At 36.3% G+C, this 115343-nt stretch carries 121 protein-coding genes, 1 other RNA gene, 2 CRISPR repeat arrays, 2 riboswitches and 1 other annotated feature (2 of these 127 only partly in view); of the genes, 57 read left to right on the forward strand and 65 right to left on the reverse strand.

What is annotated here, in order from left to right:
* The 3 genes in view from BLR62_RS03590 to BLR62_RS03600 are tightly spaced (at most 1 nt apart) and all read left to right on the forward strand, a layout consistent with a single transcriptional unit that may run on beyond the window.
* Positions 1 to 525, forward strand: the end of a protein-coding gene (locus BLR62_RS03590; RefSeq protein WP_090793279.1) for an AAA family ATPase. Its footprint begins 1773 nt before the window's first position; 525 of the gene's 2298 nt are visible here — the last part of the coding sequence; the start codon falls outside the window, past its left edge; the stop codon is at positions 523 to 525.
* A 1-nt stretch (position 526) separates the two neighbouring features.
* Positions 527 to 952 carry an acyl-CoA thioesterase gene (locus BLR62_RS03595; protein WP_090793282.1) on the forward strand — a complete coding sequence of 142 codons (426 nt, stop codon included), beginning with the start codon at positions 527 to 529 and terminating at the stop codon, positions 950 to 952.
* Positions 953 to 1252: a hypothetical protein gene (locus BLR62_RS03600; RefSeq protein ID WP_090793285.1), complete on the forward strand. Its 300-nt coding sequence runs from the start codon at positions 953 to 955 to the stop codon at positions 1250 to 1252.
* Positions 1253 to 1287: 35 nt separating this feature from the next.
* On the opposite strand, the gene yidD is transcribed toward BLR62_RS03600, so the two are convergent.
* From yidD to plsY, 3 genes are all read right to left on the reverse strand, one after another.
* Positions 1288 to 1536 (reverse strand): membrane protein insertion efficiency factor YidD, encoded by a 249-nt coding sequence (gene yidD / locus BLR62_RS03605; RefSeq protein ID WP_090793287.1) that lies wholly within the window; start codon positions 1534 to 1536, stop codon positions 1288 to 1290.
* Positions 1537 to 2448, reverse strand: coding sequence for a GTP cyclohydrolase FolE2 (folE2, locus tag BLR62_RS03610; protein ID WP_090793289.1), 912 nt, complete (start codon positions 2446 to 2448; stop codon positions 1537 to 1539).
* A gap of 125 nt (positions 2449 to 2573) precedes the next feature.
* Entirely contained in the window at positions 2574 to 3155 is a 582-nt protein-coding gene (gene plsY / locus BLR62_RS03615; protein ID WP_425438862.1) for a glycerol-3-phosphate 1-O-acyltransferase PlsY, read from the reverse strand.
* A gap of 246 nt (positions 3156 to 3401) precedes the next feature.
* On the opposite strand from plsY, the gene BLR62_RS03620 reads away from it, so the two are divergent.
* The 4 genes from BLR62_RS03620 (at position 3402) to BLR62_RS03635 (ending at position 8938) form a co-directional block, all read left to right on the forward strand.
* Positions 3402 to 3815, forward strand: a complete 414-nt coding sequence (locus BLR62_RS03620) for a CoA-binding protein (RefSeq protein ID WP_090793294.1) — start codon at positions 3402 to 3404, stop codon at positions 3813 to 3815.
* A 156-nt stretch (positions 3816 to 3971) separates the two neighbouring features.
* Positions 3972 to 5924 (forward strand): DNA topoisomerase IV subunit B, encoded by a 1953-nt coding sequence (gene parE / locus BLR62_RS03625; protein WP_090793296.1) that lies wholly within the window; start codon positions 3972 to 3974, stop codon positions 5922 to 5924.
* A gap of 18 nt (positions 5925 to 5942) precedes the next feature.
* On the forward strand, positions 5943 to 8393 hold the full coding sequence (gene parC, locus BLR62_RS03630; RefSeq protein WP_090793299.1) for a DNA topoisomerase IV subunit A: 2451 nt from the start codon (positions 5943 to 5945) through the stop codon (positions 8391 to 8393).
* 74 nt (positions 8394 to 8467) lie between these two features.
* Positions 8468 to 8938 carry a flavin reductase family protein gene (locus tag BLR62_RS03635; protein WP_090793302.1) on the forward strand — a complete coding sequence of 157 codons (471 nt, stop codon included), beginning with the start codon at positions 8468 to 8470 and terminating at the stop codon, positions 8936 to 8938.
* A 62-nt stretch (positions 8939 to 9000) separates the two neighbouring features.
* On the opposite strand, the gene BLR62_RS03640 is transcribed toward BLR62_RS03635, so the two are convergent.
* Both BLR62_RS03640 and hisJ read right to left on the reverse strand, forming a co-directional pair.
* A complete protein-coding gene (locus tag BLR62_RS03640; protein ID WP_090793305.1) occupies positions 9001 to 9867 on the reverse strand; it encodes a DMT family transporter in 867 nt (288 codons plus the stop codon).
* A gap of 95 nt (positions 9868 to 9962) precedes the next feature.
* Positions 9963 to 10769, reverse strand: coding sequence for a histidinol-phosphatase HisJ (gene hisJ / locus BLR62_RS03645; RefSeq protein ID WP_090793307.1), 807 nt, complete (start codon positions 10767 to 10769; stop codon positions 9963 to 9965).
* Between the two features lie 159 nt (positions 10770 to 10928).
* Between hisJ and BLR62_RS03650 the strand changes: the two genes are divergently transcribed.
* The 8 genes from BLR62_RS03650 to hisIE are packed head-to-tail and all read left to right on the forward strand — an operon-like array spanning position 10929 to position 17235.
* Positions 10929 to 12038 (forward strand): ATP phosphoribosyltransferase regulatory subunit, encoded by a 1110-nt coding sequence (locus tag BLR62_RS03650; RefSeq protein WP_090793310.1) that lies wholly within the window; start codon positions 10929 to 10931, stop codon positions 12036 to 12038.
* Positions 12035 to 12652, forward strand: a complete 618-nt coding sequence (gene hisG, locus BLR62_RS03655; protein ID WP_090793311.1) for an ATP phosphoribosyltransferase — start codon at positions 12035 to 12037, stop codon at positions 12650 to 12652. The genes BLR62_RS03650 and hisG overlap by 4 nt, the downstream gene beginning before the upstream one ends.
* A gap of 3 nt (positions 12653 to 12655) precedes the next feature.
* The gene (hisD, locus tag BLR62_RS03660; RefSeq protein WP_090793315.1) at positions 12656 to 13936 is read left to right on the forward strand and encodes a histidinol dehydrogenase; all 1281 of its coding nucleotides are present in this window, start codon (positions 12656 to 12658) and stop codon (positions 13934 to 13936) included.
* A 16-nt stretch (positions 13937 to 13952) separates the two neighbouring features.
* Positions 13953 to 14540, forward strand: a complete 588-nt coding sequence (gene hisB / locus BLR62_RS03665) for an imidazoleglycerol-phosphate dehydratase HisB (protein ID WP_090793316.1) — start codon at positions 13953 to 13955, stop codon at positions 14538 to 14540.
* Entirely contained in the window at positions 14537 to 15136 is a 600-nt protein-coding gene (gene hisH, locus BLR62_RS03670; RefSeq protein ID WP_090793319.1) for an imidazole glycerol phosphate synthase subunit HisH, read from the forward strand. The genes hisB and hisH overlap by 4 nt, the downstream gene beginning before the upstream one ends.
* Positions 15133 to 15837 carry a 1-(5-phosphoribosyl)-5-[(5-phosphoribosylamino)methylideneamino]imidazole-4-carboxamide isomerase gene (gene hisA, locus BLR62_RS03675; RefSeq protein ID WP_090793322.1) on the forward strand — a complete coding sequence of 235 codons (705 nt, stop codon included), beginning with the start codon at positions 15133 to 15135 and terminating at the stop codon, positions 15835 to 15837. The genes hisH and hisA overlap by 4 nt, the downstream gene beginning before the upstream one ends.
* On the forward strand, positions 15834 to 16592 hold the full coding sequence (gene hisF, locus BLR62_RS03680; RefSeq protein WP_090793324.1) for an imidazole glycerol phosphate synthase subunit HisF: 759 nt from the start codon (positions 15834 to 15836) through the stop codon (positions 16590 to 16592). Before hisA ends, hisF begins: the two co-directional genes overlap by 4 nt.
* Positions 16582 to 17235 carry a bifunctional phosphoribosyl-AMP cyclohydrolase/phosphoribosyl-ATP diphosphatase HisIE gene (gene hisIE / locus BLR62_RS03685; RefSeq protein ID WP_090793327.1) on the forward strand — a complete coding sequence of 218 codons (654 nt, stop codon included), beginning with the start codon at positions 16582 to 16584 and terminating at the stop codon, positions 17233 to 17235. Before hisF ends, hisIE begins: the two co-directional genes overlap by 11 nt.
* 70 nt (positions 17236 to 17305) lie before the next feature.
* On the opposite strand, the gene msrA (BLR62_RS03690) is transcribed toward hisIE, so the two are convergent.
* Both msrA (BLR62_RS03690) and gltC read right to left on the reverse strand, forming a co-directional pair.
* Positions 17306 to 17836 carry a peptide-methionine (S)-S-oxide reductase MsrA gene (gene msrA / locus BLR62_RS03690; RefSeq protein ID WP_090793329.1) on the reverse strand — a complete coding sequence of 177 codons (531 nt, stop codon included), beginning with the start codon at positions 17834 to 17836 and terminating at the stop codon, positions 17306 to 17308.
* 49 nt (positions 17837 to 17885) lie between these two features.
* Positions 17886 to 18797 (reverse strand): glutamate biosynthesis transcriptional regulator GltC, encoded by a 912-nt coding sequence (gene gltC / locus BLR62_RS03695; RefSeq protein ID WP_090793331.1) that lies wholly within the window; start codon positions 18795 to 18797, stop codon positions 17886 to 17888.
* Between the two features lie 132 nt (positions 18798 to 18929).
* Here gltC and gltB point away from each other — a divergent pair, with 132 nt between their 5' ends.
* The 8 genes from gltB (at position 18930) to ilvA (ending at position 31951) form a co-directional block, all read left to right on the forward strand.
* Positions 18930 to 23489, forward strand: a complete 4560-nt coding sequence (gene gltB / locus BLR62_RS03700) for a glutamate synthase large subunit (RefSeq protein ID WP_090793333.1) — start codon at positions 18930 to 18932, stop codon at positions 23487 to 23489.
* A 27-nt stretch (positions 23490 to 23516) separates the two neighbouring features.
* Complete coding sequence (locus BLR62_RS03705) at positions 23517 to 25007, forward strand: glutamate synthase subunit beta (protein WP_090793336.1); 1491 nt, start codon at positions 23517 to 23519, stop codon at positions 25005 to 25007.
* 203 nt (positions 25008 to 25210) lie between these two features.
* Positions 25211 to 26281, forward strand: a complete 1071-nt coding sequence (locus BLR62_RS03710) for a branched-chain amino acid aminotransferase (protein WP_090793338.1) — start codon at positions 25211 to 25213, stop codon at positions 26279 to 26281.
* A 26-nt stretch (positions 26282 to 26307) separates the two neighbouring features.
* A complete protein-coding gene (locus BLR62_RS03715; protein ID WP_090793342.1) occupies positions 26308 to 26832 on the forward strand; it encodes a VanZ family protein in 525 nt (174 codons plus the stop codon).
* A gap of 62 nt (positions 26833 to 26894) precedes the next feature.
* Positions 26895 to 27108, forward strand: a binding site (T-box leader).
* Positions 27109 to 27171: 63 nt separating this feature from the next.
* Positions 27172 to 28287: a glutamate 5-kinase gene (gene proB, locus BLR62_RS03720; RefSeq protein ID WP_090793345.1), complete on the forward strand. Its 1116-nt coding sequence runs from the start codon at positions 27172 to 27174 to the stop codon at positions 28285 to 28287.
* Between the two features lie 2 nt (positions 28288 to 28289).
* On the forward strand, positions 28290 to 29537 hold the full coding sequence (locus BLR62_RS03725; protein ID WP_090793347.1) for a glutamate-5-semialdehyde dehydrogenase: 1248 nt from the start codon (positions 28290 to 28292) through the stop codon (positions 29535 to 29537).
* 78 nt (positions 29538 to 29615) lie between these two features.
* Positions 29616 to 30542: a manganese-dependent inorganic pyrophosphatase gene (locus BLR62_RS03730; RefSeq protein ID WP_090793350.1), complete on the forward strand. Its 927-nt coding sequence runs from the start codon at positions 29616 to 29618 to the stop codon at positions 30540 to 30542.
* Positions 30543 to 30691: 149 nt separating this feature from the next.
* Entirely contained in the window at positions 30692 to 31951 is a 1260-nt protein-coding gene (gene ilvA / locus BLR62_RS03735) for a threonine ammonia-lyase IlvA (RefSeq protein ID WP_090793353.1), read from the forward strand.
* A 115-nt stretch (positions 31952 to 32066) separates the two neighbouring features.
* Here the strand turns inward: ilvA and BLR62_RS03740 are convergent, their stop codons facing one another.
* Positions 32067 to 32522 (reverse strand): YaiI/YqxD family protein, encoded by a 456-nt coding sequence (locus BLR62_RS03740; RefSeq protein WP_090793354.1) that lies wholly within the window; start codon positions 32520 to 32522, stop codon positions 32067 to 32069.
* Between the two features lie 46 nt (positions 32523 to 32568).
* Between BLR62_RS03740 and BLR62_RS03745 the strand changes: the two genes are divergently transcribed.
* The 10 genes from BLR62_RS03745 (at position 32569) to BLR62_RS03790 (ending at position 42171) form a co-directional block, all read left to right on the forward strand.
* Positions 32569 to 33438 carry a CvfB family protein gene (locus tag BLR62_RS03745; protein WP_090793356.1) on the forward strand — a complete coding sequence of 290 codons (870 nt, stop codon included), beginning with the start codon at positions 32569 to 32571 and terminating at the stop codon, positions 33436 to 33438.
* A 208-nt stretch (positions 33439 to 33646) separates the two neighbouring features.
* Positions 33647 to 33973, forward strand: coding sequence for a hypothetical protein (locus tag BLR62_RS03750; protein WP_090793359.1), 327 nt, complete (start codon positions 33647 to 33649; stop codon positions 33971 to 33973).
* 1 nt (position 33974) lies between these two features.
* The gene (locus BLR62_RS03755; RefSeq protein WP_245719387.1) at positions 33975 to 35942 is read left to right on the forward strand and encodes a V-type ATP synthase subunit I; all 1968 of its coding nucleotides are present in this window, start codon (positions 33975 to 33977) and stop codon (positions 35940 to 35942) included.
* A gap of 2 nt (positions 35943 to 35944) precedes the next feature.
* Entirely contained in the window at positions 35945 to 36421 is a 477-nt protein-coding gene (locus BLR62_RS03760) for a V-type ATP synthase subunit K (RefSeq protein WP_090793363.1), read from the forward strand.
* Between the two features lie 30 nt (positions 36422 to 36451).
* A complete protein-coding gene (locus BLR62_RS03765) occupies positions 36452 to 37042 on the forward strand; it encodes a V-type ATP synthase subunit E (protein ID WP_090793366.1) in 591 nt (196 codons plus the stop codon).
* A 13-nt stretch (positions 37043 to 37055) separates the two neighbouring features.
* Positions 37056 to 38063 (forward strand): V-type ATPase subunit, encoded by a 1008-nt coding sequence (locus BLR62_RS03770; RefSeq protein WP_090793368.1) that lies wholly within the window; start codon positions 37056 to 37058, stop codon positions 38061 to 38063.
* The gene (locus BLR62_RS03775; protein ID WP_090793371.1) at positions 38053 to 38364 is read left to right on the forward strand and encodes a V-type ATP synthase subunit F; all 312 of its coding nucleotides are present in this window, start codon (positions 38053 to 38055) and stop codon (positions 38362 to 38364) included. The genes BLR62_RS03770 and BLR62_RS03775 overlap by 11 nt, the downstream gene beginning before the upstream one ends.
* A gap of 16 nt (positions 38365 to 38380) precedes the next feature.
* Positions 38381 to 40165, forward strand: a complete 1785-nt coding sequence (locus BLR62_RS03780) for a V-type ATP synthase subunit A (protein WP_090793374.1) — start codon at positions 38381 to 38383, stop codon at positions 40163 to 40165.
* Positions 40158 to 41534, forward strand: a complete 1377-nt coding sequence (locus BLR62_RS03785) for a V-type ATP synthase subunit B (protein WP_090793375.1) — start codon at positions 40158 to 40160, stop codon at positions 41532 to 41534. The genes BLR62_RS03780 and BLR62_RS03785 overlap by 8 nt, the downstream gene beginning before the upstream one ends.
* A 7-nt stretch (positions 41535 to 41541) precedes the next feature.
* Complete coding sequence (locus tag BLR62_RS03790) at positions 41542 to 42171, forward strand: V-type ATP synthase subunit D (protein WP_090793378.1); 630 nt, start codon at positions 41542 to 41544, stop codon at positions 42169 to 42171.
* Positions 42172 to 42227: 56 nt separating this feature from the next.
* Here the strand turns inward: BLR62_RS03790 and dapA are convergent, their stop codons facing one another.
* A complete protein-coding gene (gene dapA, locus BLR62_RS03795; RefSeq protein ID WP_090793381.1) occupies positions 42228 to 43118 on the reverse strand; it encodes a 4-hydroxy-tetrahydrodipicolinate synthase in 891 nt (296 codons plus the stop codon).
* A gap of 132 nt (positions 43119 to 43250) precedes the next feature.
* Positions 43251 to 43435, reverse strand: a riboswitch (Lysine riboswitch).
* 177 nt (positions 43436 to 43612) lie between these two features.
* On the opposite strand from dapA, the gene BLR62_RS03800 reads away from it, so the two are divergent.
* The 4 genes from BLR62_RS03800 (at position 43613) to tenA (ending at position 49756) form a co-directional block, all read left to right on the forward strand.
* On the forward strand, positions 43613 to 46369 hold the full coding sequence (locus tag BLR62_RS03800; RefSeq protein ID WP_090793383.1) for an EAL domain-containing protein: 2757 nt from the start codon (positions 43613 to 43615) through the stop codon (positions 46367 to 46369).
* A 103-nt stretch (positions 46370 to 46472) separates the two neighbouring features.
* Positions 46473 to 46817, forward strand: a complete 345-nt coding sequence (locus tag BLR62_RS03805; RefSeq protein WP_090793386.1) for an IDEAL domain-containing protein — start codon at positions 46473 to 46475, stop codon at positions 46815 to 46817.
* A 151-nt stretch (positions 46818 to 46968) separates the two neighbouring features.
* The gene (htpG, locus tag BLR62_RS03810) at positions 46969 to 48846 is read left to right on the forward strand and encodes a molecular chaperone HtpG (RefSeq protein WP_090793389.1); all 1878 of its coding nucleotides are present in this window, start codon (positions 46969 to 46971) and stop codon (positions 48844 to 48846) included.
* A gap of 53 nt (positions 48847 to 48899) precedes the next feature.
* Positions 48900 to 49009: riboswitch (TPP riboswitch) on the forward strand.
* 69 nt (positions 49010 to 49078) lie between these two features.
* Positions 49079 to 49756: a thiaminase II gene (gene tenA / locus BLR62_RS03815; protein ID WP_090793392.1), complete on the forward strand. Its 678-nt coding sequence runs from the start codon at positions 49079 to 49081 to the stop codon at positions 49754 to 49756.
* A gap of 37 nt (positions 49757 to 49793) precedes the next feature.
* Here the strand turns inward: tenA and BLR62_RS03820 are convergent, their stop codons facing one another.
* Entirely contained in the window at positions 49794 to 50336 is a 543-nt protein-coding gene (locus BLR62_RS03820; protein WP_090793791.1) for a site-specific integrase, read from the reverse strand.
* 566 nt (positions 50337 to 50902) lie between these two features.
* Here BLR62_RS03820 and BLR62_RS03825 point away from each other — a divergent pair.
* The 5 genes from BLR62_RS03825 (at position 50903) to BLR62_RS12645 (ending at position 53706) form a co-directional block, all read left to right on the forward strand.
* Positions 50903 to 51712 carry a YitT family protein gene (locus tag BLR62_RS03825; RefSeq protein WP_090793394.1) on the forward strand — a complete coding sequence of 270 codons (810 nt, stop codon included), beginning with the start codon at positions 50903 to 50905 and terminating at the stop codon, positions 51710 to 51712.
* A gap of 93 nt (positions 51713 to 51805) precedes the next feature.
* Positions 51806 to 52051 carry a hypothetical protein gene (locus BLR62_RS03830; protein ID WP_090793397.1) on the forward strand — a complete coding sequence of 82 codons (246 nt, stop codon included), beginning with the start codon at positions 51806 to 51808 and terminating at the stop codon, positions 52049 to 52051.
* 13 nt (positions 52052 to 52064) lie between these two features.
* A complete protein-coding gene (locus tag BLR62_RS03835; protein WP_090793400.1) occupies positions 52065 to 52613 on the forward strand; it encodes a chromate transporter in 549 nt (182 codons plus the stop codon).
* Positions 52610 to 53176: a chromate transporter gene (locus BLR62_RS03840; RefSeq protein ID WP_090793403.1), complete on the forward strand. Its 567-nt coding sequence runs from the start codon at positions 52610 to 52612 to the stop codon at positions 53174 to 53176. The genes BLR62_RS03835 and BLR62_RS03840 overlap by 4 nt, the downstream gene beginning before the upstream one ends.
* Positions 53177 to 53193: 17 nt before the next feature.
* Positions 53194 to 53706: a methylated-DNA--[protein]-cysteine S-methyltransferase gene (locus BLR62_RS12645; protein WP_090793405.1), complete on the forward strand. Its 513-nt coding sequence runs from the start codon at positions 53194 to 53196 to the stop codon at positions 53704 to 53706.
* An 87-nt stretch (positions 53707 to 53793) separates the two neighbouring features.
* Here the strand turns inward: BLR62_RS12645 and BLR62_RS03850 are convergent, their stop codons facing one another.
* Both BLR62_RS03850 and BLR62_RS03855 read right to left on the reverse strand, forming a co-directional pair.
* Positions 53794 to 54102, reverse strand: coding sequence for a hypothetical protein (locus BLR62_RS03850; RefSeq protein ID WP_218119751.1), 309 nt, complete (start codon positions 54100 to 54102; stop codon positions 53794 to 53796).
* Between the two features lie 117 nt (positions 54103 to 54219).
* A complete protein-coding gene (locus BLR62_RS03855; RefSeq protein ID WP_090793410.1) occupies positions 54220 to 55401 on the reverse strand; it encodes an acetyl-CoA C-acetyltransferase in 1182 nt (393 codons plus the stop codon).
* Positions 55402 to 55642: 241 nt separating this feature from the next.
* On the opposite strand from BLR62_RS03855, the gene BLR62_RS03860 reads away from it, so the two are divergent.
* Positions 55643 to 56815: a hydroxymethylglutaryl-CoA synthase gene (locus BLR62_RS03860; RefSeq protein WP_090793413.1), complete on the forward strand. Its 1173-nt coding sequence runs from the start codon at positions 55643 to 55645 to the stop codon at positions 56813 to 56815.
* Between the two features lie 37 nt (positions 56816 to 56852).
* On the opposite strand, the gene BLR62_RS03865 is transcribed toward BLR62_RS03860, so the two are convergent.
* Positions 56853 to 58154 carry a hydroxymethylglutaryl-CoA reductase, degradative gene (locus tag BLR62_RS03865; protein ID WP_090793415.1) on the reverse strand — a complete coding sequence of 434 codons (1302 nt, stop codon included), beginning with the start codon at positions 58152 to 58154 and terminating at the stop codon, positions 56853 to 56855.
* Positions 58155 to 58365: 211 nt separating this feature from the next.
* On the opposite strand from BLR62_RS03865, the gene BLR62_RS03870 reads away from it, so the two are divergent.
* Genes BLR62_RS03870 through BLR62_RS03910 form a run of 9 tightly spaced genes read left to right on the forward strand, consistent with a single transcriptional unit; the run spans position 58366 to position 64185 of the window.
* Entirely contained in the window at positions 58366 to 58872 is a 507-nt protein-coding gene (locus BLR62_RS03870) for a Na+/H+ antiporter subunit E (RefSeq protein WP_090793418.1), read from the forward strand.
* The gene (locus BLR62_RS03875) at positions 58869 to 59135 is read left to right on the forward strand and encodes an MrpF/PhaF family protein (protein WP_090793420.1); all 267 of its coding nucleotides are present in this window, start codon (positions 58869 to 58871) and stop codon (positions 59133 to 59135) included. Before BLR62_RS03870 ends, BLR62_RS03875 begins: the two co-directional genes overlap by 4 nt.
* A gap of 12 nt (positions 59136 to 59147) precedes the next feature.
* Positions 59148 to 59462: a monovalent cation/H(+) antiporter subunit G gene (gene mnhG, locus BLR62_RS03880; protein ID WP_090793422.1), complete on the forward strand. Its 315-nt coding sequence runs from the start codon at positions 59148 to 59150 to the stop codon at positions 59460 to 59462.
* Complete coding sequence (locus BLR62_RS03885) at positions 59449 to 59688, forward strand: Na(+)/H(+) antiporter subunit B (RefSeq protein ID WP_090793424.1); 240 nt, start codon at positions 59449 to 59451, stop codon at positions 59686 to 59688. Before mnhG ends, BLR62_RS03885 begins: the two co-directional genes overlap by 14 nt.
* On the forward strand, positions 59685 to 59999 hold the full coding sequence (gene mbhE / locus BLR62_RS03890; RefSeq protein WP_090793426.1) for a hydrogen gas-evolving membrane-bound hydrogenase subunit E: 315 nt from the start codon (positions 59685 to 59687) through the stop codon (positions 59997 to 59999). Before BLR62_RS03885 ends, mbhE begins: the two co-directional genes overlap by 4 nt.
* Positions 59992 to 60414: an MnhB domain-containing protein gene (locus tag BLR62_RS03895; protein ID WP_090793431.1), complete on the forward strand. Its 423-nt coding sequence runs from the start codon at positions 59992 to 59994 to the stop codon at positions 60412 to 60414. Before mbhE ends, BLR62_RS03895 begins: the two co-directional genes overlap by 8 nt.
* On the forward strand, positions 60414 to 60797 hold the full coding sequence (locus BLR62_RS03900) for a cation:proton antiporter subunit C (RefSeq protein ID WP_090793434.1): 384 nt from the start codon (positions 60414 to 60416) through the stop codon (positions 60795 to 60797). Before BLR62_RS03895 ends, BLR62_RS03900 begins: the two co-directional genes overlap by 1 nt.
* The gene (locus BLR62_RS03905) at positions 60790 to 62271 is read left to right on the forward strand and encodes a complex I subunit 5 family protein (RefSeq protein ID WP_090793436.1); all 1482 of its coding nucleotides are present in this window, start codon (positions 60790 to 60792) and stop codon (positions 62269 to 62271) included. Before BLR62_RS03900 ends, BLR62_RS03905 begins: the two co-directional genes overlap by 8 nt.
* Positions 62272 to 62325: 54 nt before the next feature.
* A complete protein-coding gene (locus BLR62_RS03910; protein ID WP_090793439.1) occupies positions 62326 to 64185 on the forward strand; it encodes a complex I subunit 5 family protein in 1860 nt (619 codons plus the stop codon).
* Positions 64186 to 64365: 180 nt separating this feature from the next.
* Here BLR62_RS03910 and BLR62_RS03915 read toward each other — a convergent pair whose 3' ends face one another.
* The 16 genes from BLR62_RS03915 to BLR62_RS03995 form a co-directional block, all read right to left on the reverse strand.
* Positions 64366 to 65895 carry an FAD-dependent oxidoreductase gene (locus BLR62_RS03915; protein WP_090793440.1) on the reverse strand — a complete coding sequence of 510 codons (1530 nt, stop codon included), beginning with the start codon at positions 65893 to 65895 and terminating at the stop codon, positions 64366 to 64368.
* 426 nt (positions 65896 to 66321) lie between these two features.
* Positions 66322 to 67348: a CRISPR direct-repeat array (repeat unit 36 nt; unit sequence GTTTTGGGATCATTCAAAACAACATAGCTCTAAAAC).
* Between the two features lie 117 nt (positions 67349 to 67465).
* Positions 67466 to 68125, reverse strand: a complete 660-nt coding sequence (csn2, locus tag BLR62_RS03925; protein WP_176759204.1) for a type II-A CRISPR-associated protein Csn2 — start codon at positions 68123 to 68125, stop codon at positions 67466 to 67468.
* Positions 68115 to 68441 carry a CRISPR-associated endonuclease Cas2 gene (gene cas2, locus BLR62_RS03930; protein WP_245719388.1) on the reverse strand — a complete coding sequence of 109 codons (327 nt, stop codon included), beginning with the start codon at positions 68439 to 68441 and terminating at the stop codon, positions 68115 to 68117. The genes csn2 and cas2 overlap by 11 nt, the downstream gene beginning before the upstream one ends.
* 11 nt (positions 68442 to 68452) lie before the next feature.
* Positions 68453 to 69325: a type II CRISPR-associated endonuclease Cas1 gene (gene cas1, locus BLR62_RS03935; RefSeq protein WP_090793450.1), complete on the reverse strand. Its 873-nt coding sequence runs from the start codon at positions 69323 to 69325 to the stop codon at positions 68453 to 68455.
* A gap of 2 nt (positions 69326 to 69327) precedes the next feature.
* A complete protein-coding gene (gene cas9 / locus BLR62_RS03940) occupies positions 69328 to 73341 on the reverse strand; it encodes a type II CRISPR RNA-guided endonuclease Cas9 (protein ID WP_090793453.1) in 4014 nt (1337 codons plus the stop codon).
* Positions 73342 to 73752: 411 nt separating this feature from the next.
* A CRISPR array of direct repeats spans positions 73753 to 74383; the repeat unit is 36 nt; unit sequence GTTTTGGGATCATTCAAAACAACATAGCTCTAAAAC.
* A 168-nt stretch (positions 74384 to 74551) separates the two neighbouring features.
* The gene (locus BLR62_RS03945) at positions 74552 to 75337 is read right to left on the reverse strand and encodes a CPBP family intramembrane glutamic endopeptidase (protein ID WP_176759205.1); all 786 of its coding nucleotides are present in this window, start codon (positions 75335 to 75337) and stop codon (positions 74552 to 74554) included.
* Between the two features lie 141 nt (positions 75338 to 75478).
* Positions 75479 to 76219 (reverse strand): peroxide stress protein YaaA, encoded by a 741-nt coding sequence (yaaA, locus tag BLR62_RS03950; RefSeq protein ID WP_090793458.1) that lies wholly within the window; start codon positions 76217 to 76219, stop codon positions 75479 to 75481.
* A gap of 66 nt (positions 76220 to 76285) precedes the next feature.
* Positions 76286 to 77773: a phytoene desaturase family protein gene (locus BLR62_RS03955; protein WP_090793461.1), complete on the reverse strand. Its 1488-nt coding sequence runs from the start codon at positions 77771 to 77773 to the stop codon at positions 76286 to 76288.
* Entirely contained in the window at positions 77770 to 78876 is a 1107-nt protein-coding gene (locus BLR62_RS03960; RefSeq protein ID WP_090793464.1) for a glycosyltransferase family 2 protein, read from the reverse strand. The genes BLR62_RS03955 and BLR62_RS03960 overlap by 4 nt, the downstream gene beginning before the upstream one ends.
* Positions 78873 to 79604, reverse strand: coding sequence for a lysophospholipid acyltransferase family protein (locus BLR62_RS03965; protein WP_090793466.1), 732 nt, complete (start codon positions 79602 to 79604; stop codon positions 78873 to 78875). The genes BLR62_RS03960 and BLR62_RS03965 overlap by 4 nt, the downstream gene beginning before the upstream one ends.
* Positions 79588 to 80316 (reverse strand): carotenoid biosynthesis protein, encoded by a 729-nt coding sequence (locus tag BLR62_RS03970; RefSeq protein ID WP_176759206.1) that lies wholly within the window; start codon positions 80314 to 80316, stop codon positions 79588 to 79590. Before BLR62_RS03970 ends, BLR62_RS03965 begins: the two co-directional genes overlap by 17 nt.
* A gap of 149 nt (positions 80317 to 80465) precedes the next feature.
* Complete coding sequence (locus BLR62_RS03975) at positions 80466 to 80984, reverse strand: hypothetical protein (protein ID WP_090793473.1); 519 nt, start codon at positions 80982 to 80984, stop codon at positions 80466 to 80468.
* Positions 80985 to 82022, reverse strand: a complete 1038-nt coding sequence (locus BLR62_RS03980; RefSeq protein ID WP_176759207.1) for a diguanylate cyclase domain-containing protein — start codon at positions 82020 to 82022, stop codon at positions 80985 to 80987. It lies immediately after the preceding gene.
* A complete protein-coding gene (locus tag BLR62_RS03985; RefSeq protein WP_090793478.1) occupies positions 82015 to 83106 on the reverse strand; it encodes a cobalamin B12-binding domain-containing protein in 1092 nt (363 codons plus the stop codon). Before BLR62_RS03985 ends, BLR62_RS03980 begins: the two co-directional genes overlap by 8 nt.
* 260 nt (positions 83107 to 83366) lie before the next feature.
* Positions 83367 to 84590, reverse strand: coding sequence for a peptidase U32 family protein (locus tag BLR62_RS03990; protein WP_090793481.1), 1224 nt, complete (start codon positions 84588 to 84590; stop codon positions 83367 to 83369).
* Between the two features lie 18 nt (positions 84591 to 84608).
* On the reverse strand, positions 84609 to 85532 hold the full coding sequence (locus BLR62_RS03995; RefSeq protein WP_090793483.1) for a peptidase U32 family protein: 924 nt from the start codon (positions 85530 to 85532) through the stop codon (positions 84609 to 84611).
* Positions 85533 to 85734: 202 nt separating this feature from the next.
* Between BLR62_RS03995 and BLR62_RS04000 the strand changes: the two genes are divergently transcribed.
* The gene (locus tag BLR62_RS04000) at positions 85735 to 86016 is read left to right on the forward strand and encodes an acylphosphatase (RefSeq protein WP_090793486.1); all 282 of its coding nucleotides are present in this window, start codon (positions 85735 to 85737) and stop codon (positions 86014 to 86016) included.
* A 59-nt stretch (positions 86017 to 86075) separates the two neighbouring features.
* Here the strand turns inward: BLR62_RS04000 and BLR62_RS04005 are convergent, their stop codons facing one another.
* From BLR62_RS04005 to BLR62_RS04050, 10 genes are all read right to left on the reverse strand, one after another.
* Complete coding sequence (locus BLR62_RS04005) at positions 86076 to 86315, reverse strand: ferredoxin family protein (RefSeq protein WP_090793489.1); 240 nt, start codon at positions 86313 to 86315, stop codon at positions 86076 to 86078.
* A gap of 30 nt (positions 86316 to 86345) precedes the next feature.
* Positions 86346 to 86891: a histidine phosphatase family protein gene (locus BLR62_RS04010; RefSeq protein ID WP_090793491.1), complete on the reverse strand. Its 546-nt coding sequence runs from the start codon at positions 86889 to 86891 to the stop codon at positions 86346 to 86348.
* 48 nt (positions 86892 to 86939) lie between these two features.
* A complete protein-coding gene (locus tag BLR62_RS04015) occupies positions 86940 to 87143 on the reverse strand; it encodes a DUF6501 family protein (RefSeq protein ID WP_090793493.1) in 204 nt (67 codons plus the stop codon).
* A 113-nt stretch (positions 87144 to 87256) separates the two neighbouring features.
* The gene (gene msrA, locus BLR62_RS04020; RefSeq protein WP_090793496.1) at positions 87257 to 88219 is read right to left on the reverse strand and encodes a peptide-methionine (S)-S-oxide reductase MsrA; all 963 of its coding nucleotides are present in this window, start codon (positions 88217 to 88219) and stop codon (positions 87257 to 87259) included.
* A 47-nt stretch (positions 88220 to 88266) separates the two neighbouring features.
* Positions 88267 to 88674, reverse strand: a complete 408-nt coding sequence (gene vrrA / locus BLR62_RS04025; RefSeq protein WP_090793498.1) for a VrrA/YqfQ family protein — start codon at positions 88672 to 88674, stop codon at positions 88267 to 88269.
* 135 nt (positions 88675 to 88809) lie between these two features.
* A complete protein-coding gene (locus BLR62_RS04030) occupies positions 88810 to 89058 on the reverse strand; it encodes a DUF2584 domain-containing protein (RefSeq protein WP_090793501.1) in 249 nt (82 codons plus the stop codon).
* 57 nt (positions 89059 to 89115) lie between these two features.
* Positions 89116 to 89334, reverse strand: coding sequence for a YozE family protein (locus tag BLR62_RS04035; protein WP_090793504.1), 219 nt, complete (start codon positions 89332 to 89334; stop codon positions 89116 to 89118).
* A gap of 14 nt (positions 89335 to 89348) precedes the next feature.
* Positions 89349 to 89834 (reverse strand): dihydrofolate reductase, encoded by a 486-nt coding sequence (locus tag BLR62_RS04040; RefSeq protein WP_090793507.1) that lies wholly within the window; start codon positions 89832 to 89834, stop codon positions 89349 to 89351.
* 17 nt (positions 89835 to 89851) lie between these two features.
* On the reverse strand, positions 89852 to 90811 hold the full coding sequence (locus BLR62_RS04045) for a thymidylate synthase (RefSeq protein ID WP_090793509.1): 960 nt from the start codon (positions 90809 to 90811) through the stop codon (positions 89852 to 89854).
* Positions 90812 to 90899: 88 nt separating this feature from the next.
* A complete protein-coding gene (locus BLR62_RS04050) occupies positions 90900 to 91508 on the reverse strand; it encodes an HD domain-containing protein (RefSeq protein WP_090793511.1) in 609 nt (202 codons plus the stop codon).
* 225 nt (positions 91509 to 91733) lie between these two features.
* On the opposite strand from BLR62_RS04050, the gene BLR62_RS04055 reads away from it, so the two are divergent.
* Positions 91734 to 91934 carry a cold-shock protein gene (locus BLR62_RS04055; RefSeq protein ID WP_090793513.1) on the forward strand — a complete coding sequence of 67 codons (201 nt, stop codon included), beginning with the start codon at positions 91734 to 91736 and terminating at the stop codon, positions 91932 to 91934.
* 58 nt (positions 91935 to 91992) lie between these two features.
* Positions 91993 to 92415 carry a ribonuclease HI family protein gene (locus BLR62_RS04060; RefSeq protein WP_090793516.1) on the forward strand — a complete coding sequence of 141 codons (423 nt, stop codon included), beginning with the start codon at positions 91993 to 91995 and terminating at the stop codon, positions 92413 to 92415.
* Here BLR62_RS04060 and BLR62_RS04065 read toward each other — a convergent pair.
* The 7 genes from BLR62_RS04065 to BLR62_RS04095 form a co-directional block, all read right to left on the reverse strand.
* The gene (locus BLR62_RS04065; RefSeq protein ID WP_090793518.1) at positions 92393 to 92662 is read right to left on the reverse strand and encodes a DUF6123 family protein; all 270 of its coding nucleotides are present in this window, start codon (positions 92660 to 92662) and stop codon (positions 92393 to 92395) included. The two genes, BLR62_RS04060 and BLR62_RS04065, sit on opposite strands and share 23 nt — an antisense overlap.
* Before the next feature lie 66 nt (positions 92663 to 92728).
* Positions 92729 to 94186 carry a carboxypeptidase M32 gene (locus BLR62_RS04070; RefSeq protein WP_090793794.1) on the reverse strand — a complete coding sequence of 486 codons (1458 nt, stop codon included), beginning with the start codon at positions 94184 to 94186 and terminating at the stop codon, positions 92729 to 92731.
* Positions 94187 to 94232: 46 nt separating this feature from the next.
* Positions 94233 to 95369 carry a THUMP domain-containing class I SAM-dependent RNA methyltransferase gene (locus tag BLR62_RS04075; protein ID WP_090793522.1) on the reverse strand — a complete coding sequence of 379 codons (1137 nt, stop codon included), beginning with the start codon at positions 95367 to 95369 and terminating at the stop codon, positions 94233 to 94235.
* Positions 95370 to 95462: 93 nt separating this feature from the next.
* An RNA gene (gene rnpB / locus BLR62_RS04080) (RNase P RNA component class B) lies at positions 95463 to 95852 on the reverse strand.
* A gap of 89 nt (positions 95853 to 95941) precedes the next feature.
* A complete protein-coding gene (gene gpsB, locus BLR62_RS04085; RefSeq protein ID WP_090793525.1) occupies positions 95942 to 96244 on the reverse strand; it encodes a cell division regulator GpsB in 303 nt (100 codons plus the stop codon).
* A 65-nt stretch (positions 96245 to 96309) separates the two neighbouring features.
* Positions 96310 to 96870: an SLOG family protein gene (locus BLR62_RS04090; RefSeq protein ID WP_090793527.1), complete on the reverse strand. Its 561-nt coding sequence runs from the start codon at positions 96868 to 96870 to the stop codon at positions 96310 to 96312.
* Between the two features lie 19 nt (positions 96871 to 96889).
* A complete protein-coding gene (locus tag BLR62_RS04095; RefSeq protein ID WP_090793529.1) occupies positions 96890 to 97228 on the reverse strand; it encodes a DUF1798 family protein in 339 nt (112 codons plus the stop codon).
* 259 nt (positions 97229 to 97487) lie between these two features.
* Here BLR62_RS04095 and recU point away from each other — a divergent pair, with 259 nt between their 5' ends.
* On the forward strand, positions 97488 to 98084 hold the full coding sequence (gene recU, locus BLR62_RS04100; protein WP_090793532.1) for a Holliday junction resolvase RecU: 597 nt from the start codon (positions 97488 to 97490) through the stop codon (positions 98082 to 98084).
* 17 nt (positions 98085 to 98101) lie between these two features.
* Positions 98102 to 100621: a PBP1A family penicillin-binding protein gene (locus BLR62_RS04105; protein ID WP_090793534.1), complete on the forward strand. Its 2520-nt coding sequence runs from the start codon at positions 98102 to 98104 to the stop codon at positions 100619 to 100621.
* An 83-nt stretch (positions 100622 to 100704) separates the two neighbouring features.
* On the opposite strand, the gene BLR62_RS04110 is transcribed toward BLR62_RS04105, so the two are convergent.
* From BLR62_RS04110 to lhaT, 19 genes are all read right to left on the reverse strand, one after another.
* On the reverse strand, positions 100705 to 100887 hold the full coding sequence (locus BLR62_RS04110) for a PspC domain-containing protein (protein ID WP_090793537.1): 183 nt from the start codon (positions 100885 to 100887) through the stop codon (positions 100705 to 100707).
* Positions 100888 to 100953: 66 nt separating this feature from the next.
* Positions 100954 to 101169 carry a hypothetical protein gene (locus tag BLR62_RS04115; RefSeq protein ID WP_090793540.1) on the reverse strand — a complete coding sequence of 72 codons (216 nt, stop codon included), beginning with the start codon at positions 101167 to 101169 and terminating at the stop codon, positions 100954 to 100956.
* A gap of 33 nt (positions 101170 to 101202) precedes the next feature.
* Positions 101203 to 101547 (reverse strand): YpoC family protein, encoded by a 345-nt coding sequence (locus BLR62_RS04120; protein WP_090793542.1) that lies wholly within the window; start codon positions 101545 to 101547, stop codon positions 101203 to 101205.
* Position 101548: 1 nt separating this feature from the next.
* On the reverse strand, positions 101549 to 102202 hold the full coding sequence (gene nth / locus BLR62_RS04125; protein WP_090793545.1) for an endonuclease III: 654 nt from the start codon (positions 102200 to 102202) through the stop codon (positions 101549 to 101551).
* Positions 102203 to 102216: 14 nt separating this feature from the next.
* A complete protein-coding gene (locus BLR62_RS04130; protein ID WP_342706531.1) occupies positions 102217 to 102888 on the reverse strand; it encodes a DnaD domain-containing protein in 672 nt (223 codons plus the stop codon).
* Between the two features lie 138 nt (positions 102889 to 103026).
* On the reverse strand, positions 103027 to 104319 hold the full coding sequence (gene asnS, locus BLR62_RS04135; protein ID WP_090793549.1) for an asparagine--tRNA ligase: 1293 nt from the start codon (positions 104317 to 104319) through the stop codon (positions 103027 to 103029).
* Between the two features lie 22 nt (positions 104320 to 104341).
* Positions 104342 to 105529, reverse strand: a complete 1188-nt coding sequence (locus tag BLR62_RS04140) for a pyridoxal phosphate-dependent aminotransferase (RefSeq protein ID WP_090793552.1) — start codon at positions 105527 to 105529, stop codon at positions 104342 to 104344.
* Positions 105530 to 105547: 18 nt separating this feature from the next.
* A complete protein-coding gene (locus tag BLR62_RS04145) occupies positions 105548 to 106075 on the reverse strand; it encodes a hypothetical protein (protein ID WP_090793554.1) in 528 nt (175 codons plus the stop codon).
* Between the two features lie 148 nt (positions 106076 to 106223).
* On the reverse strand, positions 106224 to 108923 hold the full coding sequence (gene dinG, locus BLR62_RS04150; protein WP_090793556.1) for an ATP-dependent DNA helicase DinG: 2700 nt from the start codon (positions 108921 to 108923) through the stop codon (positions 106224 to 106226).
* A gap of 50 nt (positions 108924 to 108973) precedes the next feature.
* Positions 108974 to 109360 carry an aspartate 1-decarboxylase gene (gene panD, locus BLR62_RS04155; RefSeq protein ID WP_090793559.1) on the reverse strand — a complete coding sequence of 129 codons (387 nt, stop codon included), beginning with the start codon at positions 109358 to 109360 and terminating at the stop codon, positions 108974 to 108976.
* Positions 109361 to 109385: 25 nt separating this feature from the next.
* Complete coding sequence (panC, locus tag BLR62_RS04160) at positions 109386 to 110237, reverse strand: pantoate--beta-alanine ligase (protein WP_090793562.1); 852 nt, start codon at positions 110235 to 110237, stop codon at positions 109386 to 109388.
* The gene (gene panB, locus BLR62_RS04165; RefSeq protein ID WP_090793796.1) at positions 110234 to 111076 is read right to left on the reverse strand and encodes a 3-methyl-2-oxobutanoate hydroxymethyltransferase; all 843 of its coding nucleotides are present in this window, start codon (positions 111074 to 111076) and stop codon (positions 110234 to 110236) included. Before panB ends, panC begins: the two co-directional genes overlap by 4 nt.
* A 2-nt stretch (positions 111077 to 111078) precedes the next feature.
* Positions 111079 to 112059 carry a biotin--[acetyl-CoA-carboxylase] ligase gene (locus tag BLR62_RS04170; protein ID WP_090793564.1) on the reverse strand — a complete coding sequence of 327 codons (981 nt, stop codon included), beginning with the start codon at positions 112057 to 112059 and terminating at the stop codon, positions 111079 to 111081.
* Positions 112060 to 113241 (reverse strand): CCA tRNA nucleotidyltransferase, encoded by a 1182-nt coding sequence (locus BLR62_RS04175; RefSeq protein WP_090793566.1) that lies wholly within the window; start codon positions 113239 to 113241, stop codon positions 112060 to 112062.
* Positions 113242 to 113355: 114 nt separating this feature from the next.
* Positions 113356 to 113760, reverse strand: a complete 405-nt coding sequence (gene mgsA, locus BLR62_RS04180; protein WP_090793568.1) for a methylglyoxal synthase — start codon at positions 113758 to 113760, stop codon at positions 113356 to 113358.
* Positions 113761 to 113775: 15 nt separating this feature from the next.
* On the reverse strand, positions 113776 to 114582 hold the full coding sequence (gene dapB / locus BLR62_RS04185; RefSeq protein WP_090793571.1) for a 4-hydroxy-tetrahydrodipicolinate reductase: 807 nt from the start codon (positions 114580 to 114582) through the stop codon (positions 113776 to 113778).
* A gap of 1 nt (position 114583) precedes the next feature.
* Positions 114584 to 114922: a nucleotide pyrophosphohydrolase gene (locus BLR62_RS04190; RefSeq protein WP_090793572.1), complete on the reverse strand. Its 339-nt coding sequence runs from the start codon at positions 114920 to 114922 to the stop codon at positions 114584 to 114586.
* An 86-nt stretch (positions 114923 to 115008) separates the two neighbouring features.
* Positions 115009 to 115215, reverse strand: a complete 207-nt coding sequence (locus tag BLR62_RS04195; protein WP_143008348.1) for a hypothetical protein — start codon at positions 115213 to 115215, stop codon at positions 115009 to 115011.
* Positions 115216 to 115276: 61 nt separating this feature from the next.
* A protein-coding gene (gene lhaT, locus BLR62_RS04200) for a lipoprotein heptaprenylglyceryl N-acetyltransferase LhaT (protein ID WP_176759213.1) crosses the window boundary here: on the reverse strand, positions 115277 to 115343 show its 3' portion. Its footprint extends 509 nt past the window's final position; the window shows 67 of its 576 coding nt (coding positions 510–576); its start codon lies beyond the right edge, outside the window — the gene reads right to left on this strand; the stop codon is at positions 115277 to 115279.

Below are 115343 nucleotides of genomic sequence, written 5' to 3' on the forward strand. Positions count from 1 at the left end.
CAAACAGCGATCAAAACGAAGAATAAAATTAGAGAAGCCCTTGGTGGGGTTTTATTCATTGACGAAGCGTATTCCCTTTATAGAGGTGAAAATGATTTTGGAAAAGAGGCCATTGATACTTTAGTTGATGAAATGACAAAACATAATGATAATTTAGTTGTTATTTTAGCAGGCTACAAGCAAGATATGAAACGTTTTATTGATAGTAATCCTGGGCTTTCTTCCCGTTTTAAAAAGTATTTCGAATTTCAAGATTATGCCCAAGATGAATTACTGGATATGACGCACTATCACGTTCAAAACTATAATTACCAATTAACTGATGATGCAGTTCACTATTTATATAGTCAATACTCAGGAGGTTCTGTTAATGGGAATGGTCGGTTTGTCGTTAATTTAGTTGAAGAAGCGATTCAATATCAGGCACTAAGAGTTATAGAAAGTAATGAAGAAAAAGAAATGACAAAACTCTCAGCTGAAGATGTTAAAAAGGCTTGGGAAACAGTGAAGGGAGACAATTCGTGATATGTATACCGTAACGACACCTATACAGGTTAGGTACCAAGAAACAGATCAAATGGGCGTTGTGTATCATGCTAATTACTTAGTTTGGTTAGAAATTGGTCGAACAGAGTTTATTCATGGGTTAGGTTTGTCTTATAAGAAAATGGAAGAAGAAGGTGTCGTATCACCTGTTACACATGTCGATCTCCACTATAAAGTGCCTGTCCGGTATGGCGAAACAGCATACGTTAAAACGTGGATCGACTATTATGATGGGTTGCGAACAACATATGGTTATGAAGTCATAAACGAGCGTAATGAAGTCGCACTCCACGGAACAACGGATCATGTTGTTGTTAAAAAAGATAATTTTAGACCTGTTTCCGTACGCAGACAATTTCCAGAATGGCATGAAAAATACATGCAAGCTCAACAAGGTGATGAATAAATGGCTTTTGGTATTACGAAACAAGAGTTAAAAGACTGGAAAGCGCGTGTTGCAAAAAATGAATTAGCTTTCTTAACACATTACTGGTATGATGAACGTTTTCCAGATGTCTCGACTGTTACCAAAGTAGGGTGTCGAGATATCAATTATTTAATTGAGTGGGGCTATCAGTTCAACCTCAAAAAAGAATGGATTGATCACCGATCAAAATACCCACATTTTGATCTAATGGGACCCGTTCAAAAGCACGTTTTAGAACAAATGGAACTCGATTCACATATAAGACGTTTTAATTTGTAAGAGCAAAAAAACCGAGAATTGATCACATTAAATGATCAGTCTCGGTTCTCTTTTGCTTTCTTTTCTTTAGGGGCCGGAACGGGATCGAACCCTCCTGGATGGAGTGGCTGACATTTTAAGATTCGAATAATTGTCATCCATCCACCTTTAAAAGCACCAAACCGTGTAATCGCTTCTTTACCATAAGTAGAACAAGTGGGTTGAAAACGACAACTCGGTTGTTTCATAGGGCTAATATAACGTTGGTAACCACTAATTATGCTTAATAAAAGTTTTTTTAACATTTAACTCCCTCTTTTATCATACGTAACAGAAGCAATGGCGTCATGTAAGTGAATCGATTCTTCATTTTGACATTTGACTTTGAATTGATCAACATAATCCATTTCATAGAGGTCAGCAGCAACTAATCGAACCATATCTTCAACGAATCGTGGGTTCTCATAAGCTGTTTCTGTCACCATTTTTTCATCAGGACGTTTAAGAACAGGATGAATGATTGCACTTGCATTGGATTCTGCTGCATCGAGCAGTTCTTTTTTCCAATCGATCGTCTCTTCGTTAAAATCAGCATTTAATTGAACGGATGTCGTGACGACACCACGCTGATTATGAGCGCTGTATTCACTTATTTCTTTAGAACAAGGACAAAGTGTCGTAATAGTTGCGCTAAGTCCCACTTCGATCGTGAACTGATTAGGTAATGTGTAGTCGATGTCTATTGTTAAATCCGCATGGTTAAGACCACTACGGTTAGAATCTGGAGCAGAACGCTCGAAAAACCAAGGAACTGTGATGTTCATGTGCAAGTCTTCAGCTTTTAATCGTTTAGTTAGTTTCTTTGCAAAATCCTTTAGGTCACTGAGGTCCGTTGTTAATGTTCCACTTTGAGCTTGGTGGTCAAGCTCTTCTGTAAAGCGACTCATATTTGTACCTTTACTATCTTGCTTGAGTGAAGAAGAGAAACTAAATGTTGCAATTGACGTTTGATTTAAAGGTTTCATCTGACTATTAATTTGTATAGGATGTTTAACATTCGTGATCCCTACAGCGTCTAAATCGAATAAAAAGTCATCGTTCGAGTTTTGTAAATCAGGCATCTCGCTTTTTTTAGTCGGTTTTGTCTTTTCTCCAGGCTGTACGGAACCGAACAATTTATGTCTTAATGGTTTTGATGGTAATGTTTTTTTGTACATATAAAGACTCCTTTTCGACAATTATCTAGTACAAAGTATACTTAATGCGAACGTGTTATTCAATTTATTTGTTTTTCATATAAAAAAACACTAGTCTACGAATCATGAGACTAGTGCTACTAAAATTATAACCATGTGATTTTAGGTTCTGTACCATTTTTAATCCGTTTAATATTAGCGGTATGGCGATAAACAATGAAAATAGTTAAAATTAATGTCAGGATAACAAGTCCTGTGTCTCTCATAACAGAAGCCGTTATCACAGCTACTATACATGTTATAATCGATGATAGCGATACGTATTTACTTAAATAAAGAGATACGAAAAAAGTTGCTAGTATGACAACAAAAATAAAAGGACTGACACCCAAAATCATACCACCCGATGTTGCGACGGCTTTGCCACCTTTGAACTTAGCGAAAATTGGAAACATGTGACCGACAACTGCGGCAATACCGATCACTAAACCACTTATTTCAGGTTGATTAAAAATTAAAGGGAGAGATGCTGCAAGTGTACCTTTTAAAATATCTGCAAGTGTGACGATGAGGCCTGGTTTTTTGCCGAGAACGCGAAAAGCGTTAGTACCACCTAGATTTCCACTTCCATGTTCACGGATATCTATTTGATAAAATTGTTTCCCAACGATTAAACCAGAAGGGATTGAACCGATTAAATACGCTAGTATAATTAACATTACATACATTTCCATTTTAGAACCTCATTTCATAAATCATAGTAACTTTTATATTTTAACATGTAATATTCATTATACAAATACTTTTATGACCAGGTAATAAATTTTGTTGAAAATTAAACAAATATGAATTGATTTTGTATACACGAGAAAATGTAGAGCATAAATGGAACCTTTTCTCCTGAATTTAGTTGACCTCATTCGTTAAATGTGCGTAAACTGTCATTAGAACGTTTTAAAAAGGAGTGTTGTGTGATGAGATACAAACATCCATCTGATAAAAAATTAAAAGAAGTGTTAACCGAAGCAAAAACGATTGCTGTTGTTGGTTTAAGTGATAAAGAAAACAGAACGTCTCATCAAGTATCAAAAGTAATGCAGGACGCTGGATACCGTATTATACCTGTCAATCCTAACATTGAATCGGCTTTAGGTGAGACAGCTTATTCTAAATTAAGTGAGATCGAAGAAAAGGTAGATATTGTGAATGTTTTTAGACAATCAATCTACTTATATGATGTCGCCAAAGAAGCAAAAGACATCGGCGCTTCAGTTTTATGGGGACAACTTGATGTTATTGATAAGTCCGTTTATAAGGATTTTAAAGATGATATGGAGATCATTATGGATGAATGTATCAAAGTCGCTTACCATGAAGTGATGAAATAATATAGATTGACGGTTTAATTAAATAGAGCCTACGCTCTATTTAGTTAAGCTGTTATCTTTGTGGATATAGATAAGGCGAAGCATGATTTTTCGTGCTATACTAAAACAGTAAAGATATGCAAACGTTCGTTCGATCGACCGGAAGGAGTACGTAGTGTGAGTAAATTAAATACAAATTATACAGATGATTCAATTCAAGTATTAGAAGGTTTAGAAGCTGTTCGTAAAAGGCCGGGTATGTACATCGGTTCAACCGATGCGAGAGGACTCCATCACCTTGTCTTTGAAATAGTGGATAATGCGGTCGATGAGGCGTTATCCGGTTTTGGAGAAGAGATAAAGGTACAAGTCCATCGTGATCATAGCATTACCGTTAGTGATGAAGCACGAGGCATGCCGATTGGAACGCACCCATCTGGAAAATCAACACCTGAAGTTATTTTGACCGTTCTTCATGCAGGTGGAAAATTCGGTCAAGGTGGCTATAAAACTTCAGGAGGGCTTCATGGTGTAGGTGCTTCGGTTGTAAACGCCTTGTCTGAAAAATTAACTGTGACGATTCACCGTGACGGTAAAATCATGCAGCAAACATTTGCTAACGGCGGAATGCCTCAAGGGCCTTTAAAGCAAATTGGTAAAACGAAAAAGACAGGAACGTCAATCTGGTTTAAACCAGATCCATCTATTTTTCAATCAACTGTTTTCCAATATGACATTTTATCAGAAAGACTGAGAGAAGCAGCCTTTTTATTAAAAGGGATTGCGATTACGTTAATTGATGAAAATGAAGATGTAGAAGAAACGTATCAATACCCAGAAGGATTAACCTCTTTTGTTGATTATTTGAATGAAGAAAAAGATACGCTTCACCCGGTCGTTTCGTTTGAAGGGGAGCAACAGTCAATTGAAGTTGATTTTGCTTTTCAATTTAATGATGGCTACGCAGAAAGTATGTTGTCATTTGTCAATAATGTTCGAACAAAAGACGGAGGAACTCATGAGTCTGGTGCAAGAACAGCCATGACTCGTGTGTTTAATGAATATGCTCGAAAAAATGGTTTATTAAAGGAAAAGGATAAAAATTTAGAAGGTAATGATATTCGAGAAGGGTTTACAGCGATTGTATCGATTCGCATTCCGGAAGAGAGTCTACAATTTGAAGGGCAAACGAAAAGTAAACTAGGAACATCTATAGCGCGTTCGGTTGTTGATGCAATTGTTTCAGAGAAATTGGCTTACTTTTTAGAAGAAAATCCTGAGACGGCTCACATGTTATTAAAGAAATCCGTTCGTGCTAAAGAAGCGAGAATGGCTGCTCGTAAAGCGAGAGAAGACGCCCGTTCAGGGAAAAAGAAAAAGAGAAAAGATGCGTTATTAAGTGGAAAATTAACGCCTGCTCAATCCAGAAAGCCAGATCGTAATGAACTTTATCTAGTAGAGGGTGACTCAGCAGGAGGGTCTGCAAAACAAGGCCGTGATCGGAAATTCCAAGCTGTATTGCCATTAAGAGGTAAAGTCGTCAATACGGAGAAAGCAAAATTAGAGGATATATTAAAAAACGAAGAAATCTCGACAATCATCCATACGATAGGTGCTGGTGTTGGCGGTGATTTTAATTTAGAAGATGTTCAATATGACAAAATCGTCATTATGACAGATGCTGATACGGACGGTGCACATATTCAAGTGTTACTACTGACTTTCTTTTATCGTTATATGCGTGAGTTGATTGAGAACGGTAAAGTTTATATTGCACTCCCCCCTTTATATAAAATTTCAAAAGGAAAAGGCAAAAAAGAAAAAGTGAAATACGCTTGGAATGATGATGAAATGAAAGAAGCGATTTCTGAATTGAAAAGTGGTTATGTGTTACAACGCTATAAAGGTCTTGGTGAGATGAATGCAGACCAACTTTGGGAAACGACGATGAGTCCTGAAACACGAACGTTAATTCGTGTCACAATTGATGACTTGGCTAGAGCTGAAAGACGTGTGACCACGTTAATGGGAGATAAAGTTGCCCCACGACGTAAATGGATCGAATCACATGTTGAATTTGGATTAGGTCAAGAAACAAATATTATCGATAATGAGAATATCCATAGTTAAGGTTGAGGAGGAAGTGTTTTGGCAGCAACTGAAAATTATTTAGATTTGCCATTAGAAGAAGTGATAGGTGACCGATTTGGTCGATATAGTAAATACATTATTCAAGACCGTGCCTTGCCTGATGCAAGAGACGGTCTAAAACCTGTACAAAGAAGAATTTTGTATGCCATGCATGAAGAAAAGAATACACATGATAAAGGTTTTAGAAAATCAGCAAAAACAGTAGGAACCGTAATTGGTAACTATCACCCGCATGGTGACAGTTCTGTATATGAAGCGATGGTTCGATTAAGTCAAGACTGGAAAGTAAGAAATGTATTGGTTGAAATGCACGGTAATAACGGAAGTGTAGACGGAGATCCCCCCGCAGCCATGCGTTACACAGAAGCGCGTCTATCTGCAATTTCAAGTGAATTAATTCGCAATATAGAAAAAGATACAGTGGATTACATTCCAAACTTTGATGACACGATTGATGAGCCTGTTGTGTTGCCAGCACGTTTTCCAAATTTATTAGTCAATGGTTCAACAGGTATATCAGCCGGTTATGCGACAGATATTCCACCTCACAATTTAGAAGAAGTAATCGATGCAGTCATTAAAAAGATCGACAAACCTGAAACATCGATAGAAGAATTGATGACAATTTTAAAAGGACCTGACTTTCCAACGGGTGGTATCGTTCAAGGTGAAGAAGGGCTCAAAAATGCTTATAAGACTGGCAAAGGTAAAGTTGTTGTCAGAGGTCGAGCAAATATTGAGCCATTACGTGGTAACCGTGAACAAATTGTGATTGATGAAATCCCGTTTGAAGTCAATAAGGCAGCTATGGTCAAGCGAATGGATGAACTGAAAATTGACCGTAAAGTTGAAGGGATTGCCGAAGTTCGTGACGAAACAGATCGTGAAGGCATGCGTATCGTTATTGAATTGAAAAAAGATGCAGATAGCCAAGGCGTTTTAAATTACTTTTATAAGCATACAGACCTACAAGTCACATATCATTTTAATATGGTCGCAATAAAAGATAAAGCGCCTAGACAATTAAGTTTAGCCCAGTTATTAGAAGCCTACATTGAGCACCAAGAAGAAGTTGTGATGCGTCAATCAAAGTATGATTTGAATAAAGCAGAAAAACGTTATCACATTGTTGAAGGTTTGATCAAAGCCATTTCTGTACTGGATGAATTAATTGCTATTATAAGAGGCAGTGAAAATAAACAAGATGCCAAATCAAATATTATTCATCAATTTCATTTCTCAGAAGAACAAGCAGAAGCGATTGTTAACTTACAATTGTATCGCTTAACTAATACAGATATTACAGCACTTGAAGAAGAAAAAGCGCAATTGGATCAATCCATTGAAGAACTGTCATCGATTATTAATGATGATAAAAAGCTTAAACAAGTGATCAAACAAGATTTAAAATCGGTTAAGAAACGTTTTAAAACACCGAGATTAACATCAATTGAAAAAGAAGTTGAAGAAATAAAAATTAATTTAGAAGTCACAGTGGCAAGTGAAGATGTATTAGCTTCTGTTACAGAACAGGGTTATGTGAAACGAACAAGTTTAAGGTCTTATGCGGCTTCCAATGAAGAAGACTTAGCGTTAAAAGATGATGACCATTTAATCGGTTTATTTGAAATTAATACAACCGATACATTACTTCTTTTCACTAATCGCGGACGGTATTTATACATGCCTGTCCATATGTTGCCTGATATAAGGTGGAAAGATCTTGCCCAGCATGTATCGAATATTGTATCGATTGAAGCAGAAGAAAAAATCGTTCAAGCAATCCCTGTTCGAGACTTTTCGATCCCAAATTATTTAATCTTCTTTACTAAAAATGGCATGATCAAGCGAAGTGAACTGTCATTATATGAGGCTCAAAGGTATTCAAAACCTTTAGTGGGCATCAACTTAAAAGCTGATGATGAATTATTAAATGTTCAAGTCTCAAATGGTTTACAAGATGTGTTTGTTGTATGTGACAGAGGATATGGATTACGTTATAACGAAGCAGAAGTGACGCCAGTTTCTCAGCGTGCTGCAGGTGTTAAAGCGATGAACTTGAAAGAAGATGAAGTCATTGTAAGTGGAATGGTTATAAATGGTGAAACGGATCAAACATTTTTAACATTAGTGACGCAACGTGGTGCGATGAAACGGATGCGTTTAACTGAATTTGAGCAACTCAAACGTGCTAAACGAGGCCAGGTTATGTTAAGAGAATTAAAAGGAAAGCCGCATCGAGTAGCTGGCTTTGTTGAAATTAGTCCAACTGATGAAGTCATACTACAAACTGATCAAAATCACGTATCTGTCCATCATCCAATGGAATTAAGTATTAGTGATCGGTATAGTAACGGATCGTTTGTGATTGATAATGATCAAGCGGGAGACGTGGTTAAAGTGTGGAAAAAACCAGCTTATCAAGTTCCATTCAGTGCTTTTGAATAGTGCATATGTTTTTAGAAATTACGTGAATCGTGTTAAAGTTTTAGTACACTTTTAGAAAAAAGGGGTATGCTAAGATGGTTTCAGATAAACAATTTAAACAAGCGATGAGTCAATTTGCAACGGGAATAACGGTTGTAAGTGCAGAAGAGAATAAAGAAGTCAAAGGGATCACGGTTAATGCATTTATGTCTTTATCGCTTGATCCCATGTTGATCGCTATTTCTTTGCAAAATAAAGCGAATATGATTCAAACATTAGAAAATACTGATCAGTTTGGGATTAGTATTTTAAAAGATGATCAACAAGAAGAGTCGATGATTTTTGCGAATCAAAAAAAACCGGAACAGCCTGTTTCTTTTGACTATGTCAATCAGACGCCGGTAATTCCGAACGCACTCGTTCAAATAGTATGTGAGAAAGAATCTGTAGTTGAAGCTGGTGATCATACGATTGTGATTGCGAAAGTCAATGAGATAAACAATGATACGGGTAAACCACTAATCTATTTTGGCGGACATTACCAAGCTTTAAACGAGAAATTATAACAACTTAAAAAGGCTCCTTGCTAAAAAGTAAGGGGCTTTTTAAAAATTTTATAAAGTTATTGTCAGGCTTGTTTGACACTGAGTGTTGTAATGGTGATAAGGACGATTGTCATTCCTATTAATTGAACCATGGTCAAGTCATCGCCGATCCATATTACACCTATAAATGAAGCGGTGACAGGTTCTACCATAGCAATCATTGAAGCAGTCGTAGGGGCCGTCCAACGTATTCCAATGAAAAAAAAAGCAAATGAAAGTCCAGCGCCTAAAAAACCTAATAATAAAAACCAACCAACATCACTTGATGTTAAGACATTTAAAGCTTCTGAACGATCTATAAATAAAAGAAGAATCAGACTAAAAGCTAAAAAGGCAAATGTAAGTGAAACTTGAGGACTGCCATCTTTGGCAGCTTTTTTAAATGAAAATATAAATACAGCATACGATATTCCAGCAAATACACCAGCTAATATTCCGGCAAAACTAACAGTCATTTCATCTATATTATAAGCACCCGTTAATAAAATGATTCCCATTAGTACACTGACAACGCATCCCCACTTGAACCATGTCGAACGCTCAATACCTAAAAGAAATGAAACGAGAAGAACAAATAGGGGTGCTGTATACATTAACGTTGATGCAATAGTAATACTTGATAATTGTATACCTAAATAATATAAACTGAAATTAAACGTAACACCAATTCCGGCAATTATAGACCACACATATAAACGGGTAGTATAAGAATAGTTTTTGTCGTAACGTAAAATAAACCATATTAGAAAACAAATAAATCCAATGGCACCTCGGTAAAATGAAATGACAAAAGGATCCCATCCGTTACTCATTAATAGATCGCCAATTACTCCACTCAAGCCCCAAAAGACAGCAGCAAGCATAACTAATAGAGTCCCTTTCCATTGCATACTGATCCTCCTAACAAAGCTGTTTAATCAAAAAGGCATTTACCATTAATACCCATTCCTTGTTAAGACTATCACTAAACATTTAGATTAAGGGTTTAACTAAATGTCATAATATGTTCAAATCCACGTGCAATATTCTTTGACTCATGCGCATCAGAACCAGGAGTTAACGTAATATCCATCTCTTTTGCCTTTTGCAAAATCGAGCGAGACGGATAAAGTTCTAAACAGTCTGGTTTATACAATCCAGCAGTATTTACGTCAAGCTGATAATCATGGCGCTTAATTTGATTCAAAATGGATTCAATTAAATCAATATATATCTTTTGATTCGGGAACTTTTCTTGAAACTTACGTACTAACGTCATATGTCCAATTCGAGTTGGCTTATGAGTACCTAAATCAGCCTCAATAGATTGAAGTACCGTTTTGTAATAGGCTTGATACACCTGATCAATTGAACCGAAAGAATTAATCATAGACTTAAAATTTTCCGTACTGTAATCAAGGCAATAATAGTTTTGATTAGGTGCTTTTAGCATATGAACAGAAAGAATGGCATCGTCTATATGAGGATGATATGTATCTAAAAATAGTCGAGTTTGATCTTCATAGTCTTCAATAAAATCAATTTCAAAACCAACATTGATTTTCATAGCGTGTTTATATTCATTTTTTAGCTGATGCCCTTGTTTTAAGTAATCATCTAAATCTGACCAGTTCATCGCACTATCTTTTAAAGGAACAGGATCAGAAAAGCTTTCAGGTAAGGGAGCGTGTTCAGTAAAACTGATTTCAGTAAGCCCTTTTGAAATGGCTTTTTCGATGTATGCTCGCCAAGCATCTTGACTGCCGTGTGGGCAATAAGGTGTGTGTACATGGTAATCGCCTAAAAACGTCATTTGTATTCCTCCTTAATTCCTTTATAATATAGATAAATTTCCTTTTTGAAAAGGGCTGTTTATGTTGACGCGGACATATTCTCATGTTAAATTATTAATTAACAAACAATACTTTACTATAATAAAGTGGTAGAGTGATAAAGAAACGGATGTGACAATATGTTTTTACCAGCAGGAAGTCAGGATCAAATCGGTGAAAAACTTGACCGACAAGCGAAAGTGATTCAATCATTCAGAACGGTAGTTAAAGACAGAGGTTTTAAAGCAATTGAAACCCCAGTTGTAGAATACGCTCAAACTTTTAATAATTCTCATGTCGGGATGAAACTTTCTCACATGTTGAAGTGGTTTGACCGTGACGGTGAAATTGAAGTTTTAAGACCTGATTGGACGACAGCCATCGCTAGAGCCATCATGAATCAACACCCCAAACAATTAAAATGGTTTTACCAAGGATCGATCTTTAGACAAGATAAAAATGGGTTTGAGAGCCGACAAGCAGGTATTGAAATTGTAAGAGCCGATCCGTATTTAGGTGAAATCGAATCGCTTTTTACAGCCGTTGATGTTTTGTCAGCTTGGAAGATTGATAACTATTTGATTGAGTTAGGTCATACAGCTATATTTGATTATTTCATTCAAGAACTAGGTGTTACTGATGATACTAAAAAGTTACTTAGAACGGCTCTACATGATAAAAAACAGGATGATGTCTATCGTCTTGTCGACCAAACAAATAAGCCATCGATTGCGAAGGAATTAGTTGAACTTACCGAGGCTTACGGTGATAAAACGATTTTGGATGAATATAAGCAAAAATGGGGAAATAGACCGGAACTCATTGAAGTCATCAACCATCTTCAATCATTAATTGATAATTTAGAAGCATTAGGTTATAAAAATATAATTATTGATTTAGGACGTGTTAAACAATTACCTTATTATAGTGGGGTCATGTTTAGAGGTTACTTAACATCCACTGGCGAAACATGTTTTTCAGGTGGCCGCTATGATCAATTGTATGACCAATTTGGCGATGATAAAATTCGTGCGATTGGTTTAGCTTTTGATGTCGATGTCTTAGCTAACCACATTAAAGACGACCAGACAAAAAATAAAGTGTGTTTAGTATGCACACCGAAAACACATGTAAAAGCTGAAAAGATGCGAAAAGATTTTCCTGATTCAGTCGTGGATATAACGTATGAACAACCCAATGAAGAAGACTATACAAAAGTCATAACTGTTCGTGATGAGGTGAACCAATGAAACCAGTAATTGCATTAACAAAAGGTCGATTAGAGAAGCAATTTACAGAATACTTTAAAAGTTTAGGGTTTGATACGACGCCTTTAACAGAAAAAGGTCGAAAATTAAGGGTGGAAACAGATGATTTTCAATTTATTTTTGCTAAAGGTCCAGATGTAACGGTTTATGTAGAGCATGGCATTGCGGATTTAGGCATTGTTGGTGGTGATATATTAGCTGAATATCAACCGGATGTATATGATCTCTTCCCGTTACCGTTTGGCGCATGCCGTATGGCAGTTGCAACCGAAAAAGGAAAGGTATGGCCAGATCAAAAGAAAACAATAGCGAGTAAATACACAGGTATCACCAAACAATTCTTTAAAGCAAACGGTGAATCAGTTGATATTATTAAGCTAGAAGGTTCAGTTGAGTTAGCGCCGATTCTAGGCTTAGCAGACGGCATTGTTGATATTGTCGAAACAGGGACAACACTTAAAGAAAACGGACTCGTTGTTGATGAAGAATTTATGAACTTTAGTGCTCGATTAATTGCTAATCGCTCACATTTGAAGATTAAAAAGGATGCCTTAATGCCCTTTATTGAAAAATTAAAGTCTAAAAAAGGAGTTTGAGAGATGATTAAAACGTATTCTTCAAGTGATTTTCAGCAGTTATTATCAACAGAAGGGCAGACGAGCCTTCAAAATGACCAAGCTTATACCGTCGCTAAAGAAGTCATTGCAGATATTCAACGGGATAAAGATAAAGCGTTGGATAAATATGTTGAAAAATTTGATCGAGCCGTACCGGATTCTTATTTAGTATCTGAAGAAGAGAGACGACAAGCTTGGGATCTCGTTGATGACAAAACGATTCAAGCTTTAAAAAGAGCGGCCGAAAATATTCGCACCTTTCACCGCAAACAACTTCAAGAATCAAAGTTTATGCAACATGATGCATCAATCATTTCTGGTCAGCTCTATCGAGCGATTGAAAAGGTTGGTATTTATGTACCGGGTGGCACAGCGACGTATCCGTCATCTGTTTTAATGAATGCAATTCCTGCTGTTTTAGCTGGCGTTGAAGAGGTAGTGATGGTCTCGCCTGCTAGAAATGGTAAGAGTATTTCACCACTGTTATCTGTAGCAGCTGATTTAGCAGGTGTTCACGCCATTTACAAAATTGGAGGCATCCAAGCGATCGCAGCATTAAGCTATGGAACAGAAACGATTCCATCTGTCGATAAAATTGTTGGACCTGGAAATGCGTATGTTGCAGCTGCAAAATCACTCGTCTATGGTGATGTTGGAATCGATATGATCGCAGGCCCTTCTGAAGTAGCGATTATTGCTGATGAATCAGCCGATCCACGATCAGTTGCAGCTGACTTAATCGCACAAGCTGAGCACGACACAAAAGCACGATCTTTTTTACTGACACCATCACAAAATTTAATTGAGAAAACAAAGTCTGAATTAAACATACAACTCGACACTTTACCGCGTGCATCGATTGCAAAACAGTCATTAGAAGATAAAGGTGGTTTAGTACTTGTTAAGAATTTGGATGAAGCATTTGATTTATCAAATGCATTGGCACCAGAACACTTAGAAGTCCAATTAGACAATCCACTAAGCTATCTCGGGAAGATCAAACATGCAGGCTCGATTTTCCTCGGTCACTACACGCCTGAATCACTCGGTGACTATTACGCAGGACCTAACCACGTACTGCCGACATCTGGTACAGCAAAATTTGCATCAGGCCTATCTGTCGATGATTTCATTAAAAAATCAACGTTTTTATATTATACGAAAGAAGCACTTCAAGAAGCTTCTGAAGATGTGATACAAATTGCAGAGGAAGAGGAATTGTCTGGTCACGCTCGAGCTGTGTCCAAACGACTAACTGAATAAGGGATGAGGGATGTAAATGAGACAAAGTAAAAAAAGCAGACAAACATCTGAAACGAAAATCGATGTTTCGATTAATTTAGACGATGGAGCAGATGTTTTTATCGATACTGGGGTTGGTTTTTTCGACCATATGCTGACATTATTTGCTCGTCATGCACGGATTAGTTTAACTGTCAAAGCAGATGGTGATTTATATATTGATAGTCACCATACAGTTGAAGATGTTGGGATTGTGATCGGTCAACTGATCAAAGAAGCATTAGGTGATAAAGCTGGTATTAATCGATATGGTACTTCTTATGTACCGATGGATGAAACATTAGGATTCGTTTCATTAGATATTAGTGGGCGTCCTTACCTCGTATTTGATGCAACGTTTGATAATCCGAAACTAGGTCAATTTGACGTTGAGCTCGTACAAGAATTCTTACAGGCACTTATGGTGCATGCTGGCCTTACCTTACATGCGCGCGTTCTCTATGGAACGAATACACACCATAAAATTGAAGCTATATTTAAAGCATTAGGGCGAGCATTTTCTGAAGCAATCTTGATTAATCCCAACATTAAAGGGGTTAATTCTACAAAGGGGCTAATCGAATGATTGCTATCGTTGATTATGGAATGGGGAACACGAAAAGTGTTCAAAATGCTTTTGAAAATTTAGGCTATCAAACGATCATTACAGATGACCATCAAACATTAAGAGAAGCATCACATATTATTTTGCCAGGTGTGGGATCTTTTCAAGCTGCAATTGAAGAAATTGAAAGGCGTCAGTTAAAGCAATTATTAATTGAGCTAGCAGAAAACAAACCGTTTTTAGGTATTTGTTTAGGTATGCAGCTTTTGTTCACTGAAGGGACTGAAGGTGGAAAAACAGCCGGACTTGATTTAATTCCTGGAACGATCGATCGAATTCAAACCGATTATTTGTTGCCTCATATTGGTTGGAATCAATTGAACGTGACAGATAATCTAAAGAGTTTTCAATCATTTGATCAAGAATTCGTTTATTTTGTTCACACATTCCAGGCTTATACTTCAAAACGTTATATTGTGGCAACAACAGAATACCAAACAGATATTACTGCAATTGTAAACAAAGAACATATTTATGGCATTCAATTCCACCCCGAAAAAAGTGGAAAAGTAGGAACTAAAATAATTCAAGCATTTTTAAAAGAGGTGGAAAAATGAAAATTTTACCAGCCATTGATTTGATGAACGGCCAATGCGTTCGTCTTTATCAAGGAGATTTTAATAAGTCTGAACAAGTAGCTAATGATCCTATAGAGCAATTAAAAACATTTATTGCCGATGGAGCTGAACTCGTTCATATCGTAGATCTAGATGGAGCGCGTGACCAAGAAAAAAGACAATATCATCTAATTAAAAAGATCTGTGAAATAGCGACTGTTCCCATTCAGGTAGGCGGTGGTTTACGCAATATGCAAGTGGTTGATGAGCTAGTTGATCTTGGTGTCAGTCGTCTTGTGTTAGGTACAGCTGCGATTGAAAATCCAGATTTTTTAAAAGCTGCACTTAAAAAATATAAAGAAAAAATCGTGATAGGTATTGATGCTAAAGATAAAAAAGTTGCGACGCATGGTTGGGAAACTGTATCTGAGTTAGATTATATTGATTTTGCAAAAGAGATGGAAAAACTAGGTGTCCAATCTATTGTATTTACTGATATTTCGAAAGACGGTACGATGTCGGGTCCAAGTGTCGAACAATTAAATAACCTTAATCAAGCTGTCTCTTGTAAAATAATCGCTTCTGGTGGTATAAGTAAACAAGAAGATATTGAAGTACTTGAGCAAATGGGAATTGAAGAAGCGATCGTAGGTAAAGCGATCTATCAAGGAACGGTCTCATTGAAAGGAAGTAAATCATGATTGCAAAACGTATTATTCCTTGTCTTGATGTAAAAGAAGGGCGTGTCGTTAAAGGGACAAACTTCGTATCCTTACGTGAATTAGGTTATCCGGTTGAAATGGCAAAATCATATTCCAAAAGCGGTGCTGATGAAATTGTTTTTCTAGATATATCAGCAACAAATGAAGGAAGAGAAACGATGATGGACATTGTTGAACAAACGGCGAAAGAAGTACGTGTGCCTTTTACAGTTGGTGGTGGCGTTCGAACCATTGATGATATGACTCGACTCTTACAAGCTGGAGCTGATAAGGTAGGGGTTAACTCAGCAGCGGTTACAAATCCGGAATTAATTACCCAAGGTGCGACTCGGTTCGGTTCACAATGTATTGTTGTAGCGATTGATGCCAAGAAAGTAGGAGACAAATGGCATGTCATGACGCACGGTGGTTCCAAAGATACAGGCATTGATGCGATAAAATGGGCCAAAGAAGCGGAAAACCGTGGTGCTGGTGAAATTTTATTAACAAGTGTGGACACAGACGGCGTTAAGGAAGGTTTTGACACCCCCTTAACCAAAGCTGTTGTTGACACTGTTCGCATACCTGTCATTGCTTCAGGTGGTGTGGGTGCGCCGGAACATTTTGCGGATGTATTTTCAGAGACAAACGTTTCGGCAGGACTTGCTGCGTCAATTTTCCATGAAAACACTTTTACCATAAAAGACGTAAAAACAGTTTGCAAAAACAAGGGGGTTCATATACGTGAAACCTGATTTTTCTAAAGGATTAATTCCATCTATCATTATCGACCAAGAGACAAAAGACGTGCTTATGCTTGCTTATATGAACGAAGAATCCTACCAGAAGACATTAGAGACTCAAGAAACGTGGTTTTATTCGCGTTCGCGCGGTGAGTTATGGCATAAAGGTGCAACATCTGGAAACACACAAGAGGTTCAATCAATTGAATTAGATTGTGACCAAGATACGCTTTTAATTGAAGTGATTCCTAATGGTCCAGCTTGTCATACAGGCTCAAGAACTTGCTTTTTTGATTCCATTCAATCAGGCAAAACAGATGCTGAAATTGATCCAGACATTTTAACGAACATTACAAAAGAAGTGAAAGAAAGAAAGCAATATCCGAAAGAAGGTTCTTATACAACATACTTGTTTGAAAAGGGCGTTGATAAGATCGGTAAAAAAGTGATTGAAGAGGCTGGCGAAGTCGTCATTGCGGCTAAAAATAATGATCCAAATGAATTAACTCAGGAAGTTAGTGATCTTCTCTATCACACATTAGTTATGATGGAAGAACAGAATGTATCGTTCGATGCGGTAAAAAAAGAATTAACAAAACGTTTTGCGAAAAAAGGCAATAGCAAAGGAGATCGTCCTGATATTGCTGATTGGTAAATATAAAAAGACAAATGGCTGAAAAATATCAGTTCCATTTGTCTTTTTTATATGGTTGGTATAGGAGTATTTAAGTCTTTGTGTCCCATTTCTCTTTAATAAACTGATCACGACCAGATTCTTCTCTTTCTTTTTGATAGTGTTGTTGATTTTTCTTATAAAAATCTTGATGTTCTGACTCTGCCGGATAAAAGGTTGAGGCAGGTAATATTTCAGTTACAATAGGTGAGGTAAATCGATTACTGTCATCTAAAGCTTGTCGTGACTGTTTTGCCAATGTTAGTTGTTCATTATTATGGTAAAAGATTGCTGTTTTGTATTGCGATCCCCGGTCATGAAATTGCCCACCATCATCTGTTGGATCAATTTGTGGCCAATATAAATCAAGAATCTGTTGATAAGTGATAATGCTCGGGTCATAAGTGATTTGGACCGCTTCAAAGTGACCTGAATTCCCCTTCTTAACGTCCTCATAAGAAGGATTAGCTAAATGGCCGCCTGTATAACCCGAGACAACTTTATGGATACCTTCCCATTGATCAAACGGCTTAACCATACACCAAAAACAGCCTCCAGCAAACGTAGCATATTCAATGTTCATTTCTTTTCACTCACTTTCTGTCCCATAACAGAACTGTCATACAACAGACTTACAATGGGTATTGGTTCGGATAATGTTTTGTAAAATAATCAATCACAAATTGATAAAATACTTTTTCAGATGGTGCTAAATCTCGATGTCTCGGTGTGATCATCCCAACACTTCGTTTTAGATCAGGACTGCTTATAGGGATTTTCACCGTATAATTTGATTGAAGTTGACCTATTGCACTTTCTGGTAAAATAGTAAGGCCAATACCAGCAGCTACCATCCCTTTTACAGCATCTAAGTCTTCACCTTCAGTCATCACGTGTGGTCCAAATCCAACCGAATGACATGCATCTACTACTAATTTTTCAAAGATATAGCCTTCGGGAAACAGAACGAAATCTTCATCTTTTAGTTCAGTTAAGTATACGCTTTTCCGCTTTGATAAGCGATGATTGTTCGGTGTTAAAAGAAACATTTTTTCTTGAAACAATATATCACCATTTATATTTGGATCATCAGTTACAACAGGGCCTAAAAAAGCTATATCTAATTCTCGATCTTTAATAGAATCTATTAAAAAGTGGTAAGAGCCTTGTCTAAGTTGGAAATGTATATTTGGAAAAGCCTCTTTAAAATCAGCTAACAAATGCGGCAATAAACTACTTGCTAAACTTGTTGGGAATCCGATTTTAATTGAACCTCTTTCAGGATCAATGTATTCATCCATCTGTTTTTTTGCATATTCAATAGCTTTCATCGCTTCTCTTGCATGCGTTAAAAAGATTTTTCCGATTGGTAATAGTTTAACATTTCGTCCTTCTCTTTCAAATAACTGAACGCCTAACTCACTTTCCAAATTGGCAATTTGTCGACTGATTGCAGATTGCGCAACGTGTAATTGTGCAGCTGCTTCTGATACGTGTTCGCGCTCGGCTACTTCAATAAAGTATTTCAATTGTCTAAACTCCATATATAGTCCCCCTTCGCTCAATTAATCTAAATATTAGATTATATCGATTATTATTATATATTGTATATATAAATTCAAAAACATACAATAGAAATAGACACAAAAATCAAAAAACTTTTGGGGGCGTGTTTCATGAAATTTAACGAAAGCGTTGAAGCACAAGGGCTTTACAATCCACAATTCGAGAGAGATAACTGTGGGATTGGGCTCTTCGCACATTTAAAAGGCAAAAAAACACACGAGATCGTTAAAAAAGGGGTTGAAATGTTAATCAACCTTGACCACCGAGGGGGTCAAGGAAGTGACCCTGAGGTAGGCGATGGTGCAGGTATGATGGTTCAAATACCTGATCAGTTTTTTAGGAAACAATGTCAAGATTGGACATTGCCAAAACAAGGTGATTACGGCGTTGGCATGGTTTTCTTTTCAAGAGATGACGAATCAATCGATCAGTGGGAAACGCACATTAATCAATTGATTGCTGACGAAGGTCAAACATTAATTGGATGGCGTACATCTCCGACAGACATTGATCAGATTGGTGATAAAGCAAAAGCTTCTGCACCATATGTTAGACAAGTGTTTATAAAAAGAGATCCAAGTTTAACAGATGATTCAGCGTTTGAAAGAAAATTATATATCATACGTAAACAGGCTGAAAAACTAGCAAAGAAGAATGATGAAGCATTCTATTTTCCTAGTTTTTCAAGCCAAACGATTGTTTATAAAGGGTTATTAACCCCTGATCAAGTGGATCGATTCTATTTAGATCTTCAAGATGAATCGTTTCGATCTGCTTTTTCACTCGTTCATTCACGTTTTAGTACGAACACATTTCCGAGCTGGGAGCGTGCTCACCCGAATCGCTATTTAATTCACAACGGAGAAATTAATACTTTACGAGGCAACGTAAACTGGATGAGAGCGCGTGAAAAACAATTTTTATCTGATGTGTTTGGTGATGACTTAAATAAAATACTTCCTATATTGAATGATAGTGGAAGTGATTCATCCGTTTTAGATAATGCATTAGAATTTTTTATACTAGCTGGTTATAAACCCGCTCACGCAGCTATGATGCTAATTCCAGAACCATGGGAACATAATCCTAATATGAACCAAGATAAAAAGGCGTTTTATCAGTATCATAGCGCGATGATGGAACAATGGGACGGACCAACTTCGATTACCTTTACTAATGGTAAACAAATCGGGGCGATACTAGACCGTAATGGTTTAAGACCTGCTCGGTATTACGTAACGAAAGATGATTATGTTGTTTATGCATCGGAATCAGGCGTCATTGATATAGATGAAGCAAACGTTGCGGAAAAGAGCAGATTAAGTCCTGGGAAAATGCTTTTAATCGATTTAGAAAAAGGTGCAATTATTCCAGACCGTAAAATTAAAGATGAGATTGTCAATGAAAAGCCTTATAAATCATGGTTAGAAAATTCAGCTCTTTTCCTAGATCGATTTGACCGTGCTGTTAATGAACCTTTAATCGATCAACTAACAGAACGTCAAAAAGCATTAGGTTATACAACAGAAGATGTTGAAAAATATTTAAAACCTTTAGTATTGAAAGAAAAAGATCCAATTGGCGCGATGGGGAATGATACACCTTTAGCTGTATTATCTCAATTTGATCAATCATTATTTAATTATTTCAAACAATTATTCGCACAAGTCACGAATCCGCCCATAGATGCGTATCGTGAAAAATTAGTAACCTCAACTGTTACTTGGTTAGGGCCAGAAGGCAACATTTTAAATCCAACCGAAAAGAATAGTCAACGAATTAAGATTGATTCACCAATTTTATCAACGGATTTATTTGATCGAATAAAAGATCAAAAACCTTTAAACCTTGCATCAACAACGATCAATAGTTTATTTACTGATGATCTTGCACAAGCACTAAAAGCAATGCACGAAGAAGCGAAAGAAGCTATATTAAAAGGTTCATCTATTATTATTTTAAGTGATCGTAAAATGGATCAGAACCATGTCGCTATGCCAATCTTACTTGCAGCTAGTAGTTTGCACCAATATTTAGTTAGAGAAGGTTTGCGAACAAAAGTCAGTTTAATAGTTGATACAGGTGAAGCGAGAGAAGTGCATCATTTAGCAGCACTAATCGGCTACGGGGTTGATGCGATTCATCCTTATTTAGTCTATCAAACTTATTTAAATGAGATGTTGAAAAATCAACTTGAAATGTCTTATACAACAGCGATTAATCGTTATATTGATGTTGCCACTGAAGGCGTTATTAAGGTCATGTCTAAAATGGGTATTTCTACGATTCAAAGTTATAGAGGTGCTCAGATTTTTGAAGCAATTGGGATTAGTCAACATGTTATTGATGAGCATTTTACTGGAACACCTTCACAAATAGATGGTATCGATTTAGAGACTATTGCTCAGGAAGCAAAAAATAGACATCAAAAAGGTTACCAACAAAGTGCATTTAAAGCACTTGATTCAGGAAGTGATTTCCAATGGCGTAAACCTGGTGAACATCACGCGTATAATCCATCAACCTTACACAAGTTGCAATGGGCAGCAAGACGCGGGGATTATAAACTATTCAAAGAGTTCACAACTGAAATGAATCAACAATCACTTGGTTTTTTACGGCACTTATTTGACTTTAAAAAACAATCATCTATTCCAATTGAGGAAGTTGAATCTGTTGAATCCATTGTGACGCGCTTTAAAACAGGCGCTATGTCATATGGTTCGATCAGTCAAGAAGCTCATGAAGCATTAGCGATTGCCATGAATAAACTAGGTGGAAAAAGTAACAGTGGTGAAGGTGGCGAAAATCCAAACCGTTATCAAAGAGACCCTAATGGTGATTTGAGAAGAAGTGCTATTAAACAAATTGCATCTGCTCGCTTTGGTGTTGACAGTCATTATTTAAATAATGCCAATGAATTGCAAATTAAAATGGCACAAGGGGCTAAACCTGGAGAAGGTGGTCATTTACCAGGTGATAAAGTCTACCCTTGGATTGCGAATGTTAGGAATTCAACACCGGGCGTGGATTTAATTTCACCACCACCACATCATGACATTTATTCAATTGAAGATTTAGCACAATTGATTCATGATTTAAAAAATGCTAATGACAAGGCACGGATTAGCGTAAAATTGGTTGCTAAATCAGGGGTCGGTACGATTGCCTCTGGTGTAGCTAAAGGTAATGCGGACGTTATTTCTGTTGTAGGTTACGACGGCGGAACGGGTGCATCACCGAAAACGAGTATTAAACATGCAGGTCTTCCTTGGGAATTAGGCTTAAGTGAAACGCATCAAACACTTTTAATTAATGACTTACGCGAACGGGTCACACTTGAAACAGACGGTAAGTTGTTAACAGGTAAAGATGTAATTATTGCGAGTCTATTAGGTGCTGAAGAGTATGGGTTTGCAACAGCTCCATTAGTTGTGTTGGGTTGTGTTATGATGCGTGTTTGCCATTTGGATACATGTCCAGTGGGTGTGGCAACACAAAACCCTGAACTAAGACAAAAATTCATTGGAAATCCAGATCATGTTGTGAATTTCATGACATTTATTGCTACAGAAGTACGAGAAATATTAGCTGAATTAGGATTTACTTCACTTGATGAAATTATTGGGAGAACTGATTTGTTAGAAGTGAATGAAAAGGCTGAAAATCATTGGAAAGCACGCCAATTAAATTTATCTAAATTACTCTATCAACCTAATGGAAAAATCCGCTTAAATAAAGTGAATCAAAACCACAAACTCGATCAGTCACTAGATATGACGACATTACTTCCTAAAGTAAGTGATGCCATTAAAACACGAAAAGCAATTCGAATATCAAGTGAAGTGACGAATATTAACCGAGTTGTCGGTACCATTATAGGTAGTGAAATTACAAGAGAACATGGTGCGGAAGGCTTAGATGAAGATACGATCACACTTGATTTATTTGGATCAGCTGGTCAAAGTTTAGCCGCATTCATACCTAAAGGCTTAACCGTTAATTTAACAGGAGATGCGAATGACTATGCTGGTAAAGGATTGTCTGGTGGTAAATTAATTGTTAAAGCACCAGAAGTGGCTTCATTTGATCCTTCATCACAAGTGATTGCAGGAAATGTATGCTTTTATGGTGCAACAGGCGGTAATGCTTTTATTAATGGATTAGCAGGCGAGCGGTTTGCTGTTCGTAATAGTGGTGCACAGCTCGTGACAGAGGGTGTTGGTGATCATGGTTGTGAATATATGACAGGTGGTGCCGTCGTTGTATTAGGTAAAGTAGGTAAAAACTTTGCAGCAGGTATGTCTGGTGGTGTTGCATATGTTCATTTTGAAGACATGGATCGAATAAAAAATAAAATCAAAGAGGATCAAGTCTTGATCGAATCGATTCAAACGTCAGATGATGAGATTAAATTGAAACATATGATTGAACAGCACTTCAATTATACGAACTCAACACGTGCACAATTTATTTTAGAAAATTGGGCAACAGAACGTCATCAATTCATTAAAGTGATACCGAAAGATTATAAATTGGTAACAGAGAAAATTGCTGAGCGTCTTGAACAAGGCGAAACAGAAGAAGATGCGAAACTTAATGTGTTTACATTAAAAAAAGAAAATCAGTTAAATGATGCGCCAGAATCTAAAGCACTGTTATCAAAGTAAAGACGAATCGAAACAGGAGTGATCTTAATGGGGAAACCAACTGGCTTTATTGAAATTAATCGAAAAGAAGCAATAGAGAGAGAACCGTCTGAACGCATTCATGACATGAACGAATATAAAGAACGATTTTCAGATGAAGATATGAAAGAACAAGGTGCTCGTTGTATGGATTGTGCAACACCATTTTGTCATATTGGGATGGATATAGACGGGGCAACGTCAGGTTGTCCCATCCACAATTTAATCCCTGAATGGAATGACTTAGTCTATAAAGGACAATGGAAAGAAGCACTCAGACGTCTAGAACAGACGAATAACTTTCCAGAATTTACAGGTCGTGTCTGTCCAGCACCGTGCGAAGGATCGTGTACAGTAGCTATTAACGATCCAGCCGTTGCGATCAAAAATATAGAACGAGCGATTATTGACAAAGGGTTTGAAAAAGGCTGGATTAAACCCAGGGAAGTCGAATACAGAACCGGTAAAACGGTCGCAATTGTCGGTTCAGGTCCTGCCGGATTGGCAGCGGCAGATCAGTTGAATCAAGCAGGTCATACGGTTACTGTTTATGAAAGAAGTGATCGTGCAGGTGGGTTATTAATGTATGGTATTCCTAACATGAAATTAGAAAAAGATGTTGTCACTAGACGTGTTCGGCTGTTAAAAGCTGAGGGGATTTCATTCATCCTCAATACAGAAATCGGAAAAGACATTAGTGCAGATGCATTAAGAGAAAATTATGATTCTGTCATTTTATGTACAGGATCACAAAAACCAAGAGATTTACCGATTCAAGGTCGACAATCAAAAGGTATTCATTTTGCAATGGATTATTTAACTGAATCAACTGAATCGCTGCTAAATGACAATACAGAACCTGAGATTACAGCAAAAGGTAAAGATGTTATTGTCATCGGTGGTGGTGATACAGGAGCGGACTGTGTGGCAACTGCGATGAGACAAGGAGCAAAAAGTGTTAATCAGTTTGCGATTAATCCGCAACTTCCATTAAAACGCACTGAAGATAATCTATGGCCAGCTTTTCCTAAAGTGTATAGTTTAGAATATGCACACAAAGAGGCTAAAGAAGTGTTTGGAGAAGATATTAGACAACACGCTATTCAGACAAAAGCATTTATAACTGATGGGCAGGATGGTGTTCAGGCATTATATACGGTAGACATGGAAAAACAAAAAAATGATAAAGGTCTATTCGTGTATGATGAGAAAAAAGGAACTGAAGAAGTGTGGCCAGCGCAACTGGTTATTATCGCGATCGGTTTTGAAGGAACTGAATCACCACTATTAGATCAATTCGGGATATCCTCAACGAAAGGTCGAATAGATGCTGAGTATGGTGACTTCTCAACCAATATTGAAGGGGTGTTTGCAGCAGGCGATGCAAGACGTGGTCAAAGTTTAATTGTATGGGCAATTAATGAAGGCCGAGAAGTCGCTTGTTCAGTTGATGAGTATTTACAAGGTGTAACCAGCTTACCAACTGTTCAAACTGTTTAAAGATATACTAAAAAGAGGCGAACCCTAAATTAGTGGTTCGCCTCTTATCACTTTGTGAACATTTAAGGAACTAAATACTCGAAAAAGATCAATAATTCGTGTGAATTTTCTAAAAATACTTGTCAACAGTTGAGGTTACATAATAGAATAAGTATACATTTAGATATTAATCGCTGTTGATGGCAGGAATTAGGGGGAGACGTATGGCACAAAAAGATTTTACAATCACAAAAGTTATGACGAAAAAACCAAAGCCCGATGATCAAGAATTAGAGTTCGGGAAACATTTTACAGACCACATGTTTGTAATGGATTATCATATTGACAAAGGGTGGTATGACGGTCGTATTATACCTTACCAACCGATTACTTTAGATCCTGCATCAATGATTTTTCACTATGGACAAACTGTTTTTGAAGGATTGAAAGCTTATTCCACGTCAAAAGGGGATGTTCAATTATTCAGACCAGATGAAAATATACATCGTTTGAACCGCTCCAATGAGCGTATGTGTATTCCGACGATCGATTTTGACTTAGCTATGGAGGCGATTAAGCAGCTAGTTTCTGTTGATAAAGATTGGGTACCTAAAGCGAAAGGGACCTCACTCTATATCCGCCCATATATTATTGCGACCGAACCTTACTTAGGTGTTGCACCATCAAAACAGTATAAATTTATCATCATATTATCACCTGTAGGCGCTTATTATAAAGAAGGAATCAATCCTGTTAAAATTGCGGTTGAAAATGAATACATCCGTGCAGTTGAAGGTGGAACAGGGGAAGCTAAAACAGCAGGAAATTATGCAGGTAGCTTAATCGCGCAAGAAAAAGTGGCAGATGATGGCTATGCACAAGTTTTATGGCTAGATGGTCATGAAAAACGTTACATTGAAGAAGTAGGAAGTATGAATGTCTTTTTCAAAATTAATGGAGAAGTGATTACACCTGCTTTAAACGGAAGCATTCTACCAGGTGTAACGAGAAAATCTGTAATTGATCTGTTGAAATCATGGGATATTCCTGTCACAGAACGTCGTATATCATTGGACGAAATAAAAGAAGCGCATCAAAAAGGGCAGTTAGAAGAAGCTTTCGGTTCAGGTACAGCTGCTGTTATTTCGCCGATCGGTGAATTGGCATTTAATCAAGTTCATATGGTGATTAATGATATGAAAACAGGTGATGTGTCTAAGCGTTTGTATGATACAATGACACAGATTCAATACGGAGATATTGAAGATCCATTTGATTGGACAATTCGTGTTTAGCCTATTAAATATATGGAGCTAATTTAATGAAAAATGAAGCATTTTTAAGGTTTATAATCATGATCTACCCGGTTCTTTTTGTTTTGCGTTTAGTTTTATTATTAAAGAGTCGGACAAAGGTAAAATGGCAAAGAGAAATTATAATACAGGTGTTTCTCATCTATATATCAAGTGTTATTTATTTAACAATGGAGCCATTTTATTTTCAATGGCCCATCATCGGGCCTAGACCATTCCAATTTGATACGGACTTATTTTTCCAGCTTCGTCATATGGCAAGAGGTTCACTAGATTTACAGATTCTATACTCACTAGGAAATGTATTATTGTTTATTCCATTTGGATTGTTAGTACCTGCTTTATTTAAACAAATGAATCATTTCTTGAAAATCATTTCCATAGGATTTTTATTTTCACTGACCATTGAATTAAGTCAAGCGCTATTTACGTTAACGCGTTCAGGAACGGTAGATGATTTATTTTTTAATACATCAGGGGCACTCCTTGGTTATATTTTATATAAATGGATCAAATATACCTCAGTTGATTAGTTAATTCTTTTTAGACTTGACAATTAAATCTGCCTTTTAGATAATGGAAACAAATTAAAGATATTAGGATTATGATAAGGACAAGTAGATAATTGCAAGTGTTAAAAGAGAGGTGCACAGTAGCTGAGATGTGTACTAATACCACTCATTATTGAACCTACCTTTGAATCTGTTTATAAACCGCTCAATGACCAAGAGCGATATCAAATATTAAGCGGATAAGCATAGCTTATCAACGTATGGTGGTACCGCGGAAATCTACTTTTCGTCCATTACAAAAATTGTAAGGATGGAAAGTGGATTTTTTTAGTTAAAGAAGATAAGAAAAGAGGATGGCACATGAAACATAAACGCGTCGTTGTTAAAATAGGGAGCAGTTCACTTACACAAAAAGATGGAACATTGGCACGAGATAAGCTTTCCTATTTTAGTGAAGCGATCGTTCATTTAATGAATGCAGGTATAGAAGTTATTTTAATATCTTCTGGTGCAGTGTCTGCGGGCTTTAGAGATTTAGGTTATTCTTCAAGGCCAGTAACAGTAGCGGGCAAACAAGCAGCGGCATCAGTTGGTCAAGGGCTATTGATTGAGGCGTATAACCATCAGTTTAAACAACATGGATATGTCTCATCTCAGCTGCTTCTAACGAGAGATGTCTTCTCGAATGAAGTTCAATTTTCAAATGTTTATCAAACACTAAATGAATTGATTAAACGAAAAGTGATTCCAATTATTAACGAGAATGATTCTGTTGCGATTGATGAGTTAACATTTGGTGATAATGATATGCTATCTGCTCTTGTAAGTGGTCTTATTAATGCGGATGCCCTTCTTTTATTAACAGATATTAATGGGATTTACGATAAGAATCCTAATGATGATTCGACAGCGAAAAGATATGACCACCTTGATTATATTTCGAATCAACTAATTGAAGAGACATCACAAAATTCAACATCGAAAGTTGGAACGGGAGGGATGAAATCTAAATTAATTGCCGCACAAATGGCAACAACCCTTGGAGTAAACTGTTTTATTGGAACAGCAAACACCCAAAATCCTCTGATCGATATTTTGCATGAGAAAGGGGACGGCACTTACATCGGTCAACCTGAGAACGTACATGTCCGAAAACATAAACAATGGATCGCATTCCATTCAAACACAAAGGGACGTATATTAGTTGATGATGGAGCTAAACAGGCTCTGTTATCAGAAGGTAAAAGTTTATTGGCTGCTGGGATATTAGCCGTTGAAGATGAATTCGAAGCGGATGATGTAATTGAAATCTACCATAACCGACAATTGATCGCTAAAGGGCAAGTTAATTATTCATCGGAGCAATTGAAAAAAGTAAGAGGGTTAAATAGTCAAGACGTTATGTCACTAACCGATTCAACAAGGCAAGAAGTGATTCATCGTAATAAATTAATATTAACCATACAGGAGGATTAATTATGTATACTTTAGATGAAATCGGTAAAAAAGCAAAACAGGTTACAACGACGCTCGCAAAGGCTTCAACTGAGGATAAAAATGAAGCCCTCCGCCTTATTGCAAAAGAATTAATTGAAAATCAAGAACAGATTTTAGAGGAAAATGCGAAGGATCTTAAATCAGCAGAAGAAAAAGGTATTTCTACATCTGTTATTGATCGGATTCGTTTAACCGAAGAACGCATCAAAGGCATGAGTGATGCTTTAGTTCAATTGACTGAATTAGATGATCCGATTGGTCGTGTACTAGAACAGTGGCAAAGACCTAATCAGTTGGAAATTAGAAAAACTGCTGTTCCAATTGGTGTGATTGGTATCATTTATGAAGCAAGACCCAATGTGACAGTGGATGCGGCTAGTCTTTGCTTAAAAACGGGGAATGCTGTTGTATTAAGAGGGAGCTCGTCTGCTATTCATTCCAACATAGCCATAGTATCCGTTATTCAAAAGGCTTTAAAACAATCATCACTACCGGTTGATAGTGTTCAGTTGATAGAAGACACAGATCGAAAAACGGCGGAACGTATGTTTAGATTAAATACGTACTTGGACGTACTAATTCCTCGAGGTAGTAAAAAATTAATTGATACGGTTGTCAGCCAATCATCGGTTCCCGTTCTTGAAACAGGTGCTGGGAATTGTCATATGTATATCGATCACGATGCAGATCCAGATATGGCTGTTCAATTAGTGATCAATGCTAAAACACAACGCCCTTCAGTATGTAACGCGATCGAAACAGTGCTTATAGAAAAACAATGGTTCAAAACACATGGAAAACAACTAATTGAAGCATTAAAGGCTCACGACGTTAAGATGCATGGTGATCATGCTGTTATCACCTTAGACGATTCGATTATAGAAGCAGATGAAACGGATTGGGAGACAGAATACTTAGATTTAGAAATTGCCATTAAAACTGTAGAATCTGTTGATGATGCGATTGACCATATTAATCATTATGGAACGAGTCATTCAGAAGCGATTATATCCCAAACAGAAGATCATACCGTTAGATTTATGAATGAAATCGATGCTGCATGTGTGTATCACAATGCATCAACACGGTTTACTGACGGGTTTGAATTTGGATTTGGTGCAGAAATTGGTATTAGTACGCAAAAACTACATGCTAGAGGACCAATGGGGTTAGAAGCTTTAACCTCTACAAAATATCAATTGTATGGAAATGGTCAGTACAAAGCATAATTTACACGTGAAATTCACTTCGATTTACGTTAAACTAATCGTTAGCGTTGTCTATATTTAGTTAAAAGGAGAATGAATATGAGTAAACAATTAATTTTTGGTCACAAAAACCCTGATACGGATACGATCGCATCAGCGATTACTTACGATTATTTAAAAAAGCAATTAGGTTATGACACAGAAGCAGTCGCTTTAGGTGAGGTGAATGGAGAGACACAATTTGCTCTTGATTCGTTCAATGTCAAAACGCCAAGAGTTATTGAAACTGCATCTAATGAAGTTAAGGATGTTATTTTAGTTGATCACAATGAGAAGCAACAAAGCGTTTCAGATCTTGATCAATTAACAATTAAAGAGGTCATTGACCATCACCGCATTGCGAATTTTGAAACAGCACAACCTCTTTATTACCGAGCTGAGCCTGTTGGTTGTACCGCAACGATATTAAATAAATTGTTTAAAGAACACAATGTTACGATTCCAAAAGAAATTGCAGGTTTAATGGTTTCAGCGATTGTATCAGATTCTTTACTATTTAAATCACCAACATGTACACAAGAAGATATTGATGCAGCAAAAGAACTTGCAAGTATTGCAGAAGTTGATGTAGAAGTATATGGATTAGAGATGTTAAAAGCAGGGGCTTATCTGAGTGATCAATCCATTGATGATTTATTAACACTGGATGCTAAAACGTTTGAATTAGGCAATAGCCAAGTCGAAATTGCACAAGTTAATACGGTCGATCCTAATGAATTATTAGAACAAGCAACGGACATTAAAGCGGAAATGACGAACAAGATCAATGATAAAAATTTAGATCTATTTGTATTCGTTGTAACGGACATTTTAGCGAATGATTCAATTGTGATCACGCTAGGCAGTCAAAAAGATGCTGTAGAGAAAGCATTTAATGTGACACTAGTTGATGACACCGCTACTCTAAAAGGCGTTGTATCTCGTAAGAAACAAATTGTACCACCGCTAACGGATGCTCTATCTTAATTTAATTATGATCAAAACCATTAATGATGTATTAATACATCATTAATGGTTTTTTCAGTTATCATTTGAATTTTTCTGATAAATTTGCGAATTTCGAAATCTGTGATAGGATATTACTATTAATAATGACGGAAAGAGGCTTGGTCAACATGGCAAATGATCAAAAAAAGATTGATATAAAAGATATCATAATTGCTCATCAAAATATAAAAGATATCGTTAGTAAAACACCGCTACATAAAGACACGATCCTCTCAGAGAAATATCAGGCAAATGTCTATTTAAAGCGTGAAGACCTGCAAGATGTTCGCTCGTTTAAAATTAGAGGTGCATACAATTTCATGCAGAGCTTATCTAAGGAAGAATTAAAAAATGGTGTCGTATGCGCAAGTGCTGGTAATCATGCACAAGGTGTGGCGTACTCTTGTCGTGCGCTTAAAGTCAAAGGAAAGATATTCATGCCTACCACAACACCAAAGCAAAAAGTTAACCGTGTTGCATTTTTTGGTGGTGACTATGTAGATGTTGTATTAACAGGGGATACATTCGATGATGCATCTGATGAGTCTAAAGCGTATTGTCAAGAGCATGATATGGCATTTATCCATCCGTTTGATGATTATCGTACCGTTGTTGGACAAGGAACGATTGGCCTTGAAATATTAGAAACAATGGATGAACCAATCTCTCATATCTTTATGACAATTGGCGGGGGCGGTTTGATTTCCGGTGTCGGATCTTATGTCAAAAGTATAAGTCCAAAGACAAAAATTATTGGTGTTGAACCAGCTGGAGCCGCTTCGATGCAAGCTTCATTTGAATCAAAACAATTAACGAAGCTTGATTACGTTGATAAATTTGTAGACGGTGCCAGTGTTAAACAAGTCGGTACATTAACATATGAAGTTGGAAAGCAAGTAATCGATGGCTTTGCTACGATTCCTGAGGGTAAGATTTGTACAACCATGTTAAATTTATATAATGATAATGCGATTGTGGCAGAACCAGCCGGGGCTATGCCGATTTCTGCACTTGATGATTACAAAGAAGAAATTAAAGGAAAAAATGTTGTGGTCGTTGTCAGTGGTGGGAATAATGATATTGATCGTATGCAAGATATTAAAGAGCGTTCATTAATTTATGAAGGTTATAAACACTATTTTATTGTGAGCTTCCCTCAACGTGCAGGAGCTTTAAGAGAGTTTTTAACATCTGTATTAGGAGAAAAAGACGATATTACGCGATTTGAGTATACGAAAAAGAACAATCGTGATCGTGGTCCTGTATTAGTAGGAATTGAATTAAATGAAAAAGATGGTTATTTACCATTGATTGAGCGCATGGAGAGCCACGGGTTTTCTTATATAGAAATTAATAAAGATCAAGACCTATTCCAACTACTGATTTAAGTTTGCCTGGAGTACGTCGTATATAACCTATCTTAAATATGGTATACTATATAAGAATAGAGACTGTTCAATCATATCTATGACTGAATAGTCTCTTTCTAATTGCATAAGATATTCATCGTTCACTTAGTTCAGATTCAATGACATTTTCTAAAGTCAAAATGAACGCTTGTCGCTCGGTTTCAGTGAACCGACTAGGCCCTTTTGTTTTGCCGCCTTGTTTTCGAATTTGACTATTAAGATAGCGCGATTCAAGTAAATGATTGATTGACTCTGCTTTGTAAATAGAACCACGAGGATGGATGACCTGGCACCCTTTAGGTAAAACAAGTGACGCCAATCCATAATCTTGGGTAATTAAAATGTCACCAGGTTGAATGAGTTGAATGATTTTATAATCAGCGGCTTCATTGTGTGAATCGACATAAATTTCCTCAACAAGCGGTGAATTGAAACGATCAGAATAATGCGCATAACTTTTAATTAATCGTACGTGGAGCTTGAAAGTGTTGGCTATATCAATGATGTCTTGTGTAACAGGAGATGCGTCTGCATCTACATAAATTATCATAAAATCACCTCGTAATTGTTATATAACAGAAAAGGAGTGGACGTTTTTGAGCGAATTAAAAACAGGCGACATAGTTGAGCTGACAGTTGCTCGCGTGATTGACACGGGCTACGTGCTAACGGATGGTGAAACCGAAGTATTATTGCATCAGCATGAAGCAACTGAAGAACGAACTGAAAATGATGTGATAAAAGTTTTCTTATATCATAGTAAAAAGGAAGAATTGATTGCGACAACGATTATACCACGAATTACATTTGATTGCTTTGACTGGGCTGAAGTGAAAAATGTGAAACCACCATTAGGTGTCTTTGTTGACATTGGAACAAGTCAAGATATCTTAGTATCTTCAGATGATCTTCCTTTACTAAATAATGTTTGGCCAATAGAAGGCGACCAACTGTATGTTGCCTTAAAGCATGATAAAAAAGGTCGATTATTAGCAGACCCAGTAACAGAAGCTGACTTTGAAGGGAATTGGGACATAGCACCCGAATCACTATTCAATGAAGACCTCAATGGCCGTGTATTTAGAACCGGTAAAGAAGGCAGTGTCCTCATAACAGAAGAAGGGTATCGAGGTTTTATTCATCATACGGAACGAAAACGTGAACCAAGACTAGGTGAGTGGATTAATGGCCGAGTCATTAAAGTTAAAGAAGATGGATCTCTTAATATGTCTTTATTACCAAGAAAACTTGAAGCGCAAGGTGTGGATGCTGAAATGATTTTAAATTATTTACAACAAAATGATGGAACGATGCCATTTGATAGCAAATCTGATCCAGAATCGATCCGAGAAACATTCGATTTATCAAAAGCAGCATTTAAACGAGCACTTGGCAAATTGTATAAAGAACGTTTAATTGATTTCAAAGAGGGTATTACCTTCTTGGTGGAAAATGATGTTGAATGATTTAAATTTGTTTAATTTTCAGCCAATTTTCGACTAAAAATAAAAAATTTTTTAACGAGTTTCTTCCTATTAATTAATCCCTTGTTTTGTATATGCTCTACAGTTAAAAAGATTTGAACAGTGGAAATGTAATAGATATAATGGGATTAATTGAGGCTTTGTTAGATCTTTAGATTAGGCTTGTTAGACGATAGGGGGTGCACAAGATATGAGTTCAAATACAATTGAAGAAGTTAAACAAATCGAACAACAAGCAGAAGAGCTTGAGCAAGATTACAAAGAAAAAAAGAAACAAATGGAACAAGACACTCAAGATAAAATTGCAGACATGCAGAAAAAAGTCGAGCAAGAAATTGAGTCGTTTAAAGAAAAAGAAACGGCAACTAAAGACAAGAGGCTCCAAGAGTTAAAAGCTGAGATTGAAAATGAAAAAGAAGCTGAGATCAACCAATTAAAAGAGGCATTCTCGAATAAACGAGAAGAATTGGTCGATGCGGTGATTGAGGAGGTTATGAGGAAGTATGGCAATAGCTGAAATGAAGAAACTGACACTCATATCTTTCCATGAAAAGAAAGACCAGCTGTTGCAATCGATTCAAGCTTTGCAACGGTTCGAGGTTGTCGATCTACCTTCATCAGATCTTGGTGAATTAGATATTTCACCGCATGAAATCGACAACTTAGAAGACTTGATTAAGAAGTATGAAACGCAAATCGATCACACACAACGAGCTTTAGCATTTTTGCAACCGCATCTTCCTAAGGAATCACTTATTAAGAAGTTGCAAGAAGCGAAACAAGAGCTATCACTCGAAGAATTAGAGGATGAAATTCAAAAATTCTCACCACGTGATTTAGTTTCTTTCTTTCTTGATAAAGAACATGAGTTAGAAAAAATTCAAGAAGAACAAAAACGTCTTTATGATGAAGAAGCTTTTCTCTTTAACTGGAAAAAGCTCGACTTCTTTCCAGCTGATTTATTGAAAATGGAAAAAGTCACAGGGCGTGTCGGGACAGTTCCACAACATGTTCAAAATGAATACATTAATAACTTAAAAAATAATGAGATGCTTTATGTTGAAGAAATTTATCAAAATAAAGATGAACACGGCGTTTCGTTATTCTTTGACCGAAGAGACGAAGAAATGGTTAAACAAATACTTAACGAAAGTCACTTTGATCATTTGACTGAAACATTTAAGTCTAAACCGAGTGATGAATTGAAAGCTGTTCAAGATAGAATTGCTGAATTAAAGCAACAGAAAAAAACGATCTATCAAGAATTAAATCATATGAAAGACCAAGAATGGCAACTGATGTTAACAGAAGAGTATTATGAAGCGAAATTACAACGTGAACGTAGTAAACTCTTCCTTGTAGACGAAAAGCATTTGTTTGTGATGGAAGGTTGGCTTGAAACGGAGAAAGTACCTGAAATTAAGGATGCGCTCAAGTCAATAATAGATGAAGATTCATATGCTTTAACCGTGGAAGATGTTTTAGAAGATGATTACGACAAGGTTCCTGTTGTTCTGAATAACAACGACTATGTCGCCCCTTTTGAAACAATTACATCTATGTACAATTTACCTAAGTATAATGAAATTGATCCAACCCCCTTCCTTGCACCATTTTATCTTGTTTTCTTTGGTATGATGGCTGCGGATCTTGGTTATGGATTGCTACTATTTGTTGCAACACTCGTGTCACTTAAAATGTTCAATTTTGATCCGAAGATGCAAAAGAATATGAAGTTCTTCCACTTACTGAGTTATCCCACGATGATTTGGGGAATTCTGTATGGAACCTTCTTCGGTGCCGAACTACCGTTTGTTTTGTTATCAACAACAGATGATGTCATAACGATCTTGATTCTGTCCGTTGTATTTGGAATTGTGCAAATTTTCTTCGGCCTCGGCTTAAAAGCGCATTTACAATTAAAATATCAAAACAAAGCTGGTGCTGTTAGTGATGGGTTCGGTTGGATTGGTATCTTTACTGGTTTAGTTATCTTATTATTAGGTAACCTAATCTTAGACAGTGAATTAATGGCCAATATCGGTGCCATTATTGCCGTTTCAAGTGCTGTTATTATCATCATTGCTTCAACAATGGGTGCAGATAATAAAGCGTTGGGCTTCGGTTTAGGCTTTTATAATTTGTATAATATCACAGGGTATATTGGTGATATCGTCAGTTACACAAGATTAATGGCACTTGGTGTATCAAGTGCAAGTATTGCATTAGCATTTAATATGATTATTGGATTTATTCCAACATGGGGCCGTTTTACGGTCGGTATTCTATTATTTATAGCATTACATGCAATTAATATTGGGTTAACGATGTTAAGTGCTTATGTGCACGGCGCACGTTTAATCTTTGTTGAGTTTTTCGGTAAATTTTATGAAGGTGGCGGTAAAGCACTAGCACCTCTTAAGGCATCAGAAAAACACATTCAATTAAAAAACAAACAGAACATTAAAAGAGATGGAGGAATTTGATTATGGAAAGCTGGTTACAATTTTTTATGGAAAACAACGGTGGGTTTATCTTCGCAGCATTAGGTATTGGTATTGCTGTGGTGTTCGCAGGTATCGGTTCTGCTAAAGGTGTTGGTATGACAGGTGAGTCAGCAGCAGCGTTAATTAAGGAGCAACCAGAAAAGTTTGGTAAATCCCTTATTCTACAATTACTACCAGGTACACAAGGTTTATATGGTTTCGTTATTGGGTTCTTAATTTACTTAAACATGAGTCCGGAAATGGCTCTAGATGAAGGAATTTACATGTTAATGGCATCACTTCCAATCGCATTTACGGGTTTAACAGCTGGTATGGCACAAGGTCGAGTATCAACAGCAGCTGTTCAAATTTTAGCGAAGAGAGAAGAGCAAAACTCTAAAGGTATCATTTATTCTGCGATGGTTGAGACGTATGCAATCTTAGGGTTCGTTATTTCCTTCTTACTTGTTTTAGCATAAAAATTAAAAATTAGTGAGAGGATGGGGACTATGAGAGATTTACAAGCTTTGTCCACACAGATATTGGCTAAAACCAAAGAAGAAGGACAAAGACAGTTAGATGAATATAGTAAAGTTGCTAATGAGAAAATCGAAGAAGAACGTCAAAAGCTTGCAGAATTTAAAGAAAATAAAGAAGCAGCGATTGGACGTCAATTGAACAACGATTACGAGCGTGAGGCGCAAACGATGAGAAATCAGCGCCGAAACGCTGTCCTTTCTGAAAAACAAACGCTATTAAGTTCTGTGTTTAATGAGGCATCGAAGCGTATGGAAAACTGGGACTCCTCTCAATTTAACAAGTTTTTAGAAGGTGTTCTTAGTCAATTGGATGATAATGAGTCATGGTCGCTTGTTCCTGGTGAAAAGTCATATGAACAATTTAAAGATGAGACAACTCAGAAAATCTTGAAGTCTTATCCTTTTGTGATTGTCTCTGATGACGTTGTTAAGCAAAAAGCGGGCTTCATCATAGAACATGGTGGAATTGACTATAACTTCTGCTTTGATTCTTTAGTTGATGAGCTTAAAAGAGAATTTTCTCCACAACTCGCAACCTTAGCATTTAAAAGCAATGAATAAGGGGGGAGAATGAATGCAAGATACTCAATATAAAGGCGTCAATACGCAGCTTCGGATCTATGAAACCAAACTACTAACACGCGAAGATTTTGAAAAAATGCTCCGAGCGGAAGATTTGGCTGAAGCGCTAGACGTATTAAAGAGTACAGATTATCCTGTCGATGTCACAGAAGCAATAGAGCATAAGAACTTTGATAAATTCTTACTGAGTCATTTAAAAGATATGTATAATGAATTATATCAAGTGACACCTGATTCTGAGGTTATTCAAATCCATACACTTCGTTATTCTTATCACAACTTGAAAGTGTTATTAAAACAGCGTTTTACAGGTATGGATTTAGAGCACCTTTTAATCCCAATTGGTAAATATCCAGTGACGACGTTACGTAACTTAGTCAATACTGAGCAATCAGAAAAGTTGAACCCTATTATGGTTGAAGGGGTAACAGAAGCGATTGCTGATTATGAAACGTACAAACGGGTAGAGGCAGCAGATGTTTTCATGGATACGTATTATTATAAACACATGCGTACGATTACTGATCGTTTAAATGATCCAACCATTACAAAAATGGCAGATGCTATTATTGATCTTGATAATTTATCAACAGTTGTGAGAAGTATTAATCAAAAGAAATCACGGTCATTTTTACACACCGTTTTGTCAAGTTCAGGTTCGATTTCTAAGCATGCTATTATAGAAGCGGCTCAAGAAGGATCTATTGCTGTCTTAAATCAATTGTACATGGAAAAACCATACGCTAAGAAATTAGAGGATATTATGGTTAGTTCAAAAAATGACATTGATCCAATGGTTCTGGATAAAGTGATTGATGAAATCGTTCATGATTTGATGGACGAAGCGAAACTTCAAGCATTTGGTCCAATGCCAGTTATGGCTTACATGTTTGCATTGGAAAAAGAAATTACAAATATTCGATTGATTTTAGTAGGTAAAGATAACAAAATTGATAATGCCATTATTAGAGAAAGGATGCGTCCAATTTATGAGTCATAAAATTGCAGTTGTCGGTGACAAAGATTCGGTGCTTCCTTTTAAGATACTTGGATTCGATGTCTTTGCTTCATCAACACCAGAAAATGCGCGAGAAACCATTGATTCATTAGCAAATGACCGCTATGGTGTCATTTATTTAACTGAAGCAATGGCTAAAGAAATACCAGATACAATTAAACGTTATGATGCAGAAGTTCATCCAGCTATTATCCTTATACCAAACCATAAGGGCTCCCTTAATATTGGTATGGATCGTGTACAGGATAATGTCGAAAAAGCGGTTGGACAAAACATCTTATAATTAGGAGGGGACTTATTTGAAAAAAGGAAAGATAATCAAAGTTTCCGGTCCATTAGTTATGGCAGAGTCAATGGAACATGCAAATATCCAAGACCTTTGCTATGTCGGGGACATGAGATTAGTTGGCGAAATCATTGAAATGCGTAAAGATGTCGCTTCTATCCAGGTTTACGAGGAAACTTCAGGAATCGGTACAGGTGAACCTGTTGAAACAACTGGAGAAGCTTTATCCGTCGAATTAGGACCTGGTATCGTCTCACAAATGTTTGATGGTATTCAACGTCCACTCGATACATTTAAAAACAAAACAGATAGTAACTTTTTAGTTAGAGGGGTGAATATTTCACCATTAGATCGTGAACAAATTTGGCAATTTGAAGCAACAAAATCTGTTGGCGATCACGTTGTACCCGGTGATATTGTCGGTACCGTACAAGAATCAAAAGTTATTGAACACCGTATTATGGTACCAAAAGGAATAGAAGGTACGATTACTAAAATTGCAAGTGGCGAGTATACACTAGAAGATGTTGTTTATGCTGTTGAAACTGAAGACGGCGTGAAAGAACAAAAGATGATTCAAAGATGGCCTGTTCGACAAGGACGTCCTTTCAAACAAAAATTAAACCCTAACGTTCCGATGTTAACAGGACAACGTGTTATTGATACGTTCTTCCCTATTACAAAAGGTGGGGTAGCAGCTGTTCCCGGACCGTTCGGTGCCGGTAAAACAGTTGTTCAACACCAGATTGCAAAATTCAGTGATGTTGATTTAGTTGTTTATGTTGGTTGTGGTGAGCGCGGAAATGAAATGACAGACGTATTAAACGAATTTCCAGAACTCGTTGACCCAAACACAGGCGAATCATTAATGGAACGTACAATCTTAATCGCGAATACATCTAATATGCCAGTTGCGGCTCGTGAAGCATCAATTTATACAGGTATAACGATTGCTGAGTATTTCCGTGATATGGGATACAATGTTGCGATTATGGCAGATTCAACGTCTCGTTGGGCAGAAGCACTTCGTGAGATGTCGGGTCGACTTGAAGAAATGCCGGGCGATGAAGGTTACCCCGCATACTTAGGTAGTCGTATTGCAGAATATTATGAGCGTGCCGGTCGTATTAAAACAATTGGTTCAGAAGAACGTCAAGGAAGTATCACAGCAATTGGTGCGGTATCACCTCCAGGCGGGGATACATCTGAGCCTGTTACGCAAAATACATTACGTGTTGTTAAAGTGTTCTGGGCACTTGATTCGTCTCTTGCTCAAAAACGACACTTCCCATCATTAAACTGGTTAACATCTTATTCACTATACTTAGATGATGTCGGTAAGTATATGAACGATACGATGGAAGTTGATTGGTCTAATATGGTTCAACACTCAATGAACATTTTACAAAAAGAGTCTGAACTACAAGAGATTGTTCAACTTGTTGGCCTTGAATCATTATCTGAAAAAGATCGTATGACAATGGTCATTGCTCAATTACTCCGTGAAGATTACTTGCAACAAAACGCATTTGATGATGTCGACACGTTCACATCACGTAGAAAACAATTCCTTATGTTAGATTTAATTTTGACATTTGAAACGGAAGCTAGAGAAGCAATGCGTTTAGGTGCATATTATAATGAAATTCTTGATGGTACAGAAGAACTCAGAGATAAGATTGCACGTACGAAAGCAATTTCTGAAGATAACGTTGAACAAATTAACGACATTAAGCAAGAAGTGAAAGATAAAATGCACCAAATCGTTGCTGAAGGAGGTATGACGCAAAATGCTTAAAGAATACAAGACAGTTAGCGAAGTCGTTGGACCTCTTATGGTGGTAGAACAAGTCGAAGGTGTAAAGTATGATGAGTTAGTCGAAGTTCAAATGCAAAATGGTGAAATTCGACATGGTCAAGTACTTGAAATTGATGGCGATAGAGCAATGGTTCAGATCTTTGAAGGTCCAAGTGGCATCAATATTAAAGACACAAAAGTTCGCTTCAGAGGTAAACCGCTCTCTATTGATGTCAGTGAAGATATGGTGGGACGTGTCTTTAGTGGTATGGGTGAGCCAATTGATGATGGACCTGAAATCATTCCAGAAGACAATCTTGATATTAACGGCCAAGCGATTAACCCAATTGCCCGTGACTATCCAGATGAATTTATTCAAACCGGTATTTCAGCTATAGATCACTTAAACACACTTGTTCGTGGTCAGAAACTTCCTGTTTTCTCTGGTTCTGGCCTTCCACACAAAGAATTAGCTGCACAAATTGCTCGTCAAGCTAGTGTACTTAATAGTGATGAAAAGTTTGCTGTTGTTTTCGCGGCGATGGGGGTTACATTTGATGAAGCAGAATTCTTCATGGAAGACTTCCGTAAAACAGGTGCGATTGACCGTTCCGTTATGTTTGTTAACTTAGCAGACGACCCAGCTATTGAACGTATTGCGACACCGAAAATGGCGCTTTCAACAGCAGAATATTTAGCTTTTGAAAAAGATATGCACGTCCTTGTTATCATGACAGATATGACGTATTACTGTGAAGCTTTACGTGAAATCTCTGCTGCAAGACGTGAAGTTCCAGGTCGTCGTGGTTATCCTGGTTACCTATATACGAACCTTTCCTCATTATATGAGCGTGCGGGTCGTTTAGTAGGTAAAAAAGGTTCGGTAACACAAATTCCGATTCTTTCAATGCCAGAAGATGATATTACCCACCCAATTCCAGATTTAACGGGATATATCACGGAAGGGCAAATTATTTTATCACGTGACTTAAATAATCAAGGGGTCAAGCCGCCGATCAACGTTTTACCTTCACTTTCAAGACTGAAAGATAAAGGGACTGGTGAAGGAAAAACACGTAAAGATCACGGTCCAACAATGAACCAGTTATTCGCAGCTTATGCTAAAGGTAAAGAAGCAAAAGAATTAGCTGTTGTATTGGGTGAATCTGCGCTCTCAAAAATTGATAAACTCTATGTAAACTTCACAGAACGCTTTGAAGAGGAATATATCAATCAAGGCTTTAATGAAAATCGCTCAATAGAGGACACGTTAGAGTTAGGTTGGAAACTTCTTTCAATCTTACCTCAAACTGAGTTGAAACGTATTAAGAGCGACTTGATTGAAGAGTTTATGCCGGAAGGAGAGTGATCGGGTTATGGCTAGATTAAATGTCAAGCCAACACGAATGGAGTTAGCTAATCTGAAGAGCCGATTATCTATCTCGACTCGAGGTCATAAACTTTTAAAAGATAAACAAGATGAGCTTATGCGTCAGTTTATCATTTTAATTCGTAAAAATAATGAATTGCGTAAAGAAGTTGAAGAAGAATTAACAGAGGCTATGAAAGCTTTTGTTGTCGCAAAATCACTTCTAAACGAATCTTTTATTGAAGAACTTTTTGCAGTGCCAGATAAATCTGTTACGTTAGATATTCAAGAAAAGAATATTATGAGTGTTATGGTACCTGAAATGAATTTTTCTGTTAATGAAGATGACAAAGATGCCGAATTACAATATGGTTTATTAAATTCAAATAGTGAATTAGATGATTCAATTGAACGTATCAATAAGATTCTACCTAAGCTATTGGAGTTATCGGAGATTGAAAAATCATGTCAGTTAATGGCAGATGAGATTGAGAAAACACGTCGTCGTGTCAATGCACTTGAGCATTTAAAGATTCCACAGTTAAAAGAAACGATTCATTATATAGAAATGAAATTAGAAGAAGATGAGCGTGCAAGTATCACGCGTATCATGAAAGTGAAAGACATGGGTCAATAATCACAAAAGCCACTTGTAGACATCTACAAGTGGCTTTTATAATCTTATTTGATATATTAACTGATTTTACGATTTTCTAAATAGACATCGACTGCTTCTTTTACAATATTAAATTCAACATCATTAAGAGGTACCAAAGGAAGTCGCACTGAACCTACTGTATAGCCTAAAAGATTAAGCGCTTGTTTTACCGGAACGGGATTAGGTGCAATAAACAATGCCTTCATTAATGATGAGAGTTCTCGTTCTGTTTTTATTGCATCTCGAGCATGTCCGTTCACATAATCATCGATTAGTTGATGCATCGCTTCACCAGCGATATGACTTGTGACAGACACAACACCATAGCCTCCAACAGATAAAATCGGAAGCGTCATAGGATCATCGCCACTATACACTTTAAAATCATCTTTTGTACGTTCATTTATTGTACTGACGGCTTCTAAATCCCCTGTAGCATCCTTAATAGATGTAATATTTTCAATCTGAGATAACCGAATAATCGTATCAACGTCTAGTCGAACAACAGAGCGTCCTGGGATATTATAAAGCATAACCGGTAAATGGGTCGAGGCAGCAATGGCCTTAAAATGTTGATACATACCTTCTTGATTCGGTTTGTTGTAATAAGGTGTGACAACCATCACCCCATCGACTCCGATTGCAGTGCTTTCTTTTGTTAACTGAATCGATTCTAGAGTGTTATTCGATCCAGTCCCAGCAATAACAGGAATACGCCCATTGACGTATTCAACAACAAATTGAATAAATTTAGACTTCTCTTCGGACGTTAAGGTTGGTGATTCACCAGTTGTTCCATTGACAACAAGTGTTTCTGTTTTGTGGGCAATTAAATGATCAATCAAGTGCTTCGTTTGTTGGTAGTCAACTTCACCATGTTGATCAAATGGTGTCACCATTGCTGTTAGTAATCTTCCAAAATCCATAAAAATACACCTCTTATTCGTTATTGTAAATTCACGAACGAGAGGCTACCCTAGCTAGAATCATAAAAATACATAAAAAATGAGCATACGAAAGGGATCGCATGCTGCATCAAATGAATGTGTCCTTATGATGCGTGAGATAGCCCTCCATATAGAATAAACCTATATGACAGTACAGCATTTTTTAAATACTATACCAGCCAATTAAAGAGTAAGCTTTAATTAGCTTCGGCGAATAACCCTTTCAATGATGGTTATAGGTGCTTATCTCACCTACCACTCAATTACTTATTTTATCCGCGACCTCTATACCCACTTCAATTCTCTAAATTGAAGTTCTTGTGAATGTGTCTTTACTATACCAAATAATAAAAGATATGACAATTGTTTTCTAACTCGAATTTTGTCGAATAGGATTGTACTTCTTTGTTGATTTACGATAGAATAAGGTATTGATAGATGATTGAATAAACATAAAAGAGAGCGTGGACTGAATGAAAATACCAGAAACCATTCATAAATGGAATATCTATCATTTCTTAAAATTACTTCTTATTAATTTAATGATTGTTGGTTCATTGTTTTTTATTTTAACCTATAGTTCATCAAACATTATATCAACATACACTGAACAGGATTATCGTTTTATGATGGAACGGGCCGGGGAACGTATTGATGATCAATTTAATCATATATTTAATGATTTGAGACGCTTAGGTAGTCAAGTTCGATTCGATGAACGTCTAGTAAGTGATGATCATAACGAACGTTTTGATGCGCTTCATCAATTATTGATATACTCTAATGTTGTTGATGGTGGATTTATATATACTGAAGAAGAAACAATTGATTCTCCCATTTTTCAAAACAACATTCGCTTAGAAACAATCAGTGATGATATAGAAAGAGTAAACTCGAGTCGCTTGTCTAAATCTGAAACGATTTCAAGTAATCATCTAATTGAGTATATAATACCTTTACATGATGATGATTCTCAAGTTCATTTATTTATTGATTTAGAACGAAATGATACGTTCGCTTCGTTTTTCTCCACCTTGGAGTTTACCGATAATCACTTTATTACACTAATTGATGAAGTGGGACGTGTCTTATATGAAAATAATCAATTAACGATTGATCATCCTGAAGACTATTTGGATCAGATTTCTGATTCAATTGACCTCAACTTAACGGAGCAAACCTTCCATGAAATTGAACAAGACGATGAAGATGCGTTTTATGTCATACATCAGCAAATGAGACAAACAGATTGGCAACTTGTTTTAATGATGCCAAAAGAAGTACCATCCGATGTTCTTTCAGAATTAAATCGTGCTTTAATACCGATTTTTTCACTCTTAGCTTTATTACTTCTTATTTTTGTGACGTACTCAAGTTATCGTAACGCTAAACCGTTTAATAAACTTTTAACGGCAATCACACGTATTAGTGAAGGGGACTATACCCATCGTATTGAGGTGGATCAACATCCGAATAAACTCTCTCAAGTGAATAATCGATTTAATATAATGGTTCAAGAGTTAGAGGAATATAAACAAGATGTGGTTCATAAGACTGAACAACTCAATCAGCAAAAGAATTTCTTAGATCGAATTATTAACAACAGCCCCAATATTATATATACTATGGATCAAAATGGCGTGTACACGATGGTGAACAAACCATTTGCTGCACTATACAATTTAACACCGGATGAGTTATTAGGGAAAACCGAGATGGATGTTAGCCATGATAAGAGACGAGCTTATTACTTTAGTAAGCTTAACCGATCGATTATGCAATCAGGAGAGGAAGTTGAATCTGAGGAGAAATTCGTTCGACCTAATGGGGAAGTTCTATGGTTCCATGTATCTAAACAACCGATCAAGGGACAGGCTAATCATTCTACTCAGTTATTATGTGTCGCAACAGATATTACTGAGATTAAACAACAAGCCGATTATATACACTATCAAGCCCATCATGATGAATTGACAAGTCTACCAAATCGAAAACAGTTTAAAGAAACGATTAGGGAACTTATTGATAGTTCAGACCAAAATAATCATTATTTCGCTTTAATGTTTTTAGATTTGGATCGCTTCAAATATGTAAATGATACATTTGGGCACGACGCCGGTGATGCATTACTCATTGAGGCTGCTGAACGACTTAGAAAGGTAGTTGGTGATGCGCATTATGCCTTTCGCTTCGGTGGAGATGAATTTACGATTCTTATGACGAATACGACAGATCGTCAAGAAGTATCTGAAAAGGCTAAAGAGGTCTTACAAATTTTAACTGAACCTTACTATTTTGAGGAACATAAATTTATTGTGACAGCAAGTATTGGAATCAGCTTGTATCCAAAAGATTCTCAATCTGTTAATGATCTCACCAAGTACGCTGATATGGCTATGTATCAAGCAAAACAACAAGGGAAAAACACATTTAGATTTTATACACATGATCTACAAACAGAAATAGCTAATGAAGAGCGTCTTGAAATGGACTTATATCAAGCAAAAGAACGAAATGAACTATTCGTTGAGTATCAACCGATCCATAGAATGACAGATCATAAAGTAATAGGCATTGAATCGTTCTTAAGGTGGCAGCACAATAAACTTGGTTTGATATCACCTGCTGAGTTTATTCCAATTGCGAATAAGACCGGTCTTATCCATCAATTTGGCCTTGATGCATTTCAGGAGACGATCCAAACGATTAAAGATATGAATGCTAAACGAACAGAACCAATCTATGCGCATGTTAACTTTTCTGAAACTCAACTATTATCTGACTTTCTAGTGGATCATTTATCACATATTTTAAATATACATGCGTTTGATCCTCATCTAGTAATGATTGAGATTTCTGAGTTAACATTGAACCGTAATCATAGAAAGTTAAAGCGTATACTACAAGACATAAAATCTTTAGGATGTCATATTGCAATAGATGACTTTGGTAGTTCCTATGCTTCCCTTAATATGATTAAACGATTGCCAATCGATCAAATAAAAATGAACGCAAGCTTTATTGATCTTGTGCTGGAAGATGAAGAAGATGATGATGGAATGCTTGAAAAAGTATTCAAAATGGCTAACAAATTAAATGTTAAAATCGTTGTCGATGGTATAGAAACAGAGGAACAATATCAATTCATTCAGGAAAAAGATTGTTATAGTCTTCAAGGCTATTTATTTAGTCAAACAATGACAAAAGAAGATCTTGAGCAGAGTTATTGACACCAGCCACATTTAAGACTAAAATAACTGTTAACTATTTTAATTGACGATTCTAATTATTCTGTCAATTTAATAAATAACACATTTTAGGTGGTGTCAAAGCATGAATTCAAATTCTACAATGTTCAATGTCGGTCAGTGGGTTGAGTTAGAATCACGCAAAGGTGAAAAGATTCAAGGGTTTGTTGAAAAAATGCTAAATGAACAGACCATCGTGCAGATTAGAGTCGTCTCAAGTGATAATGAATGGCTGTTAGAACAATCCATTCAAGTAAGTTCAGATAAGGTGAATCAATCAACTATTTTTAAGCAATATACAAAGGCAGAACTTGATCAATTAATTGACTTAGCTTTATTAACGAATGATAAAGAATGGTTTGATGCTTTAACGTTAAAATCGAATCAATTGGAAAATCAGGATCAACAATTGAGTCAAACATCAACATAAATAACAAAAAACACTAAATGGGTAAAAGAGGCTCATTTAGTGTTTTTGTTTTGTTAGCTTACGTTTGACAATTCAAATATTCTATGATAAAAAATAATTGTTAGCACTCGATCAATGTAAGTGCTAATAGTACATTAAAGGTGGGGATAATATGGCAAAACAACAATTCGAAGCTGAATCGAAACGACTACTCGATTTAATGATCAATTCAATTTATTCAAAAAGAGAAGTATTTTTACGTGAATTGATATCAAACGCAAGTGATGCAATTGATAAGATGTATTACTATGCATTAACAGATGATCAAATCACATTTGATCCAAATGATTACTACATACGTGTTGATGTGGATCAGGACAATAGACAACTGACGGTCAAAGATACCGGTATTGGGATGACAAAAGATGAATTAGAGAATAATTTAGGTGTTATTGCCAAGAGTGGTTCACTCGCATTTAAACATGAAAATGAAATTAAAGATGGACACGATATTATCGGTCAATTCGGTGTTGGGTTTTATGCTGCGTTTATGGTCGCTGATCAAGTGAGCGTTACATCTAAATCTGTTCATTCAGATACTGCTTATCTCTGGCACTCAGAAGGTGCAGATGGTTATACTATTGAACCAACAACAAAAGATTCGATTGGAACAACGATTACCTTAACGTTAAAAGAAGGATCAGAAGATGAGGATTACGATCAATTTTTAGATCCAAACCAACTTCAAACGATTATTAAAAAATATTCTGATTTCATTCGCTATCCGATTAAGATGGAATTAACTGAGCAAAAATTAAAAGATGATAGTGAAGAGGAATACGAAACAGTTGTTGAGGATAAAACAATCAATAGCATGGTTCCGATTTGGAAAAAGAACAAATCAGAATTAACAGATGATGATTATAAGCAATTTTATCATGAAAAGCATTATGGATTTGATGAGCCCCTTGAGCACATTCATGTAAGTGTCGATGGTAATATCCGTTATCAAGCGATTCTCTATATTCCAGAGAAAGCGCCATTTAACTATTACTCACAAGAATATGAAAAAGGGTTAGAGCTCTATTCAAACGGTGTTCTCATTATGAACAAAGCGCCTGAATTACTACCTGATTACTTCAGCTTTGTAAAAGGGTTGGTTGACTCAGAAGATTTATCTCTTAATATTTCTCGTGAAATGTTACAACATGATCGTCAATTGAAACTAATTGAGAAAAACTTAGTGAAGAAAATCAAACAAGAACTTCTCAAAATGCTGCGCAATGACAGGGAGAAGTATGAAACGTTCTATGATTCATTCGGACGTCAACTGAAGTATGGTGTGTATAGTGACTTTGGTCAAAATAAAGAAACTTTGCAAGATCTATTACTCTTCTATTCATCAACCGAAGAGAAACTCGTGACACTAGACGAATATGTTGAGAGAATGAAAGACGACCAAACGTATATCTACTATGCTACAGGTGAGAATCATACACGTATTGATCGATTACCTCAAACTGAGATGGTTAAAGATAAAGGTTACGAAATTCTGTACTTCACAGATGAAGTCGATGAATTTGCGATCAAGATGCTGGCTGAATATGAAGGAAAAGCATTCAAGTCTGTATCAAGTGGTGACTTAGGGTTCGAAGATGAAGAGGATACAAAAGTTGATGATTTACCGGAGACAGATCAAGCGGTGTTTAACAAGATGAAAGAAATCTTGGGTGACAAAGTTAAAGACGTTAAGCCATCTAAACGTTTGAAGTCGCACCCTGTATGTTTAACAAATCAAGGTGATATCTCAATTGAGATGGAAAAAGTACTAAGCATGATGCCAGATAACCAAGGGATTGAAGCGGATAAAGTACTTGAAGTAAACACCGATCATGATATTTTCCAATCATTAAAAGAAGCCGTTAATGATGGAAATGACAATGTAGAAGCGTACACAAATATTTTATATAACCAAGCATTACTAATTGAAGGGCTATCGATTGAAGATCCGATTAGCTATACAAATGATGTTTGGAAAGTATTAAAGTAAAACTTGACAGATAGTTGTAGTCTGTTAATCTATAGTTAATCAAATAATTCTGACAAATCCACTAGGGGGGTCACTTTTAAGTGACTGAGATTAAGGTGAGACCTTAAAACTCTTAGAACCTGATCTAGTTTAAACTAGCGTAGGGAAGTGGCGAATAGAATCCTTATGTCTAATTTTCTATGCCACTTTCCATTTCAGGGAAGTGGCTTTGTCTTTTTAAGGGGAGATGTAGATGAAATTTTCAGAAGAACTTAGACAAGAAGCAGATCCGATTTGGCAGGCGAGTTTTAACCACCCGTTTGTCACAGGTATTGGGGATGGTTCATTACCAGTTGATCGATTTCGTTACTACGTTTTACAAGATTCCTACTACTTATCGAGCTTTGCGCGCGTGCAATCGTTAGGGGGTGCTATGGCTGATTCTCTAGAGGTGACGAACCGTATGGCGATTCATGCCCAAGGGACATATGAAGCGGAGATGGATCTTCATCGAACATTTACTGACATGCTAGACATTACAGATGAAGAGATCAAAAATTTTAAACCATCACCTACAGCTTATGCGTATAGCTCACATATGTATCGGGCTGCTCAATTCGGTCATCTCGGAGATGTCATTGCCGCTATTTTACCTTGTTATTGGGTTTATTATGAAATTGGTGAGCAATTAAAAACGAAACAACCGGATCACCCTGTTTATCAAAAATGGATTGAGGCATACGGTTCCGATTGGTTTAAGGAATTAGTGGATGAACAAATTAATCGTCTCGATGAATTAGCTGAAAGTGTATCCGATTCAGATCGTGAGCGCATGAAAGAGCACTTCTTAAAAAGTAGTCAATATGAATATATGTTTTGGGAAATGGCTTATCAAAAAGAACAGTGGCCACTTGATGAGCTCAATCAATAGCCTAAAAAGACTCGCATTTAATAAGTGCGAGTCTTTTTTATAAACTGAAATGTTCAAGACTTTTATCGACAATATCTTGGTTGATCCCGATATAACGCAATGTAATATCAGGGGACGTATGATTGAAGATATCTTGTAATAAGGCGACATTTTTGTGAATCGTATAATGCCAAAATCCAAATGTTTTACGCATACTGTGTGTACCAAAGGCTTTAATCCCGACTCGACTAGCCGCTTCATTTAAAATTTTATAAGCTTGTACTCGTTGAATCGGTAGTCCTGTTTTATGTGATGGAAATAAATAATCATCTGAATCTAAATCCCTCACATACTCTTCAATTTGATGCCTTAATTCAAGGTTTAATAAGAAACGTTTTGTTTTATGCGTCTTTTTTTCTTTCATGACAATATGTGTTTGACCGAATACGTCCTTCACACGTAAAGGTAATAAATCACTAATTCTTAGTCCTGTATTAATGCCCATAATAAATAAAAAATAATTACGTTCTGATTTTTGTCTTAATTCTTGCTTCATCGCTTCAATTTGCAATCGATCTCGGATGGGTTCAACAGTTTGCATTCCACTACTTAATAATGCGTGATAGTCAGATCGAATCGTTTCTTGACGTTTCGGTTTTTTTATTTTCGAATCATTTAACGCATTTAACTTACGATCTAATTCATATTCACCAAACTTATCGAGTAAGTATTGATATTCTCCATTTGTTAAGGTGACATAATCTCTATAATATTGCTTGTTCAAAATGTATTCCTCCAAAACTTAAAAATTTGAAAACAAGTGAATGAGTGGTCATAAAAAAATGATTTATTTCGTTTAAATGCAATCTGACAACACAGTAAAAATCAAACAAAATGATTCCGTTAATTTTCTTTATGTAAAAAACCATAATAAGGATGAACGGTTATAATTTTTATGTTTCATTCCAAATTTAAACAAACAATAAAAATAAATCAAAACCATGACAGATCAAGCTTTCATAGTTTTTCATAATGAAACATAATAGATATTATGTTTCATTATAGCAGAATTTAAATTTTTTGAAAATAACGTGAATAGCAAATAGTATTGACCCCGATCCTTTATTTTGCTAAAGTCATAAAGCGAGCGGAAAGGGGAACGGTTACATGAAAAGAATTTTAGCTATTCTAGTCGGCTCATTATTGATCGCATTTTCTTTTAACTATTTTCTTATTCCATCTGGGATATTAAGTGCAGGTGTAAGTGGGTTAGCGATCCTTCTTAGCTTTGTTACGCCTTTTGATACCGGTCTTTTAAATTTCGTTTTAAATATTCCTATTCTGATCTTAGGTTATATAAAACTAGGGAAAGACATTACAGTAAATACAATGATCGTTGTTGTAGCGTTATCGATCCTTCTATCTGTCATACCATCAGAACAACTTGCAGATGATTTATTGCTCTCTAGTATTTTTGGAGGGGTTATTGTTGGTACAGGGATTGGTCTTATTTTAAGATATGCAGGTACAAGTGGTGGATTTGATATCATCGCGATTCTGATCTCTCAAACAACGCAATTAAGTGTCGGCTTATGGTTAACAGCTATGAATGCGGTGATTGTGTTAATCTCAGGCATTATATTTGGTGCTGAGATCGCACTCTATACGATGATTTCGATTTATATTACAGGCCGGGCTATTGATACGATTCATACCAATCATATTAAATTAACGATGCAAATTGTAACGACTGAAGGTGAAGCGATTCGAAAAGAATTGATCGACACGGTCTATCGTGGTATGACGTTATCAAAAGGATACGGTGGCTATACAATGGAAGAAAAAGACCTTTTAATGATGGTCGTCACCCGTTATGAAACGATGCTCATTAAACAAATTATTAGAAAACATGATCCATCTGCATTTATAAATATTTATAAAACAGTTGATGTCGATGGTGAATTTGCCAACAATTAAGAAGGGGAGGAGACGAGGGGTGTCTCCAATCTCTTCTTATTTTATTTGACATTAAAAGGTGTTAAGATAGTAATAATGAAAAGGAGTGAAAATATGTCAGACGAAACAAAAGAATCATTACTAATCGAAACCGTTAAAACACAGCATGCTATACTCGAGTTATTAAATAGTAGCCTTTTAGAAACGATAAAACATCAAAAGAGTTTACCAAAAGATGAACAAAATCAAGATCTAGTTCATTTCAGTGAACAAATGCGCACTGTTGTTGCCAGAAAACCTAAATTAAAAAACAATTATCAAAAATTAAATGATCAATATGGTCTATCCTTTAACGATTAGTGGAGGGCATTTTATGAATAAGTATCTTCAATTATTTCTAACCTTCGCTAAAATTGGGAGTGTAACATTCGGTGGTGGTTATGCTATGCTCCCTATACTTGAGCGTGATGTCGTCGAACGGCATGGCTGGGTGACAAGAGAAGAATTACTAGACTATTATGCGATTGGTCAAACGACACCAGGTATTATAGCAGTAAATACTGCAACCTTCATTGGCTATAAACATCTTGGCGTGATCGGTGCCATTTCGGCAACTTTAGGTATTATATTACCGTCACTCATTATTATTAGCATTATTGCATCTTTACTCGTTAATATTACGGATTCAGAAATGCTCCAGCATGCTTTTGCAGGCATTCGCGTGAGTGTGTATGTTTTGATTATTCATGCCGTTATTAAGCTATCTAAAAGTAGCCTAAAGGATTGGTTTACCATTAGCCTTTTTGCGATCGTTCTATTGTTAACGTTACTCGTTAATATGACACCAGTTGTATTTGTTGTCGGAGCTGGTGTATGTGGCTACCTCTTATACGTTTTTAAAAAACGAGGTGAGTCGTCATGATTTATTTACAGCTCTTTTATGAATTTTTTAAAACAGGCCTATTTGCAGTCGGTGGCGGACTTGCTACATTACCGTTTCTTTATGATATTTCCGATCGGTTTGGCTGGTTTACAGAAAGTCAACTAGCAGATATGATCGCAATATCAGAATCAACGCCGGGTGCAATTGGGATTAATATGTCGACATACGCTGGTTTTCTAACGACGAATGTAACAGGAGCTGTCGTTGCAACATTAGGCTTGATCACACCATCTGTTGTTATTGTAATCTTAATTAGTCGTGTTCTCAGTCGTTTTCAAAATGACCAACGCGTTCAGGCTGTTTTTTATGGCTTAAGACCCGCATCAACGGCATTAATTGCTTCAGCCGGTCTTTCTGTTATGTCTATGGATCTATTGCAACTTGATCAAGAACAGCTAATCGAACGTGTTGACTGGATGTCTTTAGCCTTAGCTGTTGGTTTATTTATCCTTATGAAATATCGTTTAACGAAACACCTTCATCCCATTGTCTTCATACTTATAGCTGCCGGTATTGGCATACTATTCGGAATGGGTTCGTAAACAGAGGAGAGTGGCTTATGACTATGACCCTTTATAAAGATGAGATTAAAACGAAGGACATCGTTTGGACCCTTTATAAAACTGATAAAGGGGTTTGTCTGATTGAGAGTGACCGAGACTTGCCTTCATTTGGTGAAATGTTTTTAACAAAAGTCTTTGGTTCTTACCGACTTGTAAAAGATGAAGATCAATTTACTGAGGAAAGACAGCAAATGCATGCGTTTTTTGAAGGTAAGCGAACGGGTTTAGAGTTTCAAGTACAAACCTTTGGTACGACCTTTCAAAAACAAGTGTGGGAAGCGGTGGGGCGTGTTCCGTATGGCGACACTGCAACGTATACAGACATTGCAAATATGATAAATCGACCGACAGCTATAAGGGCGGTTAGTCGCGCGATTGGTCAAAATCCTTTACTTATTCATTGTCCGTGTCATCGAGTCATCGGAAAAGACGGGTCACTAACCGGTTATCGATCAGGTCTATCACTTAAACAGTCTTTATTAGAATTGGAGAATAAAAACATAAGATAATATACAAATTTTCGTTTAACATATAAAAGCAGCTCTTTCCCAAGAGGGAGGAGCTGCTTTTATTTATTACAGATAGTTTCATCTTATTCACTCGATATTAGAAATAACAATCTCATCATTACTGTTATAACGATATTCAATTTGATAAATAATATCTTCGTTATTGTCATCATAAATTTCTAACACATTGGTAAAATAAAAATCATGATCTCTAAGGAATGTACTTAATTCAGAAAGTTCACTGCGACTTACCTCCTGATTATATTTGACTTCACTTTCATCAATAATTAACTGTTCAATCAAATCTCCAGATGTATTAGTTTTTGTAGTTTCTAATATAAGTAAAGTCGCCAGTATTATAATGGTTAGTGTTAGAACTGTTATAACAGTGATCATTCTAAATTTTCCTGACACTTTAATTTCACATCCTTATAGGATGAATAAGAGAAAAGTAATGACCAATTGTCACTCCTTCTCTCTTATTTTATTATTTAGTCAAAATAAATAATTTTTCTAGATACGCTCAACTAACATTGAAATACCAATGCCACCGCCCACACAAAGTGAAGCGATCCCTCGTTTGTCATCACGTTTTTCTAATTCATGTAATAGCGTTACAAGAATTCGAGCACCAGATGCACCGATTGGATGGCCTAAAGCAATGGCACCACCATTTACGTTAACCTTATCAGGATCTAGACCTAAATCACGCACAACAGGAATACTTTGTGCAGCAAATGCTTCATTTAATTCAACTAAATCAACGTCGTCTAAGCTGACTTTTGATTTTTCAACTAATTTTTTAGTTGAATAATAAGGTGTGTAGCCCATATAATCTGGATCCATTCCCGCTTCAGCATACTCACTAATCTTTGCTAAGATTGGAATGTTTTTCTCTTCTGCTAATGATTTTTTCATTAAGACTAAAGCAGCTGCTCCATCATTAATACCTGACGCATTACCAGCTGTTACAGTTCCATCTTTTTTAAACGGGGTTTTTAGTTTTTCTAAATCTGGTAACGTTACATTGTGTCGAACATATTCATCACGCTCAAATGTAATGCGCTCACCCTCATCATTCGTTGTTTGAACAGGAACGGTTTCATCATCAAAACGTCCAGCATTAACCGCTTTAGATGCTTTCTGTTGAGAGGCTAAAGCGAAATCATCTTGTTCGGCACGACTAATGTTATGCTTAGCTGCCACATTTTCTGCGGTAATCCCCATATGTTTTTGGCTAAACGCGTCGGTTAAACCGTCATTGATCATCGTATCTACAAGTGTATCTTCTTGTAAGGTTTTTTCCCAACGATAATTATTTAAAAGGTGCGGAGCATTACTCATACTTTCAGTACCGCCGACAACGACAACATCTGCTTCATTCAATTGGATTTGTTGCCTTCCTAAAATAACAGATTTTAACCCAGAACCACACACTTCATTAATCGTCATAGCTGGCACTTCATATGGAATACCTGAATCAATCGCGATCTGACGGGCAACGTTTTGACCATTTCCCGCTTGTAGGACATTACCGAAAACCATACCATTCACATCATCTGTTTGGATATTGGCTCTTTTAATTGCCTCTTTAACTGTGTATGTACCAAGTTCACGAGCCGTTACATTTTTTAATGAACCACCGAATTTACCAATCGGAGTTCTTACAGAGCTCACAATAACAACTTCCTCCATATATGACACACTCCTTATCTCATAAAAAGATTGATTTTCTTCTTTAGTGTAACAGATTTTTAATTGAAGGTATATTGCTATACGGTTTAAAAAATCGTCAGTAATAATAGTTTAAATTTTTAATTCATGTTAAAGTAATAGAGTAGCTCTATTTATTCGAAGCGGATCAATAGATTGTTTACCTTAAATGCACTACAATGTAGACATTAAGACGTCATTTTTTTAAAAGGATGTGAATGGATTGAAAATAGGTATTGATAAAATCGGCTTTTATGCGCCGGATATGTACGTTGACACTGAAGATTTAGCTCATGCAAGAGGGGTAGAACCTGGTAAATTCACGGTAGGGATTGGCCAAGAAAAGATGGCTGTCGCACCGAAAACACAGGATGCCGTTACACTCGCAGCAAACGCAGCAAACAACATACTTACAAAAGAAGATATTGAATCGATCGACTATATCATATTTGCGACTGAAACAGGTATTGATCACTCGAAAGCGGCGGCTATTTATGTTCAACGTTTATTAGGGTTGAATGATTATGCACGTTCCATTGAAGTCAAACAAGCATGCTATAGCGCAACAGCAGGTGTTCAAATGGCAAGAGGGCACATTGCCTTAAACCCTGACAGTAAAGTGTTGATCCTTGCTTCTGATATTTCTCGTTATGGGTTAAAAACTGGTGGTGAGATCACACAAGGAGCTGGTGCTGTTGCCATGGTTATAAGTGCCGATCCTCATGTGTTAGCGATAGAAGAGACAAGCGTTTATAAAACAGAAGATGCGATGGACTTCTGGCGCCCTCTATATTCTGATTATGCTTACGTGCAAGGGAAATTCTCGGTTGATCAATATATAAACTTTTTCCAAGACTTATTAGACCGATATAAAGAAAAAACAAATAGAACATTTAAAGATTTCTCATCGATTTTATTCCATTTACCGTACACAAAGATGGGGTTAAAGGCATTGAAATCGACTTTAGAACATGCAGATGAAGAAGATCGTGAACGACTACTTACGAATTTCGATGTGAGCAAACGATATAATGCGATTGTGGGTAATATTTATACAGGCTCATTATATTTAAGTTTGTTGTCGTTACTAGAACGTAACACAACGATTAATGAAGGTGAACGTGTAGGACTATTCAGTTACGGTTCAGGATCTGTTGGTGAATTCTTAACTGGTATCGTTCAACCGAATTATAAAGATCATTTATTCACCGACCAACATGATGCTATGTTAAATAAACGTCAAAAAATCTCTGTCGAACAATATGAAGAGATGTATGAAGATAAAATACCAGCAGGTGAGGGCAACGTTGAGTTAGATGCCTCAAACGATCCAGCTCCAATTCGCTTCACGGGTATTAAAGAACATATGAGACAATACGAAAATGTATCAATATAAGTCATAAAAAGCAAGCGATAAATGCCGTATTAGGCGTTTATCGCTTGCTTTCGTTTCTAACCTTTTTTAAGATCGCTTTTGCTGTTTCTAAATTCATATGTTGTTCTTGTTTTAATGCAGTACCGACCGTTTGTACTTCCTCATCTTTAGCCCCTGCGTTAATGGCAAGTGATTTCGCTTGGAGACTCATGTGTCCTTTTTGAATGCCATCTGTTACAAGGGCACGTATCGCAGCGAAGTTTTGTGCTAAAGCAACAGATGCGATGATACCAGCCAATTCAAGGGCGTTTGGATCTCCTAGCAATTGACGTGATAAGACGGCACCTGGATGAATCGAAATCGATCCGCCGACAGTTCCAACAGGAAGCGGTATATTGATTTCACCAACTAAGTTTCCTTCAGCATCTTTTGACCATTTCGTCAACGAACGATATTGCCCTGAGCGTGAAGCATAGGCGTGAATCCCACTTGAAATCGCACGTGTGTCATTCCCAGTCGCTAACACACAGGCATCAATTCCGTTCATAGCCCCTTTATTATTGGTAACAGCTCTGTATGGGTCGACTGTTGCAAATTGTGAAGCTTCAACGATTCGATCCCTAATCTCATCACCCGGGATGCCAGAACGACTTAATAAATCTGGTTTGATCTTACAACGCGCAGTAACGACTGATTCTGTCGCATAATTTGATAAAATGCCCATGAGTGCAGAACCACCGGTTAAATCTTCTAACATTTCTTTAACAGATTCAGCCATTGTGTTAATCATATTAGCGCCCATTGCTTCTTTTGTATCCACGTAAAGGTGAACAACAAAAAAGGCAGGCGTTCCATACTCAAGGTCTTCATCAATGATCCTTACATCTATTCGCTTGATGCCACCGCCTCGCTTAACGATCGATGGATGCGCAGCGTGTGCTTGTTTGATCAGTTCTTCTTGATGATTTAAGACGATCTCTTTTTTGGAGACAGGATCATTAACCTGTTTAAGGGCGATTTGTCCAATCATTAACCGTTCTTTTTGTTCAGTCTCAAATCCTCCGGCAGCTTTTATCGTTTTTGCTGCAAAGCTAGCAGCTGCTATGACTGAAGGTTCTTCTGTTGCCATAGGAACTGTATATTCTGTTCCGTTAATAAGAAAATTTAAACCTAAACCTAAAGGAAGTTGATATGTTCCGATTTGATTTTCGATCATATGATTGGCCGTATCACGTGGCAACATGAGTTGTTGATCGAATTCATCGATTGTATTAGCGTCAACTAAACCTGATTTAATTAAAGCGTGAATACGTTCATCTGGTGATTTTTTATAAAATTTGTTGAAAGGTGATGATGTCATGAAAAAACCTCCGTCGTATCTTGTATGTAATGTTTAATAGTAAAGAACGTCTAAAACATTGTATCACATTTTAATTGTGTTCATAAAAGTGTCAAACGATTTTTCATTCAGTTTGCAAATTTAATTGAAAAAGGATATGTTTTGCGATAAAGTACATAGTAGAGCCTTTTGACTGGGTTCGATTACAACAGAAGTGTGGGGTGCACAATGAATGAAAAAGTCAAACATATTAGGTAAAGGTTATATTTTAATGTTCGCTCTACTACTCTTATTCTGGGTGATTATCGATGCCCGTTTATCTGTAGAGACCGTATTAGTAGGAAGCGTTGCATCATTGGCCATTCTCTATTTGAATCGAGATTTACTCTTTTCTAAAGAAGAGGGAGGACCACTTACTGGGCGATTTTTCTTAAATTTCTTCTCACTAATTGGCACATTAGTTGTTGAAATTATTAAATCTAACATTCAAGTGGCAAAAATTGTGCTGAGTCCCAAAATGCCAATTGATCCAGGATTTATAAAAATACCTGTAAAACCAAAGAAAAATGTCAATAAAGTTTTATATGGGAATGTGATTACATTAACACCTGGAACGTTAACCGTTGACATTATTGGGGATCAATACATCATTCATGCCTTAACGAAAGATACAATTAAGGATCTTGAAGATAGTGTACTAGAAGAAAAGATCTTGAGATTAGAGGTGGATGAAAAATGACGATAGCAAGTTTTGTTGCTATGACTATATTTCTTGCTGTCCTAGCATTCGTCTGTATTTACAGAGCTTACATTGGACCAACAGCAGCAGACCGAGTTGTCTCGATCAACGTCATCACAACAAAAGTAACTGTTTTGATTGCGCTAATTGCTGTCATTACTGATCAATACATGTTTATTGATGTTGCATTGATATATGCCATGATGGGCTTTATTGCGACATTGGCTGTATCAAAATATATCGAAAAAGGGAAACTATATTAGGAGGTATTTACCATGATAACGGATAGTATTGTCATCATCCTTATTATATTGAGTGGCTTTTTCTTTTTGGTAGGTACCTTAGGATTAATTCGACTTCCTGATGTATTTAGTAGAATGCATGCCACAACAAAAAGCGATACGTTAGGGGCTGGACTTGCCATTGTTGCTCTTATGGTACACAGAGGTTTAGACCCTGTAAGTGTGAAATTATTCATTATATTAATCTTTGTTTTACTGACGAACCCGACAGGTGCACATATTATCGCAAAATCAGCTTATTACAAAGATCAAACGAGAGAAGAGGAGGCTAATGATGCAAATTCTTAATGTCTTTTTGGTTATATTTCTAATTGTTGCAGCGATTATGGTTGAACGGACAAAAGATTTGCTCAGCGCTGTTATTATTTTTACGTCTTACAGTTTAATGATGGCACTGTTATGGCTTCTCTTACGTGCTCCAGATGTCGCGATGACTGAAGCTGCTATTGGAGCAGGTATTACGACAAACTTATTTGTCGTCGTGATCAGTCGGACAAGGAGGACTGAAAAATGAGGAAAATCTTTACATTTATTATGTTAGGTGGCTTACTAGTCGTCCTTTTAAGCAGTATTTCTGAATTACCTCCGATGGGGAATGGTGACAATCCATCATTTAATGAAATATCAGAATACTATATTGATGAAGGGGTAGAGGATACCCATGCGCCTAACTTAATTACAGCAATCATTACCGATTATCGTGCGTTTGATACACTAGGTGAGGCAACAGTGTTGTTCACTGGAATTGCGGCTGTTGTTTCACTTATTGGCATCACACATCACAGTAAAAATAAAGAAGATGAGGAGGATGATCTACATGGATGATTTGTTTGTTCGTATAACGACTAGAATGATATTGCCATTTATACAAATCTATGGTCTTTATGTCATTATTCATGGTCATCTTTCTCCGGGTGGCGCTTTTTCTGGTGGTTCTATATTTGCAGCGAGTATCGTTTTATATACATTGGCTTATGGGTTAAAACCAGGTCAAAAAAGACTGCCTCACCACATTTCATCTAAAATTGAAACAGGTGGGATTCTATTCTTTATTTTGATCGGTTTGATCGGTGTTGCACTTGGTTATACATTCTTAACGAATCAAGAAGCGGGATTTCCAATGGGTGAAATTGGACGCGTCTTAAGTGCGGGTCTCATTCCAGTGGTCACATTTGCACTTGGTTTGAAAGTTATGAGTACGGTCGTCACCTTATTCCATACGATGATGGAGGAAGAATGATGAATTTAAATATCGATTTAATTGTTAATAATATTAATTATATAGGGGCTATGATCTTATTTGTAATCGGCCTGTATACAGTTTTGACACACCCGAATTTAATTAAGAAAGTTATCGGTTTAAATATTATGGAAACCGCGATCTTTTTATTCTTTGTATCAATTGGATATGTACAAGGTGCTGTTGCGCCGATTGTTAATCCTGAGACGGGTGAGCAAATGTTTGTTAACCCATTACCTTCAGCTATGATTTTAACAGGCATTGTAGTTGCCATTAGTATTACGGCTTTTGCACTTAGTTTAATTGTTAAAATTCATGCAGCTTACGGTACAATTGAATTAGATGAAATTATGAAAATAAGGAGTGTGGAATTAGATGATTAGTTACCATTTTCCGGTTTTCATCCTCATGCTCCTTTTAGGATTTGCTGTAGTCATTCCACTACACAGAAAGCCATTTGGTAAATCCTTTGTTGTGAAGATGTTTTCCGTTCTCGGTCTAGCATTTATATTGGCGTTTGCCGAATTGTTAGTCGTTATTTATGGTGAGGCATATAGTTATACATTTGGCTCTTACCAAGGCGGAATTGGAATTGAATTTTTAGTTGATGAATTCTCAGCGCTTATGACGCTTGTTGTAATCACATTATCTATTTTAATTTTGGCTTATTCTGTTAAGGATTTAGAACATGAAATTGCTTCAAGTAAAATGTATAGTTACTATACGTTAGTCTTTTTAATGCTTTTTTCAATTATCGGTATGATTTTTACGAATGACATCTTTAACTTATATGTATTTGTTGAAGCCTTATCGATTACATCAGTAGCCATTATTGCCATCAAAAATAAAAAAGATACATTAATGGCGAGTATGAAATACTTATTAATGGGCGCGATCGGTTCTGTAACAGTTTTAATGGGCTTTGCGCTGATTTACATGGTTACAGGTCACTTAAACATGTCTCTCATTTTCGCAGAAATAAATGAAGTGTGGGAGCAATACCCGATCAATATTTTATTAGCAATGGGCTTTATTTTAACTGGGTTTGGTATTAAAGCTGCCATTTTCCCACTTCATAACTGGTTACCCGATGCACACTCTAGTGCACCGACACCGTCCAGTGCACTATTATCTGGACTTGTTGTGAAGGCATATGTCTTTTCGATTGCTAAAATGATGTACCGAGTCATTGGTCAAGAAATTACAATTAATATCGGGATCTCTGACTATATTTTAGTCTTTGCTGTACTCAGTATGGTGATGGGGTCATTGTTTGCTTTATCCCAAACAGATATTAAACGACGACTAGCGTACTCGAGTGTTGCTCAAATCGGTTATATCTTTTTAGGTTTAGGACTAGGAACTGAACTCGGTTTATCAGCGGCGCTTTTCCACGTTATTTCACACGCATTTATGAAATCAGCGCTGTTTTTAAGTGCAGGTTCCATTATCTATTATACGGGGAATCGTAATGTGAGAAAGATGGATGGTATCGGTTATAAGATGCCAATCACAATGGCCGTATTTACAATTGGCGTTCTTGGTATGATTGGTATTCCAGGTACAAGTGGATTCATGAGCAAATGGTATTTAGGTTTAGCTGTTTTAGACGGCGGACATCCAGAGTTATTGATTGTCATTCTATTAAGCAGTTTCTTAAATGCATTATATTATTTACCTGTTGTCGTGAGTGCCTTTCTACGAGAAACACCACTTGAAATGCACCGTAGTAGTTTGCCACAGTCTATGAAAATCTCGATGGCTGTTGTTGGTTTAGGTAGTGTCGTAATTGGTTTTTATCCAAGCATGATTATGAATATTATTGAAGCAGCTGTTTCGACATTCATTGGTATATAGTCATCGGTTATGCAACTGTATTGACCGACATGTAATTAAAAGAGGAGGGAGAACATGAACATTACAAGAACAATGATCGAAGTTGCATTGCCGATTATATTATTAACGATCGGTTTGTTAGAAATCCTTCTCATTCCTTTTTTAGGTGAAAGACAGAAAAAGAGAAGATTCCGTAGGGTAACAGTTCGTATCGTTATCCTATTAACAACTTTAATTATGATTGTGATTTATCCAGAAGTTTTAAATCAACCAATGGAATGGCATATTGCGAATATATTTGGTAACGGGATTATTTTCCGAATTGATTTATTAAGCTTACTGTTCATGATTTTTGCAGGATTTATCTTTTTCGTTGTCAGCCTTCATACAGCAGTAGATATTAAAGGTTGTGGGCGAGAGAGAAGCTTTTATTTATTCTTTATGTTAACGTACATTTCAACAATTGGAACATTAATGGCTGGGGACTTATTAAGCTTTTTCATGTTCTTTGAAATTATGACGTTCTCATCATTTGTTCTAATGGTTCACCAGCGAGGGCAAAAAGTAATTGAAGCCGGTGCGACATACATCTACTTTGGGATTTTAGGTGGTTTGTCGATCCTTGCCGGTATTCTTGTCCTTTCCGCATTCACACAGAACTACGAATGGGTGACTTTAGGTGAGAAATTTGGTGAACTTGGTAATATTAAGTATGTATCAGCCGCGTTATTTATTATCGGATTTGGTATTAAAGCGGGTATGGCACCACTTCACCACTGGGTTCCTGTCATCTATCCTAAAGCCCACTTGTCTGTAAACGCGCTTTCATCTGGTATTTTAATGAAAGTGGGGGGATACGGGATATTACGCTTGATCGTATCTGTATTAGCATCAACAGAAGGGCAAAATGATGTCGTCGTTAATGCGATTACCGTATCTCTTGAAGACATTGGTGCTATCGTGATTTGGTTAGGTATTATTACGATGGTCGTCGGTGTTATATCAGCACTTGAACAAGAGAAGATGGTCCGAATGCTTGCTTATCATAGTGTTAGTCAAATGGGCTATGTCATTATGGGGATTGGTGTTGCCGCTTATCTCGGATTTGACGGAGCGATGGGCTTTGCCGGTGCTTTTTATCATATGATTAACCACGGGATCTTTAAAGGGCTACTCTTTTTAATGGCAGGTGCTGTCTTCTTTAAAACAAAAGAGAAGAACATGTATAAACTTGGCGGTTTGTATAAACAAATGCCATATGTTGCAACAGTCGGACTGATTGCTTCATTAGCCATTACAGGTATGCCTCTATTCAATGGTTATGCAAGTAAGACAATTCTTCACCATGCGATTGAAGAGGCGCATATTTATGGCCATCCTGGACTCGTTTGGGCTGAATATATCTTTACATTTGTTAGTGCTTGTACAGCAGCATCATTTATTAAACTGTACAGCCGTGTATTTTTAGGTAGTACACCGAAAAAATATCAGCATTTGAAAGAAGAATATAACTTAGGAACGATTGCAATGGGAATTATGGCTACTGTGATTTTAATCATCGGACTATTCCCGAATGCCTTGTTGAATCATTTTATTATTCCAGCAGCAAGAACATTGCATTTTGATGAATATTTCATCGACAACTATTTAGTAGGGATGGAATTATTCAATTCATATGATTTAACGAATATGATTATTGTCTATGCGTTAGGTATGCTGATTTATACAGTCGGTATGAAGTTTAATTTATTCCATATTCACTTACCAAAACAATTAGACTTAGAAAGTGATTACTATACACCGATCTATCAGAAGACAGGACGTTCATTTAATCGCTATGTACATGCGATTGAAAACTTCATTTCAAAATCTGATGTATTTATTTACGGGTCGATGTTACTTGTATTAATCCTGATGTTGTTGAATTTCTTATAATGATGAAAAGAGGAGGAGCTTATCCAAAAGACAATCAAGTCTTGGATAAGCTCCTCCTTAAAAATAATTTATCCTAGTTTACATAATATATATTATCGGAAGTTATATGTATAATTCAATCTCACATCTCATAAGTAAAGTATACTTAAGATAGTGAGATGAAATTAAAATTACAGTGCTTTATTTATCAATTTTTTTAAGGTTTGTTTTTGCTGGTCCATTTAACATTTCACCATCAATTGAAAATCTGGATCCATGACAAGGACAATCCCATGATTTTTCAACCTTATTCCAATTAACTTCACATTTCATATGTGGACACGTTGTATCGAGTTTACCTAGATTTCCATTTTGATCACGATAAACACCAATTCTTTTTCCGTTTTCTCGGATTACCATTCCTTCATTATTCTCTAGATCTATGTTATTTTCATCCATGTTACCCAATTTACCTTCAATCATATGTTTAGCTGTATCTGAGTTCATCTGAATAAAATGCTTTACATCTGGGTCAAAATCAAAGCGTGACGGATGAAATAATGACGCGTAAGGATTTTCTTTATCTAACAATTGATCAGAAAGCAATATACCGGCAATGACACCACTTGTCATCCCCCACTTTCGATAACCTGTCGCAACGAGCGCTTTAGGCTTACCATCTGTAATAGGCCCAATATACGGTAGTTTATCGACTGTTGTAATGTCTTGAGCAGACCAACGATGCATATAAGACTCAATACCGAATAGTTGATCGGTAAATAGCTCTAATGGCTTGTGATGATCAATAGATACTTTTTCATGTCCTGTTCGATGTCGTTCGCCGCCAATTAGCCAGACTTCTTCATCGTTATCTGTTGTTGATCGAATCGATCGTGTTGGTTCTTCGGCGTTAATGTACATGCCACCGGGAAATTTAGTATTCGTTTTAACAGCAATTAAATAAGATCTTTCTTGATACATACGAGAAAAATATAGCCCGCTTTTATCATGAAATGGATAATGTGAGGCCATGATTACATGTTCACACTCGATTTCTTTATTGGTGTTTGTTGTTATTGTGATCGTGTCTCCATAATCCATTTTGACAGCCGTTGTCTGTTCATAAATTTTAATATCTGCTTCCACAATCTTGTTTATTAAAGGTTTTAGAAATGCTAATGGATTAAACTGTGCTTGACCCTTCATAACTAAGGCCTTTTTGAACGGGATATCTAAAGGCATTTCCGTTACAAGCTCACCGTCAATTCCTAACTTTTTATATGCTTCATGTTCCTTATCTAAATTTTTCAATTCTTCTTCATCATTTGTATATAAATAAGCATCTTCTATACTAAATTGACAATCAAGTTGTTCCTTTTTAATCGTGTCTTCAATCCATTGTTTAGCATCCTTTGCTGCTTCATAATATTGCTTAGCTTTGTCTACACCAAAATGTTGGATCAGCTCATGATAAATCAAACCATGCTGCGCAGAAATTTTAGCTGTTGTATACTCCGTTGTTCCACTTAATATGGTGTTTGATTCAATTAATGTTACAGTAAATCCTTGATTTCTAAGTAAATATGCTGTTGTTACACCTGTTATCCCTGCACCGACAATGAGAATATCTGTTTTAATATCCTCTTTTAGTGGCTCAAAGCTAGGTAGAGACGTGTTGTTTTTCCAGTAAGATGATGTTTCTTTAGGTACTTGATAATTTTTATTAGCCATAATCCAGCCTCCTGTAAAAAGCTACCACTAGTATGGCCAAAGGTCTTAATATTATGTACAATAAATCAGTCATTCTTTAAACTTGATAAAAAGAAGGTATTTCATAAAAATTAATGAAATACCTTTTTAATTTAATACCATTTGAAATAGAGCTTAAGTAATAGAAACAACTATATTCTCAGTATAAAAGGAATAGCTATAATCAACACAATAATTATAACAAGTGTAAAATAAATAATATTTGTGATTTTAATGCCAGACTGAATTTGTTCTGAATTCATAGATGAACTATTCTTTATAATATTCACTATCTGAGACTTGATCATATAACCCGCAATAATCATAATGAGAAGAACAATTAAATGAAAAACATACATACCCATTACACCAAACATTTATGTACCTCTCCTCTCTTCCAGATATTTCAGTTTGGAATCATTTAAAACAACATAGCTCTAAAACTTGCTGACCTTATGAGAGATAAAGACGTACGTTTTGGGATCATTCAAAACAACATAGCTCTAAAACAAATGGCTTTATCTAGATAATGATGAACTTGGTTTTGGGATCATTCAAAACAACATAGCTCTAAAACGGAGTGTTTTAGAAGAACGATGGCTGCAAAGTTTTGGGATCATTCAAAACAACATAGCTCTAAAACCCTTAAAATTATTGATAGAGAAGAACAAGCGTTTTGGGATCATTCAAAACAACATAGCTCTAAAACACAGAAACGCCATCCTCATCGATCGAATAAGTTTTGGGATCATTCAAAACAACATAGCTCTAAAACATGATTCGAGCATTCTCACTGTCGACTAAAGTTTTGGGATCATTCAAAACAACATAGCTCTAAAACGGACGGCTCACACCTTCTGCGTAGCCTGGTGTTTTGGGATCATTCAAAACAACATAGCTCTAAAACAAATGGCTTTATCTAGATAATGATGAACTTGGTTTTGGGATCATTCAAAACAACATAGCTCTAAAACTTCAACAGCTTTTCAATATCCTCGTAAGTGTTTTGGGATCATTCAAAACAACATAGCTCTAAAACCCCTCATCAACATAAAACATTCTTTTTTCGGTTTTGGGATCATTCAAAACAACATAGCTCTAAAACACAAGTCGATTTTAATATTGATTTTAGAGAGTTTTGGGATCATTCAAAACAACATAGCTCTAAAACTAGTATAGTGATCGGTAATGCAATAAAAAAGTTTTGGGATCATTCAAAACAACATAGCTCTAAAACTTACAAGTAACTTTTTCAGATAATACAAAAGTTTTGGGATCATTCAAAACAACATAGCTCTAAAACTTGGTTTAACTGATGATATGGCGGAAGCTTGTTTTGGGATCATTCAAAACAACATAGCTCTAAAACGATAAATCGCAATCCAAAAACGAAGTCGTTGTTTTGGGATCATTCAAAACAACATAGCTCTAAAACCTCGCGGAAATAAATTTTAACGAAATTTCGTAATCGCGCTACTCGCTCATAGCAAAGCTTTAGTTTTGAATGATTGATTTTATTAATCTTTTAATTATCAAGGATCTTTTTCAATAATTATAACACATTCCCATAAGTTAAAAAGTAATCTTTATCAAGAATGTATTGAGTGGCACCCTTAACAACTCGTGGCTCAATTAATATTGATGTGATATCATTCAGCGATAAATATCTAATTGTTTCTTGTATTTCTTCTTTTGTCAAATACGAACAAACATTAACAAAAACAAGTAACTTCTTTTTCGATAGATATTTGAAAACTTGAATAATATCGGTGATTTTCTCATTAATTGATTCACTATTACTATTAATCTTAAGATTTAATGATTTAAATAAAGATTGCAGCGTCATATCCGATGTCTGTAAATCTAATTCATGATCCAAAATTTCATTACTAATAATATCGTTTAGAGACATCATCACTTGCTCAATTGCGGTTTTAATGCTCGGATTATCATTTAGATACTCTTCAAGATCTGTATAAATGTGTTTTAATACAGTTGTTGAATTTAATTCGAATGAAATTATGTCAGTAATAACAAGGATTTCTGACGCTTTAATTGGTTTATATTTTTCATCGAAGATCTTTAAATTACAATTTTCATAATCGTAAAATGATTTAACCATATTCGCAAATGTTTGAACTTCTTCAAGCACTAAAACTGTTGGTCGTTCAATTTTTATAGATTGCTCTAATATTGGAAAATTAAGTTTCATCATAATCTTCTCCTAAGTAAACAATACGATTATCAGAATTGGCAACAGAAGTATCACGATCTCCACTTAAATAGATCATTCTCGAAAACTGTTTTTCAGTTACAGTTAACAATGTAATTAAACCGGATTTAGGCGCATGACTTTCCAATCGTGTGATCATAGCCGATTTAGCAGATCCATTCAGTAGTAATTTACTGTAAACAGAGAATTGATGCATAATAAACCCTTCGTCTATAAGGAATTTTCTAAATTTACGGTAAAGCTTTCTATCTTTTGCAGTTTCTGTTGGCATATCGAACATTAGTAATATTCTCATATAACGATAACTCATATCTTGAATTCAGGGATCTCACATAAGTCCGCTTCACCGTTTAATACTTTAATTACTTTCTTTGTGTAATCTTGGACGATGTTGGTTAAATACATCTCCTGATACTTATAGACATAATTGTTCGTAAATAACGTGAATAATTCACGCTTGATTGATGGAAATTCCTTTTCTCTGTTTTCATATACAATCTGGTCAACAATCGGCCTGAATGGTTCCATAATGTCACTCGCAAGGTTAAAATCGTTAAATTGATTAGCGTGTTTAATCCCGAATTGCGTTAAACATCCAGATTTTACAATCTCTCTTGCAAATAAACTCATAATTAATGTATAACCATAATCTAGTGCTGCATTCACTACAGTTTGCAATTCTCTGGAAAAGGAGTTATTGAATAATGATTGGAAATATAAGCGAGCAGCATGTCCCTCTCGGTTCGTTGGATCAAATAGTTCTAAACCATCGTATAAATTTAATATAGATTGAGACTTTTCGTAATGTTCTAATTGACGGAGATAAAGGTGTTGATTATAAATTTTTTGCGAAATGACTTCCGTCCAAACTACTTTTCTCGTCTGTTCGTTCCAAAAAACTTGTTTTGATAATTGTAAACTACTATCATGCCTAGGGTAATATGGCATTAATTTAGCGGATGGTAATCGTTTATCATCACAAAATATAACAAGTATATTCTCATCCACTAGCCGTTTTAGTAGCATTGTTGTTAACGTAATATCAGTTGTTTCAAGTATTAAAATATCAATTTCTGATAAATGAATCACTTCTTGTTTCATTGATGTTTTAAATATTAGAGCATTGTTTTTATAGGCTAACTTTGAGTGTTGGTTAACTACAACAGTTCGCCATCCCATAATCACACCTCTTTTCGAGTTTCGTGTAATCCAGTTATGGATTGAAATACAATGGTTGCATCTAATAATTCTTTAATACTTGTGTACCTTTTTCGTTCAATGTTTGTACCAAAGAACTTAAACGTCGATGGAGCCCCCATACGATTTAAGTCCATTAGATTAATAAATGAGGTAGCTAGTTCCCCGACTTCAGCTTGATCAGATTTTTCAATATATAACTTTTTGATTTTCTCTTCGTTAGCAGATGCTAGTGTATACGCTGCGCTGAAGTTCAATACATGGTTCAACAATTCCGAGAAATGATGTCTGTTATCATTTAAATAGATTTCATAATCGACATTTTTAAATCCTGAATCAATATATCGATTACAATAGTGCAGTAATTTCATCAGGTGTGTAGGAATAACGAGCTGATTACCCTTCTGAGCCTCGTTAGCACTTGCTAATAAACGTTGTCTTCCGTTCTCCAATTCAAATAGTGAATATTTAGGGAGTTTGAATTTTAAGATAGAATTAACATAGCCTTTTTCTTCTAAATATTTCGTTTCATCAGCTTCAAAAATTGATTGATCCATGATGGTAATACCAATCATCTCTTTGACTTCTTTTTTCTTTTTCCCTTTTTCATGAGTGAAGATAATTGAGTAAGCGATGTTTGGACTATCAAATCCTCCATATTTTTTAGGATGCCACCCTTTTTTACGAGGGATCAATGAAGAAGATTCCCCTTTTGGTTGTACGGTTTCTTTTGAAAAATTACCCGTTTGAATCTCTACTTTTTTAACAATGTTTATCTGGTTATAACTCAATACACGTTTAATCTTTTCAACATGCATATTCATATCCCAAACGATTTCTCCGTTTTCATCAATAATTTGGCCTTCATGTTTGAATCTTTCGATTAAGTTCGAATAAAATTGCTTTTTTGCTGTCGCTTTATTCTCTTTAAACATATTGGTTTTACGATATTCACCATAAACGAAACCCGGTTCTAAATGAGGGTATACTTTGAGCAATAAGTTAGCTATAACCGCATTCAAATAAGCATCATGTGCATGATGATAATCATTAATTTCTCTTACTTTATATAGATCAAAAGCCTTTCTGAACTGATTTGTTAACGCTGATTTTAAAGGTATAATTTTTACATTATGGTTTTCTTCTGTATTCTGCTCATTATATCTTTCGTTTAAAATGCTTGAGACATGTTTAGTTATTTGTCTTGTTTCAACGAGTTGTCTCTTAATAAAACCAGCTTTATCATCTGCAGTCAGCCTACCTCTTTCAGCTTTTGTCAAATTATCAAATTTTCGTTTGCTAATCAGGTTTGAGCGATATAGAGATGACCAAAATGGTTTCATGTTCTTTACGACTTCAAGGGTAGGCACATCATCTGATTTCCCTCTGTTATCTTTAGATGAAACTAAGACTCGATTATCAATTGAATGATCAGTTGTAAAGCTTCTAGGGATAATATGATCGATATCATAATTTGATAAATTATTAATGTCTAACTCTTGATTACGATACATATCACGACCATTTTGTAAATAATACAAATATAAGCGGTCATTTTGTAAAGCATCTTGTGTAACAGGTTGTTTCTTGATTAAATCGCTCTTCATATCTTTTAAAGATTCTTCAACCCGTTTCAGGCGTTCTTTCGCATTTTTTTGACCTTGAGTCGTTGTTTGGTTTTCTCTTGCCATTTCAACTACAATCGCTTCTGGTTCATAGCCCATTATATAAACAATTTCATCTACTATTTTCAAACTTTGTAATATCCCTTTTTTTATAGCCGGGCTCCCTGGAATTTGATCAACAATGTCTTTCAATTTATCTGATTCTGTTTGGAGCCCTGCTGTTTCTATAATCTTCTTAAATGATAAATCAAGGTCATTAATCAACTGCATAAAATTACGATTAATATTTTTATTCGGTGCATCATCATCGATAAGATAGTCTAATATAGTTTTTTGTGTATGTTCATCTCTGATCCCATCAATTAACTTTTGGGAGAATCGTCCCCAACCTGTATAGTGACGACGTTGTAGTTTTTTTAAAATATCGTAGTCTAAAACATGTGAGAATTTTTGAAGTTGTTGACGAATCATTTTTCGATCTTCAAATACTGTTAATATTTTCACTATCTCTTCAAGTTCATTTTCATAATTGTCATTATCTAATACAGCCCTTGGAACACCTACCTTGATAAAATCATGATAAGTTTTTAAAGATGCATTAAATTTGTTCTCAATGCCTTTGATACTCGGGTTTTCTAATTGATATTCATTAATTAGAAAGTCTTCTAAATCTTTTTGAGATACCGTTCGTTTCTCTTTAAATAAATTCTCATATATTTCTTTCTTTTCATGACTTGAGAAATTGCACAACTTTCTTTGATCATTAACGTATTGAACTTTTGTTAACTCATTATATACATTGAATTTTTGAATTAAGAAACTATGTTTAGGTAATACTTTCTCGTTCGGTAAATACGTGTCATAGTTTGTCATCTCATTAATGAAGGATTCAGCTGAACCAATAAGGTCAACTTTTTCTTCTATGTTCCAAGGTCTGATCGATGTATCATCAAGACGTTTTATCCAAGCAAATTTGCTCTGTTCTTTTGCCAAGGGGCCTACATAATAGGGAATTCTGAATTTCAGTAAAGACTCGATTTTTTCTTGGTGATTTAAAAGATCAGGATAGTAAGCTGATTGTTTCTCTATGATCGCTCTTAGTTCTTCTAAATGTATCTGATGTGGGATCACACCATTATCGTAAGTACGTTGCTTTCTCAAAAAGCGTTCTTCATCAATTTTTTGAAGGAACATACCAGCTCCCTCTACGTTATCCAACTCTTTTTTAAGATATTTGTAGAAATCCTCTTCAGTAGTTTTACCTTCAATGTAACCTGCATATCCATTTTTTTTAGGGTTTCTGAAGAGATCGTAATAACGATCTGGAATATTTACTTTTATAAAATTCTTTAAAGCGCTTAAATCTTGTTTGTGTTCTTCATAGCGTTTGACCATTGAACTTGATAAAGAAGCGTTCGTTTTATCATCTGAAACACTAAGAATATCTGATAGCTCGATAGCGTCATGTGCATTTTTAGCTGCTAAAAACAGTTCTCGATAATCTTCACCTATATCTACCAATAACTCCTCTAGGTATTCCTCATATGTTTCTTTTGTCATGTTCAATTTTCGATCTTCTGTTAATGAGAAGACTTTTTTAAAACTACCTTGGTTACCTACAATCAATTTAAGGAATTGATGAAGCATTCCATTTCTCTTTTCCGTACCAAATTTATTTAATACATTTTCTGCGCGAAGACTACGTGACGTTTTCTCTGTTAGATCGTACTCTACTGATATGTCTTCACTTAATGGGTTAATATAACTACCATCATCTTGTAGTGAAAACATTTGATTATAATGGTTCAGAAAATCGGCAAATGTTTCTTCAACAGAAGAGTTTTCGGTATTTAATTCACCCTCGATTAAAAAATGACCCCGGTATTTAATAATATGCGCAAGGGCTAAGTAAACTAAACGAATATCAACTTGCTCATTTGAATTGGCTAAGTACTCTCTTAAGTGATAAATGGTCGGAAATTGTTTGTGATATGCATGTTCTTCATCAAGCGTTCCAAATATAGGATGACGATTATGTTCTTTATCAATCGGAACATAGAAGCTTTCGTTTAATCGATGTAAGAAATTCTCATCTACACGATTCAACTCATCCTTTAAGATAGACTGCAAATATTGAACTCGATTTCGACGACGGCGCAATCGGCGTCTAGTTGTTCTTCTAATCCTACGATCTTCAGCAGTCTCCCCTTCATCAAATAGACGGACACCCCAAAAGTTTTTCTTCATTTTCCCCTTTTCATGATCACCATTAATCTTCATACGTTTTCTAATCAAGTCATAGTCATCTCTTATGACGGCCCATCCAACACTGTTTGTACCAATGTCTAAACCGATCGTATACTTCTTTTTCATAGTGACACACTCCTTAAATTTTTATTTTTTATAAAAACACTTTTCAAAATAATTTTAATCTGCTACACTTAAGTTGTTGGGGTTATTCAACACAACATAGCGAGTTAAAATAAGGCTTTGTCCGAAATCAACTGAAATGTTGCGCTGTCTCGGCGCTTTTTCTTTGTCTTATAATGGATAAAAATGTCATAACTTAGAATGAAGTATGACTATGTATCTATATCTAACGTAACATATTTCCAACTTTTTTGAAATATATTTCAAATTATTAGGTCGTTTTTCAACATTTATATAACAAAAAAGACATGAGGTGTTAAAAATCTCATGTCTTTTTCTGATATAACTTAAAATTGTTATTTTATAAACACATAATCATCCAACGTAACATTTAAATTACATAGAAACAGTATAGTTTTGGGATCATTCAAAACAACATAGCTCTAAAACTAGTTTTCGTACACTTACGTCATAATTTATGTTTTGGGATCATTCAAAACAACATAGCTCTAAAACACAAAAAACATTAAGGAGTAAACACATGTGTTTTGGGATCATTCAAAACAACATAGCTCTAAAACTTTAGTAAAATCTCATCATTTACATGATCAGTTTTGGGATCATTCAAAACAACATAGCTCTAAAACAACGATTTGAAAAAATAAACAGATAAGCGCGTTTTGGGATCATTCAAAACAACATAGCTCTAAAACGAATTTAAAGAATTACTACAAGCCGTATTTGGTTTTGGGATCATTCAAAACAACATAGCTCTAAAACCTATTATCTACTCCATATAAAAAATCTTTGGTTTTGGGATCATTCAAAACAACATAGCTCTAAAACTGTTCTATCTAAGGTTTAAACGTGAAGGTGAGTTTTGGGATCATTCAAAACAACATAGCTCTAAAACTGTTAAAATACCAAACAAAACTAACAAAGCGTTTTGGGATCATTCAAAACAACATAGCTCTAAAACCCTTTCAATTAAAACAATTATTCATAAAATGTTTTGGGATCATTCAAAACAACATAGCTCTAAAACCTCGCAGAAATAAATTTTCGCGAAATTTCGTAATCGCGCTACTCGCTCATAGCAAAGCTTCAGTTTTGAATGACTTATTTTTATTAATCATTTAATTCTCAAGGACCTTTTCAATAATTATAACACATCTTCAAAAGTTAAAAAGTAATCCTCATTAATATTGTTTTGTTACCTACATTTCTTTTTTTCAAATAAATAAAGTACGAACGTCATAACGAAGATCAGGACAATCAGATAGATGATAATACCTGCATTGACTTCCATTGGGATGCCAAAGCCAAGATTACCAAATGCATTGATTCCAGCATGCAATAGAATAGCTAAAAGCACGCTTTTCGTTTTGTGAACGATCAACGTCAAAATGAGCGAATAAACGATTGTTGTCAGTAAGTAGGTTGAAAAATCGTAATGATAATGGGCGAAGACATCAATTAAAAATAGTGGTCCATGCCAGACACCCCACAATAACCCAATAACGACACCTATTGTAGGGAGTGAGAATTTTTTTGACATGTTATCTTGTAAAATGCCTCTCCACCCCAACTCTTCCATACCACCTGCAAAAATCATCACACCAAACGCCAGCGGAAATGCAATAAGCTGTCCGATTTCTATTTCAGGATTCCACCAGCCACCGTGATGAATGATATTCGCAACAAAACCGATTAACAAAGGTGAAAGCAAGCTGATCGGCCACCAAATCCAATTGACTTTATGTCGGTATACACTTTCCCAGTAATCTTTTTTCTCTTTTTCAGTATACATTTTATGTACCATAAATATTGCAGCAAAAGCAGGTGCGCCACCACCAATAATACCTAGCGCATTAAAGGGGAAATCATCCCACTCTATGGAAGTTGTTTCAAGTAAATATGCAATGATACCATGTGATACATACATTAATAAAAATGTGAGCATTAGAAATAGCCAAATTCTTTTTGTATTTTTAGTCATCAAAACCCTCCTCTCAGAGATCATATCAAATATGAGTGAAATTACAAGACATTTATGTGAAATTATGAACAAAATGCATAAAAAAACATGCGATACAATCATCACATGTTTTCTCTGACCCAATTTATTAAATTCTTGACTTTATTGTTTTATAAACACATATTCATCTTTCGTTGAGTGTTCTTCACTAAACTCAAAATCTAAGTGATTGAAAGCTTTTAATGCTTCTGGTTCCTGTACTTGATTTTCAGCCATAAAACGAACCATCTCACCTCGAGCCATTTTCACTAACGTACCTTTTTCTTTCACTTTTCCATCTTTCAATTCTCCAAACTTACATCGTATGATCTGAGCTTGTTCGTTGTATTTCGTGATCGTTTTACTATATTCTTCCGATGCTAGGTTAATAATCGTATCTGTTTCACTAAAGATTTGTTTGGCTAATTGATCACCCCAAAAAGAATAAACTGATGGATACGTTTCATGATTCAATTTAGCTTGCATTTCTAAACGATAAGGCACTACACCATCAAAGGGGCTTAATATGCCATAAAAGCCTGAGAGGATCCTTAAATGCTCTTCTAAGTAATCATAATGAGCGGTTTCTAACACGCTAGGTGCCATATGCTGATATTGAATACCTTCATATGCGAGGATCGCTGGAGTAAGATTTGAACGGAGCTGCATATTTTGAATGCGTTCATAGTTTAATGTCGTAATCTTGTCGCTCGCTTTCCAAATCTTTTTCAATTCATCGTAAGTCAATGTTTGCAAATGGTTAAGTAAAAACTCGGTTTGATCAATAAATTGTGGTAACTGGTTGTGAGTGAAGCTGTCATTGTCTATATTCATTTTCTTTGCTGGTGAAATTATAATTCGCATAAGAACCACCTTTCTATCTTTCTGTCCATCTAACTTAATATAGCAATCTAAGCAACGTATGAAAAGTTAAGTATCTGTGTGAATCGTCCCGTATATTCCAATGATATCGCTTGCGACCAATTGCCCCGATAACGTTACCATCGGCGTCCCCCCACCTGGATGTGTTGAACCTCCTGCGAAGTAAACATTAGATAAGACAGGATCTTTGTTTTCAATTCGGAAGAAGGCTTGTTTAATAGTATTTGAAGACAAGCCATAGAGTGAACCTTTAAATGCACCTGTGCGCGTTTCAATGTCTTTAGGTGTCATACAATACTGTTCATCAATTCGTGTTGATAAACCGTCTAAACCGTATGACTCTAATTGATTGATAACACGCTGCATCATTTTTTCTTTCGTTTCTTCATTCCAAGTCAAGTTAGAACTTAAGTAAGGTGCATTGATCAATATAAATAAATTACCTCCGCCTTCTTTTGCTCTTTTTGGTTCTGAAACACTCGATTGACAAATATAAATCGTCGGTTCTTCTGGTACTTGTTTATCCTTGAAAATCGCTTTAAATTCCTGTGTGTATTCTTTAGGGAAAAAGACATTGTGATGTTCCAATTCTGGATAGGTTTTGTTGATCCCTAAAAGCATCGCAAATCCTGATAAAGAGACTTCTTTTTTCTCTAATTTTCTATTTAGTGGATGATGCTTTAATAAGTTTTGATAAACTGTTAAGGCATCTGCATTGAAGACAACATAATCCGCAGCAAATGTTTGACCGTTTGCTTGAACACCCACAATTCGATTCCCTTTTTGTATCGTGTTTTCTACTTCATGCTCCATAAAAAATTCAACCCCAAGTTCACGCGCTAATCGTTCAAATGCACGGACAATTTGATAGCTGCCCCCTTCTACTCCCCAGATACCTTGTCCACCTTCAAGGTGCGCCATCATTCCAAAAATCATAGGGGCTTGATACGGACTTGAACCAATGTAAGTTGCATAACGGTTAAACAACATGCGTGTGTTTGGATGTTCAAAGTAGCTTTCAACTAAAGTATTTAAGGTCGTTAAAGGTTTAATTTTAATAAAGTCTTTTAGTAAAGAAGGGGATAACTTGGTGCTCAGAGGATACATTAGCTGACTAAAAAACTGCCTATCACTAATCGTATATAAGCGCTTTGCTTCATCTAAGAATAATGGATAGTTGTTGGCATCCGCTTCAGAAAAAGCACTTATCTGCGTTTGTACATGCTCCACATCATTCGAAAAGTCAACGACATGACCATCCTTGAAAAAGTTACGCGTCCCTTTTTCAATCGGATAGAACGTTAAGTAGTCTTGTGGGTCTCTACCTACAGATTTAAACACATTGTCAAATACATGCTTTAACGTGATAGTACTCGGTCCTAAATCAAATTGATAATCACCTAATTCAACTGAACACAATTTACCACCACACGATTCTTCTTTTTCCAATACCGATACGTCAAATCCGTGATGAGCTAATTTAATCGCAGCACTTAAACCACCTAAACCAGCTCCGACAACGATGACCTTTTTCAACTATAACGCCGTCCTTTCCAATTGTATCCCTGCTTTGTTAAGCTTCTGATCATCGAATCAACACCAATTGCGATAAACAGTAACACACTAATCGGCATGAGAAAGCTAATCCAAAACGGTACTTTATTTGTTACATCAATAAGCATTTTGATAATGACGCCTAAGAGGTATAATAAAGCAATCAGTGTCAGCGATGCTTGTCCAATAAACATTAACGGTAAAATAAACAATACAAAATAATAGACCATGACGACCACTAATAGAAAGACGCTTCGATTGACACCAGCGAACATATTTTTTTGATAGCCCAACCAGACTGAACGAAAACCATGATACATACGCATCGAAACGATGTCATCGACCTTCAATAGCCTCGCCGGATCATTTGATTTTTTAATGAGCTTAAAGAGTTCCATATCGTCAACTAATGACGACTTAATCGCTTTATGCCCCCCGCTGTTCTGATAACTCGCCTTCTCTACAGCAATAAATCCACCGTGAGCTGCAGCAAATCGATAATCCTGGCGTGTCTGCACCCATTTGATCGGTAAATGTAACATAATCGTGACCATCATCATCGGGACGACTAATTTTTCAATTAGCGTTTTAGTTATTTGACGTGGAAAACCAGATACAATTCCTTTTTGTTGTTGATCTAGTACAGGTAATAGTGATGCAATCGCATGTTCTTCAATTCTCGTATCCGCATCTAAAAATAAAAACCAGTCACCGGATGCTTCTTGAGATAATTGATAACATGCGAAGGATTTGCCGAGCCAATCTTCTGGTAAGCTTTTTCCGTCCAATACTTTAAGTTTGTCTTGTTTATTTTGCCAATCATCTAAAATTTCAGATGTTTGATCGGTTGAGTGATCATTTAATACAATCACTTCATATGGCATTTTGCTTTGTTTAAACACATGTGTAAGGCATGCGTCAATATTGGCCTCCTCATTTCGAGCAGGAATCAATACACTAACTTTTAAATGAGAAGTTGAATCATCATGCTGAGGGGCACCTATAAAATAGCGTTTATTCCACAGAACTAATATCAACTGTAAGACCAATAAAATACTAATGACTATCAAAATAGCTTCGATCATTTAAACACCTTCTTTACGCGATCTAACCAATCACTAATTGACGAACTTTGTTTTTTCAATTGGATTAGATCCTCTCTTTTATGGTAGTTTATATCATTAACAATGGCTTTTTTATGTTCTGTATATTGTTTCGTTAAGACCGCTTCAAAATAAGAGGTCCATTCACTTCGAGAACGTTCTTGATTTTTCGCTAAAACTGGATCCCCTGCTTTGATCGATAGAACTGGTTTTTGTTCTTCAGGAAAGTAATAGTGAAAAGTAATCGGTTTAACAGTTACTGTTCCTCTCATTTTAATAATACGACCGATCCCCTTTTCAAATTGATAAGGTAGCTTTTCTTGGTGTTCGACTTTTCCTTGGGGGAAAATCCAAACGGGATGCCCCTGATCAAATAGTTTATCCATATACTGAAAGGTTTGAATTAAGTCCCTCGGTTTACGGCGATTAACACTAAATGCGCCTAATTTTCTAAAAAAAGGATAACTTGTTAACCCCTCTTCATCCATCATCACATAGTGATCCTGTTGCGATAGACTTTCTGTTAAATAATAGAGCATGAGCCCATCCCACCAGGAGCTGTGGTTGATGATATAGATAGTCGCCTCAGGGGTTGGAACATCTAGCGCGCCTTCAAATGTGACCTTTCCGAAGTGTTTTTTGATTAATACACGTTTTAAGTAAGCGTAAAAGACCCGTCTAAACATGGGGCGTTTATTTGCGGGTATCATAACGAAACTTCCCTTCAGCAAGAACGATGAATGCTAGACTCATGATGAAAATCGAGATCACACCATGCGTCACAGCGAGTGATCCGAATAATAACAACATCAATTGATAAACAAATGTGTTCACCCGGTGCATCCTAAACGAGCGTTTATACAACGGGAACATATAACTGAGTAACGCACCTAGTATAAACCACGTTATAAAATTCGTTAATGGAATATCATAATAACTAAATGTCCCTGGATTATACCAAGTCCAATACCCCTCTAGAACTGCGACTGGATCAAGGATTAAGTCAATAATGACAATCCATAAGCCCGTTTCGAGTGCGCGTTTTGTTTTATTACTTTGGGTGGACATGATCAGTGAATTAAATAAAACACCGACCCACGCGAGCGCAATTGTAAATGGAACACCAGCGACAAGTGGACCAAGTATATTAGAATAACTGTATTCGCCGAACGGAAAGCCTGTTTCAACGCTTAAAATTTCAACAAAGAACGTCGATAATGCAACAACGATGGACCCAATCACTAATGGTTTCCATCTGCCTTCTTTTTTCCAAATTAACTCTACTAAACTTAAAGAATAAAAGATTAAAAAAGCAGGCTTTGAAAAAGCTAATCCTTCCGGTACAACAAAAAACACCTGTAGAATAAAGCCAATCGCATACCAAAAGAAAAATATCGGCAATAAAATAGGTTTGTTTCTCATAAATAATCCCCCGCTATGTATATTAAATGTATCGTGCATAGCGTACTATACCCGATAGTTATGACGCTTAACCATTCTTAAGATTGAATCAAACAAACGATAACTATTAAACATTTCTATTAAAAATCAGCCCATAAATGAGCTGATTTTTAAAATAGCCGCTGATGAGCTAATCTCTTTTTTAGTTGATAAATGATCGTAAGTTGGCATCCTACAATAAATATCGATTCAAGAAAGATGATCGCAACGTATATGCTGATTATATGGTTACTAAGCTCTAGCATCATGGAATGAATGGGCACTTGAAATAACCACTCTGTTAACATCAAACTAACGATCAAACTAAACATGACAGAAACGATCGTTAATGCAAAATGAGTTTTAGTTATTTTTCGTGAGAATAGTGGTTTGTAAAGGTTAGTGAGCAGGATATAGGTTACAGCGAATATCAGCTGTGTTTGTGCCACTAATAGAACGACGATAAGAAAAGCCGTCATTAAAATCCGCTTCATTAATTTATTTTGACTAAAATATGCAAGAATAACCGGTATAAGGATAAAAGATACAATACTAGTCGTACCTCTGAACAATACTAGACTTATAATAGTCAAAGCTAATCCAATACTCGCATGGATTAATTGATTCGTCCGTGATATACAACTAGTCATCTATAAACTTCCCCGATTTCGGGATGATTTTTGATATAGGATTGCATCGAAGCATTCAAATGTATGTTTCCCCTTTCGCTTAGCTTGATACATAGCAAAATCAGCAAAATCAATTAACTGATACACATGATTAGCATCTTGGTTGTAAACGGCTAAACCTGCACTGAAATGAATCTGAAATTCATGAGAGCCAATCTTGATTGGCTCATTAAAGAGGTGTTGATCTAAGTACGACCAAACCGATTCCATCTCAGCATTTGTTACAGAGGAATAGCCGTGTCTATAAACACCAAACTCATCTCCTGAAATGCGCATCACGATTGTATCAGATCGGTCGAGGGTTTTGAGACGTTTTGAAAATTCAATTAAATATTGATCGCCCATTTGGTGACCGTATTGATCATTAATTTGTTTAAAGCCATCAAGGTCAATAAAAACAAAGATCCCTTTGGCATGTGGATCCTGGTTTATGACCCGTGTCATTTCACTCTCGTATTGATAACGACCAATTAAACCTGTTAATTCATCTGTAACTAAGCGATTGTTAAGTTTATTATTCACTTGTGTTAAATGTTGATTTGCTTTCGCTAATTGACGTTGTGTATTAGTAAGGTCGTTATTTAAACGTTGAATCTGTTCAAACTGGGCTCTCATAATATGTTCAGTATTCGTGTTTAGCTGTTCGCTCTCTCCTAAAATTAAGTTGAAAAAAGGTTGTAGCATAACGGCTACAGCTACTGTTTCGTTTTTAGATTCCGTACCGTACAGTAATACTTGTTCCCCGCGCACCAGAACATATAATGAAATCCATGTGTCTGGTGCGATTAAACGAATAGAATGAGCCTCAATCACTTCATTTGGATGTTTGATCGCTTCATTTAAAGCATTTTCTACAGCTAGATACGATTCATGATGAAAAAAGTGACTAGCTTTTGTTTGAATCGGTGACAATAAATAGACAGGAGATTGCCAATACGTCTTTATAAAACTCAATTGATGATCTGCTTCAATTAAAAAAGAGAGCAATTGTTCATTCACTCGCACCACCTCCAACATCATCAACGCTATCATTTGCCCAAGCGATGGTTGTTCTTGCATCTGTTGAATAAAAATCAACAGGCCACCTTTCCCATAATCGATCGGTGTAACTAAATGCTTGTCCACCTACTGCAATGTTAAGTGTTGGATATTTAGTTCTTACCTGATTAATGACCGCCTCACAAATCCCCAAATATGGCGGCATCGTTACAGATAATGCGAGTACATCTGGTTTATGTGTATCAATGGCTGAGAGAATTGAATCTTGAGATAGTGATGATCCTAAATAAAATGTATCCCAACCATCGTACTCAAATAGATCTGACAACATGCGTATGCCTAACTCATGAAGCTCATCTCCTATAGTGCATGAAACAAGCGTATGATTTTTGCGAGGCATTTGAAATATGTCATCATAAAACTTCGCCATAACATTTTGCGTCACCGATGTTGCAAAGTGTTCACGATCAACTGTAATGTCATTCTGGTGCCATAAAACACCAATTTCATGCATCGTTTTCTTCAAAATAGACTCATATATAATTGGAATTGAAATACCGTCATGATAAGCGTTTTGAATCAATTCATGTGCACGTTCAATGTCACTACATAATAGTGCGTCTAAATAATCTCGTCTATATTCATAAAAAGGGCCTTCTTCAAATGAAGTAGACACCGCTACATTTGTTACGGCAGCTCTTGTTACCTCCGATGCAGCTTTAAGATATGCTTGTGCTAATTCTTTCTCTGAGTCAGTTAATAAGTCTGTCATCATTAAGGTTTTTGATAATATCATATAATGATCAATCATTTGTTGCATAATTCGATCACGATCTAGATCGGGCATGAGATGCGTTAACAGTTCATATAACCAAACGGCGTAATGTTCAAATATATCCTTATCTTCAAACTGAATGGCAGTCATAAGAAAGCTAATATTGTATACCACATCGTCATACATCGCTTTTTGTCGACGTTCATTCATTTCTTCATATAATTGTGGGTCCATCTTAAACTGCTCTTTAAACACGTATTGTGCTATTTTAATAAATGATGGATCCGTATAATTTGTTAACAGACTCATGGTGTTGCCTCCGATAGGTGTGGTTAATTCATTGAAAGCCAATCATCTACAAATGGCTAACTTAACTAAATGTAATACACTTTAATTAATAATTCAACTAACATGTTGTATATTACATTCGTACTAACATTACACGAGTATGAAAAGCCATTCATACTTTTAATAATTCAAGTAATAGGCTTATTACTTAAAAAATAAACAACCGGATGATAATAGATTTTCTATTATCATCCGGTTGTTGTGGTCGCATTTTAGTTTTTTTATTTCTGTTTACGCATCATATCTAAATAATGAACAGGGTGATCTATTTTCACTTTTGTGATCATCATCGCATGTTTGGCACGCTCAATCGGTTCGCCTGTTTCATCATATAACTCAACAATCGTTTGTTTAAAACGTTTAAAATTCGGACCGAAAAATTCGACTTCATCACCAACACCAAAGTTATTTCGTTGTTGAATCGTTGCAAATTGTGTTTCTGGATCATAATCTAACACAAGACCCGCAAAATCGTATTTTGGCAAACGTTCAGGGCGACCGTATAATTGATCTTTGTGCGTTGGTTCGCCGTAGTAAAAGGCTGTTGAAAGATTTCGTTGGGCTGCCTTCCAAATCTCATCAACCCATTCTGAATTGAGCTCAAATCCTTCTGGGTCTTCGAAGTAGGCATCAATAATTTTACGATATACATTAACGACAGTCGCAACATAATGAATACTTTTCATTCTTCCTTCAATTTTTAAAGAATCGACACCTGCTTCAATTAAGTCAGGTAAGTGTTCGACCATACTCAAATCTTGTGAGCTCATCGTGTATTTTTCATCATTCTCATCCGATATGTCAACAGTACCATCTGTGCCATCTTCAAATAAGTCATATTTCCAACGACAAGACTGGGCACATCCACCTCGGTTTGCATCTCGAGATGTCATATGATTGGAAAGAACACAACGCCCTGAGTAGGAGATACACATCGCACCGTGAATAAAGGCTTCGATTTCAATATCAACGTTTTCTTTAATCTCTTTTATTTCTTCAACCGAAACTTCACGTGCCAACACAACACGTGGCAAGCCTTCATTTTTCCAAAATTCAGCTGTTTTCCAGTTCGTCACAGAAGCTTGTGTACTAATATGCACTTCCAAGTCCGGTGCAGCTTCACGACAAGCATCAATCAAGGCTGGGTCTGCTGCGATCACAGCTGAAATGCCCACTTCATATAACTTCTTAAAATACTCATGTGCTCCGTCCAAATTTTCATTATGTGCTATGATATTCGTCGCAACATACACTTTTGCACCGTATTGGTTGGCAAATTCAACACCTTCAGCCATTTCATCAAACGTAAAGTTACCCGCCTTTGAACGGAGACCGAATTGACGTCCACCAATATAGACAGCATCTGCACCGTAGTGTATCGCAAACTTTAATTTTTCAAGATTACCTGCTGGTGCTAGTAGTTCTGGTTTTTGTTTTGTTGTCATCTCACCCGTACTCCTTAATTAATAAATCTGTTCTTTAAAATAAAATCCTGTATTTAACCTACGATCGTTTGGTTGAATTTGATAGATGCGTTGTTTCCAGCCACTCTTCTTCTGTTGATATGCTTCAGGGTCAGCTAAGTACGTATCGATCGCTTCACGATAGATGGCTACAATTGCTTCATTATAGTCTGTTTCTTTTAAAATTCCCTCTATTTTTAAACCATCAATTTCGGCGTCTAAAATAATGTCCAAATGATCGATCATCATAAGATCCTCATTACTCATAATGTGCGTCCCATTTTTGTCTTCAAAAATAGGATAATGGGTGTCTTCTTTCCGATCTTCTTTAATAAAACGCTTTTGATCAGGATCATAATATTGACCCACATGGTCATAATAGTTCTGTACAAGACGGCGTTTAGATTGAAAGATGTTCGTCATACCATGAATTTGAATGTCAATTGGAAAATCGACCTGTTCTTTTATCTCCCTAACAGCGTCTAGCGACAACTCATTCGACAGTGTTGCACGCGATAAGCCACGCTTATGCCAAAACTTAAGTGTTTGGTAATTGGTTGCAAGTGTCGATGGATGCCAGTTAATGCTTAGTGAAGATCCGATATCTTTTATGACTTGATAAATCGCTTGATCACCTGCCACAATTCCATCGACATTGATGGACTCGAGTTGCTTTAAATAACTTGGCAATGCTTTTAAATGCTCATTATGATAGATCGCATTCACCATCACATAAATCTTTTTATTTTGTGCCTGTAAATGCTCAGTCGCTTGTTTAATTTCATCAATTGTCAAATCACCACTTGCTCGATTCGCAAAATCTTGATGACCGACATATATACTATCCGCACCTGCATCAGACAAACGAAACAGTTCATCTAAATCTTTTGCGGTGGCTTGTAATTCTGGTTTATATTGATTCATATTTGATTCACCTCTAAAGACAGTCTAAGACATATTATGAAGCATCGAATGAATTTATCAGTGATAAATATCACACTTTTTGATACTTTTTCGTATATTTTTATATTTTTCGTTTTGACGTGAACTTTTGTGTTGTGTTTTATTTTAAAAATTTGAGGGTAAATGAATTTATATCATGCTATTTGTTAAGAGGGGGATCGTTATGTCAGAATTGAGTGCACATTTACTTGTCTCAGGCCGTGTTCAAGGGGTTGGATTTCGCTTTACAACTCAGCAAAAAGCAAATGAAATCGGTGTTGTTGGTTGGGTGAAGAACAATCCAGACGGTCGAGTTGAAATTGAAGTTGAAGGCGATGTTGAATCTGTTTATACCTTTATTGATGCGATAAAAGCAGGGCCTAGTCCAAGTGCTAAAGTTGAAGATGTTGATATTGACGTGTCTGAGGAGATAACAGGATATCGATCATTTAAAATAACAAATTAATAACCGACCTAAAAACGAAAGTCGTGTGGAAAGGAATCCACACGACTTTTATCATCAAATTAACTATCTTCAAAGAAACGACGGTTAAGCGAAATGTATTCATGTTCATCTTCTGGAACTTCATCTTCCATGAAGATCGCTTCAACCGGACATACCGCTTCACAAGCTCCACAGTCAATGCAAATATCCGGATCGATATAAAACATATCGTCCCCTTCTTCTATACAATCAACTGGGCATACTTCAACGCATTCTCCAGCCTTTTCCCCAATACATGGTGATGTAATAACAAATGCCATGATGATTACCTCCTTATAATTATGTGTATCTTACCAAATATGTTCAAGTTGTATCTGTTCATCCTCATGTTCAATAATAAATACATCAGGATTTTTAAGTAATCGCCATTGTTTAAAGCCATAATCAGCTTCAAAGTGATTAAGTAATAGCATAAGTAAATTGCCATGTGTCACGATCGCAATTGTTTCATGTGACGGGTCATTGATCGCTTCATTGATGACGGCTAATCCTCTTCCGAGTGCCTCATTAGAGGATTCACCACCAGGTAGTCGATAGTCTAAATCTTCAAATGATGCTTCGACAACATCTAACCAATCATCTACAGGTTGATCACTTAAAATACGCTCATTTAGACGAGCATCTGTTTCGATCGATTGTTCGTTTAATAATGCATAGGGTTTAATGGTTTCAACCGCTCGCATACTAGGACTTGAGATAATACGATCTATAGTTAAATCGTGTTTTTTAAAAAACTCAGATAAACGGCGTGCTTGGTTAACCCCATTATTTGTTAAAGGGGAATCAGTATGTTGCCCATCTGATTGACAGTGCCGAACCAAAACTAGCTTTTTCATTATTAGATCATCTCCCACCTACGGATTATATGTGCGATCTATTGCTATTTACTTTTCGACGAAATAATCTTTTTTATAGCCACCGATGCGGTTAGAGTTATCGATGATGAAATAAAATTCATCGGTTTCATTTTTAACAGGATATGACTTTCCTGGTGTTAACATCGTGTCGACGATAAACTTCTTCGCATCAGCATGTACACATTTGATTGTCTTAATGGTCTCTTTTTCTTCCCAAAATGTGTGAAGCAAGGTACAGATGCCTCCCTTTTATGTTTGAATTCTCTTACATTTTAGCACGATTTCGATAAAAAGATAACCTTAATGTAAAAAATATTAAAGCAATTTGAGAAAATCAAATTGCTTTAATTAAATAACGTTTCAAATTGGGCATAACCTTCCTCTTTTAAGTCTTCTTTAGGAATAAAACGAAGCGCTGCTGAATTGATGCAGTAACGCATGCCGCCTTCTTCTTTTGGTCCGTCATCAAACACATGACCTAAATGAGCATCTGCAGCTTGACTACGCACCTCAATTCTTCGCATACCTAGACTTGTATCTAATAACTCGTCTAACTCATTACGATTTATCGGCTTTGTGAAACTTGGCCAACCACACCCAGCATCATATTGATCGGTCGAAGAAAATAGTGGTTCGCCTGTAATGATATCAACATAGATACCTTCCTTTTCGTTATCGTGATAAGCATTTTTAAAAGGAGGTTCTGTTCCATTTTCCATTGTGACGTGATATTGCATAGGCGTTAATTTTGCTTTCAATTGTTCTTTTGTATAAGAAGGTTTCCAGTAATCGTTAATAAATTGTTCACGGCCTGAGCCTTTCTTATATAACCGATAATGAAATGGATTCTTCTTATAGTAATCTTGATGAGCCGTTTCTGCTTCATAAAATGGTTTAGCGGGTAAGATCTCTGTCACAATAGGTTGTTTAAAAGGACCATTAACTTCTAATTGATTCTTAGATTCTTCAGCCAATTGCCTTTGTTCATCATCATGAAAAAAGATCGCTGTCTTATATGAAGAACCTCGATCGTTAAATTGACCGCCTGAGTCTGTCGGGTCAATTTGTTGCCAAAATAGATTGAGTAATCGTTCATATGAAAAAACAGATGGATCATAGGTTATTTGAACGGCTTCATAGTGACCTGTTTCGTTAGAACATACTTCTTCATAGGTTGGATGTTCTGTATGACCACCTGTGTAACCAGAAATAACAGAATGAATACCGGGCTGTTGGTCAAATGGTTCAACCATGCACCAGAAACATCCACCTGCAAATGTTGCTTTTTTATACTGTGTATTGTTCATCATAACCCCTCCTCATCTGTCTATTTTACGATGAAGTGAATAAGCAATCAAACATATAGCTTAGGTGCTGAGTGACCACTACCTACTTGAGTATCGATCGTTTCAATTTTGTATAGGTTATCTTCTGACGCTAGCGTTGTCTGTTCCGGTCGTTTTAAGGTTGGTTCGTTCGATTGTTTTTGAAATTGCTTTAATAATGCCAGCATATTCGGTATATTTTTGATCACAGGGCCGTACTGTTGAACAAGTGGTGTGATCGTCTGAGATAATTTAGCTAATTGTTGTAGTTGTTGCATCGTGTGATTAAGATCTTTCCCTTTTAAATTGAATTTATCCAGAATCTGAGTAAGCGGTGGTGTCGGTTTATTAGGGATATAATACTGCTGTGATGGCGGATAGTAATAGGATTGGTACGGTGAATACGGGTAGTAAGTCTGGGGCGTGAAGTGCCTCATAAAAATCCCTCCTCTTTTGAATTATCGATATCATACATTACGCAATAGCCCATAGAGGTGTGCATCGTTTAATTAAAGTACTAAAAAAAGACTCTTCCCAAAAATAAAATGAGAAGAGCCTTCTGAATTAAAGTGTTAGTTTACACTATATAGTGATGTCAGTTCATATGTGCAAATCGTCGTATCGTCTTTCCAAGTGAGTTCAATGATTTCACCAAATCCGATTTGATCTGACTCTTTGTGTCTACGAATTTCAATTTCATCATGAATAGGATACAAGCGATAGCCAGGGAGTGTTAATGTAAACTGATTTTCTTGATCTTCAACGCGGTGTTCTTTTCCTTCTGTTACGAGTGTCCATTCTAAGGTCAATGGCATTGTCATAGAGTATTCTCCTTTTAAATCATCGTTTTATTCAAATTATTTGAGAAAAAATTATAATCAGATTATGGATTGTTGATACTCCTCCCATAAATCATCAAAGGTCTGAATCGCCTCATTAAATGGTACATTCCATTCTAAGTAACGACTAATCTCATCATAGTCGGTGGAATGTTTTGGAAAGTCGTGATCATGATACATCCATTCAGCTAAACGTTTTTCTTTTGTATCTTGTTTGATACCGCGATAACGCATCATGAATTGATGAAAAGATTGCATATTCGTAAACTCCTTTAGACTCGGTCATACTGGATAAAATAATAGTCATGTGGGTTTTCATCGTTTTTAAGCCCTTTTTCCTTTAATGTGATCTCATATTTTGACAAGTCGTATTCAGGGAAATAGGTATCACCCTCAAATTCTTCATCAATATACGTGATATAAAGACGATCCGCAAATGGTAAAAAGCGTTCATATATTTCACCGCCACCTATAATGAATACCTCTTCATCAAGTGAACGAATCTCATCAAGAACACTGTCAATATCATGAAAGATTTGACAGCCCTCTACTTCATAATCGTCTCTAGTCGTTAAGATTAAGTGTTTTCGATTGGGTAGTGGTTGACCAAATGATTCAAATGTTTTTCGACCCATCACAATTGTTTTATTTAATGTCATCGCTTTAAAGTAACCTAGATCATTCGGAATATTCCAAGGCATCCAATTATCTTTTCCAATTAAACGATTTTTATCATGAGCAGCAATCATTGAGATCATTGTAAATCCTCCTTGTTTTATACAGCTATTGGTGCTTTAATTCCTGGATGAGATTGATAATTAACGAGCTCAACATCATCAATTGATAGATCAAATACAGAATGAAATGTATCATTTATTTTAATGGATGGTAGTGGATAGGGTTTACGTGATAATTGTAATTGAACTTGATCAACATGATTATTATAAATGTGCACATCCCCTAATGTATGAACAAATTCGCCTACTTCAAGACCGCATTCATGTGCGATTAAATGGGTTAATAATGCATAACTTGCAATATTAAAAGGCACACCTAAAAATAAATCGGCACTACGTTGATACAATTGGCACGACAACTTATTGTCTGCAACATAAAATTGGAACATAGCGTGACACGGTGGTAACGCCATATTTGATGGAACATCTTCAGGATTCCAAGCGGTTACAATATGACGACGTGAATTCGGGTTATGCTTAATCGATTCCACAACATTTTTTAATTGGTCAATCGTCTCGCCTCTTGATGTCTCCCAATTTCGCCATTGCTTGCCATAAACAGATCCTAAATCACCATATTTCTCTGCAAATGCATCATCTTCTAAAATACGCGTTTTAAAGTATTCCATTTCTTCTTTATAACGTGCATCAAAATCATCATCCTCAAGCCGACGTCTGCCAAAGTCTGTCATATCAGACCCTGTATATTCTGAGCTTTTCACCCATTTTTCAAAGGCCCACTCATTCCAAATATTATTGCCGTGTTTGAGTAAGAATTGAATATTAGTATCGCCTCGAATAAACCAAATCAATTCAGATGCAATTAATTTGAAATTTACTTTTTTAGTCGTCAGAAGCGGAAATCCGTCTTGTAGATTAAATCGCATCTGCGCACCAAATAAGGAATGCGTTCCAGTGCCTGTACGATCCCCTTTTTGATGACCGTCTGATAGTACTTGCTTGCATAATTCTAAATACGCGAATTCATTTGTTTGCATGAATGGTACCTCCACTAAAAATCTATTTCTTCGTTTAATATTACATAATTAAATGCTTAAATTCAATTACAATCTAAACGTACTGATGTTAAATATCATGGTCGACCTCTGCTATTTCAGAATGGAATTGATCATAAAAAGCTTTTAAAAATTCCGTTCTTTCTGTTGCTGTTTGAATAGCTAAATGTGTATGCATTTGATCCTTTAATTTAAATAACTTATCATCAAAATGATCGATCGTTGCTTTTTGATCATGGTCATACATCGGTTGATTAACAGTTGAACCGTATGTAAAAGCTCTTGCAATGCCAATCGCCCCAATCGCATCAAGTCGGTCAGCATCCTGAACAATTTGGGCTAGTTTAGATTCCGTTTGCTTTTGTTTGCGAAATGAAACAGTCTCAATTGCATTTATGATGTGTTGGATGACTGAAGAAGATAGTCCAGCCGCCTGTAATGTCTCAGAAAGAAGCTGACGCTGTTGTTCAATATTATTGAACAGTTTATCATCTAAACAATCGTGCACCCATCCTGTGATTTCAGCTAATTGTGCGTCTTCTTTTTCATCAATCGCGATTTTTCTTGCCCAATAAGCAACGCGTTGCATGTGCAATGCGTCATGACCTGAAGCGTCATGATCAAACTGTTCAAAAACAAACGCTTTTATTTTGTCTACATCAATGATTTCATCCGTCATATGTACCCCACCTTTAGCTATATTTTTTGTCAATGATTCTTGACGTCAATCTCAAAATGCGCTATAGTCGTAAATAAGCAAAGAAGATAGTAGGATCGATATGCAATAGCCTTAATTGAAGTTGTGCAGGAGAGATCCTACACGTTTCGATTGGGCTATTTTTTATTTTCTATCTGATTTGTAAATTGATCACGTCAGATCGTGAATACTAGGAGGATTATTTACATGGAAAACGGTATCGTAAAATGGTTTAATGCAGAAAAAGGGTACGGTTTCATACAACTAGAAGAAGGAAACGACGTATTCGTCCACTATTCTGCTATCCAAGAAGAGGGATTCAAAACATTAGAAGAAGGTCAGTCTGTTTCATTTGATGTAGTCGAAGGCGACCGCGGCCCTCAAGCAGCAAATGTTGTTAAAAACTAAATTCAGAAACGGTGGCTCCAAGTAGTCACCGTTTTTTTATGTAAGGAAGTGAATGAGAATGCTAGCAATATATACTGACGCAGCCTCATCAGGCAATCCAGGTCCAACAGGGATAAGTTTTGTTATAAAACAAAATGGTCACTTTATTGAGTATTACAAGTATATTGGTGATGCTGTATCAAATCATGATGGTGAGTTTTATGCACTTATGAGTGCTCTTGATTATTGTAAGGAGCATTTTCCAAACGATATATTATCCATCCGTTCCGATTCTAAATTGGTCGTTGATGCTGTTAATCGCCAATATGTAAAGCAAGACCACTTCCGTCATCTGTTAGAAATGGTCTTAACTAAAATGGATCCGTTTCCTCACTGCTTTATCAAATGGATTCCAGAAAAACAAAACAGTCATGCTGATCGTTTAGCAAAAAAAGCTCTATTAACAAAATCAGAATTAATCAGCCAATCCCCTTCTGTTTGAATACGGATCGTGCTTGACTGATCGTTTTGATATCATGCTCATTTAGTAATTCAATAAGCCCTATAAAAAACGAGCCATCAAATTCAATTTGAGTTTTTAATGTCGCTTCTAAAGCGATACAACTCAGCGCATCATTATCAGCATATTGCCTAGCAAAATAAATGAATTTCACTTGTTCATCTGTTAACTTAAAACCTTTATCCCACAGGTGCTCAATATAATCAGCTAATAACTGTTCACGCTTCACCTAAATCCCCTCATTTCATACAGAGCATACGGTGTACTCAGTAAGCCTTTTACACATTCATTTGACTTAACAATCATATAAATGTGTGTACTTTGATGTTAAGTAATTTATTAAATAATCAGGGTTAAATGTTTCATTTGATATTTCCTCAATTAACTTTAACGGTTCTTTCATTTTCCCGTGTCTGTGCACGTGTTCAGTGAGCCATGCTTTAATCGGCTCAAAGTCACCCATTCGAACAATAGATTCAACGTCTAAATCACGTTGCATTGCTACATGTAACTGAGCGGCATACATGTACCCTAAAGCATAGGTTGGGAAATAGCCAAATTCGCCTGCTGCCCAGTGAATATCTTGTAAGACACCTTCTGCATCGTTAGATGGTGTAATACCTAACAATGTATGCATCTTCTCATTCCATGCCTCAGGTAAGTCTTTTACTTCTAAGTCATGATTGATTAAGTCTTTTTCAAGTTCATATCTCAGTATAATATGCAAGCAATACGTTAATTCATCAGCTTCAATTCGAATGTAACTTGATTTCACTTCATTGATCGCTTTATAAAATGCATCAAACTCAATTGTTTGAAACGCTGCAGGTGCAACTTTTCGAAATTGGTCGAAATGTGATTCCCAAAAGGCATGACTTCTACCGATCATATTCTCCCAAAATAATGATTGAGATTCATGAACTCCCATAGATGCGCCAGATTTTAATACCGTCTCATATAAATCTTCATCAAAATTCTGTTCATACAAAGCATGTCCACCTTCATGGATCGTACCGAACAAGCCAACTCGGAAGTCATTTTCAACAAAGCGCGTCGTCACACGAACATCTTTCGGATTAATGCCTATAGCAAATGGATGAATCGTTTCATCTAATCGTCCAGCATTAAAGTTATACCCCATTTTTTCAAGGACAAGCTCGCCAAATGCACGTTGATCCTCTTTTGGAAAATGATGCAAGAGCATTTCAGTATCTACTTCGACCTCTGATTTCTGAGTACGTTTTAATAAATCTTTAAGAGCTTGTTTTAAGCGATCAAAAATCGGATCGAGTATCTCAGTCGTAAGACCAGGTTCATATTGATTTAAAAGCGCATCATAAGGATGGTTGTCATACCCCCATATACGTGCAAATTTGCGATTATAAGCAATTAAATCTTCTAAATAGGGTTTTAACAATGAAAAATCACTAGTTTCTTTCGCTTGTTGCCAAATAGATTCTGATTGTGATTGGAGTGTCACAAACGCTTTATAATCTTCTGATGGAATCTTTGTATATTTTAAATACTCACGATCTAATTCTTTCGCTGACTGCTTTAAGATAGGATCTTCGGTTGATATTTGAACATTATCGATCACTTCTTTTAATTCATCTGATGTTTTCAGTGAATAAATCTTTTCACTTAAGAGTCCAACGACATCAGACCGGTAAGCAGCGCCCTCAGTGGGGATCTTTGTTCTAAGATCCCACTGAATTAAGCCAAGCGCCTCTTCATATCCATTTATTTCTTTCATTTTTTGCTTTAATACCGTTTCATCATTGCTCACTTAGCTCTACCTCCTACCGAATATGTTTCCCGAAATACTGATAGTAATCAACTTTAATAAAGCCATTAAACAGTTTACGTTTTTTAGTCGCTTTTGCGCCGAATAATTTTTCAAATCCTTCATGTGACGTGATGATATAACTGCTCCATGATGGATGATCACGCATTGTTTCTCCCAGTTGACGATACATTTTTTCAACAGATTCCCGATCACTCATACGTTCTCCATAAGGTGGATTGGAAATTAAATAGCCATTTGGTTTTGACGGTTTAAAATCACTGGATTCCATCTGTTTCCAAGTGATTAAGTCAGCTAGTCCCGCTTCAATCGCATTCTGTTTAGCAATCTCAATCATTTTAGGGTTTAAATCCGTTCCCGTAATATCAAGTGGTTGATCATAATTGGCTAACGATTCAGCCTCTTCAAACGCTGCATTCCACTCTTTGTCTGATACAAGCTCCCACGATTCACTTGCAAATTCGCGGTTAAAACCTGGTGCTATATTTTGACCGATTAAGGCAGCTTCAATTAGGATCGTTCCTGAGCCACAAAATAAATCGACAAGCGGGTAATCCGGTTTCCAATTCGTTAATTGAACGAGTGCGGCTGCTAATGTTTCTTTTAACGGCGCATCACCTTGTCCTGTGCGATAACCACGTTTATGTAAGCCAGACCCTGAACTATCAATGGTTAATGTCGCCTTATCTTTTAACAAAGCCACTTCAATTTTATACATAGCACCGGTCTCTTCCATTCGGCTTGCAATGCCATGTTTTTGTTTTAACTTTTCAGCTACAGACTTTTTAACGATCGCTTGGCAGTCTGAAACACTATACAACGTTGACTTGACAGATTTTCCGTTTACAGGAAAACGTCCATCTTCTGGTATATACCGTTCCCAGTCTAAAGCTTTTGTTTGTTCAAATAGTTCATCAAATGTTGTCGCTTTGAACTCGCCTACGACGACTTTTAATCGATCGGCTGTACGTAACCATAAGTTACATCGTGCGATAGCTGATGTCTCTGCTTCAAATAAGACCTTTCCATTTTCGACTTGTAAGTCCTGATATCCTAAATTTTTAAGTTCTTGAGCAACAACGGATTCAAGTCCCATTGCAGCGGTGGCTAATAGTTTAACTTTTTGAGCCATTCGTTTCATTCCTTTCTCTTATAGAAAAAACCTTCCAATGGACAATCAAGTGTCTTGGAAGGTTGGATTTAGCAAAAAAATGACCAATGAATGTTTTATAAGCCATGTTCTGTTCTAAAGCACTGATTACGGTGGTCAACCTCGTACTTTAGTGGTAATCATCTATCTACCGTTCTATGCGAACAGTCCTTGTTTCGGTTTATGATTCCCTAATCCAAGATGCCCCTACCAAAATTTGGGTTTCTCACTCGTGGGGTTTACCTCGTTCCACTCAAATTGTTTCCAATTTGACTTCGTCACTGTGGCACTTTCAAGGTATTTTGAGCCTATCTTGCGACTTAGCTCATTTCCCTGCCGTAAGTTGATTAACAACTCCCTTGATTTATGATTTCATCAAGCACGAACACTACGTGCATTTCAGCACCTGTGAGCATGGACTTTCCTCAACATATGGAAACTCATATGCAGCGATTACCAAAACATTCATTTTTGATTAATAATTAATCTGTCTCTCATTATAACATAATTTACTTGAATTTGCTTGAAGTAATGGTTAACAACGAAGCAATGATTTAGCTGTCTGTGTATTTTTTACCAAAAACAGCTTTTTCTAAATTTGATACACGTTTTAAGATATCATAATTCATTTGATGATTGGACGGTTGTACCCGTTGTCTAGTTGGTTCAGGTTGGGTTTTTAATTGATCGTTCTCCTGGTGTAATTCTTCAATTGTTTGCATGAAATATTCATAATCTTGAATAATGACATCTAAAAAGGCATCGACTTCTTCTTGATTATACCCTCTCATAGATGTTTTAAATTGTTTGTCTAATATATCTTTCCCACTTAATTGGTTTTCATTATTTGTTGACATATTCTCACCTCGACTTTAAACACTACTTGTATTTTTTCAAACTTTATGCAAAATGTCAATTGCCTTTAAAAGGTTGACTGATTTTCTTCCCATTCTCTAGCAATATCCTCTAAGTCAAGTGGCGTGATGGTTCGCAGTTCATATTCGTTTGATTTCTGATGGCTTTCAACTTCATTAAAATAGTAAGATACGCTTCCTGGAAAATCTTCATCAATCAAAATTAAACTCACTTGACTTTTAGAAACAAGAAATTGGTTCTTCTTTGTGAATTGATGCGGCCCTTTATAATCACCTTTATAAACCGGTTGATAATGATCAGCTCTCTCAATTAACGTTTGATACGCTTCTTTTGTTGTATCAGGCCAACGTGATTCTTGGTTTTCAAAAGGAGGAAAAACACCATATTGGATGTTGTAATCTTCTTTGAGTTCGTTTACGACTTGACTCGCCCACATTTCGACACCTAATTGTCCGGATGATATAATCCATTCGCCACCCGCTTCAATAAACTCAATTATATGACGTTTTAATGCTTGTTTAATAATTGCAATACGAGGGTCATTTTCTGATTGAATAGTTAATTCAAAAGATTTATAGCCTGTGACAGCCATCACTTTAGGATGCATGTCTGAACCTCCTCTCGCTTTACTTCTCAGCCATATCCAATACATAATCTATCGATTGATGCAGTTCAAAATACCTTTTGCGATCGACATCAATATAATAGCTATGTAAAATAACAAGTTCAATATTTTCTTGTGTGGATTGTACTTGTGAAGGGTGTATATTTATTTTTCTTGCTTTCACTTGTTCATCAGCTATATCTGACCATTCTTTGGCCAATTCAAACATCGGGTTTGTTTCTTCTTTTACTTGATTAAAGAAATCTATATTTTTTATATCTTCAGGTGGATCTGATTCTAAATATTGTTTTCTTAGCTTTTCTAACATGATTCTTATTTGATGATTCTTTTCAATTAACATAGAATGAATCTCCTTTCCCTAGTACTTTATCACGGTTCAGGTTAGACTTACAACAGAGTTATTCATTTGAAATTCATCACACATGTTTTAAGACCTGTATGTGTTTGGATATACTGAAAATATGAATTAAATGACAGACTTAAGAGATTGAGTATTAACAATGATAGTTATTAAGACCTTATTTTGTCAAAAATGCTATCATTTTAGTTCTCAAATCGAGTTGTTTTTGGTATGATACCTTCATGCAGGAGGGATATTTTTGAACTACCCTAATGGTAATAAGAAGAAAGCAACTCACGCGTCTTCTTCTAACAATCAAAAACAATCTTTTAGTAATCGTGGGATGCGATTAGAAGATGATATTAATCAAACAAACGCGTATTATTTAGCAAAAGATATTGCAGTTATTCATAAGAAACCAACACCTGTTCAAATCGTCAATGTCGATTACCCAAAAAGAAGTGCAGCTGTCATTAAAGAAGCCTACTTTAAGCAAGCTTCAACAACAGACTACAATGGTATTTATAAAGGCCATTATATTGACTTTGAAGCTAAAGAAACGAAAAACAAACATTCCTTTCCACTTAATAACTTTCACGACCATCAAATTGAGCATTTGAAATCAGTTGATGATCATGGTGGTATTGGTTTTATTGTTGTGCGTTTTAATCAATTGGATCGAACTTTCTATCTTCCAGCTATGAAACTTTTCTCATGCTGGGAACGTCAATATAAAGACGGGGGTCGAAAATCTATTCCCCTTCATGTGTTCGAAAACGAAGGCATTGAAGTTCCAGTTGGTTACCCTGCAATTGTCGACTACATTAGCGTAATTGATCAATTGTTCTTTAAATAGAATGGAGGAAGATGACAATGGCAGATAAAAGCCAGTCACGTATTGCGAGAAAACAAGAATTAAAAAATTCAAAAAAGAAACAAACATCTTTATGGAAAAAGGTTGGACTAACTTTATTAACACTTGCTATTTTAGCCTTTATTGGTGCTGGCACCGTGTTTAGTTATTATATTTTCACCGCTCCTCGTCTTGATCATGACTTATTGGGAGATCCACCATCAACTAAAGTTTATGATGTTAATGGTGATTTATTCGCTGATTTAGGACAAGAACGCAGAACAACAATCAATTACAACGAATTACCGGATGTTTTAGTAGATGCTGTTTTAGCAACGGAAGATGTCCGTTTCTTCGATCACTCTGGTGTCGATATTTATAGAAGTACAAGAGCCATCATTAGTAATATTACAGGTGGATTCGGCGCTGAGGGTGGTAGTACGATCACTCAACAAGTTGTAAAAGGTTCTCTATTGACGCCTGAAAAAACAATGGAACGTAAAATACAAGAGCAATGGTTAGCGTTACAAGTTGAGCGAGCATATGAAAAAGAAGATATTTTAGAAATGTATTTAAATAAAATTTACTTTGGATCAGGTGCATATGGTGTAGCAACAGCGGCTGAGACTTATTTTAGTGTGACGGATCTTGATGAGTTAACATTAGCTCAAGCTGCTGTTCTAGCAGGTCTACCTCAACGCCCTTCTGCCTATGATCCACTCGTTAACCCGGATTTAGCAGAGCAACGAATGAACACAGTTTTAAATTTAATGGTTAGACACGATAAGATTTCAGAAGAGGAAGCAGAAGAAGCACGTTCTGAGTCCGTTGAAGACTTACTCAATCCATCAGAACCTGAAGGAACGCCTTATCACAGTTTCTTAGATCAAGTGAATAATGAGGTCGAAGAAAAACTAGAAGCGGATATTTTCAATGATAGTCTAGAAATTCATACAACACTCGACCCTGATGCTCAAGATCATGTTGAATATGTGTTATCTGATTCTAGCTCGATTAATTTCCCTGATGAGGACTTGCAATCTGGTCTTGTGGTATTAGACACTCAATCAGGTGCCATTCGTGCTATTGGTGGGGGTCGAAACCGCCAAGCAGGAGGCTTTAATATGGCTCTTCAAGCCAAACGTCAACCCGGTTCTGCCATTAAGCCAATATTAGACTACGGTCCAGCATTTGAAGATTTAAACTGGTCAACTTACCAGCAAATCGATAATTCAGAACCGTACCCGATTAGTGGGACAGATCAATCTGTTAGAAACCACAATGATCAGTATGGCGGCACAGTTAGCGCGCGTTACGGCATGCAACAATCGTTAAATGTCCCTGCCCTTCATGCATTAGAAGAAGTTGGACTATCACGAGCTGCTGAATTTGCATCGTCATTAGGTGTGCCTATCCCTGAAAATGGATTAAGCATTCGTGACGGTATTGGTGGTTCGACACTTAGTATGTCAACACTTGAAATGGCAGGTGCGTATACACCATTTGGTAACAACGGTATATATAATGAACCTTACGCTGTAACAGAAGTCGTTTTTAGTGATGGTCAATCAGAAACGTTAAGATCAGAACCAACAGCTGTTATGTCCGATTCAACAGCTTATATGATCACTGATATGTTAAAGACTGTTGTCAATAGTGGTACCGGGACATCAGCCTCTATTTCAGGGCTCCCAATTGCAGGTAAAACAGGATCAACAAATGATTATGTTGATGTTTGGTTTAGTGGTTATACAACCAATTACACCATCGCAGCATGGAGTGGCTACCAGGAGGACTCATCTCGTTCAGTTCCTCAAGGGTACAGAAACATTTCTCAACTCCTATTTAGAGAGGTAATGAGTGAGTTATCCTCAGGTCAACAAACAGATGACTTCCAAATGCCCGATTCTGTCGTCCGCGTAGATGTTGAACGTGGTTCGAACCCTGCGAAGCGTCCAAGTGCATTCACACCAGATTCAGAAATTGTTTCTGAACTCTTCAAACGTGGTTATGAACCTGAAGAAGAGTCGGATCAGTTTGAAGAGATTGATCCTGTAAGTAATTTATCCGCTGAATATGATGAAGCATTTAACCAATTAACGATTAATTGGGACCATTCAAATGAGGATGAAGTAAGATTTACAATTCGATACGGAACAGGCTCACAATTAAACAATGAATCCTCTAGTTCGGATACTGGCTTTACGATCCAAAATGTTGAACGTGGTGAAGTTTATACAGTAGAAATCACAGCTGTTAGTCAAGCCAATAGCAATCTAGAGAGTGACGCTCGTCAAGTTGACATTCAAATTCCTGATGAGGAACCTGAAGAGGAAGAAGAAGAAGAACCTGATGAGCCTGAAGAAACAGAAGAAAATGGTGAATCATCTCCACCAGATGACCCTGGAAATCAAGAAGGAGAAAATGGCGAACCTGAAAATAATGACGAAAATGGTGAGCCTGAAGATGATTCTTCAGAAAATAATGATGATGAAAGCAATGAAGAACCCGATGAAGAGCAAGATGAAGAAGCAGCTTAACTAAACTTAACCCCCACGCATTATGCTTTAAGATAAAAGCATGGTACGTGGGGGTTATTTTTGATTTGATTAAAGGTTATTGTTTATAAAGATGGCGGTGAGTCTTCCAGCGCATTAGCAAGAATGATGTATATAATCAAATTGCCGGGTAAAAAAATAAAGATTAGTCTAACCGCTAAAGACGGGATACCAAAATATTCAGCAATGCCACCACAAACACCACTAATCGCTCGATCTGATGAAGATTTTCTTAATTTATGATCCATCTAACCACGCTCCTAATCGATTGATTTAGTGCGATACTGGCACTTACATATAATGGTGTCAAACGATTACTCAGAAACTTGTCTGTTTTTTTGTTTATCAAAACGCATGACTTTGAAAGAAAATCTAAAGAATACAAATAAAGTTGTAAGGATTCCAAATACAAGCCCAAAGAAACTGATCGTCATGAGAATCGCACCAATAGTCGTTTCAAAAACGTTGTGTAAAATAAAAGTGACCGACGAGTAGACAATCGCTAAAATGATAATATGTTTTTTATTCAAAAAAGCCCTCCTCGCGTAAGTATGTCAGTCAAATTAATCTAATTGCCCTCTTAAAATGGACGCCTTTGCGTAGAGTTTAATCAGTTCATCATACAATGCATCGAGTTGAATAAATGCATGATATTGAGTGAGATTGTCTTGGACATATTGTATGCGTTCTGCTATATTAATGGGTTTGTACTCAAGTGTATCGAGTTCTTTTATGTTTATTTCAGAATGATCGTGTTTATTAAGTTCACACAGCTTGGTGATGAAAAGTTGTGTGTATGTTGACATCGTTGGTTTTGTTTCTTTGTATTGTTTCGTATTAAAGTACTCAATCAATTGGGCTTTCTCCGCTTTCCATTGGTCATACCATGCTTCATGTTCCGTTGACATCTTACCCCTCTTTTCTTTTCATTCGTTTTTGTCCTTCGCGGCATAAACTTAGTAATGGACACTCTTCACAGTTAGGGGTTTTAGCCTTACAATGATAGCGCCCAAAGAAAATCATCCGGTGATGCGTCTGTGACCATTCTGATTCTGGCACTTTTTTCATTAAGGTCTTCTCTACTTCTAGCGGACTATCTTTCCACCTACAGATCCCTAAGCGCTTTGATACTCTTTCAACGTGCGTATCAACGGCTATTGCAGGTTGGTCAAATGCGACCGATGTGACAACATTTGCTGTTTTTCTACCCACACCAGCTAACGTTTCAAGTTCTTCTTTACTTTCGGGTACCTCCCCGCCAAATTCTTCGATTAGCGATTTAGACATTTTTTGAATGTTTTTCGCTTTATTTCGATACAACCCGATGGATTTAATGTCCTGTTGAAGTTCTTCTAGAGGAACTGCCAAATAATCTTCAGGCGTTTTATATTTACCGAATAAGTGAGGTGTGACACGATTAACATTTTGATCTGTTGTTTGAGCGGAAAGTGCCACTGCCACTAACAATTCAAATGGATTTTGATGAATGAGTTCACATTCGGCATCAGGAAACATATCCTCAAACACATCTAAACAATATCGAATTTGTTTATTGGTTAACATTTCTTCACCTTCTTCTATTCTTCATCCAGCCAATTGTAGTAGACGCTTTTGTCTCTAGGTGTACTGTTATTTGTTGTTTGTTTAGACTGCGAGTGGAAAGCTTTGGCATGGTTCCGGGCTTCTTCAGGTGAACGCACCCCTTTTTTATGCCATTCTCTCAATATACGGTCAATATATTTGAAATTTAATTTATTCATCAGAACCGCCTCTTTAAGGGCTGTCTTAATCAATTCAGGTTTAACTTGATCTTCATCTAACCACATATTAATCGTTTCAATTTCAAACGGTGATAGTGCTCGACCAAATTCTTTTTCAAAGAGTGGGAATAAATTCATTAAAGGTTCCTGATCATTTGATTTTGGTTTCTCAGGTGAATTGTATAACAATTGCCATAATGATTCTAATGAATAATATTCGTTAACAACGTTCTGGTCTACTTTAGATTCTAAAATCGTTAACCAACCTTTTTGAAGCAGTTGTCTGAGTAACTGACTACAATACTCCTCGTCATATTGTACACGCTCAGTCAGTTCTTGTGGCGTTGGAAAAGCATTCCCGCTAGCTTGAAATTGAATAAGCTGAACAATCATAATAAATTCGGCTTCGGTCATGCCGATACGATGGTAATGTGTGATCAAGCGATTGGGGATCGTTGTCTGATCCATTAAAAAAGGTTGATAATGCATGTAAGTCATCTCCAATGTGTATGTTAATCAATCGTTCTATATTTCGCTGATAAAAATAAGAAGAAACACACGCATTCATTCCTATTAAATCGAATGAATACGAGTATTTCTACTTAAGAATGATATAGAGCTACTTTTTTAAGGGTATAGACGATTTAATAAACGCGGGAACGGAATCGTTTCTCTAACATGCTCAACACCTGCAAACCAAGCGACGGTCCTTTCGAGTCCAAGACCGAATCCTGAATGAGGAACTGAGCCATATTGGCGCAATTCTAAGTACCATTTATAAGCATCGCCAGTTAAGTTATGCTCATCATAGCGTTGTTTCATTAATTCTAAATCATCAATGCGTTGAGATCCCCCAACGATTTCACCGTAGCCTTCTGGTGCAATTAAATCAGCACATAATACGACATCTGGGTTCTCTGGGTCAGGTTTCATGTAGAATGCTTTAATATCTTTTGGATAATGTGTAATAAAGACAGGTTTGTCAAAATGTTCGGCAATTGCTGTCTCATGTGGGGCTCCGAAGTCTTCACCCCACTTAATATCATCAAAGCCTAACTTTTCAAGCAACTCAATCGCTTCGGTATACGTAATACGCGGGAATGGTGCTTGTACTTCTTTTAATTTTTCAATGTCGCGATCTAATGTGTCTAATTCTAAACGACAGTTCTCAAGTACGGATTGAGCGATAAAGCTAACATACTCTTCTTGTACAACTAAACTTTCTTCATGATCCATAAATGCCATTTCAGGTTCCATCATCCAAAATTCAATTAAGTGACGGCGCGTCTTCGACTTTTCAGCTCTAAATGTTGGACCAAATGAGAACACCTTACCAAATGCCATTGCCGCTGCTTCCATATATAACTGACCGCTTTGTGATAAATAAGCTTCTTCATCAAAGTATTGTGTATGGAATAATTCTGTTGTGCCTTCTGCTGATGATCCCGTTAAAATAGGCGGATCAATTTTGATAAATCCTTGTTCATTAAAGAACTGATACGTCGCTCGAATAATTTCATTTCGAATTTGCATCACAGCGTGCTGACGTTTTGATCGTAACCATAGGTGTCTATGATCCATTAAAAACTCAGTACCGTGCTCCTTCGGTGTAATAGGAAAATCGACAGCTTCATGAATGATCTCTATTTCTTTCACTTGCATCTCAAATCCAAATGGTGAGCGTGCATCTTCAACGATCGTTCCTGTAACATGCATGGAACTTTCTTGTGTGAGACCTTTCGCTTGATCAAATGCTTCGTCACCGACTGCACTTTTAACGACAACACCTTGCATAAAGCCTGTACCATCTCTTAATTGTAAAAAGGCGATCTTTCCACTCGAACGTTTATTCGCTAGCCAAGCACCGATTGTTACGTCTTGACCTACATAATGTTTAACTTGATTGATTGTTGTTTTCAATGACTTTCCCTCCAAAACTTATCTATACTTGTATATGTCTTTTTATAAATCGATCAATACGTGTAATGGCTTCATCTAATTGGTCTAAATGAATCGCATAGGATAATCGAACGTTATCCGGCGCACCGAAGCCTGCACCTGGAACAAGTGCAACTTTTTCTTCTTCTAAGATCGCTTTAACCCATTCTTCAGTCGTCTCGAATCCAGTTTGTTCAATGGCTTCTTTCACATTCGGGAATAAATAAAACGCTCCACTTGGTTTTAAGCACGTGACGCCTGGTAATTGATTTAGCTTTTCATGCGTTTGATCGAGTCGTTCTTTAAATGCTGCTTTCATTTCTTCTATAGGTTGGTCATCATGTGAATAAGCAGCCAGTGCACCATATTGCGACATGCTTGTTGGATTTGATGTCGAATGAGATGCAAGGTTTGTCATAGCCTTAATAATTGTTTTTCTACCAACTGCGTATCCAATTCTCCATCCTGTCATCGCATGTGATTTACTCACACCATTGATGATCACAGTTTGTTTCTTTAATTGCTCAGATAACTGGGCAATTGAGATATGTTTTTGATCTGTGTAGATTAATTTTTCATAGATTTCATCAGAAACGATGATGATATTGTGCTTAACACAAATTTCACCCAACGCTTCTAATTCTTCTTTTGTATACATCATGCCAGTTGGGTTACTTGGTGAATTAATGATCACTGCTCTTGTCTTTTCAGTAATTGCTTGTTCTAATTGCTCTTTTGTTAACTTAAATTGATTGGATTCTTCCCCTTTTACATATACAGGCTTACCTTCAGCTAATTTTATTTGCTCAGGATAGCTCACCCAATACGGTGTTGGGACAATCACTTCATCCCCTTTATTCAATAATACTTGGAACAACGTGTATAAAGCGTGTTTAGCGCCTGTCGTAACCACGACTTGATCCGGCTCATAGTTCAATTGATGATCTTTAAACATTTTGTTTGCAATAGCTTGTCTTAATTCAAGCACACCACCTGATGGCGTATATCGTGTTAAACCATCGTCCATTGCTTTTTTCGCAGCTTCAATAATAAAATTTGGTGTATTAAAGTCGGGTTCACCTGCCCCCAAACCGATTACATCATGTCCGGCATCTTTTAATGCTTTTGCTTTTGCTGTAATCGCTAGAGTTTGTGATGGTGTTAATGTCTGTACACGGTTTGATAACTTCATCCAATCACCTTTCCTTATTTATGATTGACTTGCAAAGGATATACCACTGTCGTATTCGCCAGTGTCTAAGCGATAATAATCATAGCTTAAACGCCCTTGTTGATCTCGGTATATAATTTCAAATAGTGGCGTGTTTTGTCTAATGCCAATGTTTGTTTGATGAATGTCTTGATATGTGTTGGTTGACTCCCAATCAGATAATAGTTGCTCCTCGTCTTCAAGATCTTCTTGGTTAAATTCAACAGGCTCTGTTTCGTCATCTGATTGATTAACAAAGATAATCAGATCCTCACCTTCTCGTTCGCCTTGAACGACATGATAATGATGATCGCCATGAAAGCGAGTGATCGAGTCCACTTCAAATGACGCATCATTCGTTTGAATACGTTCAATCGTTTCATCAAAACCTTGTTGAGCAGATTGTTCAAATGAATAGTAAACATAGACCAAGTAAGTAAGTACCATCAAAAACAACATGACCATGATTAACACAACAATCTTCCACCGATTTAATTCAAATGATTGTGCTTGTCTATTTCTTCTCATGGATACCCCCGATTCTTTCATCACGAGCGGAATTGTTTAACATAAATGTGACATAAATGACACGATTGCTGTTTACTAGTATAAACGAAAATGTTTCCTTTTGTCATATATAATCATGAATTTAATTCCTATTCCCTTAATTCTTTTTCTAACTAAACCATTCTAAGGCTAAATCTAAAAGTTCGGTTGAACGTCTATAATACGTTGGAACATCCGGTGTAGACTTTAAAAAAGTTTGACCGTATTGTTTTGTTATAAGCCGTTCGTCACAAACAAACAATAAGCCTCGATCATGTTTAGTTCGAATTAATCGACCAAACCCTTGCTTAAAACGAATCGTTGCACGTGGCAGAGCTAATTCAGTAAACGGATTTTTTCCTTCACTTTTCATCTTTTCTGCTAAAGCATGGAAATGAGGTTGATGCGGTGGATCAAATGGTAAGCGAACGATCACGACGGCTTGTAAATCCTCACCTGGTATATCTAACCCTTCCCAAAACGCATTTGTTCCGAGCAAAATTGATTGATCAAACGTTTGGAAATTTTTCTTTAACCGCTCATGGCTTCCACTTGTAATACCTTGTGCGATAATCAGATAATCATCTGCAAACAGTGTATTTAAATAACGGTACGCTTTTTTTAAAAGATCATGCGAATTAAACAAAATAAGCATCCGCCCTTTTGTAATATCAGCAAGTGAGAAAATAAATTCACACGTTGCTTCTAGAAACGGATCCATAGATTTATAATCCATGATTGGAAAGTCGTTTGGAATTAAGAGTTTCATTTGATCTTGATGATGATAAGGTGATGGAATGATCCGCTCTATTCCTTGTGAGTCATCGATCCCAAGTTGAGCTTTAAAATAATCAAATGAGTTTGAAACACTTAATGTAGCACCTGTGTAGATGATTGAGTCAAATAGCGGATTTATCTTATCTTTAAAGAATGTTGAAACATTTAGTGATTCTTTATATAAACTAACCGCATTCTCAGCTCCAAGCGTTTCACTTTCAATCCATTTTATTTCCTCGTTATGATCATCTAAACGAAAGTAGGATTTAAATTGGGATTTAATATTTTGAATCTGATCTCTTAATTGATTAACGACCTCTATAGAAGCACGTTTTTGTTGATTCGATTGAATAAACCGATCTAAATCCCCCATTAACATCGTGACGCGTTCAGCCATATCAACAGAAACAGAAAAATCTGTTTGATCAATCTCTGAAATAGATCGCTGCAATCTGCCTAAATCATTTTTTTGAGTTTTTTTAAACGAACCTTGTTTGGTGAGATGGTTTAAATAACGAAATAATAAATCGAGTTCTTGTTTAAGTGAATCAAACATTTGATCCAATTGTTTGCGATCGTTTGTACATGAATTTATGTCTACGTACAGTTGTTTAAATGTAGTCAAAAGTTGTTTGTAATGTAATTGCTCACCTAATTGATTCGCTATGACACGCTCTAAATGGTGTGCTTCATCTACAATCATGTAGTTAAAGGGTTCCAAAACTTGCGCATCCGATGAGGCAAATTCAACGAGTAATGCATGATTGACAATCAAAACATCTGCCTCTTCTACCCTCATGAGGGCATCACGATAAAATGATTTTTCTACATGATGGGACTCTTTTAATGATGAGACTGTTTTGAAATAACGATAGCCGTTAGCTGGTAATTGTATATCATCTATATCACCTGTTTTCGTTTGTGTTAACCACACAAGCAATATCGCTTTTGTTAAAGCTATGTCATAATTCATCTGTGCATCATTTGCTAATGAATCGCTAAAAAGAGGGATACTAATATAATTTTGTTTCCCTTTTAAATTCGCAATTTGAAGCGGCCATTCCAAAGCACCTTTAATTTTGTTCCATTCATCTAATAATTGATCTTGCAGTCGTTTTAAATATGTACTAATTATAATTTTCTGTTTGTTTTGCTTAGCAAAATAACCACTAGCGAGTAAATAAGACAACGTTTTTCCCGTACCAGCCCCCGCTTCAATAATCGCTTGATTGTGGCTAGATAGGCTGTGAAACACGTACTCACTAATATCACGTTGTCCAAGACGTTGTTCAAATGGCGAAAAAGCTGAATCTAAAGGTGAAGGATTCGTAAAAATAGACTCAATCCATTCTCCAAACGATTGATCAAAATCTGACACATCAACTGATGTACGATCAGTTGGACAATAGGCTAAACCATGAAGATATGAATAGTGCAGGTCTTTTGATTGATCTTTTTGCGAAAATTGTTCAAGAATTAAATGAAGATCACTTTTTAAATAAGGTTCTATTGTTTTCAACTGATTTAGTGTCGCGTTAGGCAATGCTCGTAATTCATGCAATAACTCATCCAATAATTGCGCTGTTACATATGCATCGGAGGACGCACGATGCGGATTGTCATGATCAATGCCGAGAAACGTGACAAGTTGAGACAATTTGAAACTTGGAGCATCAGGTCTTAATAATCGACTCAATTCAACCGTATCAATTGTCGGTTGATTAATCGGCGGTAACCCAGCATTTTTAAACTCAACATTCAAAAACCCTAAATCAAATGGAACATTATGCGCGACAAAATACGCATCTTGAAAAAAATGATAAATATCGTCTGCTATATCAGAAAAAGTAGGCTGGTCAAAGATCAATTCATTCGAAATCCCAGTTAAGTGCGTAATGAATCGAGAAATGTGCATATTAGGATTGAGTAGCTGGTTGTATGTGTCAACAACTTCGCCATTTATATACCTTACAATGCCTATTTCTATAATTCGGTCACCTTTTTGGGGGCTGTTCCCTGTTGTTTCGAGATCAACAACAACAAATTGATTCATGTAATCAGTCCTATCTTCACAAATATTTAAGCTTCTTTATTTTCAGGCGACTAAAATTTATATGAGTGGGGTGTTTCTTCCTCAATGACATCGGTCACTTCGTTTGACTCATTCATAAAGGCAATCTTAGGTCTGAATGTATTTAACTCCTCTTCACTTAAAACAGCATATGCAACAATAATAACGACATCATCTACTTGCACATGACGAGCAGCAGCACCATTTAAACAAATGACCCCACTCCCCTTTTCACCTGCAATAACATACGTTTCTAAACGTGCGCCATTGTTGTTATTGACAACTTGAACTTTTTCATGTGGCAACAAATTAACAGCTTCTAATATCTCTTGGTCAATTGTAATGCTGCCAACATAATTTAAATCCGCCTCTGTTACGCGCGCTCTGTGAATTTTGGATTTCATCATCGTTCGAAACATTTAAAAAGCCCCCTTATTTTAATTCCTAACTTTCCGTATCTATCACTATATTATCAATTAATCGTGCTTTTTCAAATTGAATCGCAACAGCCAAAATAATCGTTCCGTTGATTCGATCAATCGGTTCTAATTCAGGAAAACTTAACAAATCGACATAATCGATTTGACCTGTATCAATTGTCTGTAATGTCTTTTCTACTGTTTGAACTAGACGTCTAGGATCTTTTTCACCGTTTAAGATTGCTTGTTTTGCTTGTTTAAGACTAGCGTATATACTGCTTGCTTGTGTTCTTTCAATTTCCTCTAAATTTACATTACGACTACTAAATGCTAACCCGTCAGATTCCCTAACAGTATCTACCATTTTTAGTTTGATATCAAAATTTAATGTTTCAATTAGGAGATCCACAATCGCGATTTGCTGGGCATCTTTTTTACCAAAATAAGCATAATCTGGTTTTACGATATTAAACAACTTTGTCAGGATCGTGATGACACCATCAAAATGTCCTGGACGTGAACGATCACATAAAACACCCGTTCGCTCTTTTACATGCATCGTAATCGCATGCTTGTTCTTATACAAATCATTTGCATGTGGCATGAAGAGATAGTCAACATGATGAGCTCTCGCGACATCTTGGTCCCGTTTTTCATCAATCGGATATGATTCAAAATCGCTTGTGTCATTAAACTGAAGGGGATTTACAAACACGCTCAGAATCACAATATCTGATTCCTCTCTCGCTTTTTTCAAAAGCGCTTCATGTCCAAGGTGTAAATACCCCATCGTTGGCACAAAGCCAATTGATTGAGACGATTTACGATGTTGGTTAACGATTTGAGTCATTTGATTTGGGTCGTGAATAATTTTCATTCCATCTCACCTTTATGCTCAAAATAGGCTTCTAATTGTTCAGAGTGATAACTATGTGTATCTGTCGGGAATTGAGATGATTTCACTTCGCTAACAAATTGTTTCAACCCCTCTTTAATCGGCTGATCAACAGACGCATAGTTTTTTACAAACTTAGGAAAGGTATCCGCACCGTACTGGATAATGTCATGATAAACGAGCACTTGTCCATCACAATGAATCCCTGCACCAATGCCTATTGTTGGAATGTGAATCGTTTGTGTAATTTCTTCACTCAATCGCTTCGGTATGCCTTCTAAAACAACCGCAATCGCTCCAGCTTCTTCTAAACGAGTCGCATCTTTGATTAAACGTTTGGCACTTTCTACATCTTTGCCTTGAACTTTAAAACCACCTAAAACATTAACAGATTGTGGTGTTAAACCAATATGAGCCACAACTGGAATACCAGCATCGGTCAAAGCTTTTATTGCTTGAAGTGTTTTATCTGTTGCACCTTCTAATTTCAAGGCCTGAGCACCGGATGCTTGGTAAAGTAAACGCGCATTTGAAAGTGTTTCTTCTGTTGAAATATGATACGACATAAATGGCATATCAACAACAATAAATGTATCAGGCGCACCCCGACTTGCTGCTTTAGCATGGTGTAACATGTCATCAATGGTCACCTTAATCGTCGAATCATAACCTAGCACAACCATTCCTAAAGAATCGCCAACTAAAATCATATCTGCTCCTGCTTGTTCAACTTGCTTTGCTGATGGGTAATCATAGGCAGTAATCATCGTTATTTTATCACGTGTTTCTTTCATGTTCAGAAAATCTAATGTCGTTTTCACGTTCATTTATCCTCCTTGAACCAGTCAATTTCACCAGAATAGATGTATTCTTGTTTTTGATCGTTTTCTATAATCAAAGCCCCCTGGTCTGTTATACCACGAATCTGACCTGTTTTGGCCTTTTTTCCAACTTGGTAAGAAACAGTCTCATTTAAACGAAAACCATATGTTAGCCATTTGTTTCGCACCTGATCAAAGCCGTGTTGAATAAACACATCGTACGCCTGTTCAAAATGTGTCAGGAAGGCTTGAATAAAGGCATTTTTATCATAGCTGTGCGTTGTGTGTTGACAGAGTGATGTTGCAATCTCACTTAATTGTTTGGAAAAGTTTTTCTGATTAAGATTTAACCCTAACCCGATCACTACAAAATGAATTTGATCTTGTTCACCTTGCATCTCTGTTAGAATACCAGCTACCTTTTTCCCATCTAATAATAGATCATTAGGCCATTTTATTTGAGGTGTTACATTTGAAATCGATTCAATCGTCTCTGCCAATACAACAGCTGTTAGCAATGTTAATTGTGGGGCATGTGAAGGTTCAAGATCAGGTTTTAAAACAAAGCTCATCCAGACACCTTGGTCATGATCAGATTCCCAGTAGCGATTCAGTCGCCCTTTCCCTTTATTCTGTTTATCTGCGACAACGACTAATCCATGATGGCCGTCTTCTAAGGCGCGTTTTTTTGCTAGTGTTTGTGTGGAATCAAGTGAAGAATAATGTTCAACTTCACGACCTAACCATTTTGTTTCTAAACCCCACACTAATGTGTTTTCACTTACTTTGTCCGGAATCGTAACGAGTCGATACCCTTTATTCGGTACCGCTTCAAACACGTACCCATCAGACTTCAGTTGTTTAATCTGTTTCCAGACCGCTGTTCTTGATAAATTCAATTGCTCTGATATCCATTGACCTGAGACAAATGTGTTTGACTTTGACGATAGTAACGTAATTAATTGTTCACGTGTAGAAGCCATTTATAATAACCAATCCTTTATATCATTTTTATCATTCAAAACATCACCCGTAACAACGGCGTGCTCAATCTCATTTAAAACAGCACGCATCCAGCGACCTTTTCCTTTATTAGGAAACCATTCCATTAAATCATGTCCTGATACAGTTAGTTCTGTTCGAGTTTGAATGGGAAGTTGTTCGCGTAATTGCGCAAGTTCTGACTGATCTATAGCGTGATTCATTAGCTGGTCAATTAACCAAATGAATGATTGATCTAAATGTGATGGTAATTGATAAACGAACCATTGTGATAATCCGTATCGTTTGTATATCTTTACAGACTGGATTAACACTTGTCCATTATTCAGTGTTTTATTCGACAATTTATACGCCCTAACAAAATCTCGAATCGTTACACCATGACTTCCTCTTAAGGATATGAAGGCAAATAGATCAATTAATTGATGGACAGGTTGATCAATCGATTGAATAAATTTCAAGTAAGCTTGATCACGATTAAAAACAGGTAAATAAGAAAAGACGCCCAAATCAATTCCATAACGAATTGCTCGTTTATATGCGCGTCCTTTAAAAAGTTTCTCCAGTTCAATCGCAATCCTTTCAACAGACAGTTCTTGAATAAGCGGAGCTTTTTTTGAAATGTCTTGAAAGGTCTTAGGTTCAATCGTGAAATTCAGCTGACTACTAAACCGGATCGCTCTTAAAATTCTAAGTGGATCTTCATCAAATCGCTGTGCTGGAGATCCAACGGCACGTATAATACGATTATCAATATCAAATTTACCGTCAAATGGATCGATTAACGATTGATCATCATCCATTGCAATCGCATTGATCGTTAAATCCCGTCTTGATAAATCCAAAATAATAGATTCTACAAACTCAACATGATCTGGGTGTCTATAATCAGAGTAATTGGATTCCGTTCGAAACGTCGTAATTTCAAACGATTCACCTTCGTGTCTAACAATGACCGTACCATGTTCTATACCAACCGTAATCACCTTATCAAATAGTGATTGAATCACTTCTGGAGATGCACTCGATGCAATATCTATATCACTTGATGTCTGGTTTAATAAATAATCTCTTACAGCTCCACCAACGATAAAGGCATCATAACCTGCGTCTTTAATAACACGGACAAGTTCAAACGCCCTATCGAAATGTTTATTACTCATGGAATCATCCTTCATGCACTGACGTGAAATGTAAACACAATTGACCAAACTGTTAACAATTTGGTCTTAAAGAAGTTAATCTTTTGTTCAGATTAACTTCCCACGTTATTCATATTACTCATCTTCTTTAACAATTTCTCGCCAGTCTAATAATCCTGTATCAAGTGCTCGAATCATAATTTCAGCTCCCGCTAAATTCGTGACAAGTGGAATTTGATAGACATCAGAAAGTCTTCCTAATGCACTAATATCAGGCTCGTGTGGTTGTGCCGTTAAGGGATCTTTTAAGAAAATAACAAGATCCATTTCATTCTCTGCTATTTTAGCACCAATTTGTTGGTCACCACCGAGTGGACCTGATTTAAAACGATGAACCGAAAGTCCTGTCGCTTCAGCAATTCGTTTGCCCGTTGTTCCAGTCGCATATAGATCATGTTGTTTTAAAATATGCTTGTACGATACTGCAAATTGAATAATTTCTGGTTTTTTTTCATCATGTGCGATTAGTGAGATTTTCATCCGTCTAGCCTCCAATTAGTCCATCATTAAGTGTTCTAACCCATATACCAACTCATCTAAATGTAATACATGATCAATGGCAAATTTAATACCTGACATAAATGATTGTCTGTGGAATGAATCGTGTTTAATCGTTAAGTTTTCTCCTGGTCCTCCAAAAACAACTTCTTGGTGTGCAACAAGGCCAGGCAGTCGCATACTATGAATGCGCATCCCATCAAAATCGGCACCTCTAGCACCTTTAATTGTTTCTTCTTCATCAGGATGACCTTGTTTCTTTTGAGTACGTTCTTCTTGAATTAACTCAGCCGTTTTAACCGCTGTACCAGAAGGCGCATCTAATTTTTGATCATGGTGCTTTTCAATAATTTCAACATCAGGGAAATGTTTCGCAGCCCATTTAGAAAATTGCATCATAAGAACAGCACCCATCGCAAAGTTCGGTGCAATCACAGCACCTATTTTTTGTTCTTTAGCTAGTTCTGTTAATTCTTTTAATTCTTCATTTGAAAATCCGGTTGTTCCTACAACAGGACGTACACCATTTAAGATAGCTGTTTTTGTATGTTTATAGCCTACTTTAGGGCTAGTCAAATCAATTAATACATCCGCATCTACAGATTCAAAGCACGTATCAATGTTATCATAGAAATAAGCATCAAATTTCGGTAGACCTTCCACCTCTTTTACTTGCATACCTGTATGCTGCAAATCAACACACCCTACAAGGGTTAAATCATCATGTTTTTCAACCATTCTTAGTGCTTCAGATCCCATTTTTCCGCTCGCACCTGCTACGACTACTTTTGTTTGTTTTGTCATATTATTCACTCCTATCAATTCGTGTAAATCTATATTTATCTCGCGTTTCAATTTTTGTCATTGATTGATTAAATGCTTCTGACAGGTCAATATCTAGAGAATTAGCAAATGACGCCATAACAAACATAAGATCACCTAATTCGTTCTCTATTGTATTGTCTTTTTCGCTTTCTTTTTTTTGTTTTTCTCCAAATTGATGATTGACTTCTCTTGAGAGCTCACCCAATTCTTCTGTAAAACGAGCCATCATCGCTAACGGACTAAAATAGCCTTCTTCGAATTGACTTATGTATGCATCGACCCTTTGTTGCATGCGTTGTATATCTCTATTTTCATCCATTGGCTATTTTACCTCCTATTCACATTATAAACTTTTCTAAGTCATTGTACAAAAAAAGACACCACCTGACAACTATCAGGTAATGTCTACAACTTACGATCAATAGCACTATTGTAGTCTTTTAAACAAATCATTTCTTTCCTACGACGTTTATAAGATGTTATTAATACATAACTTAGGCCACTTCCAACGAGCAACGCAATAAGTGTGAATGGATGAGTCATCCATAAGCTAATGCTCATGAAATGGATCAAGTACACGACTAAACGGAGGCCATATACAATCATTTTCATTCGCCCCTTTAAACGAACGGTTTACATCATCCTATTCATTTATTTAAAAGGCGTGCTTTATTTAATCACCTAAGCGAGCATTTTTATGTTTAATAGTTAAAAAATACGTCAGTGTGATCGAAGCAATA

It is taken from the genome of Pelagirhabdus alkalitolerans (assembly GCF_900096905.1).
Taxonomy (GTDB): Bacteria; Bacillota; Bacilli; order Bacillales; family Amphibacillaceae; genus Pelagirhabdus; species Pelagirhabdus alkalitolerans.

Excerpts from the sequence above, each read along its gene's own strand:
- BLR62_RS03595 (WP_090793282.1), top strand. The coding sequence starts at position 527 with ATGTATACCGTAACGACACCTATACAGGTTAGGTACCAAGAAACAGAT.
- BLR62_RS03600 (WP_090793285.1), top strand. The coding sequence starts at position 953 with ATGGCTTTTGGTATTACGAAACAAGAGTTAAAAGACTGGAAAGCGCGT.
- yidD (WP_090793287.1), bottom strand. The coding sequence starts at position 1,536 with ATGTTAAAAAAACTTTTATTAAGCATAATTAGTGGTTACCAACGTTAT.
- folE2 (WP_090793289.1), bottom strand. The coding sequence starts at position 2,448 with ATGTACAAAAAAACATTACCATCAAAACCATTAAGACATAAATTGTTC.
- plsY (WP_425438862.1), bottom strand. The coding sequence starts at position 3,155 with ATGTATGTAATGTTAATTATACTAGCGTATTTAATCGGTTCAATCCCT.
- BLR62_RS03620 (WP_090793294.1), top strand. The coding sequence starts at position 3,402 with ATGAGATACAAACATCCATCTGATAAAAAATTAAAAGAAGTGTTAACC.
- BLR62_RS03635 (WP_090793302.1), top strand. The coding sequence starts at position 8,468 with ATGGTTTCAGATAAACAATTTAAACAAGCGATGAGTCAATTTGCAACG.
- BLR62_RS03640 (WP_090793305.1), bottom strand. The coding sequence starts at position 9,867 with ATGCAATGGAAAGGGACTCTATTAGTTATGCTTGCTGCTGTCTTTTGG.
- hisJ (WP_090793307.1), bottom strand. The coding sequence starts at position 10,769 with ATGACGTTTTTAGGCGATTACCATGTACACACACCTTATTGCCCACAC.
- BLR62_RS03650 (WP_090793310.1), top strand. The coding sequence starts at position 10,929 with ATGTTTTTACCAGCAGGAAGTCAGGATCAAATCGGTGAAAAACTTGAC.
- hisG (WP_090793311.1), top strand. The coding sequence starts at position 12,035 with ATGAAACCAGTAATTGCATTAACAAAAGGTCGATTAGAGAAGCAATTT.
- hisD (WP_090793315.1), top strand. The coding sequence starts at position 12,656 with ATGATTAAAACGTATTCTTCAAGTGATTTTCAGCAGTTATTATCAACA.
- hisB (WP_090793316.1), top strand. The coding sequence starts at position 13,953 with ATGAGACAAAGTAAAAAAAGCAGACAAACATCTGAAACGAAAATCGAT.
- hisH (WP_090793319.1), top strand. The coding sequence starts at position 14,537 with ATGATTGCTATCGTTGATTATGGAATGGGGAACACGAAAAGTGTTCAA.
- hisA (WP_090793322.1), top strand. The coding sequence starts at position 15,133 with ATGAAAATTTTACCAGCCATTGATTTGATGAACGGCCAATGCGTTCGT.
- hisF (WP_090793324.1), top strand. The coding sequence starts at position 15,834 with ATGATTGCAAAACGTATTATTCCTTGTCTTGATGTAAAAGAAGGGCGT.
- msrA (WP_090793329.1), bottom strand. The coding sequence starts at position 17,836 with ATGAACATTGAATATGCTACGTTTGCTGGAGGCTGTTTTTGGTGTATG.
- gltC (WP_090793331.1), bottom strand. The coding sequence starts at position 18,797 with ATGGAGTTTAGACAATTGAAATACTTTATTGAAGTAGCCGAGCGCGAA.
- gltB (WP_090793333.1), top strand. The coding sequence starts at position 18,930 with ATGAAATTTAACGAAAGCGTTGAAGCACAAGGGCTTTACAATCCACAA.
- BLR62_RS03705 (WP_090793336.1), top strand. The coding sequence starts at position 23,517 with ATGGGGAAACCAACTGGCTTTATTGAAATTAATCGAAAAGAAGCAATA.
- BLR62_RS03710 (WP_090793338.1), top strand. The coding sequence starts at position 25,211 with ATGGCACAAAAAGATTTTACAATCACAAAAGTTATGACGAAAAAACCA.
- BLR62_RS03715 (WP_090793342.1), top strand. The coding sequence starts at position 26,308 with ATGAAAAATGAAGCATTTTTAAGGTTTATAATCATGATCTACCCGGTT.
- proB (WP_090793345.1), top strand. The coding sequence starts at position 27,172 with ATGAAACATAAACGCGTCGTTGTTAAAATAGGGAGCAGTTCACTTACA.
- BLR62_RS03725 (WP_090793347.1), top strand. The coding sequence starts at position 28,290 with ATGTATACTTTAGATGAAATCGGTAAAAAAGCAAAACAGGTTACAACG.
- BLR62_RS03730 (WP_090793350.1), top strand. The coding sequence starts at position 29,616 with ATGAGTAAACAATTAATTTTTGGTCACAAAAACCCTGATACGGATACG.
- ilvA (WP_090793353.1), top strand. The coding sequence starts at position 30,692 with ATGGCAAATGATCAAAAAAAGATTGATATAAAAGATATCATAATTGCT.
- BLR62_RS03740 (WP_090793354.1), bottom strand. The coding sequence starts at position 32,522 with ATGATAATTTATGTAGATGCAGACGCATCTCCTGTTACACAAGACATC.
- BLR62_RS03750 (WP_090793359.1), top strand. The coding sequence starts at position 33,647 with ATGAGTTCAAATACAATTGAAGAAGTTAAACAAATCGAACAACAAGCA.
- BLR62_RS03755 (WP_245719387.1), top strand. The coding sequence starts at position 33,975 with ATGAAGAAACTGACACTCATATCTTTCCATGAAAAGAAAGACCAGCTG.
- BLR62_RS03760 (WP_090793363.1), top strand. The coding sequence starts at position 35,945 with ATGGAAAGCTGGTTACAATTTTTTATGGAAAACAACGGTGGGTTTATC.
- BLR62_RS03765 (WP_090793366.1), top strand. The coding sequence starts at position 36,452 with ATGAGAGATTTACAAGCTTTGTCCACACAGATATTGGCTAAAACCAAA.
- BLR62_RS03770 (WP_090793368.1), top strand. The coding sequence starts at position 37,056 with ATGCAAGATACTCAATATAAAGGCGTCAATACGCAGCTTCGGATCTAT.
- BLR62_RS03775 (WP_090793371.1), top strand. The coding sequence starts at position 38,053 with ATGAGTCATAAAATTGCAGTTGTCGGTGACAAAGATTCGGTGCTTCCT.
- BLR62_RS03785 (WP_090793375.1), top strand. The coding sequence starts at position 40,158 with ATGCTTAAAGAATACAAGACAGTTAGCGAAGTCGTTGGACCTCTTATG.
- BLR62_RS03790 (WP_090793378.1), top strand. The coding sequence starts at position 41,542 with ATGGCTAGATTAAATGTCAAGCCAACACGAATGGAGTTAGCTAATCTG.
- dapA (WP_090793381.1), bottom strand. The coding sequence starts at position 43,118 with ATGGATTTTGGAAGATTACTAACAGCAATGGTGACACCATTTGATCAA.
- BLR62_RS03800 (WP_090793383.1), top strand. The coding sequence starts at position 43,613 with ATGAAAATACCAGAAACCATTCATAAATGGAATATCTATCATTTCTTA.
- BLR62_RS03805 (WP_090793386.1), top strand. The coding sequence starts at position 46,473 with ATGAATTCAAATTCTACAATGTTCAATGTCGGTCAGTGGGTTGAGTTA.
- htpG (WP_090793389.1), top strand. The coding sequence starts at position 46,969 with ATGGCAAAACAACAATTCGAAGCTGAATCGAAACGACTACTCGATTTA.
- tenA (WP_090793392.1), top strand. The coding sequence starts at position 49,079 with ATGAAATTTTCAGAAGAACTTAGACAAGAAGCAGATCCGATTTGGCAG.
- BLR62_RS03820 (WP_090793791.1), bottom strand. The coding sequence starts at position 50,336 with ATGCAAACTGTTGAACCCATCCGAGATCGATTGCAAATTGAAGCGATG.
- BLR62_RS03825 (WP_090793394.1), top strand. The coding sequence starts at position 50,903 with ATGAAAAGAATTTTAGCTATTCTAGTCGGCTCATTATTGATCGCATTT.
- BLR62_RS03830 (WP_090793397.1), top strand. The coding sequence starts at position 51,806 with ATGTCAGACGAAACAAAAGAATCATTACTAATCGAAACCGTTAAAACA.
- BLR62_RS03835 (WP_090793400.1), top strand. The coding sequence starts at position 52,065 with ATGAATAAGTATCTTCAATTATTTCTAACCTTCGCTAAAATTGGGAGT.
- BLR62_RS03840 (WP_090793403.1), top strand. The coding sequence starts at position 52,610 with ATGATTTATTTACAGCTCTTTTATGAATTTTTTAAAACAGGCCTATTT.
- BLR62_RS12645 (WP_090793405.1), top strand. The coding sequence starts at position 53,194 with ATGACTATGACCCTTTATAAAGATGAGATTAAAACGAAGGACATCGTT.
- BLR62_RS03850 (WP_218119751.1), bottom strand. The coding sequence starts at position 54,102 with ATGATCACTGTTATAACAGTTCTAACACTAACCATTATAATACTGGCG.
- BLR62_RS03855 (WP_090793410.1), bottom strand. The coding sequence starts at position 55,401 with ATGGAGGAAGTTGTTATTGTGAGCTCTGTAAGAACTCCGATTGGTAAA.
- BLR62_RS03865 (WP_090793415.1), bottom strand. The coding sequence starts at position 58,154 with ATGACATCATCACCTTTCAACAAATTTTATAAAAAATCACCAGATGAA.
- BLR62_RS03870 (WP_090793418.1), top strand. The coding sequence starts at position 58,366 with ATGAAAAAGTCAAACATATTAGGTAAAGGTTATATTTTAATGTTCGCT.
- BLR62_RS03875 (WP_090793420.1), top strand. The coding sequence starts at position 58,869 with ATGACGATAGCAAGTTTTGTTGCTATGACTATATTTCTTGCTGTCCTA.
- mnhG (WP_090793422.1), top strand. The coding sequence starts at position 59,148 with ATGATAACGGATAGTATTGTCATCATCCTTATTATATTGAGTGGCTTT.
- BLR62_RS03885 (WP_090793424.1), top strand. The coding sequence starts at position 59,449 with ATGCAAATTCTTAATGTCTTTTTGGTTATATTTCTAATTGTTGCAGCG.
- mbhE (WP_090793426.1), top strand. The coding sequence starts at position 59,685 with ATGAGGAAAATCTTTACATTTATTATGTTAGGTGGCTTACTAGTCGTC.
- BLR62_RS03895 (WP_090793431.1), top strand. The coding sequence starts at position 59,992 with ATGGATGATTTGTTTGTTCGTATAACGACTAGAATGATATTGCCATTT.
- BLR62_RS03900 (WP_090793434.1), top strand. The coding sequence starts at position 60,414 with ATGAATTTAAATATCGATTTAATTGTTAATAATATTAATTATATAGGG.
- BLR62_RS03905 (WP_090793436.1), top strand. The coding sequence starts at position 60,790 with ATGATTAGTTACCATTTTCCGGTTTTCATCCTCATGCTCCTTTTAGGA.
- BLR62_RS03910 (WP_090793439.1), top strand. The coding sequence starts at position 62,326 with ATGAACATTACAAGAACAATGATCGAAGTTGCATTGCCGATTATATTA.
- BLR62_RS03915 (WP_090793440.1), bottom strand. The coding sequence starts at position 65,895 with ATGGCTAATAAAAATTATCAAGTACCTAAAGAAACATCATCTTACTGG.
- csn2 (WP_176759204.1), bottom strand. The coding sequence starts at position 68,125 with ATGAAACTTAATTTTCCAATATTAGAGCAATCTATAAAAATTGAACGA.
- cas2 (WP_245719388.1), bottom strand. The coding sequence starts at position 68,441 with ATGAGAATATTACTAATGTTCGATATGCCAACAGAAACTGCAAAAGAT.
- cas1 (WP_090793450.1), bottom strand. The coding sequence starts at position 69,325 with ATGGGATGGCGAACTGTTGTAGTTAACCAACACTCAAAGTTAGCCTAT.
- cas9 (WP_090793453.1), bottom strand. The coding sequence starts at position 73,341 with ATGAAAAAGAAGTATACGATCGGTTTAGACATTGGTACAAACAGTGTT.
- BLR62_RS03945 (WP_176759205.1), bottom strand. The coding sequence starts at position 75,337 with ATGACTAAAAATACAAAAAGAATTTGGCTATTTCTAATGCTCACATTT.
- yaaA (WP_090793458.1), bottom strand. The coding sequence starts at position 76,219 with ATGCGAATTATAATTTCACCAGCAAAGAAAATGAATATAGACAATGAC.
- BLR62_RS03960 (WP_090793464.1), bottom strand. The coding sequence starts at position 78,876 with ATGATCGAAGCTATTTTGATAGTCATTAGTATTTTATTGGTCTTACAG.
- BLR62_RS03965 (WP_090793466.1), bottom strand. The coding sequence starts at position 79,604 with ATGATACCCGCAAATAAACGCCCCATGTTTAGACGGGTCTTTTACGCT.
- BLR62_RS03970 (WP_176759206.1), bottom strand. The coding sequence starts at position 80,316 with ATGAGAAACAAACCTATTTTATTGCCGATATTTTTCTTTTGGTATGCG.
- BLR62_RS03975 (WP_090793473.1), bottom strand. The coding sequence starts at position 80,984 with ATGACTAGTTGTATATCACGGACGAATCAATTAATCCATGCGAGTATT.
- BLR62_RS03985 (WP_090793478.1), bottom strand. The coding sequence starts at position 83,106 with ATGAGTCTGTTAACAAATTATACGGATCCATCATTTATTAAAATAGCA.
- BLR62_RS03990 (WP_090793481.1), bottom strand. The coding sequence starts at position 84,590 with ATGACAACAAAACAAAAACCAGAACTACTAGCACCAGCAGGTAATCTT.
- BLR62_RS03995 (WP_090793483.1), bottom strand. The coding sequence starts at position 85,532 with ATGAATCAATATAAACCAGAATTACAAGCCACCGCAAAAGATTTAGAT.
- BLR62_RS04000 (WP_090793486.1), top strand. The coding sequence starts at position 85,735 with ATGTCAGAATTGAGTGCACATTTACTTGTCTCAGGCCGTGTTCAAGGG.
- BLR62_RS04005 (WP_090793489.1), bottom strand. The coding sequence starts at position 86,315 with ATGGCATTTGTTATTACATCACCATGTATTGGGGAAAAGGCTGGAGAA.
- BLR62_RS04010 (WP_090793491.1), bottom strand. The coding sequence starts at position 86,891 with ATGAAAAAGCTAGTTTTGGTTCGGCACTGTCAATCAGATGGGCAACAT.
- msrA (WP_090793496.1), bottom strand. The coding sequence starts at position 88,219 with ATGAACAATACACAGTATAAAAAAGCAACATTTGCAGGTGGATGTTTC.
- vrrA (WP_090793498.1), bottom strand. The coding sequence starts at position 88,674 with ATGAGGCACTTCACGCCCCAGACTTACTACCCGTATTCACCGTACCAA.
- BLR62_RS04030 (WP_090793501.1), bottom strand. The coding sequence starts at position 89,058 with ATGACAATGCCATTGACCTTAGAATGGACACTCGTAACAGAAGGAAAA.
- BLR62_RS04035 (WP_090793504.1), bottom strand. The coding sequence starts at position 89,334 with ATGCAATCTTTTCATCAATTCATGATGCGTTATCGCGGTATCAAACAA.
- BLR62_RS04040 (WP_090793507.1), bottom strand. The coding sequence starts at position 89,834 with ATGATCTCAATGATTGCTGCTCATGATAAAAATCGTTTAATTGGAAAA.
- BLR62_RS04045 (WP_090793509.1), bottom strand. The coding sequence starts at position 90,811 with ATGCAAACAAATGAATTCGCGTATTTAGAATTATGCAAGCAAGTACTA.
- BLR62_RS04050 (WP_090793511.1), bottom strand. The coding sequence starts at position 91,508 with ATGACGGATGAAATCATTGATGTAGACAAAATAAAAGCGTTTGTTTTT.
- BLR62_RS04055 (WP_090793513.1), top strand. The coding sequence starts at position 91,734 with ATGGAAAACGGTATCGTAAAATGGTTTAATGCAGAAAAAGGGTACGGT.
- BLR62_RS04060 (WP_090793516.1), top strand. The coding sequence starts at position 91,993 with ATGCTAGCAATATATACTGACGCAGCCTCATCAGGCAATCCAGGTCCA.
- BLR62_RS04070 (WP_090793794.1), bottom strand. The coding sequence starts at position 94,186 with ATGAAAGAAATAAATGGATATGAAGAGGCGCTTGGCTTAATTCAGTGG.
- BLR62_RS04075 (WP_090793522.1), bottom strand. The coding sequence starts at position 95,369 with ATGGCTCAAAAAGTTAAACTATTAGCCACCGCTGCAATGGGACTTGAA.
- gpsB (WP_090793525.1), bottom strand. The coding sequence starts at position 96,244 with ATGTCAACAAATAATGAAAACCAATTAAGTGGGAAAGATATATTAGAC.
- BLR62_RS04090 (WP_090793527.1), bottom strand. The coding sequence starts at position 96,870 with ATGCATCCTAAAGTGATGGCTGTCACAGGCTATAAATCTTTTGAATTA.
- BLR62_RS04095 (WP_090793529.1), bottom strand. The coding sequence starts at position 97,228 with ATGTTAATTGAAAAGAATCATCAAATAAGAATCATGTTAGAAAAGCTA.
- BLR62_RS04105 (WP_090793534.1), top strand. The coding sequence starts at position 98,102 with ATGGCAGATAAAAGCCAGTCACGTATTGCGAGAAAACAAGAATTAAAA.
- BLR62_RS04110 (WP_090793537.1), bottom strand. The coding sequence starts at position 100,887 with ATGGATCATAAATTAAGAAAATCTTCATCAGATCGAGCGATTAGTGGT.
- BLR62_RS04120 (WP_090793542.1), bottom strand. The coding sequence starts at position 101,547 with ATGTCAACGGAACATGAAGCATGGTATGACCAATGGAAAGCGGAGAAA.
- nth (WP_090793545.1), bottom strand. The coding sequence starts at position 102,202 with ATGTTAACCAATAAACAAATTCGATATTGTTTAGATGTGTTTGAGGAT.
- BLR62_RS04130 (WP_342706531.1), bottom strand. The coding sequence starts at position 102,888 with ATGCATTATCAACCTTTTTTAATGGATCAGACAACGATCCCCAATCGC.
- BLR62_RS04140 (WP_090793552.1), bottom strand. The coding sequence starts at position 105,529 with ATGAAGTTATCAAACCGTGTACAGACATTAACACCATCACAAACTCTA.
- BLR62_RS04145 (WP_090793554.1), bottom strand. The coding sequence starts at position 106,075 with ATGAGAAGAAATAGACAAGCACAATCATTTGAATTAAATCGGTGGAAG.
- dinG (WP_090793556.1), bottom strand. The coding sequence starts at position 108,923 with ATGAATCAATTTGTTGTTGTTGATCTCGAAACAACAGGGAACAGCCCC.
- panD (WP_090793559.1), bottom strand. The coding sequence starts at position 109,360 with ATGTTTCGAACGATGATGAAATCCAAAATTCACAGAGCGCGCGTAACA.
- panC (WP_090793562.1), bottom strand. The coding sequence starts at position 110,237 with ATGAAAATTATTCACGACCCAAATCAAATGACTCAAATCGTTAACCAA.
- BLR62_RS04170 (WP_090793564.1), bottom strand. The coding sequence starts at position 112,059 with ATGGCTTCTACACGTGAACAATTAATTACGTTACTATCGTCAAAGTCA.
- BLR62_RS04175 (WP_090793566.1), bottom strand. The coding sequence starts at position 113,241 with ATGAGTAATAAACATTTCGATAGGGCGTTTGAACTTGTCCGTGTTATT.
- mgsA (WP_090793568.1), bottom strand. The coding sequence starts at position 113,760 with ATGAAAATCTCACTAATCGCACATGATGAAAAAAAACCAGAAATTATT.
- dapB (WP_090793571.1), bottom strand. The coding sequence starts at position 114,582 with ATGACAAAACAAACAAAAGTAGTCGTAGCAGGTGCGAGCGGAAAAATG.
- BLR62_RS04190 (WP_090793572.1), bottom strand. The coding sequence starts at position 114,922 with ATGGATGAAAATAGAGATATACAACGCATGCAACAAAGGGTCGATGCA.
- BLR62_RS04195 (WP_143008348.1), bottom strand. The coding sequence starts at position 115,215 with ATGAAAATGATTGTATATGGCCTCCGTTTAGTCGTGTACTTGATCCAT.